Here is a 115,343-nt window from a genome sequence, read left to right as displayed (position 1 = left end):
ACGAAGCGCTGACGTGATCGACCAGCACTTTGCTGGAATGCTCTATGGTGATGCTGTCTTCGGACCCCCGGCTTCCGCCCGGCAGGTCTGCGCGTACGCGGATGTTGCGGACGACCACGTCATGGGTGTTCTTGATGACCAGCGGCGTGCGGCCTGCCGGCGCGCCGGCGTGGGCCAGCACGATGCCGCTGCCCGGCGCGGTCTGCCCGGCGATGGTGAGATAGGGCTGCTCGATGATCGGCGGCGTGGTGGTGAAGCGGATCACCCCGGCCACGCGGAACACGCAGACGCGCGGCCCTGTGGCCGTGACGCAGGCGCGATAGGAGCCTGAGCCGGAATCGGCCAGCGTCGTCACATAGATGATCCTGCCGCCGCGGCCGCCCGCGCTGGATGCCCCCCAGCCCACGGCGCCGGGAAAGGACTTGGTGCCGGACGGGATGGATACCGTGGGCGGCTGCGCGGCTTCCAGCCGGGCACCGCCGGTCGGCACCAGCGCATAGGCCACCAGTAGCAGCATCCCCAGTATCACGACCGGCAAGACCAGCTTGCGGCGCGCCGTTCCCTTGCGAACTGCCGTCATCTGCCCGCTCCTACGCCCTTGTTTTCGACAAGCCCCGGGCGTGTGGCAGGCGCCGCGCGGCCTTCCTCCCCCCTGCCGGTGCCCGGCATGTATCCGTATCGCCGCAGCAGCGGCGCAGTGATCCAGGAAACCAGCCGCCGCGCCATCTCCGGCATCTGGCGCTGCCAGACGTGATCCTCGCGGATGACAAGGCTGGCCTGCATGCGATGGCGGCTGCCGGCCACCTGGTGCCCCGGCCGCAGCACTTCGGAAAGGCCGTCCGCTGCCGCGCCCGGCAGCAACGGGGCGCATCGGGCGCGGATCGCCTCCAGCACGGCGGGCGGATCGGCAACGAAATCCTCGTAACGCACGCGGATCGTTCGCCCGTCACCCCATCGCCGAACCAATCGCCAGCACAGCCATTCGCAGACCAGGTTCACCATCGACCAGCGCAGCGCCACGTAGAATGCGGGTTTGGGCCGCAGTTCCCGCTGCACGCCTGCCTCAATCCGCTTGGGATGCGGGCGCGACATCGACCAGGCGACCGCGCGCGGATCGCGAACGAGGTGGATCACGTGCAGGTCGATCCCCGGCATCGATGCCAGCGCGAGTGCCCGCCCCGGCAACTTGCTGGAATCGAGCACATAGATTTCGCCTTGCCCGGCTTGCGCCGCCACGGCTTCGAGCAGTGCGCGATTGGCCTGGTGATAGCGATCGCGCGAGGCCGGCAGGAACCGCGCGAAAACCCGGCGCGATGCGGCCAGGGCTTCCATGCGCTGCTGAAGATCGGCCAGCCGGTCCAGCATGTCCTGCGCTTCAGAACCGCCCGCGCGTGCCATCACGCTGCTCCAGAACGGGCAGGCGCGCACGGTGGCGCCGCACGCGCAGTATTCGCCGTTCTTCCAGGCATGACGCGCCAGCGCGGTCAGTTCGCCGGCACCGAACACGTCCGGCCGCATGCCCAGCGCGATATCGAGAAGCGTCGAACCGCTGCGCCCGTAACCGGCTACATAAATGACCCTAAGCTTGGTCTGGTCGGACGGGTGCTCTGACAAGCCGGCCTCTCGACAATGATGTTCAATGGAACGGGGCGCATGGTGACGAAGTCCGGCGGACGGGTCCGGCGGTTACGCACGTTGCCGGAACCCGTGGGAGTTCCCGTTCGCGACGACCGGATACCGCACGCCTCGCGCGCTGCTCTGGCCAAGAGTACCGACCGGTAACACACACAGGCAAGTCACCAATTCGGGATGCGCCCCTCGCCGGATGTCCTGTAGGGGGTACCAACTTTGCGCAGGGGCCTGACCATACTTGTCTTTGCCTCGACCGCGCCTGCCTACCATCATCGTGGCATGGCTATACCGGTTCCGAACCAGGCCCCTGCCCTGTCCGCCCGCGCGATGCTGGCGGGGGCGGATGTGCGCCGCGTGCCGCAGATCCTCTCGCAGCGTTGGCTGCCGAACATCCTGACGCTGGGCATCATCCTCTCGGCGCTGACCCTGCCCTGGCGCGTATTGCGGCCGCCCATCGCCAACGTCACCCTGTCCGATGTACTCCTGGCCGGCTGTACCGTCGCGCTGGTGTTCAAGGGCCGGCTGCGCCTGATGATGCTGGGCCCCTACACGGCGATGTGGATACTGGGCCTGACCACGATGCTGGCGGCGCTGCTGTTCTGTTCGCTCTACCACAGCGAATTCGTGCGCTGGCCGGTAGTGGGCTTCCAGTACATCTTCGCGCTTGTCGTCGTGCCGATGACTTTCGCCAGCTTCAGCAGCCGCGTGCTGCACCGCTGTATCATCGCCTTCATCATCGGCGTCGCCATCTCCCAGGTGATCGGCTTCTACACGATGATGCATTACGAGCGCACCAGCCTCGATTCGGTGATGGGCGTGGGCTACGTCACCGGCAACGGGCGGCTGGGCGCGATGTCGGGCGAACCGAACCCGAACGGCGCGCAGTGCGCCTATGCCATGGTCATGATGATCCACGCGGTGATCGCTCGGCGGCTGCACTGGGGATGGGCGCTGGTGATGACCGTGCCGATCGGCTGGGGCCTGCTGGCCAGCGCCAGCTTTACCGCCTTTACTGCCGCGGCGATGGGCGTGATGTGCTTCCTGGCGCTTTCGCGCATGTCCAACCTGATCCGTTTCGGCCTGCCGGTGGTCCTGCTGGCCGCCGCGTACTTCAGCCTGGGCGGCCCGGTCCCCGCGATCTTCGAAAAGCGCGTGGGCGACGCCCTGGTCACCGGCGATGCCGATAAGGCCGGCACGTTCGTCGGCCGCGCGGCGCTGATCAAGGAAGCCTGGGGCCTGGCCAACCACAACATGCTGATCGGCCTGGGTACCGACCGCTATCGCAAGGCCAGCGCCTTTGCCGCGCCGGTCCACCAGCTGCACCTGCTGGTCCTGAACGAGGGCGGCATCATCGCACTGCTGGGCCTGTGGACGCTGCTGGGCGCGCTGGTGATGACCGCGATCATGATCCTGCGCGAAGACCCGCTGGATGGCGGCGCGGCGCTGGCGCAAGTGGCGATCCTGCTGCTCTACACCACCGCGCTGCCGCACATGTATACGCGCGTGTGGTTCGAACCGATGCTGATCTTCCTCACCTACGCCCTTGCGCATCGTTCCGAGGCGCGCGAACGCCAGCGCTTCTTCGGCAGCGTACTGGCACGGGCATGAGCGAGGTCCGGACCGAGGGTGGAGAGGTCGCCCTGAAACTGCCTTTCGCCGCCCGCATGTGGCAATCGTGGTGCGCATCCACGCTGATCCGCCCGCGCATCGTCAGCATGATCCACCTGCTGTCCGGCAATTTCGGATCGGGCATGTTGATGGTGGCGGCGCTGTCGCTGGCCACCCACGCATTGGGCAAGGCCGAATTCGGCGTGATGGTCGTGGTGCTCTCCATCGGCCGCGTGTGCGAGCGGCTGGTGCGCTTCGAATCGTGGCAACCGCTGGTCCGCTTCGTGGCGGCGGAAGAGGATAACGGCTCCGTCGACCGGCTGGCCCGGCTCTACGCCTATGGCCTGAAGCTGGACCTTGCCTCCGCCCTGGTGGCCGGGCTGATCGCGATCGTGCTGGCCAAGCTGGCCGGCGCCGCCTTCGGGCTGGGCGAAGGCCATGTCGGGCTGGTGGCGATCTATGCCCTTGCCATCGTCTGCAACCCGCGCGGCATGGCCAGCGCGGCGCTGCGACTGGGCGGACGGTTCCGCACGCTGGCCTATGTCCAGCTAGCGTCCAGCCTGTTCCGGCTGGGCGCGTCGGTCCTGCTGCTGCACGCCCACGCCGGGCTGACCGCCTTCGTGATACTCTGGACCAGCGCCCAGATCCTGGATTCGCTGCTGTTCAACGTGCTGGGCTTTCAGGCCTTGCGCAAATCCGGCATCCCCAGCCCGCTGGGCGTAAGCTGGCGCGGCCTGGGCGACCAGTTCCCCGGATTCCTGCGCTTTGCCATCTCCACCAACGTCTCCTCCACCCTGCGCACGCTGACGCATGAGGTGGATACGCTGATGGTGGGCTATTTCGCGGGCGCGGGCGCGGCCGGGCTCTACTACCTCTCCCGCCGGATCGCCAAGTTCGCGCAGACCGCGGGGGACATGATCCAGACCGTGATCTATCCCGATCTCGCCCGGATATGGGCCAGGCTGGACCGCAAGGCACTGGAACGGCTGGTGCGCATTCTCCAGACCGCGCTGGCCGGGATCGCGCTGATCTTCATCCTCGCCTGCATGGCGGTGGGCCGCCCGGCGCTGGTGCTGTTCTTCGGGGACGATTTCACCGACGTCTACCCGATGCTGTTCACCCAGCTTTTCGCGGTGGCGCTGACCTTGCATGCCGCGCCGTCCCGCTCCGGACTGCTGGCGATGAACCGGCCCACTTACGTGCTGGCCGTGGCGACAGTCTCCACCGTGCTGTTCTTCACCATAGCGCTGCTGCTGATGCCCAGCCAAGGCGCCATCGCCGCCAACTATGCCCATGTCGCCTTCGGCCTTTCGACCGCGCTGTTCCTGGATATCGGGCTCTGGCGCGGGCTGGCCCGCCAGCGCGCCACGGATAAGAACGATAAGGGCAAGAACGATAAGGGCAAAAGCGATAACGGCAGCCCGGATGGCGCCGACGCGGCCGAGGGGAGCCAGGCATGACATCGCTCGCCTGCCTGCCTGACGATGCCGCAGCCGATGCCACTCATGACGAACCCCATGACCGGAACGATCGCGAAAGCCCCACCCCGGGGCCAAGCCTGAAAGTCTGGTCGATCCTCAACAGCCTGACCACCGGCGGGGCGGAGATGCTGGTCTCCAATCTCCACGCCAATTTCACCGCCCACGGCGCCGGCTCGACCGTGGTGGCGCTGTGCGATGCGGCGGCGCTGGGCAATTCCCCGCAGACCGAGGCGCGGCTGGCGCGGGACATCGCGGCAACCGGCAGTTTCGTCTCGCTCGGGCTGGACGGGCGGCGCGGCATGTTCGCCGGGGCCCGTGCATTGCGGCGCCTGCTGCGCGCCGGCCGGCCGGACGTGATCCATGCGCATACCGCGCGGGCCCTGCCGATGATCGCGGTTTCCGGCTATCGCGGCGCCGTTGTGTTGACCCATCACAACAGCCGCCTGTCGTTTTCGCCCCGCCTGTTTCGCGTGTTCGATCAGGTCGTGACCCACTACGTGGCGATCAGCCACGAAGTGGCCGCCATCTATCGGCAGCACTCCCGCCGACCGTTCACGCTGATCGCCAATGCCCCCGCCGCCACTTTCGCCGCCGCCGCGCCGCGACAGGCCATGGCAAGCCCTTTGCGCATCCTCAGTGTCGGTGCGATTTCGGACCAGAAGAACTACCCCCTTCTGGTCGAAACCGCACACATGCTGCGCGGCCACCTTCGCCAGCGCATGCCGAACCGGCCGCTGCCGCGCTTCCGCATCGCCGGGGGCGGCGGCGATCTGGAGGCGATGCGCGCCCTCGTCCTGCGCCACGGGCTGGAGGGCATGGTCGATTTCCTGGGTGAACGCCACGATGTGCCCGCACTGCTGGCGGACAGCGACGTGTTCCTCAACACATCGAGATATGAGGGAATGTCGGTCGCCATCCTGGAGGCTTTTGCGTCGGCGCTGCCGGTGATCGCTACCGACGTGCCGGGCAACCGCGATCTGGTGGAACCCTATCGCAACGGCCTTGTCGCGCCCGAACGCGGGCACCAGCTCGCCGGTGCGATCGCGCGCCTGCTGGAAACGCCGGGCCTGTACGAACGCCTTTCGCAAGGGGCGCTGGCGACCGGCCGGGACTACACGATAGAGGCGGCCACGGCCCGTCATGTCGCGCTCTATGCGGCCCTTCTGCCGTGAAACCGGGCCAATGACGCTCCAAAGGTATTAGCCTGATTGCCCCGCCTCCCCGTCCGATGCGCTTTTTGTTTCGTCAGCGCGGCGGGTCATAATCAATTCAATCTGCCGAGGGGGGCGTTCCCCGGGCTTTACCTTTCCGGAGGGCCAAGATGACTTCCGCACTCGTTCCCGACGTGCCGCAATACGCCCGCGTAAGGCGCCCCCTGCCATACGGGCGATCGCGAAACGATCAGGCCCCGGTCGCGGAAGGACAAGTCTCTCTCAGAGACCTGCTGCGCATCTTCCTGCGCTATCGCACGATGATCCTGCTGATCGTGGGGATCACCACGCTGGCCGTGGTCGTGCAACAGCTGCTTTCGCCCACGCTCTATCGTTCCAGCACCAACGTTCAGGTCGAACTGATCGACCAGGTGGGCACCAACCAGGCGGACGTGAATTCGCGCAATGCCGAACGCGTCGCCAACGCGGTGCGCCTGCACCGGTCCGCATCGGCGGCGGAACAGGTCATCAAGGATCTCAACCTGCTGCACAATCCCGATTTCCTGAAGGAAATGGGCAACCCGAACCTGACCGGCAAGCCACTGCTCCAGGCCGGGATCAACAAGCTGACGTCGATGATCACCATCGATTCCGAAGCCGGATCGGATCTGATCGAAATCGCCGTCATCGCCCGCTCGCCCGAGCTGGCTGCCGATATCGCCAACGAGATCCCGCCAGCCGTCCGCGCCCTGCGCGGCGCGAAGTCCAATGAACGGCGCGGCGAACTGCTCGCCTCGCTGGAACAGGAACAGCAGGCGCGCGGCCGCACCGCACAGGCATCCGCGCAATTGGTTGCCGATTTCCGCACCCGCAACCGCATGCTGGCCGGTGCCGGCACGGATGAGGATCTGGCGCAAATCAACCGCATCGCGGTGCAGAGCGCCGCCGCAACCGCCGCCCGCGATGGCGCTGCCGCGCGCAGCGCCGGCATCGCCCGCGCATCGCTGATGCAGAGCACCGCCACCGCAACTTCCGCCGCGCTCAACACGCTGGAACAGCGCCGCGGCGAACTGGTGGGTGAAGCGTCCAAGCTAAGCACCAGCCTTGGCCCCAATCACCCCGACGTGAAGCGCGTCAATTCGCAGCTCGCCCAGATCGACAAGAGCATCGCGCAAGAGCAAGCCACGGTTCAGGCGGCGGCCCAGGCCGATGCCGATGCCAAGGGCGCGCAGATGGCGCAGATCGCGCGTAGCGAAGCCGATGGCGATTCCGCGCAGGCTTCCCGCCTTGAAGGCATCGTCGCAGGCCTAAGCTCCATGGCCTACAAGAACACCTCCAATCGCGTCGAACTCGACAAGCTGCTGCGTCAGGCCGAACTGGACGACGATGCCTACAAGTCGATCTCCGCCCGCATCGAACAGGTGCGCGCGCAGATGCAGATGGAAGGCGTGTCCTCCTCCGTCGTCTCGCCCGCCGTGCCGAACTACGATCCGATCGCGCCTACCCCGCTCAAGATGGGCCTTACCGCCTTCGTCGGATCGGGCATCCTGGCGCTGATGATCGCCTTCCTGCGCGACTTCCTTGACGATCGCCTGCGGACCATGGCGCAGATCCGCCGCCAGTTCGGCCTGCCCACGCTGGGCATGCTGCCGCTGCTGCCCCGCGACATGCCTGTCGATCCCAAGGACAGCCCGGTCATCACCGAACCGCAGTCGCTCTTCGCCGAAGTTGCCCGCTCGACATATACCGAAGTGCGCGGGCTGCAGCGCAGGGCCGGCGTGCAGGTGGTGCTGGTCACCTCCCCGCTGCCGGGCGACGGCAAGTCCACCGTCTCGCTCACCCTCGCCGCCGCCGGTATCGCGCTGGGCGAGCGGACGGTGGTGCTGGACCTGGACTTGCGCAAGCGCGGCGCACTGCAACAGCTGCAGAACGAAACCTCCGCGCCGGACCTTGTGGACATCGTCTGCGGCCGCGCCGAACTGGACAGCCTGGCGATCCCGCAGAAGGGCAATCCCTACGATGCGCCCGAGGCGACGGTTACCGGCGAAAGCGTTGCCAACCAGATCGTCCTGCTCAGCGCCAAGGAACCCGTTGCGGAACCGGCCGTGCTGCTGTCGTCCAACCGCCTGCGCACGCTGCTTTCGCAGCTTCGCGAACGGTTCGACCTGGTCATCATCAATGCCCCGGCGACGTTGGCGGTGCGCGATGCCCGCGCCATGTGCAATTTCGCCGACCAGACGGTGATGGTGGCGCGCTGGGGCCATACCACCGGCGACCAGATGCGGGCCGCGCTGGAATCGCTGGACGACAGTGTGGGCGGGATCGTCTTCGACCAGGTCGACTATGCCGAACATGCCCGTCGCCGCTACGGCGACTCCGTGCAGTTCTATGCGAATTCGGCGACCTATTACTCGTCACCGGTGCCCACGCACGAAGCATGGGCCGCCCGCGTCCGCCGCTTCTTCCGCGGCCATTCCTGGCGCCCGTCGGAAGTCTGACCGACGCAACGCAGCGCCACGGGAACGCGAACGGGGACACGGGAAAGGGATCGAAACGGCAATGCGACGCCTCGCCATCCGGGCACTCGGTGCCGCATTGCTGATCCCCACCCTGCCGCTGCTGGCCGGACTGGCACTGGGCGTGCGCCTCTCCATGGGGGCGCCCGTGCTGTTCCGGCAGCAGCGCGCCGGCCTTGGCGGGCAGCCGTTCACCCTGTTCAAGCTGCGCTCCATGCGGGAGGCGAACGGACCGGACGGCCGGCCGCTTCCCGACGAGGCGCGGGTGACCGGCTTCGGCCGCTTCCTGCGCCGCAGCCGCCTGGACGAACTGCCGGGCCTGTGGAACGTCGCGCGGGGAGACATGACTTTCGTAGGCCCGCGCCCGCTGCTGCCGGAAACGATCGCCGCTCTGGGCACCCGCGGAATGGCGCGCGGCCACGTCAGGCCCGGGCTTACCGGCTGGGCGCAAGTCAACGGCAACACGCTGCTCTCTCTGGATGAGAAGATCGCGCTCGACCTCTGGTACGTCGATCATGCCGGGCCCATGCTGGACTTGCGCATCCTTGCCCGCACGGCGTGGGTGATGATCGGTGGGGAGCGGCGACGGCCCGCCGCCGCGCTGGTCTCAGGCGCCGACTGAGCGCGTCCCCGCAATCTCGAAACGCACGTCGTCCAGCGTTTCCACCACCGCATCGGCGGCATGGCGCGCGGTGGGCGGATCGCCGCGATGAATGCGCCCTTCGCGCAGGACCTGTACCGTGCGCCAGCCCCGCGCGCGGGGGGCGATGAAATCCTTGGCCGCATTGTCGGCAATGTAGACGTGATCGTATGGCGCCCGGGCCGACCAGCGCTCCACCAGTTCGAAAGCCATGGAATGCGGCTTTCCGAAGCCGGCCGGCAGCATTCCCGTCAGCACCAGCCGCCCCAGCCGCGCACCCAGCCCTAGCGCGCCCACCTTGCCGGCCTGCATCCGCGCCGGCCCATCGGTGATGAGGGCACCGGAAAGCCGGTCCACCTGATCCAGCAGCCGCGCGGCATCGGGCGCCAGTGCGATCTTCGGGCGATGCCGGCGATAAACCTCCACAAGATCGGCGATCGCGACGCCTACCCCGCCCGCACCCAGCGCCAACAGCGCATGGTCGAAGATCGAACCGCGCACGCCTTCGTCCAGCAGCCGCGCGCACTCGTCCGCAAAGCCGATGACGCCGTGCTGCGTCTCCAGCTTATGACCCACTGCGGCAAAGCCGCTGAGGGCGAAGTCCCGTTCCAGGTAGAGCGTGTCGTCCAGATCGAAGACGACCACGCAATCGCCCGGCAGGACGATCTCATCCACGGAACACGGCCGCGTCGTAACGCACCATGGTCACGCCCTCGCGCCAGTCGGGGCTGGCGCATTCGGGCTGATCGGCCAGCATGGCCAGCAGGCTTTCGGCGAAGCGCCCGCCGGCATGATCGGCCAGCGGATAGCCTCCGCCAAACCGGGCATTGATCTCGAACACGCAGGGGCCGCGCTGGGGATCGTCGATCAACTGGAAACACAGCACGCCCCGTGCGCCCGGCAGCGCGGCGGCAACCGCCTCTGCAATCGCGATGAAGCGCGGATCGCGCGTGGTGCGGCCCTTCTCCACTTCGCCGCCGCGTACCGTCAGGCGCAGATGCGGAATCGCCGAGAGCATACGCCCCGCCGCATCTATGTAGATGTTGACGGTATATTCCGGCCCGCGCAGCAGTTCCTGCACCAGCATCGGTTCGGGATAGACCCCGGCAATGTCCTGCGGCCCCTCCAGCACGCCGATGCCGCGACTGGCGCTGCCGCCCACGGGCTTGACGAAAGCCGGCCAGCGCCAGTCTTCGGGCGCGGCGCGGACCTGCTCCAGCGCTGCCGTGCGCGGCACCGGAACGCCGGCACCGGCCAGCACGTCTATGGTCCGCTGCTTGTCGCGCACCACGGCGATCGTTTCGGGGTCGCTGACGTGAACGCGCGTGCCCAGCGCCGCGAAGCGTTCGCGCGCTTCGGCCAGCACTTCCAGTTCGGTGTCGATCGTCGGAACCAGCAGGTCGATCCCCTCGCGCGCGCAGTAACCCAGCAGGTGATCGACGTAAGTCGGGTCCGTGCAACGCGGCACGGCGAAAGCGGTATCGGCATCGAGGCAGGCAGCGCTGAGATCGGGCACGAAATCGCAGGCATGGACTTGCGCGCGCATGTCCAACGCCTCGGCCGCGCGGCGGAAGCAATGCGTCAGCGCCACGCGCCGCCCGGCGGACGTGAACAGGATGCGCATGGGCCTGCCGCTCACCGCCGCGCCTCCGCCGCTGGCCCGGCCGGGACAGGCGAACGACGCCGCTCCTTTCCGGTGGCCATGACCGTCACCAACAATTGGTCCCACCGCGCCAGCACCGGTTCGGGCGCGAAACGAGCCATGGCTTGCGCCGCTGCGGCGCCCATGCGCTGACGCTCAGCGGGATTTTCGATCATCTTTGCAAGAGCCTCTCCCAGCGCCGCCGGGTCTTCGGACGCGACCAGCACGCCGCTGCGCCCGTTCTCCACCATGTCGGCCGGGCCGAAGTCACAGTCGCTGGCGACAACCGGCAGGCCGGCGGCCATCGCCTCCCCCAACACATTGGGAAACCCTTCGTAGCGCGAGGACAGGACGAACAGGTCGCACTCCGCCACCCAGCCGCGCGGCACGGAACTGAGGCCGGGCAATTCCACGCGTCCGCCAAGGCCCAGTTCGGCGATCCGCGCCTCCAGCGCGGCACGGTCCGGCCCCTCGCCCCGGATCGTCAGGCGCCAGCCGGGAAAGCGCGGGGCGACGGTCGCGAAAGCCTGCAGCAACAGGTCGAAGCCCTTCTGGTGCGTCAACCGCCCTACCGCGCAGATGCGCTGCCGTTCATCGGCGGCAGGCAGCACATCCGGCCGGGCCACGGGATTGGGAATGGTCACCAGCTTGCGGCGCACCGCCGCCGGGAAGCAGCGGCGCACCGCGTCGGTCTGGCAGACGATGGCGTCGGCCCGGCGATAGAGCAGGCCCAGCGCGCGGTTCCACAGCGGGTGCGCGTCCTGCCGTTCGGGATTGTTGCGCTCTGCGCAGACCAGCCGCGTGCGGGTGCCCAGCGTCGCCAGCGCGGCGATCAGGTTGTTCTTGGTCAGGAAGGAGATCAGCACCGCCGGCCGCTCCGCCGCGATCACCTGCCGCAGCGCAAAAACGCGACCGGCCATACCCAACGCGCCGGCGCTGCCGCCCAGCCGGTGCAGCGCCGCTTCCGGTGGCAATCGGTGATAGACCTGATCCCCCGGCCGATCGAAAGCGATTATGGAAACGCGATGACCTGCCGCGCACCAATGCCGTGTGAGTTGGGCGATAACCTGCTCCGCCCCGCCCGCCCCCAGCCCGGAGGCCAGGATCGCGATGTGCAGCGGTTCGATATCTTGCACCAAGGGCAGCCTGCGCGCTTTGCTTCTGACCGGCCGAAACTAGCGCAAGGGTGCCGCGCCCGGATCTGGTCATGCGGTCTAACCCTTTATTGGCGAAGGGATCTGGCGCACGGACGGACATCCCCCCGCGGCTTCATCCAGAGTGGTTACGCCCTAATCGCGCTCGCTGCGGAGGCGGCCGATCCCTCACAATTGCGCCGGATCGAATGGCCACGGGGGAACCGATGATGCCGGATGAAACGCAGGGCATACCGGCCCGTTGGCGCTTGTTGCCGCTGGCCGGCTATGTGTTGATCGCCATTCTGCTTGCGGGTCTGGCCGGGCGCATCATGTCCGCCCCGCTGGGCCGGGACGAGAACCTTTTCATTACCGTTTCCGCCCTTTCCAGTAGCGCCGACATCTATCGCGACCTTGGCTACAACCACTTGCCGCTGCTGCCCTGGCTGCTGGGCAGCCTCTACTGGATTACCGGGACCGGGCATTTCCTGATGATGGGCCGGCTGCTGGTGCTGGTGGGCTGGGTCATGGCCATCGGCGCGATCTGGTTCATCGCGCGGCTGACCCGCGCGGGCTTCTGGGGCTTTCTGGCCCCCTGCGTGCTGCTGCTGGGCAACGTGCTGCTGCTGGGCGCGCCAGGCACGCTGGCGACCAACAATTTCCTGCCGATCCCCTTCGCCCTGTTCGCGATCGGTTTCCTGATCTGGGGGCTGGATGAAGAGCGCCCTTCCGCGCTCTATTGCCTGATCGCGGGCATTCTGGCGACTTGCGCCATCGCCATGAAGGTCAACTACATCTTCCTTGCCCCCTTCATGGCCGTGACGACCGTGCTGGCGCCGGCTTCGCGCCCGATCGGCCGGCGGCTGATGCTGGGCACGCTGCCGCTGGCGCTGGGCGGGCTGTTCGCCGGCCTGCCGGTGTTGCTGACGATGGCCAGCGACCCGCAGGCGTTCTTCGCCCACACCTTGCGCTATTTCACGCAAGTACAGCCCGCCTACTGGTCCCACTCCACCGAACCGCGCGTGGTCGGGGTCACGCAGAAAGTGTTGCTGGCGGAAGATATCTGGACCGCCAATGCAACGCTGCTGACGATGGCCGGGATCATCGCGCTGATCGCCCTGCCGCTCCTGCGCGGCGGCATGCGCGACGGGACGCGAACCGTGCTGGCCTGGCCGGTGATCCTGACCGCCGCGCTGGCAGCGATGGGCTTCATCATCGCCTTCGTGCCCACGCCCTCTTTCCCGCAGTATTTCGTGCCGCCGATCCCGTTCCTGCTGCTGCTCCTGCTGTTGCTGCGCGCACGCGTAGCACCGATGGACCGCCCCGCGGCCGACGCGGTGCTGGTGGCACTGGTGCTGATGGCGCTGCTTTGCGCGCTATCGCGACTGGGGCCCGGCCTGGTCTCACTGACGCGGCCGCCCCATTGGGAGACGGTATCGCTTCACCGCGACACCCGTACCCTTGTCCGTGAGGCCGGTTTTTCGGGCGGCGAGCAGGCCGTCACCCTTTCTCCCGCGATCGCGCTGGAGGGCGGCCTCACCGTCCCGCACGAATTCGCGGCGGGCCAGTTCGTCTACCGCGTGGGAGACCTGATCGCGGCGGCGGACCGGCCCTACTACACCACCACTTCGCCCACGCGTCTGGTGGCGTTCCTGGATGCGGCCCCGCCACCCGCAATCCTGGTGAATGGGGAGGAGCCGCTTGAGCAACCCCTGGCGGACTATGCCCGCGCGCGCGGCTATGCGGAGTTCGCCAGTCACGGAAAGCATCGCCAGCTGCTGCTTTTCCGCCGCCCGGCCCCGTCGACGGTCGCGGCGAAATAGTGTTGGGCAACGCCCCCCTCTTCCACCCGCTCAGGTGAGCATTTTCAACGCAGCGCTTAGCCCTTTGGTGCCCCTGCTGGCTAAAGCTGCCTAACCCCGATGCCCATTTCGCCGGACACCCGCTCTGCCCTTACCTTCGGGGCATCCAGCGGAGGATTTCGCCAGAAATTTCCGTGTCCGGAGAAACCGTTATGAAAGTCGTCCTGCTTGCCGGAGGGCTTGGCTCGCGCCTTGCCGAAGAGACGGTTCGGATCCCCAAGCCCATGGTGGAAGTGGCCGGGCGCCCCATCATGTTGCACGTCATGGATATCTACGACCACTGGGGCCACAACGATTTCATCGTCGCCTGCGGCTACAAGGCCATGGCGATAAAGAGTTTTTTTCAGGCGCTGCACCTGATGACCAACGACTTCACCGTGGGCATCGGCAATGGCGAGATGGCGCTGCGCCCCACCTCGAAAGTCGACTGGCGCGTCTCGGTGGTCGATACCGGGCTGGCGACGATGACCGGCGGGCGCATCAAGCGGCTGAAGTCGTGGCTGGATGACGAGGCTTTCATGGTCACCTACTCCGACGGGGTGGGCAACATCGACATTCCCGCCTTGCTGGAATTCCATCGCTCGCACGGGAAGCTGGCCACGGTGACGGCGGTGCAGCCGCCCGCCCGCTTCGGCAACCTGGAACTGGGCGAATGCGCGGGCAACGGCGGCCGGGTGGTGGAATTCACCGAAAAGGTCATCAAGTACGAAACCTGGATCAACGGCGGCTTCTTCGTGTTCGAACCCGGCGTGCTGGATTACCTGACCGGCGACGAGGAGCCGCTGGAACAGGCCCCGCTCACCCGCCTTGCCCACGACGGGCAGCTGATGGCGTTCAAGCACAAGGGCTTCTGGCACCCGATGGACACCGTGCGCGACCGCGACACGCTGGACCGGCTGGGCACGCAGACACTGCCACCGTGGATGGATTTCGAGAACGGTCAGCCGGTGCTCAGCACCGATGGCCCCAAACTGCAACATGCCTGAACAGGGCTCTCTGGATCAGGCGCTTGTCGCGGCATACCGGGGCAAGCGGATTCTGGTGACTGGCCATACCGGCTTCAAGGGTGGCTGGCTGTGCCTCCTGCTCAGGCGACTGGGCGCTGAGGTTTCCGGGATCGCCTTGCAACGCCCCCCGCAAGGCCCTGACTTTTTCCACACCGTCGGCCTTGGGGAACTGGTCGACCACCGGATTGCCGACATCCGCGATGCCGCCGCCTATGGCGCCGCGTGCCAAGGGCTGGAGCCGGATCTGGTGTTCCACCTTGCCGCGCAGGCGCTGGTGCGCCCGTCCTATGCCGATCCGGTGGAAACCTTCGCCACCAACGTCACCGGCACAGCCGTGGTGCTGGACGCCGTGCGGCGCATGCCATCGGTGCGCGGCGCGATCGTCGTCACCAGCGACAAGTGCTACGACAATCGCGAGTGGGAATGGCCCTATCGCGAGAATGACGCGCTGGGCGGGGCCGATCCCTACAGCGCTTCGAAAGGCTGCACCGAACTGGTCGCCGCAGCGTTCCGGCAATCCTACTTCGGCGATCCTACCGGTTGCCAGATCGCCACCGTGCGCGCAGGCAACGTGATCGGCGGCGGCGACATGTCGCTGGACCGGCTGCTGCCCGATATCGTGCGCGCAACCCTGGCCGACACGGCAGTGACGATCCGCAACCCGGCCAGCGTGCGGCCATGGCAGCACGTGCTGGAACCACTGACCGGTTACCTGATGCTCGGCGCGAAATTGCTGGGCAGCGATGCCGCGCACTACGCCACGGCCTTCAACTTCGGGCCCAACGCGGACGGGTTCATCGACGTGGAGGCGCTGGCGCGCCAGTTCCAGCATTCGTGGGGGCCCGGTGTGGCCCAGATCGCCTTCGGCCACCGGCCCGACGACCCGCATGAGGCAGGCATGCTCACGCTTGATTCCAGCAAGGCGCAGGCCCGGCTGGGCTGGCGGGCGCGCCTCACCACCGAACAGGCGGTGGCGATGGCCGCCGAATGGTATCGCGCCGCCACCCGCAGCGGACCGGACATGCGTGCCTTCAGCGAAGCGCAGATCGCCCGATACTTCGGAACTTTCGCCCTTGCCCCATCCCGGCAAGCCCAATCCTTCGAGGGGACAGCAACAGCATGCGCGTGAACTACGGCCAGACCGTCCATGGCGAGGAAGAGATCGCCGCCGTCGTCGAAGTTCTGCGAACCTCGACCCAGATGGGCCCCAAAGTGCGCGCCATGCAGGAGCAGGTTGCCGCGCTCTTCGCCAAGAGCCACGGAATCATGGTCAATTCGGGCTCTTCGGCGAACTACCTGGCGGTGGAATTGCTGAACCTTCCCGAAGGCAGCGAAGTCATTACCCCCGCACTGACCTTCGCGACGACGGTGGCCCCGATCGTGCGGTCGCGCCTTGTCCCCGCCTTCGTCGATTCCGCGCCGGGCACCTACAACATCGACGTCGACCGGATAGAAGCGATGATCGGGCCCGAAACGAAGGCGATGATGATCCCATCGCTGATCGGCAACCTGCCCGACTGGGATCGCATCCGCGCCATCGCCGATGCCCACGGGCTGATCGTCATCGAAGACAGCGCCGATACGCTGGGCGCCACCCTGCGCGGCACCAGCACGGGCACGCGTTCGCACATCTCCACCACCAGCTTCTACGGATCGCACGTGATCAACGCGGCCGGCAATGGCGGCATGATCTGCGTTTCGGACGAAGACCTTGCCCGCCGCGCGCTGCTGCTGCGATCGTGGGGGCGGACGAGTTCGCTCCATGTCGATTCCGAAAGCATCGACAAGCGCTTCAACGTCGCGCTGGACGGGATCGACTATGACGCCAAGTTCCTGTTCGACGAACTGGGCTTCAATGTGGAGCCTTCGGAAATGGGCGCCGCCTTCGGCCTTGTCCAACTGGGCAAGCTGGAACACAACATCGCCGCGCGCGAACACAACTTCCGCCGCCAGTACGACTTCTTCAAGCGGTTCGAGGATTGGTTCGAACTGCCCCGCCAGCATCCAGCAGCGCGTACCGGCTGGCTGGCCTTCCCGCTGACCATTCGCGAAAGCGCGCCGTTCACCCGCACCCAGTTGCAGATCTGGCTGGAACAGCGCGACATCCAGACGCGCCCGGTCTTCACCGGCAACATCCTGCGCCAGCCGGCCATGCAGGGGGTGACCGTGAAAGCGTCGCCCGATGGCTATCCGGTGGCCGACACGGTGATGAAGGGCGGCATCCTGCTCGCCTGCCATCACGGCCTGACCGAAGCCCACATCGATTACATGCACGAGAATTTCGAGGCTTTCGTCGCATCGCTATCCGCGTCCTCCCGTTTCGAGGCGGCCAATGCCTGAGCCGCTCCGCCCCACCGGAACCGGCGGCAGCGACAGCCGGACCGGACCAGTCAACCAAGGGTGGCCCCGGTACTGCCATCTGACGAAAGGGAAGTGACCGCCCGGATTTCCGGGCTGCACGGAAAGGGCCGCGTCGTGGGCAATTCGGTTTCGTTGGTGACGGGGGCAGCCGGCTTCATCGGCTCTCACCTCGCCGCGCGCCTTGTTGCCATGGGCGATGAAGTTCACGCGCTCGTCCGCCCTACCACCTCGCTCGTGCGGCTTGCCCCCCTGGCCGGGCGCCTGACGATCCATGCCACCGACTTTGCCGACCGGCGCGTCCTGCAGGAGTGCGTCGCCGCGATCGCGCCGACGCGGGTATTCCACCTCGCCGCCGAAACGCGCATGCCCGCCACGCCCAGCCCCGCCGCCGCGCGCGAGACGCTGGACCATTACATCGGGCCGCTGCTCAACCTTGTGGAAGCGCTGTCCGCCCTGCCGGTACCGCCCACCGTCATGGTGCGTGCCGGCACCATCGCCGAATATGGCGACGCCGCGCTGCCCTATCGCGAAACCGGCGCCGCCCGCCCCACCACGCCCTATGGCGCCGGGATGCTGGCAGCCACGCACTATCTGGCCATGCTGGCGCCCACGCTGCCATTTCCCGCCATCACCGCAAGGCTGGCGCTATGCTACGGCCCTGCCCAGTCGCCCAGTTTCTTCGTGCCTTCGGTGATAGAGGCGGCGCTGTCCCGCCGCCCGGTCACCATGCAGCGCCCGGATGACCGGCGCGATCTGCTGCACGTTGCCGATGTGGTCGACGCCATCCTGCGCATCGCCGAACGCGCCCCTCGCGACTGCCCGGTGGTGAACGTGGGGTCTGGACTGGCGCCCGCCATGCGGGAAGTTGCGGATCGCATCGTCGAACTCGCCGGCTGCGACCCGGCCCTTGTCATCGCGCGCGCGGCGCAGCCGGGGGATCGCCCGGTGGAACTGCGCTTCGCAACCGAACTGGCGCAAACGCGCTTCGAATGGACACGGCAGATCGCGCTCGATGACGGGCTGCGCCAGACGATCGCGGCCGAACAGCACTTGCGCAGCCTGGCAGGATAGAGCGGTGAACGGCGAGCCCAAGACCCTGGTATCGATCCTCGTACCGGCCTTGAACGAAGAGCAGAACGTCGTCCGCTGCTACGAAGCGATCGTGCGCGTCTTCGAGAAACTGCCCGAATACAGCTACGAGATCATCGTCACCGACAACCATTCGACCGACCGGACGTTCGATCTGCTGGAAGAATTGGCGCAGAAGGACCGGGCGCTGAAGGTCATCCGCTTTTCGCGCAACTACGGCTATCAGCGCTCGCTGCTCTGCGCCTACAAGGCGGCCAGCGGCGCCTGCTCCATCCAGCTCGACTGCGACCTTCAGGATCCGCCGGAATTGATCCCGGAGATGCTGCAACTCTGGCGGATGGGCCATCAGGTGGTCTACGGCATCCGCCGCAGCCTGCAGGACGGTTTCGCGGTGGCGACGGCGCGGCGTGCGTTCTATCGCTTCATCACCTGGATCAGCGACGACGAACTGCCGGTCAATGCCGGAGAGTTCCGCCTGGTGGACCGCCGCATCCTGACCGAACTGCACAAGGTGGACGATGCCTCCCCCTATCTGCGCGGCTTGATCAGCGCGATGGGCTTTTCCCAGATCGGACTGGAGTACGACCGGGCGGATCGCGCCGCCGGGCAGAGCAAGTTCCCGCTGAAATCGATGATCTCGCTGGCGGTGGACGGGGTGCTAAACCATTCGCTGCTGCCGCTGCGCTTCGCCTCGATCTCCGGCATCATGATCGGCCTGCTGACGCTGCTGCTGACCTTCGTCTACCTCGTCGGCCGGATATTCCTGGGCCAGCACTGGCCCGCCGGTTTCGCGACGACGACGATCCTGCTGCTCATGTCGATCTCCATCAATTCGATCTTCATGGGCATCCTGGGCGAATATGTGGGCCGCCTGTTTCTTCAGGCGAAAAGCAGCGCCAGCCCCATCGTCGAGACACGGCTGAACTTTCCCGAAGTGGTCACCCTCGTCGCGCGGGAAACACGATAAGGCGCGTCAGCACGAACAACAGCGCCGCATAGGTGCAGACGGCAAGGCCCTGCAGCAGCGCGCTGCCGCCCAGCCCGGCCGCGCGGCCTGCCGCGATCGTGCCCAGGTTGGCGCCGTAAGCGATCAGGAACACCACCACGTAGCGCACCATCTCGTTGCCGCTGGGCCGATAGCGGGCGCGGAAGGTCAGAGTGCGGTGCAAGGCCCAGGAGATCGGCAACCCCATCGCAAAGCCAGCGACGTTGGCCGCATAGTCCCCCAGCCCTGCAAACAGCCAGCAGAGGATCAGCCCATAGCCGATCGCCGTGTTGAGCGCGCCCACCGCAATGAAGCGCGCCAGCGTCGCCAGTTCGCCGCGCAAGTCCATCGTGCGGGGCGCCGCGGGCTTCATTCGGCCGCCTGAGTTGCTGCCTCGATCTCGCGATCGTAGAAGGCGCGATACCAGTCGGCGAAGCGCTGCAATCCCTCTTCCAGCATCACCTTGGGGTGATAGCCCGTCAGCGCATTCAGGCGGCTGACGTCAGCATAAGTGGCGGTGACGTCGCCCGGCTGCATCGGCCGCATGATCTTGATCGCCTCACGCCCCAACGCCGCTTCCAGCGCTGCGATCATGTCCATCAGCCCCACCGGACGGCTGTCACCGATGTTGAGCACCCGATGCAGCGGATCGAAGGCTCCGCCGCCCGGCGGATTGTCCAGCGCGCCGATCACACCATCGACGATGTCGTCGATATAGGTGAAGTCCCGCGCCATCTTGCCTTCGCCATAGACTTCGATCGGCTCTCCCGAAAGGATTTTGCCGGTGAAGCTGAAATAGGCCATGTCGGGCCGCCCCCACGGGCCATAGACGGTGAAGAACCGCAGCCCCGTCTGCGCGAAGTGGTAGAGGCCGGCATAGGCATGGCTCATCAGTTCGCAGGAACGCTTGGTGGCGGCATAGAGCGAGACGGGCGAAACCGTGGGATCGTCCTCTGAAAACCCGCTGCCCGCCAGCGGCCGATCGCCATAGACCGAGCTGGAAGAGGCATAGACCAGATGCTCGAACCCCGGCGCGTGGCGGCAGGCCTCCAGCACGGACAGGTGCCCCGCCAGGTTCGAATGCTGGTAGGCGAAAGGATGCGACAGGCTGTAGCGCACCCCCGCCTGCGCGGCGAGGTGAACCACCCGGCGCACGCCAGCCTCCCGCACCAGCGCCGCCATCGCTTCCGCATCGGCAATGTCCATGCGGTGGAACGTGAAGCCCGGATGTCCTTCGAAAGTCGCCAGCCGCGCTTCCTTGAGCGCGGGGTCGTAATAATCGTTCAGCACGTCGAGCCCGATCACACGCTCTCCGCGCGCCAGCAGGCGATGGGCGGTGGCATGCCCGATGAAGCCGGCGGCCCCCGTGACCAGAATGGGGGCAACCAGGGCGGGGTTCGCCCCCGGATCGGGGCTGAGATCGCTGACCTTGTCGAGTTCGTTCACAGGACGGAGCTCCCTTACGCCGCAATACGATGCGGGCATGTGGCGATGCCTTGAAAAGTGCTGGGCGATTCCCTTGCGGGCAATCACTCCTAAGGCCATCGCCAGCGGTCATCGGAGAGCGGGTGGCACCCCCTTCGACGTAAGAATTGCCGCCCTCACCCGGCACGACGAGCGAATAGACTTAAGAGTTGGCGGGGACGATTCGTGGTAATTGACCCGATATATGGGAACGGGAACACTCATTTCGACGTTCAGGAGACGGGCCGGGACCTGTCGAGCGCGGTCGTTACCCAACAGGTTGCCTTCCCCGGAAAGGCATGGAGTTCCGGCGTTGTCCCAGCAGGCGATCCGACCGCTCGTTCACATCGGCTTTCACAAGACCGCCTCAACGCTGCTCCAGCGCACGCTGTTCGCCCGTTCCGACCTTGGCTTCGAACGGCCCGGACGGGATCGCTTCCACCTCCAGGCCGATTTCATCCGCTACGGCGCGTTCGACGAGATGGACCCGAAAGTGATCGAGGCTTACCACCGCGTCGCCTACGAGGCGCGCACGCGCGGCCGCACGCTGGTCCTCTCGCACGAGCGGCTTTCAGGTTATCCGGGATCGGGCGGGTTCGATGCGCGGATGATCGCGGACCGCATCAAGACCTGCCTGCCCGATGCGCGCATCCTGGTCTTCGTGCGCGAACAACGCTCGATGCTCTATTCCTACTACTTGCAATACATCACCGACGGCGGATCGCTGTCTTTCCAGCGGCTGATCAAGCCGATCCAGCCCAAGCTGTTCCGCAAGCCGGAATTCGACCTGCGCACTTTCTCCTACGTGCCGCTGATCGAATACTATCGCACGCTGTTCGGGCCCGAAAACGTGCTGGTCATCCCCTATGAGACGCTGCACGCGGAAACCTGGCGGATCGCCGTGGAGATCGCGCGTTTCTGCGGCCAGTCGACCAGCCGGATCAATACGGACATCTTCGGCGACATGGCCAATTCCAGCATGCCGATCATGATGCAGCTGCTGCGGCGGCACCTGAACGGGCTGATCTACCGCAACCAGTTATCGCCGCATGCGCCGATCAAGTTCAATCCGTTCGATCGCTGGTATCGCCGCATCCGCCCCCTGTTCGAGCCGACGCGGCTGGTCGATGCGCCGTTCAAGCGGCGGCTGAAGCGCCAGATCGAACAGATCGCCGGCGATCGCTATGCCGAAAGCAACTTGCAGCTCCAGCGCATGACCGGGCACGACCTGTCGCGCTACGGCTATCGCCTGCCCGAAACGGCACCCGCGCCATCGTCGCGCACGACAACGCAGACCGGCACGGTGCCGGTGCGTTCGGGCGCGGTGATGCAGGCCACGGGCTGACCCGCCTCTCCAGCGACCTTCGCGCCCCTCAGGCCGCGCCGATGCCCTGAAGCTTCATGTGCAGGGTGTGGTGGTCGAACGGCTTGATGACGTATTCGTCGGCGCCGGCCTCGATCCCCTTGCGGATATCGCCGTTTTCCGAATTGGTGGTGCAGAACACCACCTTGGGGCGGTGCGCGCCCTGCATGCCGCGCAAAGCGGTCACGAATTCCAGCCCGCCCATCAGCGGCATGTTCCAGTCCAGCAGGATCAGGTCGGGCATAGCCGCCATGCACTTGCTCAGCGCTTCCTCGCCGTTCTCCGCTTCGAACACGGTGTAGCCCAGCGCTTCCAGGATGCGGCGCGACACCTTCCGGATCACGCGGGAATCGTCGACGATCAGGCCGCGGCGGCCACGCGGCGCTTCCGGTTCGACGGCGGGCTGCACGACCTGCACGGGTGCTTCGCCATCGTGGCGCGCGGGCGCCGGGGAGCGCTTGATCAGACCTTCAAGAATGACACTTACTCCCTTGGGCGTTTTCTAATCAGGTGGACCACCTGATGGCTCGGAAAACGCGGAAAACCCAACCTCAGCTCACGCGTTCTCGTTGGCCTGAAGGATCTTGGCGACCTTCTTGGCCGTCTCGATCACTTCTTCCTTATCCTCCGCCACCGGCTCCGGCCGGGGCAGCGATTCGACGTTGATTTCGGACGGCGTCATGCGGACGTGGATGTAGGGCATCCAGATCTCGCCGAATTCGGCCTTCTGGTACCACAAGTCCACAACGTCGTAGGAAACCCAGAATCCGCTGGGATCCTGCAGCCTCACGCCCTCGCCGATGCGGGGGACGGCGGCGAACCGCACGGTCTCCTGCGTCTGGCGCGTCTCGTTCTGGACTTCGATCTCGATCAACGCACGGTCTCCTCGCTTGTGCGACAGGCTAGGGGGAAATCCTTGCTGAAAAGGAAATTTTACCAAACACACGCGCACGAATTGCCGCATCGCGCCGATGGACGGGTTTCCGCACCCTTGAATGGCCGCCTCCTATACTCTTGGTTAATTTATTACGCCGCATAAGCCCCGGGCAGAGGCTGAGGTCTTGGGGGCCTACCATGGACGAATTGCTCGAAGACTTCGTCGCCGAAACCCGCGAAATGCTGGAAGCGCTGGGGGGCGAACTGATTTCCTGGGAGGAAGACCCGGGCGATCGCGCGCGCCTCGATTCGATCTTCCGCTTCCTCCACACCGTGAAGGGCAATTGCGGCTTCGTTGACTTGCCGCGCCTGGAAGCGCTGAGCCACGCGGCGGAAGACGCGCTGGCAGATGTACGCGCCGGGCGTCGCACCGCCGATGCCGCGTTGGTCAGCGGCGTGCTCGCCGTGATCGACCGCGTGGGCGACATGGTGGACGCCATCGAAGCGGGCGAGACTTTCCCCGAAGGCGGGGACGAGGCGCTGACCGCCGCGCTGCAACCCGCAGCCTCCCCCGTGACCGCCCTCGTCGCCCCCACCGCGCCAGCAAGCGCCGCCGGATCGCGCACCGCCCAGCCCCAGCGCACGATCCGCATCCCGGTCGAACTGCTGGACAAGGTGATGAGCGGCGTTTCCGACATGGTGCTGGCACGCAACGAGCTGGCCCGTCACTTGCGCGAAGGCCAGGTGGAGCCGCAAGTCCACGAACCGTTCGACCGCCTCTCCGCCATCATCGCCGACGTGCGCGATGCGATGACGCGCACGCGCATGCAGCGGGTGGAAAGCCTGTTCTCCGGCCTGCCCCGCATGGTGCGCGATCTAGCCTCCGAGCTGGGCAAGCAGGTGCATGTGGAGATCGCCGGCAACGAAGTGGAACTGGACCGCGAGATGGTGGAGATCATCCGCGATCCGCTGACCCACATCGTCCGCAACGCGATCGACCACGGCATCGAAGTGGTGCCGCTGCGCCGCGCGGCGGGCAAGGCGGAAGTCGGCCGCCTCACCGTCTCGGCCCGGCAGACCGGCAACAAGATCCTGATCGACATCGTCGACGATGGACGCGGCATCAACGAGAAGCGCCTGATCGAAAAGGCCGTGGCCGCCGGCATCGTCGATGCGGCAGAGGCAGCACACCTCTCCCGCGCCGAAGTGTTCGACCTGATGTTCGAGGCGGGGCTGTCCACGGCGGAAACGGTCACCGCGATCTCCGGGCGCGGCGTCGGCATGGACGTGGTGCGCGCCAATATCGAGCGGATCGGCGGCTCCATCGAGATCGATTCGACGCCCGGCATGGGCACCCGCGTCACCCTGCGCGTGCCGCTGACCTTGACGATCATTCCCGCCGTTACCCTAGGGATCGGCCAGCAGCGCTTCGGCATCCCGCGCAGTTCGGTGGAAGAGATCGTCCACCTCACCGAAGGCACGCTGGAGATCGACGAAGTGGGCGGCGCCATGCTCGCACGCATTCGCGACCGCCGCCTGCCCTGCCTGATGGCCTCGCACGTGTTGCGGCTTTCGGACGATGGACCGGACGCCACCCGCCCGGTGATCGTGCTGCGCCACGCCGGCGGCTATTTCGCGCTGATGGTGGACGAAGTGTTCGGGCACGAGGAACTGGTGATCAAGCCGGCCGCGCCCGCGATCATCGCCACCGGGCTCTACGCCGGAACCACGCTCACCGATGACGGACATCCGATCCTGCTGCTGGAAGTGAGCGGACTTGCCCGCGCTGGCGGCCTTGCCATCGATGCCCTCGAACGCCGCGCACGGCTGCCGGACACCGGTCCCGCCCTGCCGCGCCGCACGATGCAGGTGCTGCTGTTCGACGCGCTGGACGGTACCCGCCGCGCCATGCCGGTGGGCGTGCTGGACCGGCTGGAGGAAGTCTCCCCCGACGCCATCACTATCGAGGGGGGCCGCAAGCTGGTGGTGATCCGCGAAAGCATCCTGCCGCTGGACGGACTGGAAACCGCTGGCGAAGTCGGCACTACCTTGCGTCTACTGCGCCTGACCGACGGCCATGGAGAGATCGCCTATGCCGTCAACGAAGCGCTGGAAATCCGCGACGTGGATGCAGCCGTGATCGCCGGCGGCGGCGCGGAGGGAGAGGATCCCATCGTACTGATCGACGGTGTGGCCACGCGGATCGTCGCGCCGTACCAGTTGTTCGCGCGCCATTCGCGCAATCCGTCGCGTGTCGTGAAGCCGGTCTGCCGGCTGCCGGCGGACGATACCTGGATCCAGAACTTCGTGCGCCCGATGGTGGAGGCGGCCGGTTACCGCGTGGTCGCCGCCGATACGCCGGACGATGCCGATCTCGCGATCCTGGCGCATGATGTGGAACCCGCCGCCGCAACCGCCCGCGAAGTCATCCGCCTGCGCGCCGATCCCGGCGCGACGGACGACTCCAGCATCTACCGCTACGACCAGGCCGCGCTGATGGGTGCGCTGCGCCGCCACGCCGGGAGGGCCTGAGCATGAGAGAGCTTCTCGTCGTCGTAACCCTTGCCGGCCGCCGGATCGCGCTGCGTTCACGCGATGTGCAATCGGTGATCGAACTGGACGTCATGACCCCGGTACCTTGCGCACCGCCGCATGTCGCGGGCCTGTCCGGACTGCGCAGCCGCGTGCTGACGGTGATCGACGGCCGCCGCGCGCTCGACCTCGGTGACACCGAACAGCGCGGCGCAGGCGCCCCGGCCGCCGTCATCGTCCACGAAGGCCATTCCTACGCGCTGCTGCTGGACGAGGTGGAGGACGTGACCGAAGCCTGGAGCGAACCCGAACCCGTCCGCGCGCGGATGGATGGGAATTGGACGATGATGTCGCACGGGCTTGTCGAAACCGCGCTGGGGCCGCTGCTGGTGGCCAATGTCGCAGCCCTGATCGCCGGTCCGCAAAATGAAATTCTCGGCCTGACCGAGGTTGTTTAAACTCTTGGTTACGTAAAACGACTAGTATCGGGCTCTGGGGACAAGGAAGCGAAACATGAAAACCTGCCTGATCGTCGATGACTCGCGGTTGATCCGCAAGTTCTCGCGCCAGTCGATGGAAGCCCTGGGCTTCACGGTCAGCGAAGCCTGCGATGGGCAGCAGGCAATGCTGAGCTGCGAAGTGGCCATGCCGGACGTGATCCTGCTCGACTGGAACATGCCGGTGATGAGCGGCATCGAATTCCTGCGCGTGCTGCGCCAGACCGGCCATTCCAACCAGCCCAAGGTCGTGTTCTGCACCACCGAAAGCGATTCGGCGCATATCGAAGCGGCCATCGCGGCGGGGGCCGACGAATATGTGATGAAGCCGTTTGACCACGATACCCTGCACATGAAACTCCAGCTCGTCGGCGTGGCCTAACAGGTTTTCTGGGATGCCCCTGCCCTCGCTGCGCCGGCGCAATGCCCGCGTAACGCTGCTGCCGCCGGTGCGGCTGATGATCATCGACGATTCGCTAGTGGCCCGCACCGCGCTGAAACGCATGGTGGAAGGCGCCGAGGGGCTTGAAGTCGTCGGCATTGCCAGCAATGCAGAGGCCGCGCTGGAAACCCTGCGCACCAGCCGCGTCGACGTAATTCTTCTCGATCTCGACATGCCCGGCATGGGCGGGCTGGAGGCACTGCCCCGCCTGATCGAGCGCGCACGCGGCGCGCGGGTGCTCGTCGTTTCCTCGCTCACCGTGGACGGTGCGGCCGACACGCTTTCCGCACTGGCGCTGGGCGCGGCGGACACCCTGCCCAAGCCCGTCGCGCGCGGTTTCCACGGGGACTATCGAGATCTGCTGCTCGGCAAGATCCGCGAACTGGGCCTTGCCGCCACGCCCGCACCCCATACGCTGCGCCGTGAAACTCCGCCGCCGGTGAAGCGGCGCAAGCCGGCCGGCAACGCCGCGCACAAGCCTGCCGAAGTGCTCGCCATCGGTGCCTCCACCGGCGGCGTTCATGCGCTGGCCAGCCTGTTCGCGGCGCTGCCCCGGCAGTTGGGCGTGCCGGTGGTCATCACCCAGCACCTACCGCCAGCGATCATCCCCTATTTCGCGCGCCAAATCCGCACCGCATCCGGTTGCGAGACGCTACTGGCGGAAGACGACATGCCGCTGATGCCGGATCACGTACTGATCGCGCCGGGCGACGCGCACATGGCCTTCCGCCGCAAGGGGGACAGTCTGGTCGTGCGCCTGGACCATGAGCCCGCGCCCAGCGGCTGCCTCCCCTCGCTCGACGTGATGTTCGCCTCTCTTGCAGAAGAAATGGGCGACCGCACTTTGGGTGTCGTGCTTTCCGGCATGGGCCGGGACGGTGCCCTCGGCGCGGCGCGCATCGTCTCCGCCGGTGGCGCGATCCTGGCGCAGGACGAGGCCAGCTCCGCCGTATGGGGCATGCCGCGCGCGGTGGCGGAGGCCGGCCTTGCCAGTGCCGTACTGCCGCCCGAGCAACTCGCCCAGCGCGTGATCGCCGGAATCGGAGCGCTGTCATGCAAGTGAGCCTCGCCTCCGAACGGCTGCTGGCCGATCTGCTGAAAGCGCGCACCGGGCAGGAACTGCCGGACAATCGCCGCTGGCGCATCGGCTCCGCACTCTCCGGCCTCTGCCGCGAATATGGCATCACCAGCATAGACCAGTTGATCGCCACCTTCTCGCCCACGCGCCAGACCACGCTGGCCCGGCAGATGGTGGAAGCGCTGCTGAACAACGAAACCTATTTCTACCGTGATCGCGCGTTCTTCGATTACTTGACCGGACATGTGCTGCCCGGTCTGGCCGAGACGCGGGCGGAAACCCGCACGCTGACGATCTGGTCGGTCGGCTGCTCCACTGGGCAGGAAGCGCTGACGCTGGCGATGATCTTCGCCAGCCAGGAAGCACGCTGGGCGGGCTGGACGATCTCGATCCTGGGCACCGACGTTTCGAGCTCGGTGATCGAGGTGGCACGCAAGGGCTGCTACACCCCGTTCCAGATCCAGCGCGGCCTTGCGATGGGCGAGATGATCAAGTGGTTCGAGGAAACGCCCCAAGGCTGGCGCGTACGCGAACGCCTGCGCCGCATGACCCGGTTCGAGGAACACAATCTGCTCGATCCGCTGCCCGTCCTGTCCGGCGGCCAATCGCCGACGTTCGACGTGGTGCTGTGCCGCAACGTGCTGCTCTACTTCGATGCGGAAACGCGTGAGCGCGCCTTCGCCCGCGTCGCGTCGGCACTCGCACCCGACGGCTGGCTGATGCTGGGCGCTGGTGAGACGACGTACGGATTGACCGACCGGCTTGCTCCGGAGCGCGGCGCCCCCGGCTTCTTCCGCCACGCGAAAGTCGCCCGCCGCACGCGCGCCGCTTAAGTCTTATTTAAGCGTAATTCCCTAGGCACTTGCTCCATAGTTTGCCGACATCTTCTAGGGGGAAGAGTGCAATGACCGATATGGCTGCCGCGCAGAAGCGCGACTGGTTCTGGCGCCGGTCCATCGTCACCAAGATTCGCATCATCATCGGTATCTTCCTCGTCATGTCAGTGACGATCGCCGGGGTCGCGTCGATCGCGCTGACCAAGGTGAAGGACGATGCCTCGCTGACCGCGAAGCTGCACGATTCCGCGCTCGGCGCTGCTGACGCCTGGAGCGACATTGCGCAGGCCATGCAGCAATTGGACGCTGTCCGCGCCAAGGACACCGGCATCGATGCCGCGCAAGTCACCGCCACCCGCGCGCTGGTCAAGTCCGCTTCCGAAAAGCTGGGACAGGCGCGCCTCGCCCTCGACAATGCCGATCCCGGTATCGATCTGCTGTTCGATCACCTCACCCCCACCCTCACCGCCTTTGACACGCAGCTTGCCGCCCAGCAGAACGGAGCCGCCGGCGATCCGTCCCTGGCAATGAGCGACATTTCGGGTCAAGTCGCACAGATCAAGGACGTGCTGGCGCAGCGCACGAAGTCCATCGAGGGCAGCCGCGACAGCTTCATCGGCTGGACCGAGCTGACGATGTTCATCTTCGCCGTCGTCGCCGCGCTCAACGGCATTTTCGCCCTCATCATCACCCGCCGCAACATCACCGGCCCGTTGGCCGACATGGCCGACGCGATGGTCAAGCTGGCAGAGGGCGACCGCGAGATCGACGTGCCCGGCACCGATCAAGTGAACGAGATCGGCGACATGGCCCGCTCGCTGGAAACCTTCCGCCGTGGCTACTTGCGCCTCGACAAGATGCGCAAGGAAGCCGCCGCCGCCGCCGAAGCCGAGATCGCCCGCCAGGAAGACCTGCGGCTTGAGCGCGAGATGGCGCGCGACCAGCGCAAGAAGATCGTGCTCGATCTGGCCGAGAAGTTCGAACAGAGCGTGGGTGAGATCGTCAGCGGCGTCGCCTCCGCCTCCAGCCAGTTGCAGTCCACCGCGACCTCCATGGCGAAGTCGGCCGAACATGCCGCCACCACCACCAGCGAAGTGTCCAACGCGATGGGCGAGGCTTCGGCCGGCGTCACCGCCGCTGCCGCCGCCAGCGACGAATTCGCGATGTCGATCCACGAGATCAGCCGTCAGGCCGCGACTTCGGCGGAACTGGCCCGGCAGGCCAGCGAAACGACGGCCAATGCCGATGCCACGATCGCCAAGCTGGCCGTTTCGGCCGAACAGGTGGGCCAGATCGTCAAGCTGATCCACTCGATCGCGCAGCGCACCAACCTGCTGGCGCTCAACGCCTCGATCGAGGCGGCGCGCGGGGGAGAGGCCGGTCGCGGCTTTGCGGTCGTCGCCGCAGAGGTCAAGGAACTGGCCGCGCAGACCAGCAAGGCCACCGACGAAGTGGCCGCGCAGATCGGCGAGATTCAGGCCTCCACCACCGGCAGCGTCGCCGCCCTGCGCGCGATTGCGGAAGACGTGGCACAGCTTGAGGCCACTTCGGTCTCGATCGCTGCCGCCGTCGATCAGCAATCGGTCGCGGGTCAGGACCTTGCCCGCAGCATCGACCTTGCCGCGCGCAGCACCGACGATGTGACCGGGCGCGTGGAAGACGTGCGCGAAACCTCGCTGGCGACGGGCGCGGCGGCATCGCAAGTGCTATCGTCCTCCACCGAATTGCAGCTTCAGGCCGCGATCCTCAAGAACCAGGTGGAGCGCTTCCTCGGCTCGATCCGCAGCCCGGAAATGCCGGACGATCGCATTCCCACCTACCCCGCCCAGCACGACTGGGAACGCGAAGTGGAAGCGGCGGAATAAGCGCCGAAAACGGACAGACGCCGGGCGGGGCCAATGGCCTTGCCCGGCCGGCTTTCGGGCGATAGCTGAAAGCCATGCAGTTCACCTTCCGCGCCGCCCTTCTCCTAACCGCTATCGCCGCGCCCGCCGCCGCCCATGCCGCCTCCGACGACATGGCCCGCTGGAAGGCTGAGGCCGCGCGCGTCACCATCACGCGCGACGACTGGGGCATTGCCCACGTCCACGGCAAGACCGACGCCGATGCCGTGTTCGGCGCAATCTACACGCAGGCGGAAGACGATTTTCCGCGCGTGGAGGCGAACTACCTCACCGCGCTTGGCCGCACTGCCGAAGCCCAAGGCGAAAGCGCGATCTGGCAGGACCTTCGCCAGCGCCTGTTCGTCAATCCGGAGCAACTGAAGGCGCAATACAAGCAGAGCCCGCAATGGCTGCGCGCGCTGATGGATAGCTGGGCGGACGGGCTGAACTATTACCTGGCCACCCACCCCACCGTGAAGCCGAAGGTGCTGACCCGTTTCGAGCCGTGGATGGCGCTCTCGTTCACCGAAGGCAGCATCGGCGGCGATATCGAGCAGATCTCGCTCACCAAGCTTCAGGGTTTCTATGAGCATCGCCGCATTCCGCCCACCGCGCTGGAAACCGGCGCGCTGATGCGGGAACCCAGCGGCTCCAACGGCATCGCCATCGCGCCCGCCAACACCGCGAACGGCCACGCACTGCTGCTGATCAACCCGCACACCAGCTTCTACTTCCGCGCCGAATTGCAGATGACCAGCGACGCCGGGCTCAATGCCTATGGCGCGTCCACCTGGGGCCAGTTCTTCATCTATCAGGGCTTCAACCCGAAGATCGGCTGGATGCACACCTCCTCCACGGTCGACAATATCGACCAGTTTGCGGAGACCATCGAAAGCAAGGACGGGCGCACCCTCTACCGCTACGGCAATGAGCTGCGCCCCGTCGAAACACGGGAGATCGCCCTCTCCTTCCGCCAGCCGGACGGCACGATGGGCACGCGCAGCTTCACCACGTATCGCACGCATCACGGCCCCATCGTCGCCGAGGACGGCGGCAAGTGGATTGCCGAGGCGCTGATGTGGAAGCCGATCCCGGCGCTTCAGCAAAGCTGGCTGCGAACCAAGACCAGCGACCTTGCTTCCTACATGAAGGTCGCCGAAGCGCAGGCCAATTCCTCCAACGACACGCTGCTCGCCGACGCCAATGGGGAGATCGCCTATCTCCACCCGCAGTTCGTGCCGCTGCGCGACAACCGCTTCGACTATCGCGATCCGGTCGACGGTGCCGATCCCGCCACCGACTGGAAGGGCCTGCACACGATCAAGACGCTGCCCAACGTGCTCAACCCCAAGGTCGGCTGGGTGCACAACACCAACGATTGGCCGTGGGATGCCGCCGGGCCGGATAGCCCCAAGGCCGCCGATTTCCCGCGCTACATGGATCAGGTGGGCCCCAACTATCGCGGCGTCCATGCCGACGAAGTGCTGACCGGCAAGCACGACTTCACGCCCGAGCGTCTGATCGCCGCCGCTTACGACAGCCATCTGCCTGCCTTCGCGGTACTGCTGCCACAGCTTGCCGCCGATTACGACGCCCTCCCCGCCGCCAATCCGCTGAAGGCCAAGCTCTCAGCCCCGATCGCCCTGCTGCGCGGCTGGGATTGCCGGTGGGGCTATCAGTCGAAGGAGACCACGCTGGCGGTGTTCTGGGGCGATACGCTGGGCGGCAAGTTCAACGCCGATGCCAAGAAGGCGCGGCTGAACCTGCCTGACTTCATCGCCCAGCGCACCACGCCCGAGCAGCGCCTGGCCGCGCTGTTGGAAGCGGTGGACCGGCTGACGCGCGACTTCGGCGGCTGGCAGGTCGCCTGGGGAGAGGTCAACCGCTTCCAGCGGCTGGACGCCGCGATCACACCGCATTTCGACGATGCGCAAGCCTCTCTGCCGGTGCCTTTCACTTCGGCGATCTGGGGCTCGCTCGCCTCGTTCGGGGCCAAGCCTTATCCGAATACGACCAAGTACTATGGCACCAGCGGCAACAGCTTCGTCGCCGTGGTGGAGTTCGGTCCCAAAGTGCGCGCCTGGGCGGTGAGCGCCGGCGGGCAGAGCGGCGATCCGGCCTCTCCCCACTTCCGCGATCAGGCGCAGCGCTATGCCGATGGCGCTTTGCGGCCGGTTTACTTCTACCCGGAAGATCTGGCCGGGCATACCACGCGGACATACAAGCCGGGCGAGTGAGACCCGCCACTCCAAACGACCGTTTGACGTCCTTTTTTGCACAAAACACTCCGTCGCCCCCGCGAAGGCGGGGGCCCCGCTTCTCTTGCGCCACGCACGACGCCCGAAGAACAAGCGGGATCCCCGCCTTCGCGGGGATGACGAGATTGATAGGGCGATTGTCTTTCTGATCTCAGCCTAACGTCACTGAGTCATCGCGATAGCCCCAACACCAACGCCAACACGAAAAGGCCCGCGGATCGCATCGATCCGCGGGCCTTTGCTTTACCCGAAGGCTATGTCAGCGTCGGTCAGGCCACCGAGGAGAGCCGCGCCGAACCGCGATACTCGCCGGTGTCGAAACGCGCCGCCTGATCGTTCAGCGAGGTCGCCTCGGTCGTCAGGTTGCGTGCAGCGGCAGAGGTTTCCTCCACCATCGCCGCGTTCTGCTGGGTCGAGTGGTCCATGGTCGAAACCGCCACGCTGATCTGGCTGATCGCGGTGGACTGCGCCTGGTTGTCCTCCGCCATCTGGCCCAGCAGCTTGTGCACTTCGCCGACGCCGCCCGAGATGTGCTCGAACGCGCCATCCACGCGCTGCACCGCATCCACGGCGGTGACGATGTCGGTCTGCGTCACGGTAAGCTGATCGCGCGCGCGCTTGGCCTCTTCCTCGGCCCGCATGGCGAGTGCCGAGACGAGATCGGCCACAACCGCGAAACCACGACCGGCATCACCCGCACGGCCGGCCTCGACCGCCGCGTTCATGGCAAGGACGCGGGTCTGGAAGGCGATCTTGTCCACGCCCTCGATCACCTGGTCGATGCCCTTGGCACTCAGGCTGACGCGGTCCATCGCCGCGACCGCCTCACCGGCAACCGCACGGCCGCCCGCAACGGTGGTCAGCGCTTCGTCGGCGCGAGTAACGGTCTGTGCCGAAGCCGTGGCCGATGCCTTCAGGCGCTGGTCGATCTGCACCAGTGCGGCCGAAGTTTCTTCCAGGCTGGCGGCATTGGCTTCGGTGCGACGGGCAAGGTCTTCCGATGCCTGCGCGATTTCCATCGAGCCCGAGCGGATGCCCCCGGCGCTGAGCGCGACGGCACCGATCATACGGCGCAGTTCGCCCAGCGCGGCGTTGAAGTTATCCTTCAGCGCGGCATAGCCGGCCGGGAACGGCACCTTGATCTCGGCGGTAAGATCGCCGCGCGTCAGGGCATCGAGCCCTGCGCCCACGGCGCTGGTGACGATCTTCTGCTCTTCGGCAGCGCGATGGTCGGCCTCGGCCCGGTCGGCAGCAGCCTGACGGAACACGTCGGCAGCGCGCGCCATGGTGCCGATCTCGTCCTCACGGTCGAGTTCGGGGATCGTGCAGTTCTCGCCCTTCGCCAGACGGTCCACGGCATCGCTCAGCTTGGCCATCGGGCGGCCGATGATGCCGCCGGCAGCGAAGAACAGGCTGGCCAGAACAGCACCGACGATGACCAGACCACCGACAACCAGCTGCCAGCCGATCGAGCGCGCCGGCGCCGAAACAGTGGCTTCGGGAACGTCGAGCACCAGGGCCCAGGTGGCATTGAGGTTGTCCAGCGCAATGGGCAGGATCACGCGGCGCGTCGCCACGCCGCCGATTTCCAGATTGGGCAGAACCTTCGTCTCACCCGTGGAAAGCGCCGCCTTCACATCGTCAAGGCCGGGCTCGGCATAAGCCTTGCCCAGCACCGCAGCATCGGGGTTCGCCACCCAGGTCGCCGCGGAGGACAGCAGCATGACATGACCGGTGCCGAACGGCTTCAGTGCGCCAAGGCGCTCCGAAATCGTGCCCAGTTCCATATCCACGCCGACCACGCCGATCACCTTGTCGCCCGAACGGACCGGCTGGGTGATGGAAGTCATCAGCACCTGCTTGCCGTTGAGGTCATAGGCATAGGGATCGACCAGCGCGCCCTTGCCGCTGTCGAACGCCTGACGGAAGTACGGCTTGTCGAACGCGCCTGCCTCATTGTTGGGCTGCATGGTCAGCGCACCGTTGCTCTTCACCCAGTAGGGCGAGAAATTGCCGTTGGGCGCAGAGCCTGGAAGGTTGCCCTTGCCGGCCTCCGGGCCGTCCCACTGGCCGGGGGTGATCATCACCCAGCTGCCCAGTGCGGCCTTCGATTCCAGCAGATCGGTCTTCAGCACCGTCACGGCAATGCCGCGATCGCGCGTGCCGCTGGCGTGCATCTTGCCAAGGGCCGAGCTCATGGCGCGGGCGGTGGCTTCGAACGTGGCGAAGTCGGCCTTCACCTGATTGCCTTCGGCCTTGGCCTGGGCAACGGCGGCATCGTCGGACAGCTTGCCTACGGCATTGCCCGTCTCGAAGACGACGGCGGAAAAGCCGAGCAGGAGCAGCAAGGCGATCGCCAGTCCGGCGACCGTCATCAGCTTGCCCGCTATGTGCATGCGGCGGAACAGTTCAGTCATTGTTCTAGCTCCTGCAAAACGGAGGATCAGAAGCCGGCGCTGACGGAAAACAGCGCGGCGCCGTCGGCCTGGTTGCCGTGGCTGAGGTTGGTATCGATGTAGGAAATGCCGAAGGTCAGCTTGCTGACCGCCACGTCGGCGCCCAGCGACCAATCGTAATAGCCGCCCGGCTTGGGGCTGAGCGCACCCTTGCTGCGGCCGCCATGGGCGCGCAGCGTCACCGGGGTGCCGGGAACCGGCGCAGCCGCTTCACCGAACAGATAGAGGTGATCGCCGCCCAGCGCCGACTGGTCCCAGCTATAGCCGCTGCCGATCGTCCCGCGCACCGGGCCGAAGTCATGGGTCAGCTTGGCGGTGGTTTCGAAATACTCGATCTTCCCGGTGCCTTCGCCGCCGGGATAGCTGTAGTAGGCCAGGGCCACGTCAAGGCTGGTGTGCTTGGCAAGATTGCCCGCCCAGCCGCCGTAGAGATCGACCTCGGTAGGGCCGTAACGGTCACCCATGCCAAGGGACGAACCCCAGGTACCGACGTAGACGCCGCTCTTGTGCGCCAGGTTGATGGTGCCCTGGATCGCGGGATCCTTGCCCGTGAGCGAGATGCCACGAAAACGGTAATCGCTGATCAGGGTAACACCGCCAGAGACGGTGATGGCGGGGGATTCTTCCTGTGCATGAACGGGGGGCGAAATCAGAACTACGATCGGAGCGAGCCCCGAAAGAATGGCAAAACGCATGAAAGTCCTCTTCCGGGACGTTGGCAGACATGGCCATTATAGGAGGACTTTTCCCGACACTGTGTCGGACGGACTGAACTCTATCGCACACAACCCGGCGCCGCGCGAATATCGCGGTGAATCCAATACGTTATAGGATATCTGCCCTATCGTGGGCGCAAGGAAAATGGCGCGACAAAGGCAGGAACGCGGCGAACCGCATGCTTCAGAGGTAGTAGAGAAGACCTGTCAGGCTCAACACCGTGGCGACTGCAAGGGCGACGAGCATGAACCGCAGATCGTACCGGATCCGGCTGCGGACGTCCGCTTCCATCCCGTCCAGTTCGGCAGCACTGGGCGTGCGGATCTCGTCAAGCTCTTCGTCCAAGGGCGATCTGGTCATCGGGTGTCCTAACGACCGGAATGCTAACACTTCTTCCGCCGGTTGGCGATTCTCGCCGGAACTGGGCGATGGAGCCCGAAACTAGGAGGCACGCCATCTTCTCCGCCCGCCTTGGGGTGCGGGTGGCAATGCCGAAAAACGATGGCGGAAAAGGTGGTGAGCCCTGCTGGGTTCGAACCAGCGACCTACTGATTAAAAGTCAGTTGCTCTACCGACTGAGCTAAGGGCCCCCGTTACCGGGCGCTGTCGTGAACGGCAGCGGAAGGGGTCACCTAGGGGCAGGCCGGGCCTTGGTCAAGCGGGCATGAAGGTGGTTTATCGTCAGACCTGTCAATGGATCGCGCCAGGTGCCCGCAATCCGGCGCGCGGGGCCGAGTACGAAGTCGCGTGAGCGGAATGCAGGATGGGGGATAACCAGGCTTTCCATGCCTTCTCCCGCCGCCCACGGGCCGCCGTCCCAAAGCACGATATCGAGATCCAGCACGCGCGAACCCCAGGCAGCGCCCATGCGGCGGCGGCCGAACTTGTGTTCGATCTTGTGCAGCTTGTGCAGCAATTCGTCCGGATCACGCTTACTGCGCACCAGCGCCACGGCGTTGGCATAGCGCCGGCGCGAAGGGCCGATCGGCGCGCTTTCGATCACCGGGGAGGCGGCCAATACCTCGTACTTGCCGTTATCCAGCGCATCCAGCGCGGCGGCCAGCACTTTGCGCGGGCCGCCGTGGCGCGGATGGCGCATGTTGGAGCCGAGCGCGACAAGATACCTATGCTTTGCCAAAATGCCCGGCTCCCCCAAATGCGTTTGTTCAGATGTCCTGCGCGATGCGCGTATAGAGCTGCGGGCGGCGATCGCGGAAGAAGCCCATGCCGGCGCGGTGCTTGGCGGCGCGGGCAAGATCTAGCGTGGAGACCAGCACGCCGGTCTCCTCCTTGCCGAACTCCGCGACGTAATCGCCCCATTCGTCGGTGATGAACGAGTGGCCGTAGAAGGTCTGCTCCGTCCCACATTCCGATTCGACGCCGATGCGGTTAGCGGCGATCACCGGCATGCAGTTCGATACCGAGTGACCCACCATCGCCCGGCGCCACATGCGGCTGGTGTCCAGCGTGGCGTCATAGGGTTCGGAGCCGATGGCGGTGGGATAGAACAGCAGTTCCGCGCCCATCAGCGCCATCACGCGCGCGCATTCGGGATACCACTGATCCCAGCACACGCCGATGCCTACCTTGGTGCCGAGAACGTCCCACACCTTGAATCCGTCGTTGCCGGGGCGGAAGTAGTACTTCTCTTCGTAACCCGGGCCGTCCGGAATGTGGCTCTTACGATAGGTGCCGATGATCTCTCCATCGGTGCCGATCATCGCCAGCGTGTTGTAGTAGTGGTGCCCGTCGCGTTCGAAGAAGCTGGTGGGGATCACCACCTTCAGCTTCGCCGCCAAGGCCTTCATCGCGATGACCGAGGGATGCTCGTTCGTCGGACGGGCGATCGCGAAGAGTTCCTCTTCCTCGGTCTTGCAGAAGTAGGGGCCGGAGAACAGCTCGGGCGGCAGCACGATCTGCGCGCCCTTGGCGGCGGCTTCCTCCACCAGCGTGGAGACGGCGGCGATGTTCTCGCCCTCGTCGGCGGAATTGAGCGCGAGCTGGAGCGCGGCAACGGTAATTTCGGTCATGTGCGGGCCCCTATCAGCCTCGCTTGCGGAACAGAAGCGTCATGCGGTCACTCTCGCCGATGGCGAGGTACTTGGCGCGGTCCTGATCCTTCAGCGCCAGCGTCGGCGGCAGGGTCCAGACGCCGTCGGGCCAGTTGGCGCTGTCCTTGGGATTTGCCTCGATCTCGGACGTGCCGACAAGGTCGAAGCCCTGCGCTTCCATGAACTTGATCACGTCCGCCTGCTTCAGATAGCCCTTGGAGCCATCGGCATAGGCGTCCGGCGCATCGGCCTTGGCGCGATGCTGTTCAATGCCGATCAGCCCGCCGGGCTTCAGCAGATCGCGCATCGCGGCGAATTCGCTGGCGGCGATGTTCCAACGCAGCAGGTTGTGCAGCATGCGCGGCACGATGATCACGTCGAACGTGCCCTTCTCACCCGCCGGGATCGATCCGGTGGTATAGGCTGCGAAACGGTCCGCCGGCAGGCCGGTGAATTTCGCCACGTCCGCAGGGTATTCGCCCGCATCCTTGCGGATGTTCGCCTGCGTCTCCGGCTTGAAGGCCGGGCTGTCCGGGTTGTAGTAGAGGCCCACCAGATGGCCCTGCTGGCCAAGGTAAAGCCCCAGCAGGCGCGAATACCACTCCCCGCCCGGCGCATATTCGCCCACCTTCATGGTCGGGCCCACGCGGAAGAAGCTGAGCGTTTCCACTGGATGGCGATACTTGTCGCGCGCCCGATCCGCCTCGCGCAGCGGGTTGGCGGCGGCCAGTTCCAGCAGCGCCTCGCACCCCTTGCAGGCCTGCGCCTCGGTCTTTTCTTCAGCAGCCGTTGCGGAAATCGGTGCGGCGAGCACGCCGAGGAACGTCGAAAGGGCGATCAGGGCGCGGCGCATGGCGAGTCTCCAGAATGTGAGGCTGAATGTCAGGCGTATCGTTGCGGTGAAGGTAGTTGCCTCTCTGCCAATGACAAGCCGCCAAAGTGTACCTATCTAGCGACCAAATTCCCCCTCATGAGGATCAAGGTACCAATGGAAACGGCAATCGTTGCAGGCGGATGCTTCTGGTGCACCGAAGCGGTGTTCCGCGACGTTATCGGCGTAGACTCGGTCGAAAGCGGCTATATCGGCGGCACCGTCGCCAACCCCACCTACAAGCAGGTGTGCGAAGGCACCACCGGCCATGCAGAGGCGATCCGGGTCAACTACGATCCCTCCGTCCTCTCCTACGGCGATCTGTTGGACGTGTTCATGGGCACGCATGACCCGACGCAGCTGAACCGCCAGGGCAACGACGTGGGCACCCAGTACCGCTCCGCCATCTTCCCGCTGGACGACGCGCAGGCCGCCGAGGCCGAAGCCGCCCTCGCCCGTTCGAACGAGGACAACGGCGGCAAGGTCGTCACCACGATCGAGGGCTTCGCCGACGGCAAGCAGAACGACGCGTGGTATCCGGCTGAGGACTATCACCAGGAATACTGGGACGGCGAAGGCCAGCGTAACCCCTACTGCCTGGCGGTGATCCCGCCCAAGCTGATGAAGCTGCGCAAGAGCTTCCAGAACAAGGTCAAGGGCTGAGACAATATCGGCGCCGGTCCATGGGATCGGCGCCGATTTTTATAGTACGGGCTAGAACCGAATTCCCGGCCCCCGTCCGAAATTCTCAATCACTCACTCCGTCGCCCCCGCGAAGGCGGGGGCCCCGCTTTCCTTGCGCCATGCACGACGGCGGAAGAACAAGCGGGATCCCCGCCTTCGCGGGGATGACGGGAATTGGGAGGGCAGGCCTACGGGATGATTCCCGGCGCGGCTTGTTGACGCCCCCGACCACGGTTAACCCCGCTTTTACCAGTAGCGTCCATCCCTGTCCCACCGCGAGACAAAGCGAAACGGAAGGTTTCCAAACCCTCCGGCGCAAGTACCTAGTCTCCCCTGATTCCTTCTATCTTGGCGAACCCCACCGATGTCTCGTTTCAGCAAGCTTTCCCTGTCCGTCGCAGTTGCGGCCGTGGCCTTTGCGGCCAGCCCGGTGCTGGCATCGTCCGACATCGCGGGAATAGACGTGCTGAAGACCTGGAACCTGGTGGTGCTGGGCGATCTGACCTCCTCTTCCGAGGTTGAGGGCCGCACGTTCGTGGGTGGCAATCTCGACGGCAATGCCTCGAACTACCAGATCACCGCCCTGCCCGCCTCCAGCACGGGCACGCCGGGTCTGACCGTGGTGGGCGATGTCAACGGCGGCTACAAGAACCTGAACAACGGTTCGGGCGCGGTCGTCGGCGGTAACGTCAACAGCGGGCTGAACCTCAACGGCGCCGCGCAGACGGTGCTGGTGGGCGGCACGATCAGCAACACCAACGTCAACAACAACACCGTCAATTCCGGCCTTGCCGCCAGCAACCCGCAGTTCACGCAGGACCTGGCGCAGCAGAAAAGCCTGATATCCACCTCGATGGAGAGCCTGAGCCATTCGATGAGCACGCAGGCGGCCAACAGCCAGCTTTCGATAAGCGGCAATACCGGCACTTTCACCGCCCAGCCGGACAGCAGCGGCGTGGCCGTGTTCAACATCTCCGCCGCCGACCTCGACAAGATCGGTGAGATCAAGTTCAACCTGAACGGCGCGGACACCGCGATCGTCAACGTTTCCGGCACGTCCATCAAGCTGAACGACAACTTCCTCGGCGGCACCCAGAACCTTGGCGAACACGTTATCTGGAACTTCTACGAGGCGGACGACCTGTCGCTGACCACCGCCTGGGGCGGATCGGTGCTGGCCCCGGGCGCGGCGGCCACTACGTCGAACTATATCCAGGGCTCCGCCGTATTCGGCAGTCTTGTCCAGAATGGCGAGATGCACGTCGGCACCTATACCGGCGGCTACACCGTTCCGAGCGATCCGAACCCGCCTTCGACGTCCGGCGGCAGCACGTCCGTTCCCGAACCGGGCGTACTCTCGATCTTCGCGCTGGGTCTGGGTGCGCTGCTGTTCCGCCGCCAACTGGGCGGCCTGCTCGGCCGCCGCCGCAAGGCGGGCTGAGCGGCTTTAAAGCTGCAGCCAGTCCCGCCGCCAGACGCCCTGGCTTTCCCGGCGCACGCCGCTGCCACACCTATGGCAGTTGCTGATGTAATGGGCGCCGTCCCACGTCACGTCATCGTGGACGGGTTCGTGGCGGTTGAACAGGCAACGGAAGTTGGAGCTTATCCACTGCACCATCGCGACTACTCCCCAAGAGAGTTCACGTAAGACCGCGTGGCAATCCTGCAGCGCGGAGCAAGCCACCCCTAGCCCACATCCGTGCGCATACATGACAGAGCATGGCGAGTCGCCGCAATGCTGATTCTCGGTAGGAATACGCAATAGGGACGACGGTCTTCCCGCCGCCCCTCAGCAAAGCCTTAGTCTTTCTGCCAGCGCCCAACGAAGAAGCCGTCCAGGCCGCCCTCGTCCGCCAGCATTCCCGGATCGGTGCGCAGCCAGCCTTCGGCCGTCGGCGCGAGGCCGGCGGGCAGTTCATCGGCGCCGATCGGCACCGGCGCCAGCGCGACTTTGGCGGCCTGCGCCTCACCCTCTTCCGGCTCCATCGAGCAGACCGCGTAGACCAGCTTGCCGCCCGGCTTCAGCCATGTGGCCGCGCGTTCCAGCATGGCGGTCTGGATCTCGGTCATTTCCGCGATCTGGCGCTCGCCGATGCGGTGCAGCACATCCGGATGGCGGCGCGCGGTGCCGGTGGCGGTGCAGGGCGCGTCCAGCAGGATCGCGTCGAACTTCTCCTCCGGCTCCCACTTCAGCGCATCGGCCTGCACGATCTCGGCCGTAAGGTCTGTACGCTTCAGATTGTCGCGCAGGCGTTCCAACCGGCGCTTGGACAAGTCCAGCGCAGTCACGTCCCAACCGGCGGCGGCCAGTTGCAGCGTCTTGCCGCCGGGGGCGGCGCAAAGGTCCAGTGCTTTGCGGCCCTCTCCCGCACCCAACAGGCGCGCGGGCAAGCTGGCGGCAAGGTCCTGCACCCACCAGGCGCCGTCCTTGAACCCTTCCAGATGCTCGATCGCGGTGCCGCGCGACAGGCGGACATGGCCCGGCATCAGCGAAATGCCGCCCAGCCGTTCGGCCCATTCCTGCGTCTCGGCCGGATCGCGCAGCGCAAGATCGAGCGGGGGCGGCGCGGCCAGACCGGCGGCCATGGCCATGCCATGCTCGCCCCAGCGCTCCATCACCGCATCGGGCAAAGTCGGCACTTCGGGCAGCGCCACTTCACGCTTGGTCAGGGTGGAGAACACGCCGTGGGCAAGGCGGCGCGGGCCGCCCATCAGCAGCGGCAGGCCGGTGGCGATCACGGCATGCGCGGGCGTTTCCAGCCGCAGCACTTGCACCAGCATGATTTCCAGCACCGCGCGCGCCTTGGCATCGTCCGCCAGCGGCAGGCGCGTGGCGGAATTGATCAGTTCGTCCAGGTCGGTGCGCCAGCGCAGCACTTCGCCGGCAATGGCGCGGGCCAGCGCCCGGTCGGCGTCCCCGCTCACACGGGCAAGCGCAGTGCCTGCCGCCTGGTCAAGCGTTTCACCCCGCCGCAAGACGGCATCGATAAGGTTTAGCGCGGCACGGCGCGCGGGAAGGCCGGGAATGTCCATCGACGGCCCCTATAACGGATTGCGTTTTTACGCCACCCACACCACATGGGCCGGATGACCGAACGCGCCACCAAACGTCCCGAAGGCTTCAAGAAGCCCGCCCACTGGACGAACGACCCCGCGCCCCAACCCTCTCCCCAAGAGGCGGCCAAGGCGGATGAGGAAGACCCGGACGGGATCTCCCCCACCCGCTATGGCGATTGGGTGCGTAACGGGATCGCCGTCGATTTCTGAGGGCGGATTGAAGGTACGGGTATGATTTCCGGGGCTTGGTAACCCGGGATCACCAGTTCTGCGCCATCGGCGGCAGCCGCTCCACCAGAAAATCGATCCACGCGCGCGTCTTCGCCGCCGGACGCCGGGTGCGATGGGTAACGGCGTGAACCGCGCCCAGATCGATCAGTTCCATGCCCAGATCCAGTTCGATCAGCCGTCCGTCGGCAATCGCGCAATCGACGAAAAAGCGCGGCCCGTAGACCAGCCCCATCCCCGCGATCGCCGCCTTCGCCAGCACTTGCCCGTTGTTGGCATGAAGCGATCCCCGCACCGCCACCGGCCGACTGCCGTCCGCACCGAAACCCCAGCGGGTAGTGCCGGTCTCCCCGCTCAGCGTGTACCCAAGACAATCATGCGCGGGCAGATCGTCGATCGAGACCGGCGTGCCGCGCCGCGCCAGATAGTCGGGCGATGCGCAGATGGACATCCGCACCGGCGCCAGCTTGCGCGCGACAAGGTTGCTGTCCGCCAGCTTGCCGATCCGCACGGCAACATCCCAGCGCTCCTCCAGCAGGTCCACCACCCGGTCGTTGAGGCCCAGTTCGATGGTCACCTGCGGGTGAAGTGCATGGAACGCGGTGACGAGATCGACCAGATAGGCATTGCCGAACGCGGCAGGGCCAGACACGCGCAGCAGCCCCTCGACGGAGGCGGACTGCGCCATGGCTTCGGCATCGGCTTCCTCCAGTTCCGCCAGAACCCGCTCGGCCTTGTCGAGATAGGCCGCCCCAGCCTCGGTCAGCGCAAGGCGACGCGTGGTACGGTTCACCAATGTCGCGCCAAGGCGCTGTTCAAGGGCGTTCAGGTGCTTCGCCGCCATCGCCGGAGACATCGAAAGCTCCCGCGCGGCAGCGGAAAGCCCGCCCAGCCGAATGGCGCGCACGAAAACCTCGATCCCTTTCAGGCGATCCATTCAACACTCATGGTTTAAAATCATTCAATGAATGACGATATTATCACCATGCGGGCGAAGGTCTAGATCAGGGCTCGAAAGGATCAGCCCCCTATGACCAACACCTCTTCCAGCACCGCCCCCTACGGCGCTCTTGTCCTCCGCGTCACGCTCGGCGCCGCGTTTCTGGCGCACTTCGCGCTGAAGCTGTTCGTGTTCACTCCCGCCGGAACCGCCGCGTTCTTCGGCAGCATCGGCCTGCCGCCCGCGCTGGCCTACGTGACGATGGCGGCCGAACTTGCCGGCGGCCTTGCACTGATCGTGGGCTTCAAGCCGCGCATCGTGGCGCTGGCCTTGATCCCGCTGCTGCTCGGCACGATCTTCACCGTGCACGGAGCCAATGGCTTCTTCTTCGATTCCAAGGGCGGCGGCTGGGAATATCCCGCATTCTGGTCGATCGCCCTCCTCGTCCAGGCCCTGATCGGTGACGGCGCTTTCGCGCTTTCTCCCACCCGGTCAGGCCGGACCGTCTGAAAGGATTTACGCCCATGACCCGCCAACCCAGCTTCTTCATCCCGCACGGCGGCGGCCCCTGCTTCTTCATGCCCGATCCGCAGGGCAACTGGACGACGATGGCGGAATTCCTGCAATCGCTGCCCGCCCGCCTGCCCGAACCGCCCAAGGCGATCCTGGTCGTCTCCGGCCATTGGGAAACGGATGGCTTCGCCTTCACCGGCGCGCAGAACCCGCCGCTGCTGTTCGATTACTACGGCTTCCCCGCGCATACTTACGAGCTGCGCTTCGATGCCCCCGGCGCACCGGGCCTTGCGGCCCACGCGACCGAATTGCTGCAAAACGCCGGCTTCACCGCCACCGTGGACGCGCAGCGCGGTTACGACCACGGCGTGTTCATCCCGCTGAAGGTAGCCTGGCCGGAGGCGGACGTGCCGGTGGTGGAAATGTCGCTGGACCGCTCTCTCGACCCGGCCCTGCACATCGCCGCCGGCAAGGCGCTCGCCCCGCTGCGCGACGAAGGCGTGCTGATCGTCGGTTCGGGCATGAGCTTCCACAACATGCGCGGCTACGGCAATCCGCAGTCGACCACGTTGTCGCAAGCATTCGACGAATGGCTGACCACCGCCGCCACATCCGATGCGCAGACCCGCTCCGAAGCCTTGGCGCTCTGGGCAGAGGCGCCCGGCGGTCGCTTCTCCCACCCGCGCGAGGAGCATCTGCTACCGCTGATGGTCGCGGCGGGCACATCGGAAGCGGCGGGCGAGAAGGTCTGGTCCGACCTTGTGCTCAAGACCGCGATTTCCGCCTTCAGGTTCGATTGAATGTGAAAGGGGGCAGGCTTCGGCCTGCCCCTGATCAATGCAGCATTTCGCAGCGGTTCCGCCCGCCGCGCTTGGCGGCGTAGAGCGGGCCATCGGCGGCGGCGATCCACTCTTCCACCGTCTCCACCGCATCCGAAAGCGGCGCGATGCCGAAGCTGGCGGTGATGTGGATGACGCGGCCATCGGCCAGCGGGATCGCGAGCCCGGCCAGCGTCTCGCGAAACCGCTCCACCGCTTGCAGCGCCTCGAAAGCCTCCGTCTCGGGCAGAAGCACCGCGAATTCCTCACCGCCCAGGCGCCCGAGCAAGTCCACCGGGCGCGACGCACCGACGACGGTGGCCACCATCTCACGCAGCACGGCATCGCCCGCCGGATGGCCGTACGTGTCGTTCACCGCCTTGAAATGGTCGATATCCACCAGCGCCAGACAGCACGGCCGGTGATAGCGGCGGAACCGCGCGATTTCCTGCTCCGCCTTCTCGATAAAGCCGCGCCGCGTCAAAGCGCCGGTAAGCTGGTCGCGCTCGGCAATGTGGCGCAGTTGCAGCTCGTTCATGACGATGCGCGCGAAGTTGGCGAGGATATCCACTTCACCCGGCGTGAAAGTGCGCACCTTGTCGTCGATCGCGCAGAGCACGCCCACGTTATAGCCATCGGGGGTGAGCAGCGGGATACCGGCATAGCTGCGAACATTGGGATCGCCGATTACGAAGGGATTATCCGCGAACCGGTTGTCGAGCCGCGCGTCGTCGATCAGAAACGGCTCCGACTGGCGGATCGCATGGGTGCAGAACGAGACATTGCGCGGCGTTTCGCTGACGCCCAGCCCGCTGCGCGCCTTGAACCACTGGCGATCCTGATCGATCAGGGTGACGGCCGCCATCGGCACGCCCAGCACCGTGCGCACCAACGAAACCACGTTCTCGAAAGGCTCTTCCGGCGCGGTGTCGAGCACCTCCAGTCGCTGTAGCGCTGCCAGACGGCCGGGTTCATCGTTCAGTTTCGCATCATGCAGCATGGTCCGATCCCGATCGCCTCCTCGATCCGACTCCACAGGGAGCTAGCTCTCCGGGAAACCCCCTAGACCATCATTAAAAATCTGAAAACACCCGGCGCGATGGAGAATATGTCGCATCGGTCATTTCTGGCTATTCGTATCGGCCTACGGCTGGATTTCGATGGGCGTGCCATCACCCACGGCTGCCCACAACAGCTCGATCTCGGCATTGGAAACGGCAATGCAGCCATCGGTCCAGTCGCCCACCGCGCGCCCTGCCATGCCGTTGGGCTGGCCGTGAATCATGATCATGCCACCCGGCGAGCGACCACGCTCCGCCGCATAGGCGGTGTCCGCCGGATCGGGATAGGAGATATGCAGCGATAGGTGATAGGCGCTGTTCGGGTTGCCCCAGTCGATCGCATAGCGCCCTTCCGGCGTGCGTTCGTCACCCTCGAAATGCTTGGGGCCGTCCGGCCGGTCGCCAAGCTGGATGTGGTCGATAACGTGGACGATCCGCCCGCCGGACCACAATTCCATGCGCCGCTCGCTCTTGAGCACGCGGATCAGGTCTACCGGCGGGAGCGCAGATGGGGGAAGCGAGGGCTGGGCATCGACCGTGCCAATGCCCAGCAAAAGCAGAAGCGGCGCGAGTTGTAGCCCGCGCCGCATCCGATCAATCCAGGAAGGGATCGCGTACGAGGATGGTGTCCTCGCGCTCGGGGCTGGTCGAAACCAGTGCCACCGGGGTTTCGATCAGTTCCTGCACGCGCTGGATGTACTTGATCGCCTGTGCGGGCAGATCGGCCCAGGAGCGGGCGCCGGCGGTGGTGCCCTGCCAGCCGTCCATTTCCTCGTAGATCGGCTCGACATTCGCCTGGTCGGCGGCGTGGCTGGGGAAGTAGTCCAGCACCCGAGAGCCATTTGGGCCGTTGAGGCGATAGCCGGTGCAGATCTTCACCTTCTCGAACCCGTCGAGCACGTCCAGCTTGGTCAGCGCAATGCCAGTCACGCCGGAGATCGCGCAGGATTGGCGGGTAAGCACCGCGTCGAACCAGCCACAGCGGCGCTTGCGGCCGGTGACGGTACCGAATTCGTGGCCACGTTCGCCCAGGCGCTGGCCGGTCTCATCCTCCAGCTCGGTCGGGAACGGGCCCGAACCGACGCGGGTGGTGTAGGCCTTGACGATGCCCAGCACGAAGCCGGTGGCCGAGGGGCCAAGGCCCGAACCCGAAGCCGCCGTGCCTGAAACCGTGTTCGAGCTGGTGACGAAGGGATAGGTGCCGTGATCGACGTCGAGCAGCACGCCCTGCGCGCCTTCGAACAGGATGCGGGCGCCGGCCTTGCGAACCTTGTTCAGACGCTTCCACACCGGCTGGGCGAACTGGAGCACGAACGGCGCAATCTCGCGCAGTTCGTTGATCAGCGCTTCACGATCGACCGGCGGCTGGCCGAAGCCGGCGCGCAGCGCGTCGTGATGGGCGCAGAGGCGGTCCAGCTGCGAATCCAGCGCGTCCAGGTGCGCAAGGTCGCAGACGCGGATGGCGCGGCGGCCGACCTTGTCTTCGTAAGCCGGGCCGATGCCGCGACCGGTGGTGCCGATCTTGCCCGAACCGGCAGCGGTTTCGCGCAGGCCGTCAAGGTCGCGGTGGAGCGGCAGGATCAGCGGGCAATTGTCCGCGATCGCGAAGTTCTCGGGATTGATCTCAACGCCCTGGCCGCGCAGCTTCTCGACTTCGGACTTCAGGTGCCACGGGTCGAGCACCACGCCATTGCCGATGATCGACAGCGTGCCGGTGACGATGCCCGAAGGCAGCAGCGAAAGCTTGTAGACCTGTTCGCCCACGACGAGCGTGTGGCCGGCGTTATGGCCGCCCTGGAAACGGACAACGGCGTCAGCCCGGCTTGCCAGCCAGTCGACGATCTTGCCCTTGCCCTCATCGCCCCACTGGGCGCCGATCACAGTTACGTTGGCCATGGATACACTCCGCCACCCTGCCAAGGTGGATCCAATAACGCCCTTCGACAGGACTCGGCGATATGGATTTTTAGTGGGGCAATGGCGCCCCGGCTTTTCGTGGGCGCCCTAAGAGCAAGGCGGGCCGCTAGTCAAGCCCGCACCTCTCGCCCAGTGCCGTCGCACATCGGTGTGACGTGCCGATTACCAGTCGATACACTTGATTGCTTGCACCCCGCCGCTGCGATGGGAAACCATGGATGCAAGACCATGGGATTTTGCGACTATGATGAAACGCCGGATACCTGCCCTTGCACTAATCGGTGCGTTGCTGCTGACGACGGCGACTGCCGTACCGGCGCAGGACCAGAAGCAGGAACGGGCGACGAGCTTCAGCTATGGTGCCGATTCCCTGCAAACGCTGGATTTCTGGCCGGCCGCCCACAAGGGTCCTGCCCCGCTGATCCTCTTCGTCCACGGCGGCGGATGGAAGCGCGGGGACAAGGACAACGCCACCGGCCCTTACAAGGTCACTCACTACACCGGCGAGGGATATGCCTTTGCCAGCGTCAACTATCGCCTCGTGCCCGACGCAACGGTGGAGCAGCAGGCGCAGGATATTGCCGATGCGCTGGCCAAGTTGCTCAAGCAGGCGAAGGCGCTGAACATCACGCCCGGCAAGGTCGTGCTGATGGGGCACAGCGCCGGGGCGCAACTTGTCGCGCTGGTCGGCACCGATCCGCGATACTTGCGCAAGGCCGGGCTTTCCTATGCCGATATTGCCGGGGTGATCCCTATCGACGGTGCCGCTTACGATGTCTCGGCGCAGATGGCGGACGGCCCGCGAATCATGCAGCAAACTTATGCGCAGGCCTTCGGCACCGATCCGGCCCGGCAGCGCGCGCTTTCTCCGACCATGCAGGCCGCAGCCCCCAATGCACCGGCTTTCCTGCTGCTCCATGTCCAGCGGCCGGATGGCGTGCGACAGGCCGAAGCGCTGGAGGCCGCCTTGCGCAACGCCGGCACCCAAGTCGAACGCAAGGGCTTCCCCGGAGAGGGCCTGCGCGGGCACATGGAAATCAACCGGCGCCTGGGCGATCCGGACTATCCGGCAACCGCCGCCGTCGATGCGTGGTTGGCGCGCGTGTTCGGGAAATAGCCCGAAAGGCCGGGCGTCAGAGCGCCACGGCCTCTCCGCCCTGCAACACGTGCGAGCAGCCGAGCGACACCGGATCGTCGCTTTCCGCAAGCGCCGCCACCGTCACCCAGCCCACCGCACGTTGGCGGGCAGCCAGTGCCACGTCGTGGCCGACAGGCAGGAACAGGCGCTGCGGCGCCTCGGCCTTGCCTGCCAGCAGGTCCACCAGCGGATCGGGATAGAGCGAGAAGCCGGTCGCCGATTCCGGATGATGGCCCGTCTGGCCGAGAATGCGGTAGGTGCCGCCGCGCCCCAGGCCACCGGCGATGCCTTCGGCATAGATCATGAAGCCAAACCACGACTGGTATTCGAAGCCGTGCCGCTCCGACGGATCCAGCGTGAGCCGCGCCTTGCCGGCCACACGCGCGGCAATTTCCCGCAGGCCGGAAATGCGGCTGGCAAGCGCGCCAGAAGCATCGAATTCCGCAAGTCGCTCGATCGCGCTCTCAAACGGGCCCACGGCATAGAGCAGCGGCAGGTAGGCCTCGCCGCCCACGTCCACCAGTCCACCCGCGTCCTTGGCGTCCAGCATCTGGCGCACGGCCTCGATATTCGCGACGGGCAGCGGCAGAGCCTCAGCCGAAAGCGTATCGACCAGATCGGGCATGGTGAAATCGACCGAAATGCCGGTGGCACCGGCGGCGGTCAGCGTCTCGATCGCCAGCTCGACGATCTCGGCCGCGGCGGCGACCGAATCGGTGCCGATCAGCTCGGCACCGAGTTGAAGCCGCTCACGGCGCGGATCGAGGCCGTCGCCCTTGATCGTGCAGACCTGCCCCGAATAGGACAGGCGCAGCGGACGCGGCGCTTCGGCCAGCCCGGTGGCGGCGATGCGCGCCACTTGCGCGGTCATGTCCGAACGCAGCGCCAGCATCCGCATGGAAGCGGGATCGACGAAGCGGAACATGCGCCGCACTTGCACGCCCGCCATGCGGTGCGCCAGCGCCTTCTCGAATTCGATCAGCGGCGTCTCCACGCGCTCATAGCCGTGGCTCGCCAGCACATCATGCGCGGCACGGCGCACGGTTTGCGAGGCCCAGGCCTGCTGCTGAAGACGGTCGCCCAGTCCTTCGGGCAAGAGATCGCGGTCGTTGTCCTGCATAGCGAGGGCGCCCTTAGCCCGGCGGGCACCGAATGTCGAATGCCCGGTGCGATTGTCGCACCGAAACGAATAGCTGCGACAATTTGCGTGAAATTTCCTGTCAACATTGGCCGTCCATCCGGCTATTCCACCGCCATCGTCTGGCGGGACGAACATTCGAATTCACAGCCCCCATCCATTGCGTGGGCTGGTCCGTCAGGCGTGGGTCGCGATCGAGCGGCCCGCCGGCGCCCAGCCTTTTTCCGCGAACAACGGTAGAGGTCGATGCGCAAGATTTCCCTGATACTGCTTCCACTGCTGCTCTTGCAGACGCCCGCCCACGCCCAGATGGGCGGCGATATGGGGGGCATGGGTGGAATGGGCGACATGGGTGGCGGCGGTGGCGGCGGCCCTGGCGGCGGTCATGGCGGCCCTCCCCCCGGCGGCGGCGATGGCGGCGGACGCCCGCGCGAGCCCAAGCCGATCTCCCGCGCGCATTACGACAAGGTCGTCACCGCGATGTTCCGGGAGGCCGATACGGACCGCAACGGCATCGTCACGCTGGACGAGTTCCACGCCTATATCGACGCGCGCCGCGACACTGCGATCAAGGCGCGCTTCGCCAAGGTCGATGCCAATGGCGACGGCAATATCTCCATGGCGGAATTCAGTGCCTGGCAAAAGCAGATGGGCTCCGCCGCCTCTGATGAACGTAGCGCTTTCGGCGACAGCGGCGATCAGATCGCGGATGCCATCACGCCCCGTTTCGGCAAGGACGACGACGACCGGATGTTGGCGGCCATAATCGAGCCGATCTCCGGCACGGTGATCGCCAAGGCTAACACCAACTATGATGCCGGCGTCTCGCTGGAGGAACTGCTCGCCTACGAAGGCGCGAAGTTCGACGCGGCGGATACGGACAAGGACGGCTACCTCTCCACGCAGGAACTGCGTCCGAAGGGACGTGGCGGCCCGGGTGGAATGGGTCCGCGTGGCGGGCCGCCGCCGATGGGCGCGCGGTAACGGCATGGGGGCGGCGAGCCCCCTTCCCTGAGAACAGAAGCCGGGATTAGGGAGCCACAGCTGGTCGCGAGGGAGTCGTTGCAGTTCCGATATTCAGGTATCCGGAATACGTGCTGCCAGCTCCCGGCAAGCGAACGATCCCCCGACTTCTCTGGACCAGGGCAGGCAAGGGTTTACTCGGCCCGCAGACATTCTGACGTGTGCGATCCAAAACACAGCTCCACTGGGCGCCACCATTGCCTTCCGCGCTCAGCGATACCGTGCGATCCTTAGGCAAGAAACTCGCCATGCGCGGTTGTGGCGGCAAATCGCGTACTGGCTCCTGCAGCGGCTCCGAGAGCCGCGCATGCAAATTTCCAACCAGAACCAGCACCAGATCGCTGGACGAAGGCGATGATTTGCGGACGTTATCGGCCATCGCCTGTTCAAAGGCCGGTCCCGGGAGCATGGCGAATGGCTGGACGGGTACAACGCCGCGAATGAGGCCTTTCGCTTTCATCTGACGCAGGCGCCCCAAAAGAAGAACCATCGCTTCACTGGATCTGCCATCCTTCAACGAACCGTGCCAGAATGGACGCTGAAGCAACTGCCTCATCGCATCATCATCATCATTCGCGGACGCGAGAAATGCGTTGATGGCTTCTGCATCATTCGCGGGAAGTTCGAGCGCAATGACCGGCGCTCGCCCCACGTGGGCCGCCAAGCAGGCAAGATCGGCGAAGATCGCAGGCGTTTCGCTGGTGCCGTGATGCTCGCCTACGACCACCCACTCAACCGACTTGTCGGAGAGAATTTCGGTCGCGCCGGGAATGGCCGCACAGGGCGGTGCAGCACCCACTATCGCAGCGGCCAACAGGAAAGCAGCGGGCATAGAATCTCCGGACTCGGCACCGAATGGAAGCGGAACATGATTCCGGGAACGGTCGCACAACATCCAGTTAAATAAAGAAAAGGGGCCGGCACCCGAAGATGCCGGCCCCTTCCGTTGGGAGCTTTAATCCGTCAGATCAGACGAACTTGAGCGCCTTTACCGTCTTCACGCCCGGAAGCGCGGTGGCCGCCTTCAGGACGTCCTCCGGCACGGCGCTGTCGACCGAGAGCAGCAGCACCGCCTCGCCACCGGCATCGCGGCGGCCGAGGTTGAAGGTGCCGATGTTGATCGCATTCTCACCCAGCAGGGTGCCGATGCGGCCGATGAAGCCCGGGGCGTCCTCGTTGACGATGTACATCATGTCGCCAGCCAGTTCGGCCTCGACCTTGATGCCGAACAGTTCGACCAGACGCGGTTCGACGTTGTTGAACAGCGTGCCGGCCACCGAGCGCTCGCCCGCTTCGGTCTTCACCGAGACGCGGACCAGCGTGTGGTAGTCGCCCTCGCGCTCGGTCTTCACTTCGCGCACTTCAAGGCCGCGTTCCTTGGCAAGGAACGGCGCGTTGACCATGTTCACGGTGTCCGACTGGACGCGCATGAAACCGGCCAGCACGGCAGCGGTGATCGGCTTCTGGTTCAGTTCGGCAGCGGCGCCCTCAACGTGGATCGAGATCCGGGGAACCGAATCGCGGGTCAGCTGGCCAACCATCGAACCCAGCATTTCAGCCAGCTTCATGTAGGGCTTCAGCTTCGGCGCTTCCTCAGCCGAGAGCGACGGCATGTTCAGCGCGTTGGTGACGCCGCCGTTGACCAGGAAGTCAGCCAGCTGCTCGGCAACCTGAAGCGCCACGTTGACCTGCGCTTCGGTGGTCGATGCGCCGAGGTGCGGGGTGCAGATGAAGTTCGGCGTGCCGAACAGCGGCGAGTCCTTGGCGGGCTCGGTCTGGAACACGTCGAGCGCGGCACCGGCGACGTGGCCGTTGTCGAGCATGGTCTTCAGGGCCGCTTCGTCGATCAGGCCGCCGCGGGCGCAGTTGACGATGCGCACGCCCTTCTTGGTCTTGGCCAGGTTCTCGGCCGAGAGGATGTTGCGGGTCTGGTCGGTCAGCGGCGTGTGCAGCGTGATGAAGTCCGCCCGTTCAAGCAGAGTGTCGAGATCGACCTTTTCCACGCCCATTTCCACGGCGCGCTCAGGCGTCAGGAACGGATCGAAGGCGGCGACCTTCATCTTCAGGCCAAGCGCGCGGCTGGCGACGATCGAACCGATGTTGCCCGCGCCGATCAGGCCGAGCGTCTTGCCGGTGACTTCAACGCCCATGAAGCCGTTCTTCGGCCACAGGCCCTGCTGGGTCTGCGCGTTGGCTTCCGGGATCTGGCGGGCCAGAGCGAAGATCATGGCGATGGCGTGTTCGGCGGTGGTGATCGAGTTGCCGAACGGCGTGTTCATCACCACGACGCCCTGGGCCGAAGCGGCCGGGATATCGACGTTGTCGACGCCGATACCGGCGCGGCCGATCACCTTCAGGTTCTTCGCAGCGGCGAGGATTTCCTTGGTGACCTTGGTCGACGAACGGATGGCGAGGCCATCATAGTCGCCGATGCGGGCGATCAGCTGCTCGGGCGTTTCGCCGGTGATGACGTCTACGTCGCAGCCGCGGATCTCGAAGATACGGGCGGCATTGGGGTCCATCTTGTCCGAAATGAGGACGCGGGGCTTGGTCATGGTCTTGTTCCCTTATCGTCATCCCCGCATCTTGCGGGGGTCCGCTCGTCGAACGCAGCTCTGGCGTCGGGCGGAAGGAAGGAAAGCGGGGCCCCCGCCTGCGCGGGGGCGACGCCATTTACGGTATTACAGTCTGGCTCAGCCGGCCTTGACGGTCGCGTAGGCCCAGTCGAGCCACGGTCCCAGCGCCTCGACGTCGGCAGTGTCGACGGTCGCGCCGCACCAGATGCGCAGGCCCGGAGGGGCATCGCGGTATCCGGCGACGTCGTAGGCTGCGCCTTCCTTTTCGAGCAGGCCGGCGAACTTCTTGATGAAGTCGGCATCGGCGCCTTCGACGGAGAGGCAGACCGAGGTCTTGGAGCGGGTGCCGCTGTCGATCGCGAGGTGCGAAAGCCAGTCACGCTCGGCAACGATCTTGTCCAGCGCGTGGGCATTGGCGTTCGAACGGGCCTTCAGCCCTTCGAGACCGCCCAGACCCTTGGCCCATTCCAGAGCGAAGATCGCGTCCTCGACGGCGAGCATCGAGGGGGTGTTGATGGTTTCGCCCTTGAACACGCCCTCTGCCAGCTTGCCCTTCGAAACAAGGCGGAACACCTTGGGAAGCGGCCAGCTGGGGGTGTAGTTTTCAAGGCGTTCGACCGCGCGGGGGCCGAGGATCAGGACGCCGTGGCCGCCTTCGCCGCCCAGAACCTTCTGCCAGGAGAAGGTGGCAACGTCGATCTTGGACCAGTCGATGTCATAGGCGAAGACCGCCGAGGTGGCGTCTGCGAAGGACAGGCCCTCGCGGTCGGCCGGGATCCAGTTGGCGTCCGGAACGCGCACGCCCGAAGTGGTGCCGTTCCAGGTGAAAAGCACGTCGTCGGACCAGTCGATCTTGTCGAGGTCGGGCAGCTGGCCGTAATCGGCGCGGAACACCGTGGGTTCCAGCTTCAGCTGCTTGACGGCGTCGGTAACCCAGCCCTCACCGAAGCTTTCCCAGGCCAGCGCGGTAACGCCGCGGGCGCCGAGCATGGTCCACATGGCCATCTCGAAGGCGCCGGTGTCGGAGCCTGGGACGATACCGATGCGATGCGTGTCGGGCAGCTGCAGAACTTCGCGCATCAGATCGATGCAGTACGCAAGGCGCGTCTTGCCGATCTTGGCGCGGTGCGAGCGGCCGAGTGCTTCGGTATTCAGTTTTTCGGGGGCATATCCGGGCGGCTTGGCGCAAGGACCGGAAGAGAAGTGCGGACGCGCAGGTTTGCGCGCGGGAACGCTAATAATATCAGTCATTTCTGACTCTCCTTACAGAGAGCACGCGCGGCGTTGGGACCGCGTGGCCCGGAGCCGCGTCTAAAGAGGTCAGGAAATTTGTCAAACGATTCTCCGGCCGCTTGCGCCAGATCGTTACGCCGCAGCGATCTTCCACGAATTTCCGCCATCGCCGGAGGGCAATCGCCAGTGGAAAACTCGACTCGCCCGATTCCAGAGGCACATGCCGCGAAGCTAATCTGAGGTTCACGAAAGGATCGGATGCTAGGCGGGACCATGAAAGCCCTCCCCCGACTGATAGTTACGCTGCCCCTGATCGCGGCGCTTGGCGCCTGCGTGGGCGGTGAGCGCGAGAAGCCGCAGCGGCGTCCAACGCAAACCTCAGGCCCCGTTACGCCACCGGTCTCGCCCGAGACGCGGCAATGCATGGCCACGCTGGGCGCGCAGCATGCGGTGTTCTCCCCCGTGGCAGACAGGTATTACGGCAGCGGCTGCTCTACCGTGGGCACGGTGAAGCTCTCGGCACTCAACACCGATAGCACGACGGTGAGCGTCACCAACCTCGGCCCCGTGACTTGCACCACCGCAACGCCGTTCGCGGCATGGGCGCGTTTCGGTGTGGACCGCGCGGCGCAGCAGATCCTGGGCAGCCGGATCATCAGCATCGAGACTTACGGCAGCTACAACTGTCGCAATGTCGCCGGAACCGCGCGGCGTTCGGGCCATGCCACTGCCAATGCCATCGACGTGTCCGGCTTCGTGCTGGCCGATGGCCGCCGCATTACCGTTCTGGAAGACTGGAACGGTGGCACCCCTGCCGAACGCCGCTTTCTGCGCGTGGTCCACGACAGCGCCTGCAAGCGCTTCGGCACCACGCTCGGGCCGGACTACAATTCCGCCCACGCCAACCACTTCCATCTGGAAGGCGATGGCGCGAAGTTTTGCCGTTAGAACTGCGATACGCCAGAGATGTCAGGTATCCGGGGCGGGCTATTTGGCATCAAGCCTCGGACTCAACGAAATCTGCCACCAACTTGTAGTAACTGGCTGCTTCAGGTGTCTGTGGGTGAGACGCCAGGAATTGTTCAATCCTGCTTTCGAATAGAGCCGCATCCACTGCGTTGCCGCTGATGCGGCATCCCAGAAGGCAATTCACATAGCTGACGAGCTCATAATGGCGGTGATTGCGACGGAAGGCCAATGGCGGAAGCACTGCCGGGTCGTTCAATTTCCTGAAAATTTCTTCCATTTCCGACAATTACTCGTTCAAGCTGAGCGAATGTCCGCAAGCGCTGAAGATTGCAGGCGGGCTTGAAGACCGCAACATTAGAAAGCCGGAACGGCAGCCCCTGATTGAAAAACCTACCCCTCGCGATGTGGGACTTGCTTCAAGAAATCGATCCACGGCGCCCATACACTCGGGGTTCAATCCGTTTATAGGCTTCTACTGAAGCTGCCCGCGTTAGCTCTTGGCAGACTGGCTGTCCGGATGCGCGGCCATGAACGCCGGCAGTTCTGAGCAGGCATTGTCGATCCGGACGAGGCCGGGATAGGCCGACAGATCCAACTCGAAACGCCGGGCATTGTAGAATTGCGGCACCAGCACGCATTCGAACAGACCCGGCGCATCGAACAGGAAATCGCCCGCGCCACGCTGGTTCACGCGCGCTTCCAGCCCCTCGAACGTGCGGGCAAGCCAGTGGCGATACCAGGCATCCACCTGGTCCTGCGAGTGGCCGAGATCGTGCTTGAGATACTGCAGCACCGGCAGGTTCAGCGGCGCGTGAAGCTCGGTCGCAATCGCCGTCGCCAGTTCGCGTGAGACGAAACGGTCCTCGGTATCGCGCGGCAGTAGCGGGCGATCCGGGAAGCGCTCGTCGAGCCATTCCAGTATCGCCATCGACTGCGCATACGTGCGCCCATCGTACTCCAGCAGGGGAACACCACCGAAGGGGTTGAGGCGGCGATATTCCCCGGAGCGCTGCTCCGCGCTTAGCAGGTTCACGGAAACCTGCTCGTATTCCAGCCCCTTCAGGTTCAGCGCTATGCGCAGGCGATAGCTGGTGGAGCTGCGCCAGTAGCCGTGGAGGCGCACGGCCTTACGACTCCGCTGCGATCTTCTCGTGCAGCCACGCGGCATGGCGCGGTGCGCGCTTGGTACGCGACCATTCCTCCAGCATATCGTCCGCAACGGCCTTCAACTGCGCCATCTGGCTAGAGGTGCCGAACTGCCATGCCAGTTCAAGACGGTGGCCGTTGGGATCGAAGAAGTAGATCGACTTGAACACGCCGTGGTGGATCGGCCCGATCACCTGAAGCCCGCGCGCCTCGGCCCGTTCCTTGGCGGACAGAAGGCACTCCTCGCTCTCCACCTTGAAGGCGATGTGCTGGACCCAGGCCGGCGTTGCCTCGTCCCGGCCCATGTCGGGCGAATTCGGCAGTTCGAAGAACGCCAGCACATTGCCGCCGCCGCAGTCGAGGAACACGTGCATGTAGGGATCGGGCGCGCCGGTGGAGGGCACCTTGTCCTCGGCAATGGCGAGCATGAAATCCATGCCCATCACATCGCGATAGAACTCGACCGTCTCCTTGGCGTCGCGGCAGCGGTAGGCGACGTGGTGGATTCCGCCCAAAACGGGGGTCTTGTCAGTCATCGTCAGTCTCCCGGGAATTGCGGGCGAGCCTGCATGGGCCCGCCCGTCTCTCCCAATTTCGTTTGCACGGCGCCGTTTATTCGGCGGGTTCTTCCACCTTCAGCACGCCGCGACGGATCTGGTCACGCTCCATGCTTTCGAACAGCGCCTTGAAGTTTCCGTTCCCGAAACCGTCATCACCCTTGCGCTGGATGAATTCGAAGAACACCGGCCCGACGCGCGCTTCGGCGAAGATCTGGAGCAGCAGGCGGGGCTGCCCCCCATCCGTCGTGCCATCGAGCAGGATGCCGCGCATCTTCAGTTCGTCCGCCGGCTCGCCATGGCCCGGAAGACGCTCGTCCAGCATCTCGTAATAGGTTTCCGGCGGCGCAGTCATGAACGGCACGCCCAGCGCCTTGAGCTTGTCCCACGCACCGACGAGATCGTCGCAGATCAGCGCGATGTGCTGGATGCCCTCGCCATTGAAGGCGCGCAGGAATTCGTCGATCTGGCCCTTCCCGCCCTCAGCCTCTTCGTTGAGCGGAATGCGGATCTTGCCGTCCGGCGCGGTGAGCGCCTTGGAGGTGAGGCCGGTATATTCGCCCTTGATGTCGAAATAGCGGATCTCGCGGAAGTTGAAGAGCTTCTCGTAGTAATCCGCCCAATAGGCCATGCGGCCGCCGTAGACGTTGTGGGTCAGGTGATCGATCAGGTCGAAGCCCGCACCGACCGGGTGACGGTCCACACCGGGCAGATAGTCGAAGTCGATGTCGTAGATCGACAGCGCGCCGTCTCCGTTCCGCTCATAGCGGTCGATCAGGTAGATGATCGAATTGCCGATGCCGCGAATGCCGGGAAGGTGTAGTTCCATCGGGCCGGTCGCCACCTGCACCGGCTCGGCCGAGCGGGCCAGCAGTTCGGCATAGGCCGCGCGGGCGTCACGTACACGGAAGCCCATGCCGCAGGCGGAGGGGCCATGCTCACGGCTGAAGAACCACGCCGGGCTGTGCGGCTCGTAATTGGTGATGAAGTTGATGCCACCCTGGCGCCAGAGTTCCACGTCCTTCGAACGATGGCGCGCGATCTTCGTGAAGCCCATCGCTTCGAACACGGGCTCCAGCACGCCCTTTTCCGGCGCGGAGAATTCGACGAATTCGAACCCGTCGAGTCCGATGGGATTGTCGAAGATATCGGTCATGGTGTCAGTTCTCCGAAGGGGGCTTCGCCGGCAAGCAGTGCTCCGGCTGGGATCGGCGTCTCAGCGCGCCAGTTTTCGTAGACCGGGCCGAAATCGAGCCCGACAAGATCCTCGATCAGCTGTTGCAGGCTTTCGAGGACGAAATAGGTCTTCTGGAAGGAATCGATCATGTAGCCGGTGCGCATCACGCGGACCGCGTCGAACGACAGGCGCAGCACATCGCGGTCTTCCAGCGAGTAGCGCGTCTCTCCGGAGGACGAGATGATGCCGGCACCGAACACGCGCAGGCCGCCATTTTCGCGCACCAAGCCGAATTCGATGGTGTACCAGTAGATCCGCGCCAGCATCGGCAGCGCATCCATCGCCATCGCCCGTTCCCCGGCCTTGCCGTAGAGTTCGAGAAAGTCCGCGATCGTGGGATCCAGCAGCATCGGCACATGACCGAAGAAGTCGTGAAAGATGTCCGGCTCGACCAGATAGTCCAGCTCATGTTCCTCGCGCAGCCAGCGCGTCACCGGGAAGCGGCGATGGGCGAGGTGATCGAAGAACACCGCGTCGGGAATGAAACCGGGCACGCCCACCAGCGTCCACCCAGTCGCCGGCTGAAGAATGGCGTTGGCATCCTCGAACCGGGGAATGCCGTCGGCGCAGTCCAGACGGGCAAGCCCCTCACGGAACGCCGCGCAGGCATGCGTTTCGACCAGGGCCGATTGCCGCGCGTAGAGGCGGCGCCAGCGGTCATGCATTTCGGGGGTATAGGCATGCCAGTGCTGACCGACGGTGTAGTCGTCAGCCGCGCCTTCGTACTCTCCCCGAAGGCCGCTTGTGGATGTTTCGGTGCACGGCGTCTTCATGTGAAAGGAGAATAGCACAGCCCCCACGTCAGTTCCGTGCGATTGCGCCCGCCAATCAGAGTGCTATTGGTGGATTCCACCAAGACAGAACCTTTGGAAAGGCGATTCATGCAGCTTGACCTGTTCGACCGCAGGATCATCGCCGCGCTTCAGGAAGATGCGCGCATGCCGGTGGCGCAAGTCGCCGAAAAGGCCGCGCTGTCCGCCACGCCGGTTAGCCGCCGCATCAAGCGGCTGGAGGACGAAGGCGTGATCCGGGGCTATGCGGCGGTGTTGGACCCGCGCAAGCTGGGCTTCGAACTGGAAGCCTACGTGCTGATCAACCTCAACGCCCATGTGGACGAGATCATTCGGCGTTTCGAAGAGGCAATCCGCGAGCATCCCTACGTCATCGCCTGCAATGCGGTGACGGGGGACATGGACTATCTTGTCCATGTCGTCGCCCGGAACGTCGATCATCTGTCACAAATCACGCTCAAGACATTGCTGCGCATTCCCGGCGTGCGCGATGTAAAGTCGATCATCGTGCTGGAAGCCGTGAAGGAAGCGCGCGCGCTTCCGCTGGAGTGATGCCCTTGCCGAAGCTCGCCAAAAGCCCCGCCCTGCCCCGCTGGCTATCGCTGATCGCGATTTCGGTGATCTTTGCCGGTGCGCTGGAATGGGCCGGGCTACCGGCGGGCCAGTTGCTAGGGCCGATGCTGGCGGCAATCATTTTCGCTACGAGAGGTTCGGCGCTGGGCACCCCTCCTGTGATGTTCGCCGCATCGCAATCGCTGATCGGCTGCCTGATCGCCTCTTCGTTCGGGCCGGACCTGCTGCCCCGGTTCGTGGCCGAATGGCCCATTTTCGTCTTCGTTTCGGTCGCCACGCTGTTCGTCGCCTATGGCGCCGGGTTTCTGCTAGCGCGCCTGAAAGTACTGCCCGGTGCCGTGGCCGTCTGGGGCTCCGCGCCGGGGCTAGCGACAGCGATGGTCATCATGGCGCGCGACTATGGCGAGGATCATCGTTTGGTCGCCTTCATGACCTATCTGCGCGTGCTGATGGTGGCCGTGGGCGCATCGGCGCTGGCCATGCTTCTGGGCTCCGGCAGTGGCGCACATCCGATACGGCCGGGCATGGACTGGCTTACGCCGGTCGATCCCTGGGGCCTTGCGACGACCCTGATGGTCGCGGCAACCGGGGCGGTGGGCGGAAGACTGGTACGCCTGCCCGCGCCCAACATTCTGGGACCGATGATCGTGGGCTGCATCCTGCAGGCGACCGGCCTCGTCCACAATTTCGAGTTTCCGCGCCTGATGATGGCGATTGCCTACATGATCGTCGGCTGGGGCATCGGCATGCGCTTCACGCGGGAAACGGTGGAGCGTGCGCGCCGCGCCCTGCCCGCCGTAGTCGCCTCGATCGCGGCGATGATGACGGCCTGCTTTCTGCTAGCCCTGCTGCTGACACGCATCGCGCATGTGAGCCTCGCCACCGCCTATCTGGCGACAAGCCCCGGCGGCATGGACTCGATCGCGATCATTGCCGCCAATTCGCCGGTGGACATGGGTTTCGTGATGACGATGCAGACGATGCGGATGCTCGCCATCCTGCTGCTGGGCCCGACGATTGCGCGAACTGTGGCCCGACGAGTGGCGCCCCCCGCGGGTTAAGCTGCCCGTCTCTCCATTCGTCATTGCGAGCGTAGCGAAGCAATCCAGGGCCGTCTTGAGCCGCTCTGGATTGCTTCGCTACGCTCGCAATGACGGAGAAATGGTGGGGAGGGAGCCCGTAGGCCCCCTCCCTCATTCGTTACCTGCCCAACAAGTTCCGCGCTTGGCTGGCGATCTGTGCCAGCATGGCCGGGCTCAGCGGCACGGTCTTTTCCGCGCGCTGCACCATGTTGCGGAAGGTACGGATCGCGGCGGTGTGCGTACGGCCCCATTCCTCGGCAGCGGCGGCGGGATCGGCCTTGCCGGTCTCGGTCCGCGCCAGGGTCTTGAGGAAGTCCAGGCGCATCTGCTGGAAATCGCGCGCAAGGCCCGCGACCAGCAGGCGTTCCCACGGGTCCGACGGGTTCATCGTCGCCGCATTGGCCTGCGCCCAGTCGAGGCCCAGTCCCGCTCCGATGCGCGAGAAGGCACCCACCAGACGGCGGGCATCGATCCCGGTTTCAGCGGCGAGTTCGGCGATGCCAACGGCACCGTCGAGGTCGTAGAGCCCCGCAACCGCCACCGCTTCGGCTTCCGGAGCGCCAAGCTCCAGCAGCCCGTCCCGCAGCTTCTGCGAGTGCTGAGCAACGCGTTCGCCCAGCAGTTCCTCGGTATCGACCGAAAGCGCGGCCACCTGCTTGCCGATGCGGGCAATCAGTTCGGTCGGCGCGATGCGGCCAGCACCTGCGCGCAGCAGGTCCGCCATATGGCTGCGCACCGCAACCGCCACCTTGGCGAACAGCGCAAGGCGCGCATTCTCGCTCATCGGCGCGGTTTCAAGACGTGCCCACAGCGTATCGAGGTCGAACAGTTGCACCGCCAGCGCAAAGGCTGCGGCGACTTGCGCCAGTTCCGCGCCCTCTTCCTCGGCCAGTTCGAACGGGTGGACGATGCCCAGCCGGTTGACGATGCGGTTGGCCAGCTTGGTGGCGATGATCTCACCAGCCAGGCGGTGGCCTTCGATGAAGGGTGCGAAACGCTCCTGCATCGGCTTGGGGAACGAGGCGAGCAGCAGCGCCTCAAGGCTCTGGTCGGCGGCAAGGTCGCTCTTCTCGATCGCGTCCTGCAGCACCAGTTTGCCGCTGGAGAGCAGCACCGCCAGTTCGGGCCGGGTCAGCCCGCGACCGTCCTGCGCCCGGCGGGCCAGCACTTCATTATCGGCAAGGCCCTCGGTACGACGGTCGAGATTGCCGCCTTCCTCCAGCGTTTCGATCAGGCGAACCTGCGCCGGCATGGCAGAGGCACCGCCACGTTCGGCGATGGAAAGCGCCAGAGCCTGAAGGCGGTTGTCCTCCAGCACCAGATGCGCGACCTCGTCGGTCATCTGCGCCAGCAGTTCGACACGCTGCGGCTCGGTCAGTGCCCCAGCCCGCTTGGCGGCAGCGAGGGCGATCTTGATGTTCACCTCGTTGTCCGAGCAGTCGACGCCGGCCGAATTGTCGATGAAGTCGGCATTGATGCGCCCGCCGCGCGCGGCGAATTCGATGCGGCCGGCCTGGGTGACGCCCAGGTTGGCACCCTCGCCGATCACCCGCGCACCAACCTCGTTGGCGCTGACGCGCAGTGTATCGTTGGCGGGATCGCCGACGACCGCGTTGTTCTCGCTTGATGCCTTCACATAGGTGCCGATGCCGCCGAACCACAGCAGGTCCACCTTGGCCCAGAGGATCGCCGAAATCAGCGAATCCGGATCGAGTTCGGTGGCCGAAATGCCCAGTGCCTCACGCACTTGCTCGGTCAGCGGGATCGACTTCGACTTGCGCGAGAATACGCCGCCGCCTTGCGAGATCAGCGACTTGTCATAGTCGTCCCAGCTCGAATGCGACAGCTCGAACAGGCGCTTGCGCTCTGCCCAGCTGGCGGCCGGATCGGGATTGGGGTCAAGGAAGATGTGGCGGTGATCAAATGCCGCAACGATCTTGAGCGTCTTCGACAGCAGCATGCCGTTGCCGAACACATCGCCCGACATGTCACCGCAGCCGACGACGCGCACCGGATCGACCTGCACGTCCACGCCCTGCTCCAGGAAGTGGCGCTGGACCGAAAGCCACGCACCCTTGGCAGTGATGCCCATGGCCTTGTGGTCGTATCCGTTCGAACCGCCGCTGGCGAAAGCATCGTCCAGCCAGAAGTCGTGCGATTCGGCGATGCCATTGGCCACGTCGGAGAACTTGGCCGTACCCTTGTCCGCCGCGACGACGAAGTAGGGGTCCTCGCCGTCAAGAATCACCACGCCCTCCGGATGGGTGACGGTGGTATCCTCAATATTGTCAGTGATCGACAGCAGCGTGGAGATGAAGATCTCGTAGCTGGCCTGCCCTTCGGCGGCCCAGCCGGCGCGGTCCAGCGCGGCATCGGGAAGCTGCTTGGGATAGAAGCCGCCCTTGGCGCCGGTCGGCACGATCACCGCGTTCTTCACGCGCTGCGCCTTCATCAGGCCCAGGATTTCGGTGCGATAGTCGTCGCGACGGTCGGACCAGCGAAGGCCACCGCGCGCCACCGGTCCGGCGCGCAAGTGGATACCTTCCACGCGGCGCGAATAGACGAAGATCTCACGCCACGGCAGCGGCTTCGGCAGGCCCGGAACCAGTGCGGAATCGAGCTTGAAGGCCAGCGCCAGCTGACCCGCCGGGACAAAGGCATTGGTACGCAGCATCGCGCCGACAAGGTCGCGATAGGCGCGCAGCAGACGGTCGTCGTTGATCGCGTTGACGCCCGCCAACCCTTCGCGGATCGCATCCTGCGCAGCCGCTTTCGCCTGGTTGCGATCGCCGGTGAAGGCCGGATCGTGAATCGCACGGAACAGGTCGATCAGGCCCAGCGACACGCGCGGCGCGCCCTGAAGCGCATCGACGACAGTGGCGATGCCGTAATTGCTGCCGGCCTGCCGCAAGTAGCGATACCAGGCGCGCAGCCAGTTCGCCTCTCGCTTGGAGAGGCCCAGTCCGGGGACGAGGCGGTTGAACGGATCGTCTTCGCCCAGGCCATTAAGCACGCCGCCCAGCGCATCCTCGATCATCGACGAAAGCTTCAGCACCTCCGCCGCGTCAAGCCCCGCGGGCAGTGCCAGGGTGAAATCGTGGATCGTGCCGATGCGGCCCTTTTCCAGCGGCGTCGGCATTTCGGAGAGTACGCGGAAGCCGAAATTCTCCAGCGCCGGCACCGCGTCGGACAGGGCCAGACTGCCTTCCGCCTGATAGATTTTCAGGCGCAGCTGGCCGTCGGCATCGCTGTCATGTGCGTAGAGGCGCACGTCGCGGTGGCCCTGGAAGCGCTCGCCCTCGGCCGCTTCGCCGATCACGATCTTGCGCATGTGGGCGATGTCGATGGCGGCTTCGCCCGGACCGTAGTCGCTGCGATAGGCCATCGGGAAGGCATCGGCGTAGCGCGCGGCGATGGCGGCGGCGCGCGCAGGCTCCACCGACTGGCCGAGCGCGGCCTCCACTGCCTCACCCCAGCCGCGCAGCATCACCTGCAGGCGATTGTCGAGCGCGACTTCGTCCAGCGCCTGCGCACCATCGCGAATGTCCAGCGTGTAGCGCATCATGACGAGGTTGCCCGCCTCGACCGTCAGGGCCCAATCGAGCGTCGGCGCCTGCGCGGCATCCTCGATCAGCGACTGGATACGCTTGCGCATCTGCGTCGAAAGCGTGTCGCGCGTGATCCACACGAAGGCGAACAGGTGGCGCGAGAGCGGCGAGCTGGTGACGATCAGGCGCGGGCGCGGCCGGTCGACCAGGCTGCTCATGGTGGTTGCCAGACGTTCCACGTCGGCTTCGGCAAGGCCAAGAACGAGGTCGTGTGGCAGGCTGGTCAGTGCATGAGCCAGCGCCTTGCCGGTGTGGCCGGTGGGGTCTAGGCCCAGCTTGGCGCCCATGCCTGCCAGCAGCGTGCGCAGGCGCGGCACGCGGTCGGGCGTCGCGGCCAGGGCCGCGCTCGTCCAGATGCCGGCGTGGACCGAAAGCGCGGCAACCTTGCCGTCCTCCAGCACCGGTACCAAAAACAGGTCCATCGGCACGCGGCGGTGGACGGTGGCCATGCGGTTGGCCTTGATGACCATCGGCGCGCGAATATCGTTGGCGGCAAGCTGTGCGTCGAACGCAGCGAACGCGCGCTGGTAGCTGGCTTCGGAGAGCAGATCGCGCTCACCCCGGCGGCAGACGCCCAGCAGGTCGGCATGGCTGCCATCGCGGCGACGGGTGACATGGCCCAGCTGGGTGAGCATGCCGCCGGCGAACCAGCGCAGCAGCTCGGCGCCTTCCACATCGCTGACTTGCGCGGAATCGGCAGTCATCGCCGCCACCATCTGCGGCCAGTCGACCACTGCGGCGCGCACGTCCTTCAGCGTTTCGTCAAGCCGGCGATGCAGTTCGCCACGCTGCCGGGCATCGACGCGCTCGGTCTCGATATAGATCATCGATTCGCGCATCGCGCCTTCGGTGCCGACATCCGGCAGCGCGATCAGGCTGCCTTCGTCATCGCGCTCTACCGAGACAACGGGGTGGGCAAGGCGATCGATCACCAGTCCTGCCTCGGCAATCGCCGATGAGACCGAATCGACCAGGAACGGCATGTCGTCGTTGATCAGCGCAATGCGCAAGTAGCGGCGCTCGTCGCTGGTCGATGCCATCTCGATCACTGCGGTACCTGCCTTGCGGCGGGCGGCAGCGGCAAGCAACACGCCGGCTGCGCCTTCGACCCAGGTCAGATCGCCTTCCGCCGCTTCGCCGGGCAGCAGCGAATCCTGGATACGCGAGACGATCGCCGCTTGAAGCGCCGCTCCATCCGGCCCTTCATCCGACCGGGCTTGTGCTGCGACCTTCACTTCGTCTGCGCTCATGACATACTCCCGCAATCCAAAAGGCTTGCGGCGCTTGCGCCCGATGAGGCGCGCAGCGCCTGCCTCGTCAATATAGGACCGGTCGTGAATTCAGGCATCCACCTTCCTCCGGAAATTCACGCGGAGATAAGTGCAGCCTTTTCAACGATACCTGGGGCATCGTCCGCCCCCGAGCGACCGGCTCGAGCCCGTGGACGTAACAAAGCGTTGTAACGAGGTTTCTTGGTCACGCAACAATCGATTAACGGCGCGAAATTGCATAATTTACACCCCGACAAATAGCCGGGCCTGCGCCGCTTGCATCAGCGCAGATCGGCACCCACGATCAGCGCGCCCATCGGCCCTGCATCGTCCCCGAGCGCGGCCGGCACGCAGATGCGCGCCAGCGCCGCCGGCGTGCAATCGCGCAAGTAGCCGCCCAGCAGGCCGGGCAGGCGGTCCAGCGCGGCAGGCAGCAGATGGGGCTGGCGATTGGATACGCCGCCGCCCACCACGATCCGCTGTGCAGAAAACGCCAGCAGCAGCATGGCCAGCAGTTCCGCCAGATCCAGCGCGACCGGATGCCATGCCGGATCGCTCGCCTCCACGGTGGCGGGATGCCGGCCGAAACGCGCGGCCAGCGCGGGGCCGCTCAATAGGCCTTCGATACAGTCGCCATGGAACGGACAGGCTCCGGCGAACGCGTCGCCGGCGGCGCGGCGCAGCCGCACGTGCCCCACTTCGGGGTGCATCAGACCGTGCACCGGCACTCCGTTGGCCAGCAGGCCGACCCCGACGCCCGTGCCGATGGTGATATAGGCCGTGTTCGCGCAGCCCTGTGCCGCACCGTAGCGATGCTCGGCCAATGCCGCCGCGTTCACATCGGTGTCGAGGCCCAGTGGCAGGCCCAGCGCCGCCTCCAGAACCCCGGCGACATCGGCCCCGGCCCAGCCCTGTTTAGGCGTATCCAGCATGACCCCGAAATCGGCCGCCGCGCGATCGACGCGGATCGGGCCGAAGCTGCCCACGCCCACGGCTTCGAGAGTGCGGCCTTGCTGCCAGCCCCGCACCGTCGCGATGGCGCGGTTCAGCGTTTCGTCGGGCGTGGTGGTGGGAAACTCCTCACGCGCCTCGATCGCGCCGGGGGTTCCCAGCACGACCACGGTCTTGGTGCCGCCCAGTTCGATACCCGCAATGCCATTCATCCCTGCGTCCTGCCACTCGCGCCCGCAAGCCGCAAGCACGCGCAGGGCCTGCGCCGGCAAAATGCGCAAAGCCCCCTAGGGCATCGGCAGGATCGAAATGACGGTTTGCCGCCATCATCGCACAAGCACCCCGTGCCGCATCGCCCTGCCATTTCGCGGAGAACCTAAACGCCTCCCCCGAAAACTGATCGACCCTTCGCGCAATCGATTTCTCGGCAACCGATTGCCGGAACAGTCTGTTGATGCAAGTCGCCAACCTGACGGGAACGCCCTACGTGACGGAAACGGCCCCCGCGACAGCCGCGAAACCCCGGCTCTCGCTGATGCGCATTCTGGAGATGAACCTGGGCTTCTTCGGCCTGCAATTCAGCTTCGGGTTGCAGCAGGCCAACATGGGGCCGATCTACGGATATCTGGGCGCGAACGAGGCGGCGATGCCGCTGCTCTGGCTGGCCGGGCCGGTGACCGGCCTGCTGATCCAACCCTTGGTCGGCGCCTTGAGCGACCGAACCCGCACGCGCCTGGGGCGGCGCAGCCCGTGGATCCTGGCCGGCGCGCTGATCTGTTCCGCCTGTCTTCTGGCCATGCCGCGCAGTTCGGCGCTGTGGATGGCGGCAGGACTGCTCTGGGTGCTGGACGCCGCCAACAACGTCACCATGGAACCCTACCGCGCCTATGTGGCGGACCGGCTTGCCCGCGACCAGCATGCACCCGGCTTCCTGACCCAAAGCGCCTTTACCGGGCTGGCGCAGACATTGTCCTACCTTGCGCCCTCGCTGCTGGCCGCATTCATCGACCGCGATCTGCTGGACGCCAACGGCATTCCGGCCATCGTGCGTGTGGCCTTCGTTGCAGGCGCGATCCTGTCGCTGTCCACGGTGGTCTGGTCGGTAATCCGCGTGCCCGAACTGCCACTGGTGGAGCGCCAGCCGATGCCGCGCCTGTCGCCATCGGCCGTGCTGCGCGAGATTGGACGCGCCGTCGCGGAAATGCCCCGGCCGGTGCGCCGGCTGGCGCCCGCGATGCTGTTCCAGTGGTATGCGATGTTCGTCTATTGGCAATATATCGCATTCGCCCTTGCCCGCTCGCTCCACGGCACCACGGACCCGCATTCGCCGGGCTTTCGCGCCGCCGTGCTGACCGCGCAGCAACTGGGTGCATTCTACAACCTCGTCGCCTTCTTCGCCGCGATGCTGCTGGTGCCCGCCATCGCGCGTTTTGGAGCGCGGCCGATCCATGCCCTGTGCCTTGCCGCGGCCGGGATCGGTATGCTCGCGATCCCGCAGATCGCCTCCCCTTGGACGCTTGCCTTGCCGATGGTGGGAATCGGGTTGGGCTGGGCCAGCATGATGGGCACCCCCTACCTTATCCTGGCCGGTTCGATGCCGCCCGAACGCACCGGAATCTACATGGGACTTTTCAATATTTTAATAGTGGCTCCCATGCTGCTGGAGACCCTGACAATGCCCCTTGCCTATACCCCTTTGCTGGGTGGCGATCCACGCCGCGCAGTGGCTCTGGCCGGGCTTCTCCTGCTGGCTGGGGCCCTGGCCACGCTATATGCAAAAGACCCCTCCGGACGGGCCGGAAAGAGGGGGTAATGGCAGTCTTTCGCTTCCCGAGAAGGCGCTTCCGCCGGGCAATCCATGCTGGTAAGCCCGGCACGACGAATGGGGGGGCCATGGTCGGGAAACGCGAACACGAAACACATCCGCCGCAAGCCGGCCCGGCACCCGCCGGGAAGGCGGCGGGAGAGGTCCGAACGCTGGCGGATATCGCACGCCTGGCGGGGGTTTCCACCGGCACCGTGTCGCGCGCGCTGGCCGGCAAATCGCTGGTCAATGTGGAAACGCGCGAACGCATCCGCGCGATCGCCCGCCAGTACGGTTTTCGCCCCAACCAGATGGCCAGCCGCCTGCGCTCGCGACGGACGGGCGTGATCGGCGTGGTGATCCCGCTTGGCCACGAAAAGCGCCAGCACATTTCCGATCCGTTCTTCCTCACCCTGCTGGGCCATCTTGCGGACGAGCTGACCGAGAGCGGCTACGACCTCATGCTCAGCCGCGCCATCCCGGACGGGACGAGCGACTGGCTGGAGCGTATCACCGGCTCCGGCATGGTCGACGGCGTGATCGTGGTCGGCCAGTCCGACCAGTTCGATGTGATCGAGCGGGTGGCCGCCTCCTACCGGCCCATGGTGGTCTGGGGCCATAGCCGCCCGGGCCAGACGCATTGCGTCGTCGGCACCGATAACGAGGCGGGCGGCAGGATCGCCGCGCGCCACCTGATCGATACCGGCGCACGCCGGCTGGTGTTCCTGGGCGACACATCGGGGATAGAGATCGCCATGCGCTTTCGCGGCGCGGCGGAAGAAGCGCAGGCCGCGCGCATTCCCCTCTCCCACCTCTCCGCGGGATTGGCCGGTGGGGACATGGAACCGGGGATCCGCAGCGTGCTTTCGGAAATGGATATGGGGATAGACGGCATCGTTGCCGCCACCGACCTTATCGCCATGTCCGCCCTGCGCACCCTGCACGAAATCGGCCGAGGCGTGCCGGATCAGGTGCAGATCATCGGTTTCGACGATCTGCCGCTGGCCGCGCAGACGATGCCGCCGCTCACCACCATCCGGCAGGAAATCGCTGCCGGTGCCAAGGCCATGGTCGAACGCCTGCGTGCCCGGATAGAGGGTGAAGGCGCCAACAGCCTGGTCATGGCACCGCAACTGGTCCGCCGGGCCAGCACACGCACCTGATCACTGCCGGCGGGTCCCGCTGAGAGCATGCCTTCCAGAATTTGACCGAAGATCCGTGCAAGGGGCACTTCGCCCTTTCGATCCCCCCTGCTTGCCGCTAAGCACGGGCACCAGGGGCCGGTCGCGACTTGGCAAGGTTGGCCGTTGTTCGACAAACAAATTCAGGGAAGGACCGGTGTGACTCGGGACCTTGGCGGCGAGGCGCAATGCTGATCGGCATCGATCTCGGGACGACCAACAGTGCAGTGGCGATCTGGCGGGACGGCGCGGCCGAACTCGTCCCCAATGCGCTGGGCGAATTGCTTACCCCCTCCGCCGTCAGCATAGCGCGCGATGGGCAAGTCTGGATCGGCCGCGCCGCGCTGGACCGGCTGGCCCGCCATCCCGAACAAACCGCCACCAGCTTCAAGCGCCGCATGGGCTCCGCCGCGACCACCAGGCTGGGCGGCCCGGACGGCAAGCCGCGCGACTACAAGGCCGAAGACCTTTCGGCGCTGATCCTTCAGGCGCTGGTCCACGATGTAGAGGCACTGACCGGCGAAAAGCCCAGCGAAGCGGTGATCACCGTTCCCGCCTATTTCAACGACCGCCAACGCAAGGCCACGCGCCGGGCCGGTGAACTGGCGGGCCTGACGGTGCGCCGCCTGATCAACGAACCCACCGCCGCCGCCCTCGCCTTCGGGTTGCAGGACAAGGGCGACCGGGAGGCCTTCCTCGTCTTCGATCTTGGCGGCGGCACTTTCGACGTTTCGGTCGTGGAAATGTTCGAAGGCATCGTCGAAGTGCGTGCCTCGGCCGGAGACAACCGCCTTGGCGGCGACGATTTCGACGATGCACTGGCCGCCCTGATGGCGCCGCGCATCGATCCGGAAGGCGTGCTGGCCGCGCTGCCGGCCGAACGTCGCGAAGCCTTGTTGAAGCGCGCGGCCGAAAGCTGCCGGCGCGCACTTTCCAGCGCGAGCGAGGCTGAGTTCGCCGTAGTCGTCGATGACCGACGCCTCGCTGCCACCGTGACCGAAACCGAGTTCGAAGCAGCGTGCGACACGCTGCTCCGGCGTCTGCGCGAACCGGTCGTCCGGGCGCTGCGCGACTGTGCGATCGATGCCGCCGAACTTTCCGATGTCGTGCTGGTGGGCGGTGCCACGCGGATGCCGGCGGTGCGCCGCGCGATTACCCGGCTGTTCGGGCGGTTCCCCAACTCCTCGGTCCACCCCGACCACGCCGTTGCGCTGGGTGCGGCGATCCAGGCCGGGCTTGCCGGGCGTGACGCCGCGCTGGACGAGATCCGCATCACCGACGTCTGCCCCTTCACGCTGGGCATCGAAGTGGCCGAGCGTGACGGCCATGGAGGCCTGCAACGCGGCCTCTTCTCCCCGATCATCGAGCGCAACACGCCGGTGCCGGTCAGCCGCGTGAACACGTATTCGACGCTGGCGGACAGCCAGAAGAAGCTGGAATTCGGCATCTATCAGGGCGAGGCGCGCGAAGTGCGCGGCAACGTCAAGCTGGGGGACATGTCGGTTCCCGTGCCCCCGCGCCCGGCAGGCGAAATCTCGGTGGAAGTGCGTTTCTCCTACGACAGTTCGGGCCTGCTGGAGATCGACGTCCACGTTCCGGAGAACGGCGCCACCCGCAACCTCGTCATCGTGGACGAGGAAGATCGGCCGGACGCGAAGGATCTGGAAAAGCGCCGCGCCGCGCTGGCCGGCCTGAAGCACCACCCGCGCGAGGAAGCGGGCAACGTTGCGCTGATAGCCCGGGCGGAACGCTGCTACGAAGACCATATCGGCGAACTGCGGCAGATGATCGGCCACTGGATCACCTTGTTCGCCGGCGCGCTGGACACGCAGGATCCGCGCCGGATCGCGGAAGCCCGCGCCATGCTTTCGACCCGGCTGGACGAGATCGAAAGCGTCAGCCCCCTATGAGCAGTCACCCCTGGTCGCTGCTCGGTATCGAGCCCACTTCCAAAGCCGCCACGATCCGCAAGGCCTATGCCGACCGGCTCAAGGCGATGGACGTGGACAACGACGTTTCCGGCTATGCGCAGCTCCGCCAGGCGCGCGACCTTGCGCTGCGCTTGGCCCGCGCGATCGATCAGGGAGCGCAAGAGCCCCTCGGCGATACGCCGGACGCCGCCGCGATACCGGCTTCCGATCCGGACGATGTTGTTCCTGGCGGGACCGAACCCGCAAGCCCGCCCGTGCGCTGGACGTTCGCGGCGCCCTCGCTCCCCGGCGAATGGCAGGATTTCGAAGACCCAGCCGCGCGCCCGCTGGCAACACGCCCCGGAGAGCCCGATGCATCGACCATGCTGGAACGCATGGCCTGGGCTGCCGTGGCCGCGCGTGAGGCGGGTCATGGCGGCGTCAGCGGTGCGGGCATTCCGCTGACCACCATCGATCCCTTCACTGCCCCGCTGCTCTCCGGCAGCCTGATCGGCGACGACGCGCTGGGCCTGCGCCCCGGCGAGACACCCGCCGAACGCCTGACCATCCTGCTCGATCCCGAGCGGGAGAACGCCGGCGAACCGCTGACCGAGGCGGAGACGCGGCAGGCGACACGCGCCTTGCGTTCGATCCTGGACGAAGTGGCCCAATCCCACGTCTCCCGCCAGCAGCAGATCGAGGACTGGCTGGCCGAAATCCTCGCCCGGGGTTGGCCTCGTTCGGCCCCGCTGCTGGAAGACGCCAGCCACGCCTTCGGGTGGGAGCGTGAGTGGGGCGCCCACGATGCCCGGCCCGCCGTGCAGTTCCTGGGCGCACGCCTCAGGGGCTATCGCTTCCAGCAGAACGTGCTTCAGCCGGGCCATCGTTTCCACAAGGCGTGGAACGAACTCGCACGGCCGGGCAAGGCCGGCCCGCTGCGCATGCTGCGGGGGCCGGCGCAAAGCGATGTGGACGCGCTGCTGCGCGGGGTGCGCAAGCATTTCCCCGAACTGGAATCGCATTTCGCCACCGAACGCGTCGCGTCGTGGGAAGGCGGCAATCCGATGCTGACCGGCGCACTGGTGTTGCTGGGCCTGATTGCCCTGGCCATCGTCATCGCGATTGCCGATTCCTCCGCCCCATCACCCTCCGCCACGCCCAATCGGACTTCCCCCATCGAGGTCGCAGCCGAGCAGGATGGCCAAGTCACCCAGCTCGTGCAGGCCGCCGTGACGGAAACCTTTGGCCAGGGCCGCGATCCGGCATGGCTGTGGAAGGTCCAGCCGGAGCTTGCACAGACCATCACGTCCAACATGTTGAACGGGGTACGTGTGGGGACGGACCGCGCCGCGCTGATCGACAAGGCCGTCGCCATCGTGCGGATGCGCAGCTACCTCAACGGCCGCAGGTTTTCGGGCGACGTGTTCGAAACGACGATGCAATTGCGCCTGGACCAATTGCGCGCCGCACGTGAGCAGAGCGCGGCGGCATGCCGGCAGATGGGCGATTCAGGCTGGCTGGAAGGTCTTGCCGTTTCGCCCGACTTGCGCGCGAAGGAACGCGGCTTCGCCGTCCGACTGGCGGAAGAACGGGCCTTGGGTGAACCCGCGAGGGATAGCCAGCACAGCGCGATGGTGCCCGGCGAATTGATCGGGAAGGTCATCAAGGCCACCAAGCTGCGGCAGAATGACGTCGTGACGGTGATGCAGGGCAATGGCAGCAATGCCGATCGCTGCGCCGTCAACATCGCCCTGCTGGAACAGACGCTGGATTGGCAAGGGGCCGATCGCCGCGCCATCCTGATGACGCTCTGATCCGGACAGTAACCGGCGCGCGGCCAGCCGCGAATTCCCTGTCATGCGTGACACGGGAGATGCCGCGATGCCGATCCGTCCTGTTCCCCTCGCCCTGCTGGCCGCCGTCGGGCTGGCCGGGACCACCGTGCTCCTGACGCTGCCGCGTGGCGAGGCGGCCTCGGCCGCTGCGCTGCCACCGCCGCCAGCCGAAGTCGTTCGTCCGGCCGGGCAGCAGACTGCCGTGCTTGCCGGCGGATGCTTCTGGGGCATGGAAGGCGTGTTCGAACATGTGCGCGGCGTCGTTTCGGTAACCTCCGGCTATGCCGGCGGCACGCGCGGAAGTGCCAACTATGGCTCGGTCTCCAGCGAGACGACAGGCCATGCCGAAGCCGTGCGGATCGTCTACGACCCCGCGAAAGTCAGCTATGGACAGTTGCTGCAGATCTTCTTCGCCGCCGCCCACGATCCGACGCAAGTGGACGGCCAATATCCCGATCGCGGGCCCAGCTATCGCTCGGCCATCTTCCCGCAGAACGATGCCCAGCGACAATTGGCCGCCGCCTACATCGCCCAGTTGGGCAAGGCCCACGCCTTCCCCAAGCCAATCGCGACGAAGATCGAGACCGGGACATTCTTCCCCGCCGAAGCCTATCATCAGGACTTCATGCGCAGGAACCCGAACAACGGCTATATCCAGCGCTGGGACAAGCCCCGGCTGGCCCGGTTCAAGGCCGCGTTTCCACAGCTCTACGTCGGCTAGAAAGGTGGCGGGCTACATCGCCAGTCCGGTCGCGCGGGCACTGGCCCAGGCCCACTGGAAGTTATATCCGCCCAGCCATCCGGTAACGTCCACCGCCTCGCCTATGGCATAGAGGCCCGGCACCTTGCGCGCCTCCATGGTCTTGGATGACAGGCCGCCGGTATCGATACCCCCCGCCGTGACTTCCGCCTTGGCGAAACCTTCGGAGCCATCGGGCAGAAACGGCCAGCGGGCCAATTTCGCCTCGGCAGCGGCAAGCACCTTGTCCGACATTGCGCCCAGTTCGCCGGACAGCGCCAACCGCTCGCACAGCACATCCGCCAGCCGCTCCGGCAGCCCTTCACCCAGTAGCTTGCGCAAGCTGGTGCGCGGGCGTTCGCGCTTGGCGTCCTTCAGCCAGCCTTCGGGGCGATCGGGCAGGAACTGCGTCGTCACCGTCTGGCCACGCTGCCAGAAGCTCGAGATCTGGAGGATCGCCGGACCGGAAAGGCCGCGATGGGTGAACAGTGCCGCCTCGCGGAACGCGGCCTTGCCTGCGCCTTTGCCTTCCACACGCGCGATCACTTCGGTCGAAACACCCGAAAGATCGCGGAACAGCGCCTCGTCCCCCGGAAGCGTCAGAGGCACCAGCGCCGGGCGCGGCTGCACGACTTTCAGGCCGAACTTGCGCGCCAGATCATAAGCAAACCCGGTCGCGCCCATCTTTGGAATCGAGGGCCCGCCGGTGGCGATTACCAGCGCCGGCGCGGTAGCAACGCGGCTGCCGAAAGCGACGCGGTAGAGACCGTCGGCATGGTCGATCTCGCCCAGCGGATCGCCGCAATTCAGCTCAACACCGCCCTTGGCGCATTCTTCCAGCAACATCGCAACGATCTGCTTGGCCGAGCCATCGCAGAACAGTTGGCCCAGCGTCTTTTCATGCCAGGCAATGCCGTAAGCCTCCACCAGCGCCAGGAAGTCGGCGGCCGTGTAGCGGCTCAGTGCCGACTTGGCGAAGTGCGGGTTGCTGGACAGATAGCGGTCCGGCGCGGTGTCGACATTCGTGAAGTTGCAGCGCCCGCCGCCCGAGATCAGGATCTTCTTGCCCGGCTGGCCGGCATGGTCCAGCAACAGCACCCGCTTGCCGCGTTGCCCGGCCGTAGCGGCACAGAACAGCCCGGCCGCACCCGCGCCGAGGACGATGGCGTCGTAAGTGTCGCTCACTGTTCAGATGAGGCCAGATTCGGGGCCAGTTCCAGCGCCAACGCTTCGGCAACGCGAATACCGTCGACCGCGGCCGAAAGGATGCCGCCGGCATAACCCGCGCCCTCGCCCGCCGGGTAGAGCCCGCGCGTATTGAGGCTCTGGAAATCCTTGCCGCGCGTGATGCGCACGGGCGAGGACGTGCGCGTTTCCACGCCGGTCATCACCACGTCCGGATGGTCGTAACCGGGCACCTGACGGCCGAACACCGGCAGTGCCTCCCGGATCGCGTCCACCACGAAGTCCGGCAGGCACTCCTTCAACTCGGTCAGATGCACCCCCGGCTGATAGCTGGGGATCACTTCGCCGAACTCGGTCGAGGGGCGGTCCGCCAGGAAATCGCCCAGCTTCTGCCCGGGCGCCTTGTAGTTGGAGCCGCCGGCCTTGAAGGCCAGTTCCTCGAACTTGCGCTGGAATGCGATGCCGGCCAGCGGATCGCCGGGATAGTCCACCTCGGGATCGATATCGACGACGAGGCCGGAATTGGCGTTGAATTCGGCGCGCGAATACTGGCTCATGCCGTTGGTGACGACGCGGCCTTCCTCGCTGGCCGCTGCCACCACGCGCCCGCCGGGACACATGCAGAAGCTGTAGACGGTACGCCCGTTCGATGCCTTGTGCGCGATCGAATAGGCCGCCGCACCCAGGATCTTGTTACCGGCATTGGGGCCATAGCGCGCGGTGTCGATCCAGCTTTGCGGATGCTCGATCCGCACGCCGATGGCGAAGGGCTTGGCCTCCATGAACACGCCCCGGTCGTGCAGCACCTGAAATGTATCGCGCGCCGAGTGCCCCACCGCCATGATCACATGGCTCGCGGGCAGGAATTCGCCGTTGGAGAGGTGCAGGCCGGTAAGGCGGCGCGTACCGTCCCCATCCTCCTCCACCTCGAAATCGTCGACGCGGGTGCTGAAACGGTATTCGCCGCCCAGTTGCTCGATCGTCTCGCGCATGGAAATGACCATGGTGACGAGGCGGAAGGTGCCGATGTGCGGGTGCGCTTCGGTCAGAATGTCATCGGGTGCGCCGGCCTTCACGAATTCGGTCAGAACCTTGCGGCCAAGGTGGCGTGGATCCTTGATGCGGCTGTAGAGCTTGCCGTCGGAGAACGTGCCCGCGCCCCCTTCGCCGTACTGCACATTGCTTTCCGGATCGAGAACGGAGCGGCGCCAAAGGCCCCAGGTATCCTTGGTGCGTTCGCGCACGGCCTTGCCGCGTTCGACGATGATCGGCTTGAAACCCATTTGCGCAAGAACCAGCGCGGCCAGAAGACCGCAAGGGCCAGTGCCGATCACCACCGGGCGCGGGCCGTCGTAGTTCTCCGGCGCATGCGTGACGAACTTGTAGCCGGTGTCGGGCGTCGTCCGCACATGCTGGTCGTCATGGAACCGCGCCAGCAGTTCAGCCTCGTCCTTCACCTCAAGGTCGAGGGTGTAGACCAGCTTGATCGCGGTCTTGCGGCGCGCGTCGTTGCCACGGCGCACCACGGTCAGGCGGTCGATCTGGTCGGGCGCAATGCCAAGGCGGTCGCAGACGGCGGCCTCAAGGTCGGCCGGGGCATGGTCGAGCGGCAAGGCAAGGTCGGAAAGGCGGATCATCCGCGCGCCCTTATACCCGATCGCCCCGTAAAGCCACGACCGATGGCAATCAGCCCTTCAGCATGGCCGCAAGCCACTGAGAAGCCTCCGCAATCGCGCGATCGGCCAGTTCCGAGGCGGCCACGGCTTCCAGGAAACTGTGCGTGGCGCCCGCGTAGACGCGCAGTTCGGCCTGCGGCAGCCGCTGTGCCATCGCCCTGTTCTCATCGAGCAGCACGTCGCATTCGGCCACGCAAAGCCATGCCGGCGGCAGGCAGGCAAGATCGGCGTGAAGCGGCCGGGCGAGCGGATCATCGACTGCTTCGCCCGCAAGGTAGGTTGCCCAGAACTCGTCCATTTCCGGGCCGGTGAGCATGTAGCGATCGCCGTCGCCGTACCGGTCGTAGCTTTCCGTCCAGGCTCCGTCCCAGGCGCCGTAGTTGAGCAGCAGCGCGCGCGGCATGGTGCCGCCCTGCCCGCGCCGGACGATCGTGGCGGCAACGGCCAGATTGGCCCCGGCGCTGTCTCCGCCGATGGCGTAACGTGCGGGATCGAGCCCATGTGCCACACCGTTACCCTGGCCTTCGTCCGCCAGCCAATCGAGCACATCGCCGATGGCATGGATCGCCGCCGGAAACGGATGCTCGGGCGCAAGCGGATAGTCGATACCCAGCACTGCGCAGCCCGATCGGCCGGCATATTCACGCATCAGCCGGTCATGCGTGTCGACGCTGAACAGGGTCCAGCCACCGCCGTGGAGATAGATGAGCACCGGCAAACGGGCTGCATCGGAAGGACGGTGGATGCGAATGCGCGTCTGCGCCGGGCCGACGCGGAGTTCCTCGGTAGAGGCCATCACCGGGCCACCGCGCGTCCACGGCTCTCGCTGACGCTCCGCAATCGCGCGCCGCTCGGGCGCGGAAAGGCCGGGACGCGAGCCGAGCGCGGCAGAAGCGGCAAACATCTGCCCCAGCCAGCTGCGGATTTCGGGATCTACGTCGTCGTTGTCAAAAGCTTGGGTCATATCGCAAACAGAGGGTCGCGGCCCGGCGTGAGGGACTGCCGGGCCGCGAAGCCGCTTAGAAGTCGGCCGAGATGGAGGCCTTGAACGTGCGCGGCTGGCCCTGAAGAACCGAGGTTGCGAAGGTGTCAAAGGCCGAGGCCCAATAGGCCTTGTTGGCCACGTTATCGACATTCAGGCGCAGCGTGACCGGCACATCCCCGGCCGCCAGCACGTAGCGGGCGCCAAGGTTGAACACGGCCCAGTCCGGCAGGCGAATGGTGTTCGCCGCGTCCACCCACTGCTTGCCGGTATAGATCACACGGCCGGTCAGCGTCAGGCCCGGGATCATCGGCGTATCCCATTCGAGGTTGGCGTTGGCCGTCCAGTCTGGCACGCCCTTCGCGTCCTTGCCCTCCGTAGCGGCGACGCCGGTGTGCACCTGCTTGGCATCGTTGATGGCAAGGCCCGAGATCAGGCGCAGGCCCTTCGCAAGTTCGCCGTTGACGGTGAACTCCACGCCCCGGTTACGCTGCAGGCCGAACAGGCCGTAGGTCAGGATGTCCTGTCCATCGTCGGGCGTCAGGTCGATCGAATAGGCATTGGGCTTCTTGATCTGGTAAAGCGCCAGGCCCACGAACATCGGGCCGATCTTGGCCTTGCCGCCGACTTCGTACTGGGTGGACTTGTACGGCGGGAAGATCTCGTTGGCGTTGGTCACGTCCAGCGGCGCGGTAGAGCCGGGCTGAAGCGCCTCGATCCGGTTGGCGTAGAGCGAAATGCCCGGCACCGGCTTGATCACCAGGCCGACAACCGGGGTAACCGCGTTGTCCTTGTACGTCGAATCCAGCAAGCCGCCGTTGTAGGCATTGTAGCTCTTGGTCTCGATCGACTGCAGGCGCAGGCCGCCGGTCAACAGGATGCGATCATCCCAGAAGCCGATCGTGTCCGACGCGAATACCGACCACAGGGTGCTGCGCGAAATCGGGAACGGATCATCAAGATTGCCGCCGACGAACACCGAATCCGGCAGTGGAATCTGCACGGGGTTGTAGAGGTTGTTCGGAACGCCGTTGAAATCCGTGCCGTAGCGGAAGTCGAAAGCGTTGCGGTTGACCTGCCAGTTCATCGACGCGCCGATGTTGAATTCGTGCGTGATCTGGCTGCCCAGCTTGATGCGCGTGCCAACCTCGGCCGCCTCGTTGTTGTCGGTGCGCGGCACGTAGAGCGCGGTGACGTAACCGTCGCCGGTCTCAGCGTCGTTCACTCGCACGCCGCCGTAGATGCCCTTTTCCGAACCGTCGCGCGCGCCGCCCTTGGCGTAGAGCAGAACGTTGTCCGCCACGTCGTATTCGACATTGAGCATGCCGAAGATGTCGCGCAGCTTGGTATAGGTGTAGTCCTGCGCATAGTTGGCGCTGGCCTTGGGCACGCGCGGCAGCGTGGCCGAATTGATCGTCACCTTCGGACGCAGATTGTCGACGCGGACCTGCTGATAGGCAAGGTCCAGCGAAACGCGCAGGTTACCGCCATCATAGTCGATACCGGCGCCCAGCACGCGGGTGCGGCGATCCTCGCCCTTGATCGACATGTTGCCGTCTTGGTAGTTGCCGTTGACGCGGATACCCCAGCGGCCGTCGCTCGAACGGCGGGCCACGTCGAAGCTGCCGCCGAAGTGCGAATCCGACGTGTAGCCAAGGGTCACGCGGTTCAGCGGCTCATTACCGGCGCGCTTCAGCAGCAGGTTGACGCTGCCGCCAAGGCCCGACCCGCCCGGCGCAGCGCCGTTGAGGAAGGCCGATGCGCCGTTCAGCACCTGCACGCTCTCGAACAGTTCGGGTGCGATCAGCTGGCGCGGAGTGATACCGTAGAGGCCGTTCAGGCCAATGTCGTCGCCATAGAGTTCGAAACCACGGATCACGAAGCTTTCGGCGGCATTGCCGTAGCCATAGGTCGTGCGCACGGTGGGATCGTTGTCCAGCACTTCGCCCAGAGAGCGCGGCTGCTGGTTCAGGATCAGCGTCTCGTCGAAGCTGCGCAAGTTGAAGGGCAGGTTTTCGGCCGCCTTGTTACCCAGCACGCCAGCGCCGCCGCCGTTTTCGACATGGGTGGCATTGGCGCGCTGCGCGGTGACGACGATGTCGTCAGGCTTGGGCGCATCCGCAGCCATGGCCTGGCCGGAGAAACCGCAGAGCGCGGCGGCGATGACGAGCCCACTGGCATGCAGGCGGACGTTTTCGGCAATCTTGGCGGTTTTCGACATTCTGACCCTCATGTTCATCACGCCCCTGTTCGTTGCGCTGTGGCGCTATTGCGAATGGATAGCACTTAGACGGTCTTCCCTTTGACCGCCACTCCGAAACTTATGTTTCCGATAGTCCCCCACGAACATCCAACTCATATCGTTTCAGGGGGCCAATCCGTATCATCCGTAAACTTTGGCCCCGCCAAGATGGGTCGAAACGACCTTCGCTTTGTCGAGCGTTTCGGGATCGATCGCGGTAAGATCGCGGTCCCACACCACAAAGTCGGCAAGCCGGCCGGGAGCCAGCGTTCCCGTGTCCGCTTCGGACCTACCGGCGAAGGCCGCGCCGCGCGTGTAACACAGCATCGCGTCATGGATTTCCACCCGCTGCTCGGGATACCAGCCCTGCGGATTGGCCCCGTCCAACGTCTCACGCAGGACCGCTGCCTTCAGGCCCGTCAGCGGATCGATGGGGGCCACTGGCCAGTCCGATCCGAAGCACACATGGGCACCACTCTTTATAAGTGATTCAAAGGCATAAGTGGTCTTCAGGCGCTCCGGCCCGATCCGGCGCACGGCCCAGCGACCATCGTCCACCGCGTGGAAGGGCTGGACGGAGGCGATCACCCCCTGTTCGGCGAAGCGGCCGATACTGGCGGGGTTCAGATGCTGGGCATGCTCGATGCGCCCGCGCCGATCGCGCACGCCGTTGATCCGGGCGACTTCCGCCCACATGTCCAGCACCATATCGTTGGCGCGATCACCGATCGAATGGGTGGCGATCTGATAGCCGGCCGCATCGGCCTCTCGCATCAGCACGCGCATTTCATCGGGATCGGTAACGGTGATGCCGCGCGTGCTGGGATCGTCCAGATAGGGTTCGTAGAACAGCGCCGTGCGGGAACCCAGCGAACCATCGAACACGACCTTGCAGCCGCCCCAGCGCACGAATTCATCGCCGCGGCCTTCCGCCTTCACGATGGCATCCAGCTTCTTCCAGTCGCGCAGCGGGATCATCGCATAGAAGCGGAACGGCAGATCGCCCGATGCCCGCATGCGGCGGGCCGATTCGAACGTGTTCCAGTCGATCCCGGTTTCATGGACCTGGGTGACGCCGCGAGAGAGCGCCAGCTGGATGCCGCGCCGGTTGGTCGCGTCGCGCTGCGCCGGGGTCGGCTCCGGAATACGCCCCAGCACCATGTCCTTGGCCGCATCCTTGAATACGCCGGTAAGGCGGCCCTTGGCATCGCGTTCGATCACGCCGCCGGCGACGGCGGGCGTATCGTCTCCCAGCCCCAGCATCTTCAGGCCCAGCGAGTTCACCACCACCATGTGAAGGTCGTAGCGGACCACCGCCACCGGGGTCTGCGGCGTCACTCCATCGATCCAGTCGCGATTGGGCAGTTCGCCGCCCCACGAATCGTTGTCCCAATTGCCACCCAGCAGCCATTCGCCGGCCGGCATGGCTTTGGCCGCATCGGCCACGACCTTGACGAATGCTTCCCTGCTATTGGCCTGGCGCAAGGAAGGCTGGCCGATCGTGGCCGAACCCATGGTGAAGTGAACATGGCAATCGGTGAAGCCGGGCGTGACGAACGCGCCGCCCAGATCGATCACCCGTGTTGCCTTGCCCGCCAGACTGCGCGTCGCTTCCTGACCCAGCGCGACTACGCGCGATCCGACAAGCCCGATGGCATCGGTGAAGACCGTACGCCCCTCACCCGTCCAGATCCGGCCATTCGTGTAGATGGTGTCGACAGGCGTGGCCGAAGCCCACGCGGCCTGGCTGTACAGGAACGTTCCGGCCGCCGCGCCGCCGGCGCGGGAAAGGAAAGAGCGGCGGTCGAAACGTGTCATGGCGCGATCCCGTCAGGCTATCTGTCGGGGCTGAGAGTGCGGGGATCGATTGGAACCTGAAACGGCCAATTTACAAATTTATGACGGGTCCAGAACCCGCTTATCGCGCCGCCTCGGCCAGAGCGGAAACCGCACGGGCGGCTTCGCCGTCGTCCAGACTCGCAAAGCCAAGCCGCAGGCCCTTGTCGGCCGAATCGCGCGCCATGAAGGATCGGTGGCTGGCGAAACGCAAGCCCTGCGCCTGCGCGCGCTGCTCGATCGCGTCGATATCGCCCCGGAACTTGACCCAGAAGGCCAATCCGCCATCGGGCACGGCAAAATCCACACGATCCCCCAGATGGGCATCCAGCAGCGCCGCGAAAGACTGGCGCCGCTCTGCATAGACGCGCCAGGCCTTGCGCGCATGGCGGCGCAGTTCGCCATTCGCGATCAGTTCGGCGGCGGTTTCCTCCGTCACCGTGTTGCCCATGCCATCGGTCAGCGAGACACGGTGCGCCACCGCATCGATCACCTTTTCCGGCGCGGCCAGATAGCCGATGCGCAGCGCCGGCAGCAGCAGCTTCGACATGGAGCCAAGGTAGATCACCTGCCCCGGCGCATAGCCTGCCATCGGCAACAGCGGCTGCGACTGGAAATGGAATTCATGGTCGTAATCGTCCTCGATCACCGCAACGCCGAACTGGCGCGCCACCTCCAGCAGTTGAAGCCGACGTTCCGGCCGCATGGCGATCGTGGTGGGAAACTGGTGGTGCGGCGTGACGAAGATCGCGCGCACCGAATGGCGGCGGCACATCGCCTCCACCTCGGCCACATCGATCCCCTCTTCGTCCAGCCGCACCGGGATCACCTTGCCGCCCAGTGCGCGGATCGCGGCGACGGCCGGTTCGTAAGTCAGTTCCTCCACGATCACCGCGTCGCCCGGCTCGATCAGCACTTGCAGCGCCAGGAACAGCCCGTTCTGGCTGCCGCGCGTGATGCAGATATTGGCGGGGGTTACCGGCAGCCCGCGCTGGCTGCGGAGCATTTCCGCCACTTGCTCGCGCAAGCTGTCCGACCCGCGCGGATCGCGATATTGCATGCGGTTTGCGCGGGAGGCGCGGTTGATTGCCGAACGATAGGCGCGGGCAAGCTGGTCGGCCGGAAACAGGCGGCCGTCGGGCGCGCCCTCGTCCAGCTTGATGCCGCGGCCGCCGGGCAACGCCAGCGCGCGGGCGGGCGGCTCGGCGAAGCGGTAGTGCGTCTGCTCCACCCGCTGCTCCGGCTCCGGCGTGGCGGTTTGCGACGATGTGCCGGTCGGCAACGAGCGCGAGACCATGGTGCCGCGCGTGCCTTCGGTGGAAAGCCAGCCCTGCGCGATCAGATCCTCGTAAGCCAACACCACGGTTTTGCGATTGACGCCCAGCGCATTGGCCAGTTCGCGGCTGCTGGGCAGATAAGTGCCGGAAGCAAGGCGGCCTGTTTCGATGTCGCGGATCAAGGCGTGGATGATCTGCATGTAGATCGGCGTCCCGCGTTCGGGATCGATTCGTTCGCTGAGGGTTACCTGCCAGGGACGCAGCATGCTTGGGCTCCACTCCGGTTCGTGTTCTTGGCGATCCGGGCAAGCTGCTAGCATCATGTCACGCCTTGGACCATGGCAATATTCGGTATTGGACATTGCCCGGGGACCAGTTCCAAAGGATCAACCTTCTGCCCATGCTCTTGCCAATGCCCTCAATTTCCGGAGCCTCATGATGGACCCGCGCTTCCGCCAGTTCGGCGCCGACGACGTGCGCAAGCTGATCGCCGATTTCCCGCTGGCCTGGGTGCTCTCGCCCGGGGCGCCGGCTGCAGCGGCCGGCCTGCTGCCGATGCTGGGGACCTATGACGAAGACGGCATGCTGATCGGCCTTGTCGGCCACATGGCGCGCCGCAATCCGCTGTGCGCCCGGTTCGCCGCCGATCCCGCCGCGCAGTTCCTGTTCACCGGACCGCAGGGCTATGTCTCGCCCGAACATGCAGGGCGGCGCAACTGGGGGCCGACCTGGAATTACGCCGCACTGCGGATCGAGGCTGAAGTGCGCGTGGACGAAGCGCTGACCGCCGATGCCCTGGCCCAGCTTGTGGAGGCTTGCGAGCAAGGCCGCGCTTGGCCATGGACCGTCAGCGAATTGCAGGAGCGATATACCGGAATGCTGGGGGCAATCATCGGGTTCGAGGCGCGCGTCACGATGCTGGACGGTACGTTCAAGCTGGCACAGGACGAGGATGCCGAAGTGCTGGGCAACCTGCTGGAAAGCCACCCCGATGCGCCGCTGCGCGCATGGATGGCGCGGATGAATGGAAGCCGCCTCGCATGATCCGCAAGCTGGTTCCCGCGCTGCTGCTCGCCAGCGCCCTGGTTGCGCCGGCTGCCGCCCAGTCCGGCCTGCCGCTGAAGCCGGAACGGGTGTTGACGCTCCATCCGGAGCGGACGACCTGGACCTCCGTATCCGTCTCGCCCGACGGCAAGACGCTGGCTTTCGACGTGCTGGGCGATCTCTACACGATGCCGGCCGATGGCGGCGCAGCACGTCAGATCAGCGAGGGACTGGCCTTCGATTCGCAGCCCAGCTTCTCTCCCGACGGGCAGTGGATCGCCTTCGTCACCGATCGCAGCGGGGCGGAGAACATCTGGATCGCGCGCGCCGATGGCACGCAGGCGCGGCCGATCACCCGCTTCAACGACGATACCGCGCTCGCCTCCCCGGTCTGGAGCGCGGATGGCAAATCGGTTTTCGCCAGCCGCTTCCGGCCCGATCTCAACAACTACGAATTCTGGCAATTCCCGCTTTCGGGCGAAGCCGTGCTGCTGGTACCGGTAAAGCCGAAGGATGGCGCCCTGCGCCCGTCCTGGCGCTCCACGCTGGGCGCAACGGCCACGCCGGATGGCAAGGCGATCTACTACGCGCGCCGTACCGACGGCCTTGAATTCGACATGCCGACGCGGTGGACCATCCTGCGCCGCGATCTCGCCACCGGGGCGGAAACCGACGCCATTGCCGGCACCGGTGCGCGCGGGACCAAGGAAGAAACGTTCTTCGCCCCGCTGATCTCGCCCGACGGCCGCTGGCTGGCCTATGTCACCCGGCGCGAAGGGGTGAGCCGCCTGCGCCTGCGCGATCTGACCACCGGCGCGGACAAGGCGCTGGGCGATACCGAACTGGATGCCATGCAGGCCTCGTCATGGATGGGCATAGTCCCGTCGATGGCGTTCACGCCGGACAGCAAGGCCGTGATCCTGAGCCACGACGGCCGGTTCGAGCGGCGCGATATCGCCAGCGGCCAGAGCACGCCGATCGCACGGACAATCACCGCCAAAGTCGCCGTCGGCCCCTCCACCCGCTTTTCCATGCGCGAGGAGATTGGCCCGGTCGAAGCCAAGCTGGCGATGGGCGCGGCCCCCTCTCCCGATGGCAAGCAGATCGCCTTCGCTGCGCTGGACGGAATCTGGGTGCAGGACCTGGGCGGGAAGGCCGCGCGCCGCCTGCCACTGGGCGCGGGCGTGGAAGCCCCGGCACAACCTAGCTGGTCGCCCGATGGGAAGACGCTGCTGTTCGTAACCTGGAGCGAAAAGGCCGGTTCGGCGATCTGGACGGCGCCGGTCGATGGCAGTGCGCCTGCCAGCCGCGTGGCCGCCGCGCCTGCCTATTACCGGTTCCCCGCCTTCACGCCCGATGGCGCGGCGATCCTTGTCCTGCGATCGGCGCTGGAGGAACGACGGCAGACCAATTTCGAATTCGGCCCGCTGCGCAAAGGCCAGTTGGTCGCCATGGCGCGGGACGGCACCGCCGTCCGCGTGCTGGCCGAGGGTCGCCTTGGCGGCAAACCCCACTTCGCCCGCAGCGCACCGGGCAGCGTGTTCCTGCTCGACGATGACGGGCTGGTCCGGGTCGATCTCGCCTCCGGCAAGCTTTCGCCCGTCGCTCATGTTTCCGGCCCCGGTTGGTACTTTGCCGAGGGCAATGCCGATGCCGACGACTTGCGCATCAGCCCGGACGGCACGCAAGTCGCTGCCGCGATTGCCGACCGGGTCTATGTGATGCCCACCCCCGCCGATCCCGCGAAGGAGATCGACGTGCTGGCCCCCGGCACTCCGGCAAAAGTCCTGCCCGGCCTTGGCGCGGACTGGTTCGAATGGAGCGGGCACGCCACGCTCGATACCGTCAACGGCACGCTGTTCTCGCGCCGCACGATTGCGGACGGGCGCGAAGTGGCCGCGATGCGCCTTGAAGCAACGGCCCCGCGCGTATCGCCGCAAGGGTCGCTGCTGCTGCGCGGCGCCCGCGTGCTGACGATGGCCGATCGGGACCGCGTGATCGAGGAAGCCGACATCCTCGTCACCGCGGACCGCATCGCCGCCGTGGGACCGCGCGGATCCTTCGCGGTGCCTGCAGGCACGCAAGTGCGCGACGTTACCGGCAAGACGATCCTGCCCGGCTTCATCGACGATCACGATCATGTGGGCGAAATCCGCCGCAACAACCCGGCGAACGAGCTTTGGGGCCTGCGCGTGCGCCTTGCCTACGGCGTGACGACCAGCTTCGACCCCTCCACCCTCTCGCCCGATCACCTTGCCTATCAGGGGCTTGTCGATGCCGGTTACGTGCTGGGGCCGCGCCTGCGCTCCACCGGCACGGCAGTGTTTTCCAAGCAGCGGATCACCTCTCTGGACGACGCGCGGCGGGTGCTGTCGCGCTATTCGGACGGCTATCGCACGCACAACCTGAAGGAGTATCGCACGGGCAGCCGCGCGGTGCGCCAGTGGGTGGCCATGGCCGCGCACGAGCAGCATCTGCTGCCCACTACCGAGGGCGCGCTGTCGCTGAAGCTGGACCTGACGCAGATCCTGGACGGCTATGCCGGCAACGAGCACGCCCTGCCCGCGCCGGTGCTGGGGGATGACGTGATCGCGCTGATGAAGGCGATGCGCACCAGCTACGTCACCACGCTGAGCATCACCAATTCGGGATCGCCCGCCACCGACTGGTTCGTGGCGCATGACGATCCGGTGGTGGACGCCAAGCTGCGCCGCTTCTGGCCCGCACCGGCGATCCGCCAGAAGATCGCCATCGGGCGCGACTTCCATCCGCTGGAGGAAACCCGCTTCCCGCAGATCGCGCACGACGCAGGCACATACGCTGCGGCGGGCGCACTGCTGGGCATGGGATCGCACGGCGAAGTGCCCGGGATCGGCTATCACTGGGAGATGGAGGCGCATCAGGTCGGCGGCATGAAACCGATGGCCGTGCTCCACGCCGCCACCGCCGGCGCGGCCGAGACGATCGGGCGGCTGGCCGATCTTGGCACGCTGGAGGCCGGCAAGCTGGCCGACCTTGTGATCCTGGATACCGATCCGCGTGACGACGTGCGCAAGGCGCGCGATATCGCCTCGGTCATGCGCGGCGGGTTCCTTTACGATGGCGCCAGCTTGCAGGAGCAGTGGCCCACGTCAGGCGAAGCGCCCCGTGCATGGTTCGACGGGATGAGCGACGAACAATGGCTTCCGCTGGTCGACCCCAAACGGCCGGACGAACCCGAGCATTGAGGGACCGCCTGGAACCGCCGTTCCTGCCTCTCCACTTCCCATCACACCGTCATCCCCGCGAAGGTGGAGGGCCGGCTACAAGCTGACGGTAACCCGCAGCCCGGCGACCAGCGCATCGTCAACGCCCGGCGCGGCGCTCGGATCGATCACGTACTGAACGTCCGGCTGCAAACTCAGCCACGGTGTGATCGCCTTGGCCGCCGTCAGTTCGATCGAGGTCTCCGCGGGCCCGGCGGATGTGGCGCGACGGTAATCGTGCGAAGTGCGCGCATGGGCGATGGCCGCGCCGAACTGCCAGTCGTCCGTCAGGTCCAGCGTCACCCCGGCCGAGGCGAAGCCGGAGAACATGTTGACTGCGCCGCTGGCCATGCCGAGCCGCCCGAACACGCTGACCTTGCCCCTGTCGCCGGACAGCAGCTCCATCTCTCCCCGTAGATAGGCGCCGTGGCTGGGCGCGGTGCCGGAAAGGCCGTGCCGTTCCAACTCGCGGGTGTAGCCCCATGCCCCGCCGATCAGGCGCAGTTTGCCATGGCGCCAATCGGCCTCCCCTATCGCGAAGGCGCCATCGCCATGCCCAAGCTTGATGGCAGTGCGGCGCGGATGATCGGGATCGCCGGGCACACCGTCCAGCACCGCGAACCGCGCAGTCACTTCGTCGGAGACTTTCGCCTCCACGCGCAGCGCCAGGCTGGTGACCGGGAAGATCGATGGCCCGTTCCGGCCCGACTGGCTGATATCGGTGCCGATCCCGTGCGCGCTGGAGATGAACAACGCGCTGGCATAGAGCGCATCGAATTCGGAATTGAGATCGTAGAGCCCCAGCTTGACCGACGCGCCGGCGCCGAAGTCCTGTTCGATCCACGCTTCGTAAAGCCGGAATGCTTCCACTCCGGTTTCGATATTGCTGGCGGCTTGCGCGTCCCCGGTAAGGTCGCTGAGCGAATGGCCGTTGTTGTAGAGGCCATAGGCGAACAGCCGGGCGCCGTGCCAGCCCACTGCCGCATCGAGATCCGCACCAACGATTACGTCCAGATTGTCGAGATAGCGCCAGCCCGGCTTGGCCCCGCCGGAATTGTGCCAGATGTCGGCGGTATAAGCCAAGCCGAGATCCAGTACCTTCTCGCTGTCCTCCATCCGTCCGGCTTCGCCCTGGCGACGGGAAGTTTCGGTCGGAACGGGACTTTCCGCCGCATGCGCCGCTGCAGCCGGGGCAAAGGCCAGCAGCGCCGCCAGTGCAGGCATCCGGGGAATTACCGAGGGCCTGCGGGGAGCAATCACGCGAGTCATGCTGCCTCATAGAGGCAATCATGGCCCCTCAAATCATCCAGCTGCAGACTATCGGATGGTCCAATTGGCAAAATCCGAAAAGCCGCGCGACATCTCGATACCGCTCATCGCCGGCCCGATACCCGGCCTCGAACACGGCGCGTGAACTTCACTGCAAGCGCCCGGCCGAACAGTCCCGGACAGCATTTCCCCGCAATCGATCCCCAATATTGAAGCCGGGACCAGTCATTCCGGCACATTTACTCATTGCCTGCCCTCAATATTCCCCGCTACAATTAGTTTGCTCCCAGGGGGGACAGCAAACAGCGGTGCTCGCTTCATTCGCCATGGATTTCCGTGGCGAATTTTTGCGGCATCAGGGGGAATCGAAGTGACAGTCAGATGCGGCATTGCGACGGTCCTGGGGGGACTGGCCGCATTGGCATGGTGCACCGGCACTTGGTGCGCCGCGACTGCGAGCGCGCATGGTGCCGCCGTTCCGGCGCGCCCATCCGCGGCGGAAAGCTTTTCCATCGGCGGCGCCGGCCCGGCTTGCGAAGTGCAGGGCGTAGACATGGGTGGCGGCACTGGCGGGGCCAGAAGCTCCGTATTCGATCGCAAGTGGGCGATCCTTTGCGCCGACGTCGCCCGCCCGGTAGGCACCGCCTGGCAATTGCGCGGAGAAGCGGACGCCGCCGCCCGGCTGGACCGTGCCCGCGAGGAAGCGCTGACTTGCGCCGATCCCGGCGCCGCCTTCGCCGCCGATGGCGCCACCTGCACCGGCAGTCGCACCGGGCTTTCCTGGCGCGTCTACATGCGCCGCACCCGCAACGGCGTGGTCGCGGTGGAAGGGCTGGCTGCATACGATCCCGCGCTGCGCCTCACGCTCGCCTCGCTGGTGGAGGACCGGGTCGCCAGTGGATCGGTCGCCATCGCCAACCTCGGCGGGGCCGATGCGCTCAGCCTTGCCAAAGCGCGCGCCGCCAATGGCGATGCCGGGCAACTGCTGGGCCAGGGCTATCGCGGCAACAGTGCCGGCTCTTATGCCGAAGCGGCCGAATTCTTCGCCGCCGCCCCCGCCCTGCTGGCGCAGGCACAGGGGGACGAGGCGGCGCAGCCCGCCCGGCGGCACGAAGCGCTGATCAACTTCGCGCTCCAGCTTTCCAACCTTGGCGACTTCACGCAGGCCCGCATCCGATTTGCCGAGGCGGAGGCGATGAAGCTGGGCGACCCGGTGCAAGCCCGCCTTGCCCGCAACTACACGGCGATCGATGCGATCAATCGCGGCGCGCTGGATGATGCGCTGGCCGCGCTGGACCGGCCGGTGCCGCAATTCGTGCCCGTCACTTCCAGCGACGGCGCGCTGACGATCGATCGGCGCACGGCGGACGGCCTCAATGCCGGTTCCGCAGCGCAGCTTACCGGGCTGCTCGGCCAGCCGGGAACGCTTTCGCAGCAGGACCGCGCCGCACTGATCGATGCCCAGGCGCTGCAGCTTCGTGGCACCGTGCTACGCCTCCAGGGCCACCCGGACGAAGCCCGTGCCGCGCTGGACGCAGCGCAGCGCCAGACGCTGCAGGTGCAGGACGGCCGCATCATCTCCGCCACCCGCATGCGCGCGCAGATCCTTTCCGAAATCGCACTGGTGGATGAGGCGCAGGGCCGCTTCGGCAGTGCGGAGAGCAGCCTGCGCACCGCGCTCTCGCTGGTGGAAAGCCGCTATCCGGACAGTGCCTCGGTCAATGTCGTCCGCGCGCGGCTTGCCGGATTCCTGGCCCGGCGCGGGCAGCGCGAACCGGCGCTGACGCTTTATCGCGCGGTCGTGGCCGACACCGTGGCCAGCCACGGCGCGCTGGTGGGCATGGAAAATCTGATGCGCCCCTACTTCGACCTGCTTTCGGGCGGCGATGCGGGCACGCATGATCGGGACGCCGTGACCGCGCTGTTCGAGGCGGCGCAACTGCTGCAATCCTCCGGCGCGGCGGATACGCTGAGCCAGCTTTCGCGCCAGCTTGAGGGCGGCTCGGACGATGCCGCCGCGATCTATCGCCGCTCCCTGGGCCTCTCGCGCGAGTTGGAACGCACGCGGATCGAGATCGCCCGCCTCGGCCTGCCGGATCCGAACGGCCAGCAGGCCGCCACCTCTGCACTGGACACGCTGCGCATGCGGCAGGCGCAGCTGGAGCAGGCGCAGCTTGAAACCATGCAGGCGCTGGCCGCCTATCCGCGTTACCGCGCGGTCGCGCAGCGCACGGTGCCGCTGGCGGAAATGCGCGGCGGACTTGAACCGGGCGAAGGCTATCTGAAGCTCGCGCAGCTCGCGGGCGGCATCTACGCGATCTACTTCGATGCCGGGTCCGATGCACTGCTGGCATGGCGTACCGGGCTGAACGCGGCCCAGACCGAGCAAGCCGTGAACACCCTGCGCGATTCGATTTCGCTGACGATCAACGGCGTCCAGTCCACCTATCCGTTCGACATAGACTCCGCCGTCTCGCTGGACGAAGCGCTGCTGGGCCCTGCCCGCCCGCGCATCGCCGGCCTGTCGCACCTGATCTTCGAGCCGGACGGCGCGCTGCGCCGCCTGCCGATCAACCTGCTGACGGACGACCGCAAGGGTGTTGCCGCCTACCACGCCCGCGTCACCGCCGGCGGCGACGAGTACGACTTTACCGGGATCGACTGGCTCGGCCGCAAGCTGGCCGTATCCACCGCGCTTTCGGCCGCAAGCTTCCGCGATGCCCGCGTCGCTCCGGTCTCCAAGGCCAAAGGTGCCTATCTGGGCCTTGGCAACAATGCCCCGCTGGGCCCGGTGGCGGAACACGCGCTGCTACGTTCGGGCGGCGAAAACGCGATCGACGGCGACTGTTCGTGGCCGGTTTCGACGTGGAACCAGCCAATCTCCCCGCTGGAACTCAAGCAGGCAGCGGGCGCCTTCGGCAATCGTGGCACCGAATTGATTACCGGCGCGGCCTTCACCGATACTGCCATCAAGACGCGGGGAGATATGGCCTCCTTCCGCGTCGTTCACTTCGCCACGCACGGCCTCGTCACCGCGCCGCGCACCGGCTGTCCGGTCCGCCCCGCCCTGCTGACCTCGTTCGGCGGTGCCGGATCGGACGGCCTGCTATCGTTCGGCGAAATCTTCGACCTGCACCTGGACGCGGATCTCGTGGTGCTTTCCGCTTGCGACACCGCCGCCGGCGCCAGCCTTGACGCCACGCGGGAGGCTGGGCTTTCCAGCGGCGGCGGACAGGCGCTGGACGGCCTGGTCCGCGCCTTCATCGCCGCGGGCGGACGGCAGGTCATCGCCAGCCACTGGCCGGCGCCGGACGATTACAACGCCACCGAAAAGCTGTTCAACGGCTTCTACCAGGCCGGCCAGAAGTCCATCGGCGCTGCCTTCACGGCATCGCAGCGCCAGTTGATGGACGATCCGGCCACCTCGCACCCCTATTACTGGGCAGGCTTCGCCATCATCGGCGATGCCGCGCGCCCGGTACCGGGACGCTGAGACCCGCCTTGACCACGCTCTCGCCCTCCTCCCGCTGGCACGGCCTGATCCGCAAGGGCTGTCGTAATGTGCGCGCGGCAAGCGGGCGGCAGCTTGCGGCCACCGCATTGATGCTGGTGGCGGCGCTGCTGATCACGCGCTTCAGTTGGGACCTGCCGGTGGTGGGCAATGCGGAAGATGCGCTTTACGACTTGCGTAGCTTCGTGATGGCACCATCCGTCGATCAGGACCCGCGCATCCAGATCGTCGCCTATACCGACCAGACGCTGATCGCCGCGAAGAAGCGCTCTCCGCTCGATCGGGGCCTGCTGGCCCGGGCTCTGCAAAAGCTGGACGGCATGGGCGCCAAGGCGATCGGCATCGACGTATTGTTCGACCAGCCGCAGGATGAGGATCAGGCGCTGATCGGCCAGCTTCGCGCCATGCGCACGCCGACTTTCGTTGCCTATGCCGATACTGCGACCAACAAGGACGATATCAATTACGAGCAGCAGCAGTACCTGAAGGGCCTGCTGGCGCAGCTTGACGGCAGCAAGTCGCACCCCGCCTCTATCCGCCTGCCGAACTATCAGGGCGCCACGCGCGTCTGGCCCAGCATCGAGCCCGGGCTGCCGCCGCTGATCGGCCGCGCCATGGTCAGTTCCGGGCCGGATGGCGACAAGGCGCGCGCTTTCGACGGCTACACCGGATCGATCCGCTATCGCCGCGCCGCCAGCGACGCGCCGGTCTTCTCGATGCTGCCGATCGACCTGTTCGCCGCTCTCGATGATCCTGGCATGGCCGCCGCCCTCGCCGCCCAGATCAAGGGGCGCTACGTGCTGATCGGCGGGGAGATCGTCGATACCGATCAGGTGACCACCTCGCTCACCGCCTATACCGGATCGACCGTGCCGGGGATCGAGGTCCACGCCGCCACTATCGCGCAGATGCTGGATGGTGCACGGATGACGCAAGTGGCGGGATGGCAGCGCTGGGGCGTGGCCCTCATGGTCATCCTGGCCGCGATGCTGACCGCGCTGGTGGACGCACGCATCTGGCGCATGGCGCCGTTCCTGATCGTCCAGCTCGTGGCCATCGCCGGGCTGCCGTTCTTCCTTCAGGGGCGCGGGGTGGAGACGTACGGCACCCCCGCGTTCGGCTGGGTGGCCGGCTGGATCCTGGCCTTCACGGCGGTTTCCAGCGCCGTGCGCGCATCGGGCGCGGTGGAGCGGCGGTTCGCGCAGGATGCCCTGGGCAAATACCTGCCGCGCGACATCGCGCAGGAAATCATCGACAATCCGGAGCGACTGACCCTCTCCGGCAGCAAGCGCGAACTCTACATCCTGTTCAGCGATCTCGAAGGCTTCACCACGCTTTCGCACCAGCTTGAACCGGAAGTGGTCGCGCGCCTCCTCAACGACTATCTGGACCGGCTGACCCGCGTGGTGCTGGAACATGGCGGACTGGTCGACAAATACGTCGGCGATGCGGTCGTCGCCTTCTGGGGCGCGCCGATCGCCCGGCCCGACGATGGCGAGAAAGCCGCCCGCTGCGCTCTAGCCATGTGGCAGGCGGGCGAGGAATTTCGCCGCTCGGTCGATCCCGCGCTGCCGCCGATCGGCCGCACCCGCGTGGGCGCACATTATGGCGAGGCGGTGGTCGGCAATTTCGGCGGGGAACGGCGCATCCAGTATACCGCGCTGGGCGATGCCATGAACACAGCCTCTCGCCTGGAATCGGCCAACAAGTCGCTCGGCACCTCGGTCGTGGTCAGCCGCGAATTCGCAGAGCGGTCCGGGCTGGACTGGTGGCGCCCGCTGGGCCGCGTGGTGCTGCGCGGACGCGCGCGCCCGGTCGAGATTCTAGAGCCTACACCGAACATGCCCATGGCCGAGCGTCAGTCGCTGGCGGAAGCCATTGCGCTGATCGACAGCGATCCGGCCAAGGCCGCAGACCGCATTGCCGCGCTTGCCGCTGCCCGGCCCGATGACCGGCCGCTGGCCTGCCTGCTTGAAAGAACCCGTAAACTCCAAGGGGAGAAAGCCTATGTCCTGGCTTGACCGTCCATCGCTGCACCGCCCGCTGGCGCTCGGCACCGCCATCGTTGCCGCCGTCCTGCCTGCTGCCGCATTAGCGGGCATCGTCGTCGCCGCCAGCGGCCCTTCGGCCAAGGATTTCCCGCCCGGCCGCAAGCTGGCGGACAATGCCACGATCACCCTGAAGGCGGCGGACAGCGTGACCATCCTCGACGCCAAGGGCACGCGCGTGCTGAAGGGCGCGGGCAGCTTCACCGTGGGCGCGCCCGCCGGCGCCAGCAAGGGCAGCACTTTCGCCGCCCTCACCCAGCAGCGTGACGCCAGCCGCGTGCGCACCGGGGCGGTCCGCGCCGCGGGGCCCGACGGCAAGCCGCTGCGCCCGAACCTCTGGTATGTCGACGTGACCGTGCCCGGCCCGGTCTGCGTTGTGGCCGGCATGCCCATCCGCGCCTGGCGGCCGGAAATGGATGGAGAGGGCAGCTACAGCACCGTCACTGTCAACAGCGGCAGAAATGGCGGAAAGCGGGCCCCGATCGCGTTCGCGGACAAGTCCACGGTCGCAGCCTGGGATGTGGCCTCCGCCCCGGTGCAGGACGGCGCCACCTACGCGGTGACCGATGGGAAGGAGCCGCCCGTCGATGTGACGTTCGCCGTACTGCCCCGGCTGGAAAACGATCCGGAACGGTTGGCTTCCGACTTGCTGGCCCATGGCTGCCAGGGCCAGCTCGCGGTGCTGACCCATGCACTGGCGCTTCCGTCCGATGGAGCGTCCGATGGGCCTGCGGCGCCGCCGCAATGATGTGATTTACGGCCGGATGGGGGAAGTCCGGCGAGGGGGAAATTGAAATGACGCCGAATGCCTCGCTTCGGGAAAAACTGCGGGTTTCCGCCGTGCGAGCGGCCCTTATCGGTGGCGGCAGCATGATCGTGCCCGGCGTGGCGCTGGCGCAAGCGGCTGCGCCCGTGCCAATCCCCGTGCCCGTCCCGCAAACGCGTGAGGAACTGAAGGCCGGGCAGGACACGGCCCCCACCACCCCCGCCCGCCCGCGCGTGACGATCGATGACGAGATCGAGCGGGGCCCCTGCCCGCTTGCCGCGCCCGGTTTCGCCGATACCCGCGTCCGCTTTTCCCGCGTCGAATTCGCCGGTTTGTCGGCGGTGGCCCCGGCCGTCCTGAACGACACCTGGCGTGACATGGCCGACACCGAACAGCCCGTGGCCGCGCTGTGCGAAGTGCGCGACCGGGCCGCCACGGCACTGCGCGCATTGGGCTATCTTGCCGCCGTCCAGATCCCGCCCCAGCGCATCGAAAAGGGTGGTGTCGTCCGGATGGACGTGATGATCGCCCACCTTGTCGAAGTGCAGGTGCGCGGCAAGGCCGGCCCCGCCGAAAAGCAGATCGCCGCCTACCTCAACCGCCTGACGCGGGAGCCGTGGTTCAACACCCATCAGGCGGAGCGCCAGCTGCTGCTGCTGGGGGACATGCCGGGTTACGACGTGCGCCTCACCTTGCGCCCCGCCAAGGGCAAGCCGGGCGATGTCGTGGGGGACCTGCTGGTCCACCGCCGCCCGTTCGAGCTGGGCGTGGGCCTTCAGAACCTGGGTTCCAGCAGCACCGGGCCCACCGGCCTCTTCGTCCAGGCCGCGCTCAACGGATTGACCGGGCTGGCCGACCGCACCAGCCTGAGCTTCTTCAACACGCTAGACTTTAGCGAGCAGACCGTGCTTCAGGCCGGCCACGAATTCGCCATCGGCACCAGTGGCTTGCGGGTGGGCGGCAACATCCTCTGGGGCCGGTCCGAACCTTCGGGGCCCCTTCGCTTCAAGACCGAGACGGTAGTGGGCGACGTGGGCCTGTCCTACCCGCTGATCCGCCGCCGCGCCCTGTCGCTGCGCGCCGCGACCGGCCTTGAAGTGGTGGACCAGGACCTGGACTATGCCGGCGCGCCGTTCACGCGCGATCGGCTGCGCGTGCTCTATGGCCGCCTGGCCTTCGATACCGTGGACCGCAACAGCCTGCTGGGCCGTGGCCGTTTCTCGCTGGGTGAGCCGCGCTGGCGGCTGGGCGGCGTGGTCGAACTGCGGCAGGGCTTGAGCGGCCTTGGCGCCAGCGACGATTGCACGCCGATCAGCCAGTGCCTTTCGCCCCATGTGCCGATCAGCAACCTGCTTGCCGATCCCAGCGCCTTCGTGATGCGCGCGCAGTTCAATGCGGAGTTCCGCCCGGTGCCGGGCATCACCCTGGCCCTGTCCCCCCGCGCGCAATATTCGCCGGACACGCTGCTGTCCTACGAACAGTTCAGCCTGGGCAACTATACCATCGGGCGCGGGCTCGATCCCGGCACCGTCGCCGGCGACAGCGGCATCGGCACCGCGTTCGAGGTGCGCTACGGCCGCCTTTCCGGATCGCGGCGTAGCGGACTGGTCCTCCAGCCCTACGCCTTCGTCGATGCCGGCTGGGCCTGGCGCCATCACCCCGGCGCGCTGGAAAACCCGGACGAGGCATGGACCGCCGGCGGCGGCCTGCGCGGCCGCTGGAACGACCGGTTCGATGGCAATCTCTCGCTGGCAGTCCCCTTGAACCGCACCGGCCTTCAGGCGGAGCGGGGCGACGTGCGGATCCTCTTCACCATCAGGGCGCGGCTGCTGCCGTGGAATGCGTCATGACCCAGACCCGTTTTTCAGCGCGCACCGCCGCCCTCGCCGGGGCCAGCGGCCCGGCCCTGATGCTGGCCGCCCTGATGCCGCACGCGGCGGCAGCGCAGTCGTTCCAGGGGACGGGCACCATCACGTCCGGATCGGGATCGATCGAGACCGGCACCGGCACGACCCTGGTGCAGGTCGGCTCCACCGAGACGGTGATCGACTGGGTGGCCACCGATCCCGGCGCCGGCACCTCGGTCAACTTCCAGCCGGCCGGCACGACCGCCAGCTTCACCACCGGCAGCGGCTTTTCGGGCAGCGACTACACGGTGCTCAACCGCATCGTCACCCAGGATACGCTGGGGACGCCGACCAATTCGTCCGTCCAGTTCAACGGCACCGTGCAGAGCGACCTGTTCGGCGGCACCGGCGGCAACATCTGGTTCTATTCGCCCAACGGCATCATCGTCGGCGCGACCGCGCAGTTCTCCGTCGGCGGGCTGGTGCTGACCACCGATCCGATCGACACCGCCGGCGGCCTTTACGGCGCCAATGGCGAGATTCGCTTCACCGCGCCATCGAGCGGCGCCGCCATGGTCAGCATCGCCAATGGCGCGCAGCTCACGGCCAGCCTCAACCCGCAGGCGCCCACCAACGGCTCCTACATCGCCATCGTCTCCCCCCGGATCGAGCAGGGCGGCACCGTGCGCGCCGATGGCCCCATCGCCTATGTCGCCGCCACTGCGGCCGACATCACGATGAACGCCGGCATGTTCGACATTGCCGTGACTTCGGGCACCGACGATCCCAACGGTATCGTCCATACCGGATCGACCGGCGGCAGCAGCTCCGCCGGCGCCGCCGACCCGCGCGTGATCCGCATGGTGGCGGTCAGCAAGAACGACGGGCTGACCATGCTGCTTTCGGGCAACATCGGCTATGACGCGGCCGCTTCCGCCACCGACGACGGCAATGCCGTAATGCTGACGGCCGGACACGCGGTGGACGGGGTGGACGCCGGCGATCCGTTGACCCAGCCCGGCAACATCACCATCGGCGATGCCCATTTCACTTCGGCGACGACCGCGAATGCCACCGGCACGATCGCCGTCGCCCCCACCGGGCAGACCGTGTTCGATGCCCCGGTAGTGCTGAACGCGATCAACGAGGTCCGGCTGGATGCGTTGGCCGGCGCCTCGATCCTTGCCAACGATCCCAACGGCGGCGTCGCGCTTTCCGCCAATGCCGGCTACGGCGAACACGGCGGCACGGTTGCGATCAACATCGGCGCCGGCAGCGCCTTCACGGCCACCGGCGGCGTGGAACTGACGGCAATGGGCGATGGCGGCAGCGTCAATGCCGCCTCCATCAATGCGATCGGCGGAGCCGTCTCGATCCTCAACACCGGCGGCGCCTTCGCGGCCAGCGACGTGGCGATCGATGTCGGCGCCAATGCGGGCACCGGCAATCCCGACGGCGGCACGGCCAAGGGCGGCACGATCACCATCGCCACCGACGGTGCCTTCACCACCGATTCCCTGACGATGTACGCCAACGCCTATGGTGGCAACACGGACTATCCGGGCGGCATCGGCGGTTCGGCCACGGGCGGCACGATCCAGCTGACCCTGTCGGGAGACGCGGTGCTGCCCGCCTCCTTCATCTCCCCCAGCGCAACGGGCAACGGCGGTTCCGGCTATACGCGGGGCGGGGACGGGCATGGCGGCACCGTCGCCATTACGGTCGGCGCCGATGCGTCGCTGGGCAATGCGACCAGCCTCTATCTCTATGCCGGCGGCATCGGCGGAGACGACAGCAGCGGCAGCGGCACCGGTGGCGATGGTTACGGGGGATCGGCCAGCCTTACCGGCCTGGGTGGCACGCTGAACCTGCAATACCTTGGCCTCAATGCCTCCGGCCGGGGGGCAGATTCGTCCGCACAGGCAGGCAGCGGCTTCGGCGGCACCGCCACGGTTTCGCTCACCGGCGGCACTTATGACTGGTACGGGATCGACATCGCGGCGGACTCCTTCGCCGGCGAAGGTTCCTATGGCAGCGGCGGCGGCGGCAACGCCGCGGGCAGCCTGACCGGCGGCGCCAATCTCGTGCTGGATGGCGTCACGGTAACGCTGGCGAGCGAAGTCTACGTCACCGCCGATGCGGTGGGCGCGGTGAACGGCCCGTCCGGCAGCTTCGCCTCGGCCGGCCATGCCGGCCTTTCGCTCACCGGCGGCTCCTCGCTCACGGCCGAGGGATCGGTCACCGTCAGCGCCTCCGCCGATTTGAACGCCGAAGGCTTCGCCTCCGATCCCCTGCGCACGCCCTCGCTGAACGGGGGAGAGGCGGTGCTGGCGATCGATGGATCCAGCCTTGATTCCAGCGACGTCTCCGTGCGCGCCAATGCCATCGGCATGGGCGCCTTGCAGGATGCCGGCACGATGACCGGCGGGTCCGCGCGGCTGACCATGGCAAACGGTGCCAGCCTGCAGGTGCGCGCCAATTCCAGCTATGGCTATGCCGGCGCGCTATCGGTCGACGCCAGTGCCTCGGGCAATTTCATGGGCTTTATCGACGGCGTCTTCCGTACGGAGGATATGGGCGTGGGCGCCAGTGCCATCGGCGGCACCGCGCTGCTCGATCTGGCCGGCGGCACCATCGCGACGGATAGCACCGCCAGCATCGATGCCAGCGGCACCGGTGGTCCGGCAGGAACGGGCACGGGCGGCAACGGCACCGGCGGCAGCGCCGCGCTGGCGATCGCCAATGGCACGATGTCTTCGAACAGCATGCTTTCCGTCACCGCGAACGGCATCGGCGGCAGCAACCGGATCGGCTTCGATACCGGCAATGCCACGGGCGGCCTTGCCTCCATCGACGTGGGCAACGGCGGCGCGCTCAACGTCTACGCATCGTTGCTGACGGTTTCGGCCCTGGCGCGGGCGCCCGATGTGGAGATCGACACCTCCGTTCCAAGCGGCATCGGCGGCAGCGCCACGGGCGGCACCGCGCGGCTGGTCTCGTCCGGCGGGACGATCTTTGCGGAGGGCGATGCGCAAGTGCTGGCAAGCGGCACCGGCGGCCTTTCCGTGGAAGCCACGGGCGGCACCGGCACCGGCGGTTCCGCCACGCTTGCAGGCACCGGCGGCGGCACCATCACGGTAAGCGGGGCAGCCAATGTGCTGGCGACGGGCACGGGCGGAGACAGCAGCGGCACTTCCGGCTTCGGCGGCAATGCCACCGGCGGCTCCGCGCTGGTCGACCAATCGGGCAGTGGCCTGCTCCACATTCGCGGCGATCTCACCCTCGGCGCCGGCGCGACCGGAGGGCTGACAAGCGCCGATGCGCCCGCGCTCGGCACCGCGACCGGCGGCACGGCCTCGCTGCTTTCGCGGTCGGGCACGCTGCTGATCGATGGCAATGCCGCGCTGAATGCCTCCGCGATCTCGAACGGAAGCACCCAGCCGCCCGCCCCCGCCACCGTGGCCGGTCTTGTCGAACTCGGCAGCCTGGGCGCAACGAGCGGTGGCACCCTCACCATCGGCGGAATCCTGGACGCGCGCGCGCTGGGCGATCTGGCCCGCGCGGACGGCCTCGGTTTCCGAGGCGCGGCGGCAGGCTCCACGATCTCGGTCGGCGGCCAGACCGCGATCTCCGCCACCGGCAATATCGACTTCGCGATGACCGGCACCGGCAGCCTGGACAGCACCGGGACGCTTGTGGTGACGTCGATGCAAGGCAGGGTAACGGGAACCGGGGTGCTCTCCAGCGCGGGCGCGGTTTCCATTTCCGCGCCGCAGGGCATCGCCCTCACCCGGCTTTCATCGGGCGACACCACCCTGCTGCAGTCGCTGGGCGCGATTTCGATCACCGATCTGCTGTCTGTCGGCGATGTCACCGTCTCGGGTCTGTCGGTCGATATCGGCTCCACCGGATCGCTGTCATTCGCCGACGCCGATGCCACCGGCGGCAATCTCTCGCTGGCGACCACCGGCGACCTCACCGTCGCCACCGTAGACGCCACCGGCGCGGTGACGCTGTCCAGCAGCGCCGGTCAGATTCGCTCGAACGACGCGGTCAACGGCAGTTCGGTCACCTATTCGGCAGGCACGGACATCGCGACTGCGGCGCCCGTCACTGCTATCGGCAACCTGACGATGACGGCGCTGGGCGGCATCTCGACCGGCGCGGCATTGAGCGGCGGCGACGTGTCGCTCACGGCCCGCAATGGCGACATTACGCTCGGCGATACCGTGCAGGCTGGCAGAGCGCTTACCGTCAATGGCGGCTCCAACGTTACCACCCTTGCCGCGCTGACCGCCGGCAGCGGCATGACGATCTCGGCCATGGGTGATCTCACTGTCGGTGCCGATCTCACCGCTGCCGATACGCTTGGCCTGACCTCGGGGGGTCAGTTGTCACTGGACGGCGCCGCCAGCGGTAGTTCGATCGCACTTTCTGCCGGGACGAATATCGTCACCTCCACCCCGATCACCGCGACCGGCAACCTGACGATGACGGCGCTGGGCGGCATCTCGACCGGCGCGGCATTGAGCGGCGGCGATGTCTCGCTCACCGCCCGCAATGGCGACATCATGCTCGGCGACACCGTGCAGGCTGGCGGAGCGCTCACCGTCAATGGCGGCGCGGACGTCACCACCCTTGCCGCGCTGACTGCCGGCAGCGGCATGACGATCTCGGCCGCGGGGGATCTTAGTGTCGGTGCGGACCTGACGGGCCGCGCGGCGGTCGGCCTCGCAGCGGGGGGGACGCTGGCAGTTCAAGGCGTTGTGGCCGGGACTTCGATCTCTGCTTCGTCGGCGGACATCGTCATCGGTCGGGGCGGTCAGATCGGCAGGCGCGATCTTACCCAGACGGTCAGCTTCATCAATTCGGCGGGTGGTAGCCGGACATGGCTGGGCGGCGAAGGCCAGTCGGGCGGTTACAGCCTGGACGCATCGGAATTCGCGCGGGTCTTTGCCGACCGGTCGATCTCCGTCACGGCAGGACAGTCCGTGCAACCCGGCGACATGGTGGTGGACACACTCGGCGTGGCGTTCGGGCCTTCGGGCCAGATCGGCACGGACGGGTCGCTCAACCTGTCCTCGCCGGGGCGCATTATGGTGATCGGGCCGCTGTCTCTCCAGACATCCTCGGCTGCGGACAGCTTGCGGATCGCCGCGAACCGGCTGGACGTGGTGACCGACACTGGCGGCATTGGACTGGCGGACAGTACCGGCAAGGCGCTCGGCAGCCTTGTCGTCAATGCAGACCGCGTGGTGGTGGCTAGCAGCGCCGCGATCGCCGCGTTCGATCAGGCGGCCGACATGGCCGCGATCAACACGATCATGGATACGCCGCCTGCTGCAACCCCCGCAGGCAACGTCAGCGCCGGGTCGATCGCGGTTACGGTGGGTGACGGCATCTATGTCCAGAACACCGGCATCTCCACCGACTATGCCGACCGGCGCGGATTCAGTGCCGGATCGCTGGCCATCACCACCGGATCGCGCGCCACGCGCATCGTCATCAACGGGATAACCTTCGATGCCAACGGCCAGCCGGTGACCGGGCTGGACACGCTGAAAACCATCGCCATCACTGGCACCTATGCCGCCGGCTCCACCGTCAACGGCTGCACGATCGGCACCAACTGCGGGCAAGTGATCGAAACGCCGATCCTTACCAAGGGCGATCTTCAAGGCGCCGTCGATCCGGACGATACGCCCACCGCGCCGCTCGCCCAGATAGAGGTTGCGCCGATCACGGTGGACGTGCCCGAATTCCAGCGGGGCGAGAATCTGCCGCTGGTGGACGATCCGGTCACCGGCATCGGCAATGAAGACCTGTGGGGCGCAAACTGCCCGCCCGGCGCGCAAGGCTGCGCGGGAGGCGGCGAGCAGTGAAGCATCGCATGCCGAAGTTCCTGGTCAGGCTGATTGCCATGGCCTTGGCCTGCCTCGCCATCGCGACGGTGGCGCAGGCGGCCAATTACCTGGGCGTCGCCAGTTGCGCGGGATCGACCTGCCACGGGCGCGGCGAAGGGGACGGCAAAGTCGTGCGGCAGGACGAACTGCGGCTGTGGCAGGACCCGTCCAGCCCGGCCGGTGCCCATTCCCGCGCAACGGCCGTGCTGTCCGGCCCGCGCGGCCAGCGGATTGCCACGGCGCTTGGCCTTGGCAGCGCGGCATCGGCGCCGGCCTGCCTTGGCTGCCATGCCACCAATGCCCCCGCCGCCGCGCGGGGCGAACGATATCAGGCATCGGACGGGGTAGGCTGCGAATCCTGCCACGGCGCGGCTTCGGGCTGGATTTCCAGCCACTACGCCATGCCCGCCAGCCACGCCGCCAACCTGGCCGCCGGAATGACCGCGCTGGACAGGCCGCAAGTGCGCGCCCGCGTCTGCCTCGATTGCCATTACGGCAGCGACAAGCCGGGCCAGTTCGTCACCCACGCGATGATGGCCGCCGGGCACCCGCGCGTGGCGTTCGAGCTGGACCTGTTCTCCGCCCTTCAGGCCCATTACGACCTTGATGCCGACTATGCGAAGCGCAAGGGCCGGCTGGACAGCGTGCAGCTTTGGGCCGTCGGCCAGGCAGAGGCGATCCGCCGCCAGACCCGGCTTTTCGCCGATCCCGCGCTGGCAAACGAAGGGCTGTTCCCGCAGTTCACCTTCTTCGACTGCCATTCCTGCCACCGCCCGATCAGCGACGATCCGGGCGCGACCCGCAAGTTCGAGGTCAATCCCGGCCGCCCGATCCCCTTCGGCAATCCCCCCTTCAATGACGAGAACATGATCATGCTGTCGGCCGTCGCCGCCACGCTCGCCCCGGCAGAGGCCGCCCGGTTCGATGCCGCCGCGCGCGGGTTCCATGCCGCCATGGCCAAGGGCCGCCCGCAAAGCGTGGCCGCCGCGCAGACGCTGGGCCTTGCCGCCGCAAGCCTGTCCGACACGCTGGCCGCGCGCAGCTATCCGGGCGACACCGCCTTTTCGGTGATCGCGGCGATTTCGGGCAAGACCACCGCGCCGCGCTTCACCGATTACACCGGATCGGCGCAGGCAGTGATGGCGGTGGACACCCTGCTGAACGCATTGGTGCGCGAAGGCCGCGTAACCGTGGGCGCCGCCGCCGGCATCCGGGCCGATATCAACCGCGCCTACGCCGCCACCGCCGCGCCGGAACGGTTCGATCCGCCCGCCTTCCGCGCCGCGCTGGGTCAGGCGACGCGCGCGATCGGGACGCTGCACTGATGCGCCTGCCGATGCACTTGCGGTCGATTATCGCCATGGCCGCCCTTGCCTTGCTCACCGCCTGCGGTGGTGGAGACGGGTCTTCGGGCGGAACTACCGGTAGCGGGGGCGCCAGCGGAAGCGGTGGCAGCAGTTCCGGAGGAGATTCGGGTGGCGGAAGCACGGGCACCGTGCTGGGCGAATATACCGCACCGGCGCAACTGGCGCTGACTTCCGCGCAAGTGGGCAAAGTGGTTGCGCAGGCCGCCGCGCAGGCCAGCCAGTCCGGCCATCCGGGCACGATCGCGGTGGTGGACCGGGTGGGCAATGTGCTGGCCGTGTTCCGCATGAACGGCGCACCCGGCACGGCCAAGATCCCCGACGCGCCGAACGGGCAGAACCTGGATATCCAGGGCCTTTCGGTCCCGTCCGAAGCGGCCGCCATCGCCAAGGCACTGACCGGGGCATACTTGTCCAGCGGTGGCAACGCCTTCTCCACGCGCACTGCCAGCATGATCGTGCAGCAGCACTTCCCGCCCGCCCCCAGCACCGTGGGGCTGGAAAGCGGCCCCCTGTTCGGCGTGCAGTTCAGCCAGCTTCCCTGTTCCGACTTCGTGCAGCGTTTTCAGGCTTCGGGCACCGCAGCGATGATCGGGCCGAAGCGTTCGCCGCTGGGGCTTTCGGCCGATCCGGGCGGCTTCCCGCTCTACATCGACGGCGTGGTCGTGGGCGGCGTGGGCGTCAGTGCGGACGGGGCCTATTCGCTCGACACCAATGTGCTCGACACCGATACCGACATCGACGAGCAGATCGCGCTGGCCGGCACCGTGGGCTTCGAAGCACCCGCCAGCATTCAGGCCGATCGCATCTATGTGGACGGCACCCAGCTTCGCTATTCGGACACGGTCTATTCCAGCCTGTTCGACGTGTCTGCCGCTTCCTACGCCCAGACTGTCCCTACCTCTGGCCCTGCCCTTGGCGCCCTGGTGACGGTGCGCGGCTATTACGAGAGCGCCACTTTGCGCGCCGGCACTGCCTATGGCGCCGAAAGCTCGGGCATTCGCGCCTCCACCAGTGCCGAGTTTTCCGACCGTGACGCCTTCGTGCTGACCGACGGCAGCGGCGCCAACCGCTTTCCGATCCGCGCCGCCACCGATGGCGGAGACGTGGTCCAGCCGCTCACCGCCGATGAAGTGCGCACGGTGCTGGAACAGGCTTTCGCGATCATGACCCGCGCCCGCGCGCAGATCCGTCAACCGCTGGACAGCCGCGCGCAAGTGACGATCTCCATGGTCGATACGCATGGCGCGGTGCTGGGCGTGGTGCGCGCGCCGGATGCGCCGATCTTCGGGGCGGACGTCTCGCTGCAAAAGGCACGCACCGCCGCGTTCTTTTCCGGCAGCCACGCGGGCAGCGACCTGCTGGCCGATCCCAGCGCCGATGTGCAGGGCTTCGTCGGCAAAGTGCGCACATTCCTGAACGATGCCAATGCGCTGACCGGCACTTACGCCTTTGCCGATCGGTCGGGCGGCAACCTGTCGCGCCCCTATTTCCCCGATGGCGAGGTGGGCAATCCCAATGGCCCGCTGTCGCGCCCGATCGCGCAGTGGAACCCGTTCTCCACCGGGCTGCAATCGGCGCTGGTGCTGACCAATCTGGCGCAGCACCTGAACTATGTGACCGGGGCCAGCGCGGCGGATACCCAGGCGCGCTGCACTTTCCTGCCCGATGCGGCCAGCGGGCAGAACCGCTTGCAGAACGGCATCCAGATCTTCCCCGGATCGGTACCGATCTATCGCGGCAACGTGCTGGTCGGCGCCATCGGCGTATCGGGCGACGGCATCGATCAGGACGACATGATTTCGTTCCTGGGCACCAACAACGCGGGCGTGAAACTGGGCACGCTGGGCAATGCCCCGGCGGCGATGCGTGCGGACCAGATCGTGGTGAACGTGAACGGCAGCGGCGTGCGGCTGCGCTATATCAGTTGCCCGTTCGCGCCGTTCCTGGACACCAGCGACCAGAACGTCTGCCAGGGCCTATGAAAGCGGCTCTAGAGTGCTAAGCGCGCTGTTCATCCCCGTCCTCGCCGCGCAGGTGGCGCCGCCGGAACTGCCGGCACCGCCGCGCTGGCAGGACAGTGCCGCGCCGGAAGCGGCATCCCAGCCGGTTCTGGATGCGCCCGGCAGCGAAGCCTCGCCCGAGGATGTGGACAATGGCGTGATCGCCGGCCGCCGCCGCCCCGGCTATCAGGCGCCGCTGCCCGAGCGCGTGACGCAGGACAATCCCGGCGCCGTGCGCGCGCCGCCGCCCGAAGCGTTTCCCACCGACCAGATCCCGGTGCCGGACCGCTGGCGCCTGATCGAAACGCTGGGCATCGTAAAGGAACGCTGGTTCGATCCCTATCACCAGAACACCCTGAAGGGGGACCGCCCGATCGACCGCGCCAAGGTGAAGTGGCTGCCGATCACGGGGGACGACTGGTTCTTCTCGCTCTCCGCGATATCGGACACGGTGCTGGAACCGCGTACCTTCCCGATCCCGGTGGGCGTGCAGACCACCGAACGCCCGGGCAGCCTGGACGTGTTCGGCAAGGACGCCAGCATGGTCTTTTCGCAGACCTTCATCCTCGGCGCCGGGCTGACCAAGGGCAACACTGCGTTCAAGCCGCCGGAAATCGAATACCGCGTCGCCCTGGCGTTCAACTACAACTACGTGAACGTGCCCGAAAAGCGCGTGCTGCATGTGGAGCCCAGCAAGCCCTCGCACCGCGCGGACCAGTTCCTGGGCGTGCAGGAACTGTTCGTCGACTATCACCTGCGCAACGTGTCCGACCGGTACGACTTCGATTCGATCCGCGTCGGCATCCAGCCGTTTCAGGCGGATTTCCGGGGCTTCCTGTTCAACGACCAGCAGTTGGGCATTCGCCTGTTCGGCAACCGCGACGGCAACCGCTTCCAGTACAACCTGGCGGCGTTCTGGCGGCTGGAGAAGGACACCAATTCGGGCCTCAACTCCGTGGTCCAGCGTCCGCGCGACGATCTGCTGTTCATTGCCAACGTCTATCGGCAGGACTTCCTGATCCCGGCGCTGACCAGCCAGATCACCCTTGCCTACAACCGCAACCGCGAAGGCAATGGGATCGAGATCGACGATAACGGCTTTCCCGTGCGCCCCGCCCTGATCGGCAACCTGCGCGGGCGCGATTACGATGTCTATTACCTGGGCTACAACGCCGATGGGCATGTGGGCCGCCTGAACCTGACCGCCTCTGCCTATGCGGCGCTGGGGCAGGATCGGGACAGCATCTTCACTGGGAGCAAGGCGAATATCCGCGCCTTCTTCGCCGCCAGCGAACTCAGCTACGATCACAACTGGATGCGCTTCCGCCTCTCCGGCCTGTGGGCCAGCGGCGATCACGATCCTTACGACAATACCGAAACCGGCTTCGATGCGGTGTTCGAAAACCCGGTCTTTGCGGGGGCGGACACCAGCTACTGGATCCGCCAGTCGGTGCCTTTCGCGGGCGGCGGCCGGGTGATCTCCATCAACGGGCGCAACGGCATCCTCAATTCGCTGCGATCGTCGAAGGAACAGGGCCAGTCCAACTTCAACAACCCCGGCACGATGCTGGCGGGCGCGGGGGCGGACTTCGACCTGACGCCGGAGCTGCGCCTGTCGGGCAATGCCAACCACTTGTGGTTCGAGAATACCACCGTGCTGCAGACGCTGCGCAACGAAGGTTCGATCCCCGATGACATCGGCTGGGACCTGTCGATGGCGGCGGTCTGGCGGCCGAAAGCGACGCAGAACATCGTCGCCCGCCTCAGCGCCGCGACGCTGGTGGCGGGCAAGGGCTTCCGCGACCTGTTCGACAACAATCAGGGCAACCGCAGCTATTACTCGGTGCTCGCCAATGTGATCGTGAGCTACTGATGCGCCTCGGCCGCCTGATCCTTCTCCTGGCGCTGCTGGTCGCCTTCGCCATTCCGGCCGGTCGGCTGGTGGCCAGCAGCGAGGAACGCCCCGTCCCGCGCGACTATGCGCTGGTTCGCGCACCGGCCGCCCCCGCGCGGCAGAGCGCGGCGGACGTCATGTCCAAGTCGGCGGGGTGCCTGACCTGCCATACCGATTCCGATGCGCCGTCGATGCATGCCAGCCCGGCCGTGCAGCTCGGCTGCGTGGACTGCCACGGCGGTAATGCCGCCGTGCGCGGCCGCCCGGAACTGGGCTTCGATCATCCCGACTATGTTGCCGCGCGGGACAAGGCGCATGTGCTGCCGCGCTATCCGCATGGCTGGAACTGGCCGAGTTCCGCCAATCCGGAACGCAGTTATACCCTGCTGAACAAGGAAGCGCCCGAATATATCCGCTTCGTCAATCCCGGCGATTACCGCGTGGCGCGCGATTCCTGCGGCAATTGCCACATGCCCGCGATCGAAGCGGCGGAGCGTTCGCTGATGGCCACCGGGGCGATGCTCTGGGGCGGCGCGGCCTACAACAACGGCATCGCGCCGTTCAAGAACTACATCTTCGGGGAAGCCTACACCGCGCATGGAGAGCCCGCGAAGGTGGTCTCGCCCGGCAATCCGCCGGGCACGGTAACGCCCGCGCAGCAGGCGCGCGGCGCGCTGGCGGCGCTCTATCCGCTGCCGACATGGAACGTCACGCCGCCGGCCGACGTGTTCCGCGTGTTCGAGCAAGGCGGCCGCACCAACGGATCGGGCTTTGCCGAAGTGGGCCTGCCCAACCTCTCCGGATCGATCCAGCGGCTGGAAGAACCGGGCCGGCCGGACCTGAAGCAGTCCAACCGTGGCCCCGGCACCGGCCTGCGCGTCGCCATTCCGGTGCTGAACATTCATAAGACCCGGCTGAATGATCCCTACACCTGGTTCATGGGCACGAACGACCAGCCGGGCGACTATCGCTCCTCCGGCTGCACGGCCTGCCACGTGATCTATGCCAACGACCGCGAACCGCGCCATTCGCTGATCTACGCCGGCCTTGGCCGCGACGGGCAATCGATCACCCGCGATCCCACCATCGCCGCCCTCACCCAGCGCGGCGCGCATGGCGCCCTTAAGGACGGGCATGAAGGCGAAGGTCAAGACATGCGCGAGCGTGGCCACCCGCTCCAGCACGTGTTCACCCGCGCCATTCCCACCGCGCAGTGCATGAACTGCCACATGCACCAGCCCAACATCTTCCTGAATTCCTACCTCGGCTACACGATGTGGGATTACGAGGCGGATGCGCCGAAGATGTGGCCGGAAAAGCAGAAATACCCCACCGCCGCCGAGGTGCGCGCGGTGAACGACCGCAACCCCGAAGGCGCCGCCCCGCGCGGCAAGTGGGGCGATGTGGACTTCCTGCGCAACCTCTACGACCTCAATCCCGAACTGAAGGACACCCAGTTCGCCGATTATCACGGCCACGGCTGGGCCTTCCGCGCGATCTTCAAGCGGGACCGTGCCGGCAACCTGCTGGATGCCGGGGGCAACATGGCCACCTGGGGCACCGACAAGGCGCACATCGTCTCCCCCGACGATCCGGAAAAGTGGCGCCGCGCCGGTGAGGGCAAGTTCGTGAAGCCCGGCGTCAACCCCGGCAAGGCCGTCCACATGATGGACATCCACGCCGAAAAGGGCATGCAATGCGCCGACTGCCACTTCGCGCAGGACGCCCACGGCAACGGGCTGATCCAGGGCGAAGTCGCCAATGCGGTGGAAATCGGCTGCAAGGATTGCCACGGCACGGCAGACGCCCTGCCCACCCTGCTCACGTCCGGCCCGGCGGCGCCGCCCAAGGGCACCGATCTGTCTCTGCTGCGCAATCCCGACGGCCAGCGCCGTTTCGAATGGCGTACCGATGCAGGCGGCAGGCGACACCTGACGCAGCGATCAGTGGTCGATCCCAACCTTTCGTGGGACGTGAAGCTGGTGGTCAATGCCGTCGATCCCGCCTCTCCCGAATTCAACGCCAAGGCGGCCCGCGCCAAGCTGATGAGCCGTTCGGGCGCGGACGATGGGTCGTTCCGCTTCGGCCCCGGCGTTGCCATGGTCGACCGCGCGCACAAGACGGAGGAGATGGCCTGCTTCACCTGCCATCTTTCCTGGACCACCAGCTGCGGCGGCTGCCACCTGCCGATCGAGGCGAACTGGAAGACATCCTCCCACCACTTCGAGGGGGAGGAGACGCGCAATTTCGCCACCTACAACCCGCAAGTCGCGCGGGACGACATGTTCCAGCTGGGCAAGCACATGACCACCAAGGGCGCGGAAGTGGCGCCGGTGCGCTCCACATCGGCGCTGGTGCTATCCTCCACCAACGCCAATCGGGAGCGGATCTACATCCAGCAGCCGCCGATCAGCGCGGCGGGCTTTTCCAGCCAGGCCTTCGCGCCGCACTTCCCCCACACCGTGCGCCTCTCCGAGACCAAGACCTGTTCGGACTGCCACTTGTCCGACAAGGACGACAACAACGCGATCATGGCCCAGACCCTGCTGCTGGGCACCAATTTCGTGAACTTCGTGGGCCTCAATTCCTGGGTCGGCCTGGAAGGCGGGTTCGAGGCAGTGCGCGTTACCGAGTGGGACGAGCCGCAGGCGGTGATCGGATCCTACCTCCAGCGTTATGCCTATCCCGACTACTGGCGCCTGCATGTCGAACAGAACGGGCGCGAGTTGAAGAACTGGACGCGCGGCAGCACGTTCGACGGCAAGCTGTCGGGCGAGACGCATCCGCTGGAGCAGTTCCGCAACGTCACGCAGGGCACCGGCGGGCAAGTCGGCTGCCTGCAACTGCGCGGCGAATACATGTTCGTTGCCGAAGGGACCGGCGGCTTCAAGGTCTACGACGTGGCATCGGTGGCCAACAAGGGCGTGTCGGACGCGGTGATCTCCGCGCCGTTCTCCCCGCTGGGCCACGATACCGGGGTGAAGACCAAGAACGCCACCTGCATGGCGATCGCCACCACCCAGCCGGTCGCCCCCACCCGCAACCGCCAGATGGCCGCGACCATGCTGGCGGACGACAAGGGCCAACCGCTGCGCAAGGGGGACGGCACGCCGATGAGCCTGCGCGATGCCAATCAGGAACAGGCGTTCGAGCCGATCTATTCCTACGCCGTCGTCACCGATAGCGAGGAAGGGCTGATCCTGGTCGATATCGACACGATGGCGGACGGCGATTTCCGCAACAACCGCCTGACCCGCGCGCTGACGTGGAACCCGGATCACGTGCTGGACGGCGCCCGCCATGTGACGCTGGCGGGCGAAGTGGCCTATATCACCGCCAAGGCCGGGCTCGTCGCGGTGGACCTGCACGATCCGCTGCACCCGAAAGTCACCGCCGTTCGCCCGCTGGACGATGCGCGGGCCAGCGCAGTGCAGTTCCGCTACCTCTGGGTGACCGATCGCGAAGGGCTGAAGCTGTTCGACGTGACCGATCTGCGCAATCCGGTGGCAGTGCCGTCCGGCACGGTGCCGCTGACCGACGCGCGCCGGCTCTACGTGGCGCGCACCTACGCCTATGTGGCGGGCGGACCGGAAGGTCTGGTGATCGTGGACGTGCTGCGCCCGCCCTTCCCGCAGATATACCGCAAGGAAACGTTCGGCGGGGTGATGAACGACGTGTCGGACGTGGTGGTGGGCAGCACCAATGCCTCCCTCTTCGCCTATGTGGCGGACGGGCGGAACGGGCTGAAAGTCGTGCAGCTGACGTCCCCGTCCAGCCAGCCGAACTTCTACGGCTTCTCGCCCGCGCCGATGCCGGAACTGATCGCCTGGGCCCGCACACCCAGTGCGGCGCGCGCCTTGTCGAAGGGGCTGGACCGCGACCGCGCGGTGGACGAAACCGGCGGCCAGATCGCGGTGTTCGGCCGCCTGGGCTCCCGCCCGTTCACGCGGCCGGAGATGGAGCGGCTGTTCCTCAACCGGCGCGGCGTGCCGTTCAAGGTTTCGGACGAGGTGGACATGCGCGTCTGGGTGCCGCGCCAGTAAGCGCAGGCCCCCTTTTCGCTTCATCTATCCAGGATTGCGCCGTGGCCCTTTACCCGCCTTCGCGCGGGTAGACGCCTTCCAGCACGCGGTCGAAGTGGCTCCGCACGTGGTCGTTGCAGGAGCAGGCCCGATCGCTGAGCCCGGCACGGTCGAGGATGGAAATTCCGCCGCGCCGGGTGCGCAGCAGCCCGTCGCGCTTGAAACGCTGGAGCACGCGGCTGGCATAGCTGCGGCCGATCCCCATCATGGAAGCCAGTTGCTCCTGCGTCATCGTTACGTCGTCGCTGCCGATCCGGTCCACCGCCGCCCCCAGCCAGCGTGCGGCGCGCTGCTCGATGGTGTGGACGGCGTTGCAGGCGATCGACTGGAACACTTGCGCCATCACGCAATCGGCATAGCGCGCGAAAAGGTTGGCGATGGCCGGCGATTGCGCCTTGATATCTTCCAGTTGCCGCGTCGGGATCCGCCAGAAACGCCCGGCATGCAGCACCCCGGACCGGGCGAAGGCCGGCAGATGGCCCATGCTGACCACCCCGCCAAGCGCCCCTTCGCGGCCGACCAGAATGGTCTCCACCTCGATCCCGCTGTCCAGTTCGATGAAATAGGAACAGACCGCCGCGCCGCGCGGAAGGTAGCAGAATTCCACAAGATCGCCGGGCCGGTAGATCACGTCTCCGGCCGAGAGCTTGAGATCGGCCAGGTGCGGCTCCAGTATAGCGCGGTCCCCCGGGCGCAGCGCCCGAAGGAGATCGCTGTCTTCTTGAACGACCTGTACGTCCATGTCCGAAATCCCTGAACTCGCTCGCTTTTCGATGGTGCCGGCCGGTCAGCCGGTTCTTTGGCGGCCCTGTGAGCGAGACAACCCGGAACCTGCCTTCGGGTTCCGTTCACTTGTGAACAGACGTGAACGCTTCGCGTCGTTAAGACCGTATTCCTGAACCCCGACGCGGCTGGGCACGGTTTTTCTTCGGCCCACGGAAGATCGATGTGTTACGCGGGAACACAAATGCCTGGCGAGAGTTTTGAGGCGCTGGAGAGCGGCATCGGGTCAGCAGACGTGCATGTTTTATTCTTATGATTCCGGGCCTTCGGTCCTAAGCGAGTTGCCGATGCAAACTGAGCACAAGATCACCGCAATGGCCGCACCGGCACCAAGGCCGCCGCGCGCCGGGTCCATCGTCGATGGCTGACGGCACCCATCCGGTCGATCTGGACACCTGCGAGCTGGAGCCGATCCATATAATCGGGCGCATCCAGAGCTTCGGGTGGCTCATCTCGTTTTCCAGCGACTGGATCATCAATCACATCTCGCTGAATTGCGAAGCGCTGTTCGGCAAGGATCCGCACGCGATGATCGGCGTGCCGGCCACGCAGTTCCTCTCCCCCAGCGCGCTGCACGACGTGCGTTCGCGCATGCAGGTGCTGGGCGGCGGCGCCAGCGTGGAACGCATCTTCGAGGTCGATCTGGTGGGCGACGGGCGGCTGTTCGACCTGGCCCTGCACATGTCCGGCCGCTCCTGCGTGCTGGAAATCGAGCCGCGCGAGCCGGGCAAGCGGCGCGATTTCGTCAGCTACGTGCGCCCGATGATAGAGCGGCTGCGCGCCGCGCCCACGCTGGAACAGCTTTGCGCCAACGCCGCGCGTCACTTGCGCGCATTGACCGGGTTCGACCGGGTGATGATCTACCGCTTCGAAGGGGACGGCGCCGGCGAAGTGGTGGCCGAAAGCCTGAACGGCATGGTGGACAGCTTCCGCGGCCTGCACTTTCCCGCTTCGGACATTCCGGCCCAGGCGCGGCGGCTCTATACCCGCAACCTGCTGCGCATCATTTCCGATATCGACGATCCCACGGTGCCGATCTTCCCGGCCACCGGGCCGAGCGGCGATCCGCTGGACCTTTCCATGTCCGGCCTGCGCGCGGTTTCGCCGATCCACATCGAATACTTGCGCAACATGGGTGTGAAGGCGTCGATGTCCGTCTCCATCATGCGGCGGGGCAAGTTGTGGGGGTTGATGGCCTGCCACCACTATTCGCCGCTGACGCTGTCCTATTCCGCGCGCACCGCCAGCGAGCTGTTCGGCGAATTCTTCGCCTATCTGCTGGAGCAGAAGGAAACCGACTTCGCGCTGGAACGCCGCGCCGCATCGGTGCGCCTGCATGATGAGATCATGGCCCGCGTCGCCGCCGGCGGATCGCTGCTGGAAGCGTTCGAGGATTTCGGCGATGCGATCCACCGCGTCATCCCGTTCGACGGCGTGATCGGCTGGGTGGACGGGCACTTCGCCGCGCGCGGATCCACCCCCGATCAGGCGCAGTTCGTCGAACTGGCGCGGTTCCTGAACACGGCCGGCGCCAGCACCGTCTGGTCCACCGACACGATCACCCGCGCGTTCGAGCCGGCGGAAGAGTGGGCGGACAAGGCAGCAGGCCTGCTTGCCCTGCCGGTCAGCCGCACCCCGCGCGACTACATCGTGCTGTTCCGCCGCGAACAGCTGCGAGAGGTGAACTGGGCCGGCAATCCGGAAAAGAACATCGAACTGGGGCCCAACGGCCCGCGCCTCACCCCGCGCAAGAGCTTCGACATCTGGAAGGAAGAGCGGCGCGGCCAGTCCCGCCCGTGGAGCGAGGATGAGATCCAGGCGGCGGAATCGCTGCGCGTCACCCTGCTGGAAGTCGTGCTGCGCCTGGCCGATGCCGTCCATGCCGAACGGGAACAGGCGAGCCGCCAGCAGGACATGCTGATTGCGGAACTGAACCACCGCGTGCGCAACATCCTCAACCTCATTCGCGGGCTGG

Annotated in this window: 86 protein-coding genes and 1 tRNA gene (2 of these 87 running past the window's edge); 46 read left to right on the top strand and 41 right to left on the bottom strand. The window is 66.2% G+C overall.

Translation table 11 applies throughout. The features are described 5' to 3' along the window. Positions 1 to 580 carry the 5' portion of a polysaccharide lyase family 1 protein gene (locus WBP07_RS02825; protein WP_395394152.1) on the bottom strand. Its footprint begins 806 nt before the window's first position, so 580 of the gene's 1,386 nt are visible here — the first part of the coding sequence; the start codon lies at positions 578 to 580; its stop codon lies beyond the left edge, outside the window. Next, positions 577 to 1,614 carry a sulfotransferase gene (locus WBP07_RS02820; RefSeq protein ID WP_395394150.1) on the bottom strand — a complete coding sequence of 346 codons (1,038 nt, stop codon included), beginning with the start codon at positions 1,612 to 1,614 and terminating at the stop codon, positions 577 to 579. The genes WBP07_RS02825 and WBP07_RS02820 overlap by 4 nt, the downstream gene beginning before the upstream one ends. A 297-nt stretch (positions 1,615 to 1,911) precedes the next feature. On the opposite strand from WBP07_RS02820, the gene WBP07_RS02815 reads away from it, so the two are divergent. The 5 genes from WBP07_RS02815 (at position 1,912) to WBP07_RS02795 (ending at position 9,010) form a co-directional block, all read left to right on the top strand. Beyond that, a complete protein-coding gene (locus tag WBP07_RS02815) occupies positions 1,912 to 3,240 on the top strand; it encodes a hypothetical protein (RefSeq protein WP_395394148.1) in 1,329 nt (442 codons plus the stop codon). Continuing rightward, positions 3,237 to 4,700, top strand: coding sequence for a lipopolysaccharide biosynthesis protein (locus tag WBP07_RS02810; RefSeq protein WP_395394147.1), 1,464 nt, complete (start codon positions 3,237 to 3,239; stop codon positions 4,698 to 4,700). Before WBP07_RS02815 ends, WBP07_RS02810 begins: the two co-directional genes overlap by 4 nt. Continuing rightward, positions 4,697 to 5,893, top strand: coding sequence for a glycosyltransferase family 4 protein (locus WBP07_RS02805; RefSeq protein WP_395394145.1), 1,197 nt, complete (start codon positions 4,697 to 4,699; stop codon positions 5,891 to 5,893). The genes WBP07_RS02810 and WBP07_RS02805 overlap by 4 nt, the downstream gene beginning before the upstream one ends. A gap of 149 nt (positions 5,894 to 6,042) precedes the next feature. Then, positions 6,043 to 8,370: a GumC family protein gene (locus WBP07_RS02800; protein ID WP_395394144.1), complete on the top strand. Its 2,328-nt coding sequence runs from the start codon at positions 6,043 to 6,045 to the stop codon at positions 8,368 to 8,370. Positions 8,371 to 8,431: 61 nt separating this feature from the next. After that, positions 8,432 to 9,010: a sugar transferase gene (locus tag WBP07_RS02795; protein WP_395394142.1), complete on the top strand. Its 579-nt coding sequence runs from the start codon at positions 8,432 to 8,434 to the stop codon at positions 9,008 to 9,010. Here the strand turns inward: WBP07_RS02795 and WBP07_RS02790 are convergent. From WBP07_RS02790 to WBP07_RS02780, 3 genes are read right to left on the bottom strand one after another with little or no spacing between them, the layout of a single operon-like run. After that, a complete protein-coding gene (locus WBP07_RS02790) occupies positions 8,996 to 9,703 on the bottom strand; it encodes an HAD family hydrolase (protein ID WP_395394141.1) in 708 nt (235 codons plus the stop codon). The genes WBP07_RS02795 and WBP07_RS02790 overlap by 15 nt on opposite strands. Beyond that, entirely contained in the window at positions 9,696 to 10,667 is a 972-nt protein-coding gene (locus WBP07_RS02785; protein ID WP_395394140.1) for an ATP-grasp domain-containing protein, read from the bottom strand. Before WBP07_RS02785 ends, WBP07_RS02790 begins: the two co-directional genes overlap by 8 nt. After that, the gene (locus WBP07_RS02780; RefSeq protein WP_395394139.1) at positions 10,664 to 11,806 is read right to left on the bottom strand and encodes a glycosyltransferase family 4 protein; all 1,143 of its coding nucleotides are present in this window, start codon (positions 11,804 to 11,806) and stop codon (positions 10,664 to 10,666) included. Before WBP07_RS02780 ends, WBP07_RS02785 begins: the two co-directional genes overlap by 4 nt. Before the next feature lie 206 nt (positions 11,807 to 12,012). Here WBP07_RS02780 and WBP07_RS02775 point away from each other — a divergent pair, with 206 nt between their 5' ends. From WBP07_RS02775 to WBP07_RS02750, 6 genes are all read left to right on the top strand, one after another. Continuing rightward, the gene (locus WBP07_RS02775) at positions 12,013 to 13,626 is read left to right on the top strand and encodes a hypothetical protein (protein WP_395394137.1); all 1,614 of its coding nucleotides are present in this window, start codon (positions 12,013 to 12,015) and stop codon (positions 13,624 to 13,626) included. Positions 13,627 to 13,817: 191 nt separating this feature from the next. Next, the gene (gene rfbF, locus WBP07_RS02770) at positions 13,818 to 14,651 is read left to right on the top strand and encodes a glucose-1-phosphate cytidylyltransferase (RefSeq protein WP_395394136.1); all 834 of its coding nucleotides are present in this window, start codon (positions 13,818 to 13,820) and stop codon (positions 14,649 to 14,651) included. Beyond that, positions 14,644 to 15,801, top strand: coding sequence for a CDP-glucose 4,6-dehydratase (gene rfbG / locus WBP07_RS02765; protein WP_395394135.1), 1,158 nt, complete (start codon positions 14,644 to 14,646; stop codon positions 15,799 to 15,801). The genes rfbF and rfbG overlap by 8 nt, the downstream gene beginning before the upstream one ends. Beyond that, on the top strand, positions 15,792 to 17,012 hold the full coding sequence (locus WBP07_RS02760; protein WP_395394134.1) for a DegT/DnrJ/EryC1/StrS family aminotransferase: 1,221 nt from the start codon (positions 15,792 to 15,794) through the stop codon (positions 17,010 to 17,012). The genes rfbG and WBP07_RS02760 overlap by 10 nt, the downstream gene beginning before the upstream one ends. Before the next feature lie 93 nt (positions 17,013 to 17,105). After that, positions 17,106 to 18,104, top strand: a complete 999-nt coding sequence (locus WBP07_RS02755; protein ID WP_395394133.1) for an NAD-dependent epimerase/dehydratase family protein — start codon at positions 17,106 to 17,108, stop codon at positions 18,102 to 18,104. Positions 18,105 to 18,108: 4 nt separating this feature from the next. Beyond that, positions 18,109 to 19,089 carry a glycosyltransferase family 2 protein gene (locus WBP07_RS02750; protein WP_395394132.1) on the top strand — a complete coding sequence of 327 codons (981 nt, stop codon included), beginning with the start codon at positions 18,109 to 18,111 and terminating at the stop codon, positions 19,087 to 19,089. On the opposite strand, the gene WBP07_RS02745 is transcribed toward WBP07_RS02750, so the two are convergent. Together WBP07_RS02745 and WBP07_RS02740 are read right to left on the bottom strand one after the other, a co-directional pair. Continuing rightward, positions 19,061 to 19,480 (bottom strand): GtrA family protein, encoded by a 420-nt coding sequence (locus WBP07_RS02745; RefSeq protein WP_395394130.1) that lies wholly within the window; start codon positions 19,478 to 19,480, stop codon positions 19,061 to 19,063. The genes WBP07_RS02750 and WBP07_RS02745 overlap by 29 nt on opposite strands. Then, complete coding sequence (locus WBP07_RS02740) at positions 19,477 to 20,496, bottom strand: SDR family NAD(P)-dependent oxidoreductase (protein ID WP_395395707.1); 1,020 nt, start codon at positions 20,494 to 20,496, stop codon at positions 19,477 to 19,479. The genes WBP07_RS02745 and WBP07_RS02740 overlap by 4 nt, the downstream gene beginning before the upstream one ends. A 388-nt stretch (positions 20,497 to 20,884) precedes the next feature. On the opposite strand from WBP07_RS02740, the gene WBP07_RS02735 reads away from it, so the two are divergent. Continuing rightward, positions 20,885 to 21,916, top strand: a complete 1,032-nt coding sequence (locus tag WBP07_RS02735; RefSeq protein WP_395394129.1) for a hypothetical protein — start codon at positions 20,885 to 20,887, stop codon at positions 21,914 to 21,916. 28 nt (positions 21,917 to 21,944) lie between these two features. Here the strand turns inward: WBP07_RS02735 and WBP07_RS02730 are convergent, their stop codons facing one another. Together WBP07_RS02730 and WBP07_RS02725 are read right to left on the bottom strand one after the other, a co-directional pair. Continuing rightward, positions 21,945 to 22,352, bottom strand: a complete 408-nt coding sequence (locus tag WBP07_RS02730; RefSeq protein WP_395394128.1) for a response regulator — start codon at positions 22,350 to 22,352, stop codon at positions 21,945 to 21,947. A 138-nt stretch (positions 22,353 to 22,490) separates the two neighbouring features. Further along, positions 22,491 to 22,808, bottom strand: coding sequence for a hypothetical protein (locus WBP07_RS02725; protein ID WP_395327367.1), 318 nt, complete (start codon positions 22,806 to 22,808; stop codon positions 22,491 to 22,493). Positions 22,809 to 23,008: 200 nt separating this feature from the next. On the opposite strand from WBP07_RS02725, the gene WBP07_RS02720 reads away from it, so the two are divergent. The 7 genes from WBP07_RS02720 (at position 23,009) to WBP07_RS02690 (ending at position 32,315) form a co-directional block, all read left to right on the top strand. Then, entirely contained in the window at positions 23,009 to 25,342 is a 2,334-nt protein-coding gene (locus WBP07_RS02720; RefSeq protein WP_395394126.1) for a chemotaxis protein CheA, read from the top strand. Positions 25,343 to 25,344: 2 nt separating this feature from the next. Further along, positions 25,345 to 25,800: a chemotaxis protein CheW gene (locus WBP07_RS02715; RefSeq protein ID WP_395394125.1), complete on the top strand. Its 456-nt coding sequence runs from the start codon at positions 25,345 to 25,347 to the stop codon at positions 25,798 to 25,800. Between the two features lie 55 nt (positions 25,801 to 25,855). Further along, positions 25,856 to 26,221, top strand: a complete 366-nt coding sequence (locus WBP07_RS02710) for a PleD family two-component system response regulator (RefSeq protein WP_395394123.1) — start codon at positions 25,856 to 25,858, stop codon at positions 26,219 to 26,221. 13 nt (positions 26,222 to 26,234) lie between these two features. After that, positions 26,235 to 27,344, top strand: a complete 1,110-nt coding sequence (cheB, locus tag WBP07_RS02705; protein ID WP_395394122.1) for a chemotaxis-specific protein-glutamate methyltransferase CheB — start codon at positions 26,235 to 26,237, stop codon at positions 27,342 to 27,344. Beyond that, entirely contained in the window at positions 27,335 to 28,192 is an 858-nt protein-coding gene (locus tag WBP07_RS02700; RefSeq protein ID WP_395394121.1) for a CheR family methyltransferase, read from the top strand. The genes cheB and WBP07_RS02700 overlap by 10 nt, the downstream gene beginning before the upstream one ends. A 71-nt stretch (positions 28,193 to 28,263) precedes the next feature. Next, positions 28,264 to 30,060 carry a methyl-accepting chemotaxis protein gene (locus tag WBP07_RS02695; RefSeq protein WP_395394120.1) on the top strand — a complete coding sequence of 599 codons (1,797 nt, stop codon included), beginning with the start codon at positions 28,264 to 28,266 and terminating at the stop codon, positions 30,058 to 30,060. Between the two features lie 74 nt (positions 30,061 to 30,134). Beyond that, positions 30,135 to 32,315: a penicillin acylase family protein gene (locus WBP07_RS02690; protein WP_395394118.1), complete on the top strand. Its 2,181-nt coding sequence runs from the start codon at positions 30,135 to 30,137 to the stop codon at positions 32,313 to 32,315. A gap of 290 nt (positions 32,316 to 32,605) precedes the next feature. Here the strand turns inward: WBP07_RS02690 and WBP07_RS02685 are convergent, their stop codons facing one another. The 7 genes from WBP07_RS02685 to WBP07_RS02655 form a co-directional block, all read right to left on the bottom strand. Continuing rightward, positions 32,606 to 34,753, bottom strand: coding sequence for a methyl-accepting chemotaxis protein (locus tag WBP07_RS02685; RefSeq protein ID WP_395394117.1), 2,148 nt, complete (start codon positions 34,751 to 34,753; stop codon positions 32,606 to 32,608). 26 nt (positions 34,754 to 34,779) lie between these two features. After that, positions 34,780 to 35,487 (bottom strand): TorF family putative porin, encoded by a 708-nt coding sequence (locus WBP07_RS02680; RefSeq protein WP_395394115.1) that lies wholly within the window; start codon positions 35,485 to 35,487, stop codon positions 34,780 to 34,782. A 205-nt stretch (positions 35,488 to 35,692) separates the two neighbouring features. Then, on the bottom strand, positions 35,693 to 35,869 hold the full coding sequence (locus WBP07_RS02675) for a hypothetical protein (protein ID WP_395394114.1): 177 nt from the start codon (positions 35,867 to 35,869) through the stop codon (positions 35,693 to 35,695). A 154-nt stretch (positions 35,870 to 36,023) separates the two neighbouring features. Continuing rightward, a tRNA-Lys gene (locus WBP07_RS02670) sits at positions 36,024 to 36,099 on the bottom strand. A 38-nt stretch (positions 36,100 to 36,137) separates the two neighbouring features. Beyond that, positions 36,138 to 36,647: a 2-amino-4-hydroxy-6-hydroxymethyldihydropteridine diphosphokinase gene (gene folK / locus WBP07_RS02665; protein WP_395394113.1), complete on the bottom strand. Its 510-nt coding sequence runs from the start codon at positions 36,645 to 36,647 to the stop codon at positions 36,138 to 36,140. A 28-nt stretch (positions 36,648 to 36,675) separates the two neighbouring features. Then, entirely contained in the window at positions 36,676 to 37,539 is an 864-nt protein-coding gene (gene aguB / locus WBP07_RS02660) for an N-carbamoylputrescine amidase (RefSeq protein WP_395394112.1), read from the bottom strand. A 13-nt stretch (positions 37,540 to 37,552) separates the two neighbouring features. Beyond that, positions 37,553 to 38,413, bottom strand: a complete 861-nt coding sequence (locus WBP07_RS02655; protein ID WP_395394111.1) for a class I SAM-dependent methyltransferase — start codon at positions 38,411 to 38,413, stop codon at positions 37,553 to 37,555. Between the two features lie 135 nt (positions 38,414 to 38,548). Between WBP07_RS02655 and msrA (WBP07_RS02650) the strand changes: the two genes are divergently transcribed. Both msrA (WBP07_RS02650) and WBP07_RS02645 read left to right on the top strand, forming a co-directional pair. After that, positions 38,549 to 39,094, top strand: a complete 546-nt coding sequence (gene msrA, locus WBP07_RS02650; protein WP_395394110.1) for a peptide-methionine (S)-S-oxide reductase MsrA — start codon at positions 38,549 to 38,551, stop codon at positions 39,092 to 39,094. A gap of 385 nt (positions 39,095 to 39,479) precedes the next feature. After that, positions 39,480 to 40,556 carry a choice-of-anchor A family protein gene (locus tag WBP07_RS02645; RefSeq protein WP_395394108.1) on the top strand — a complete coding sequence of 359 codons (1,077 nt, stop codon included), beginning with the start codon at positions 39,480 to 39,482 and terminating at the stop codon, positions 40,554 to 40,556. A gap of 6 nt (positions 40,557 to 40,562) precedes the next feature. Here WBP07_RS02645 and WBP07_RS02640 read toward each other — a convergent pair whose 3' ends face one another. Together WBP07_RS02640 and WBP07_RS02635 are read right to left on the bottom strand one after the other, a co-directional pair. After that, a complete protein-coding gene (locus tag WBP07_RS02640) occupies positions 40,563 to 40,733 on the bottom strand; it encodes a hypothetical protein (RefSeq protein WP_395394106.1) in 171 nt (56 codons plus the stop codon). A 182-nt stretch (positions 40,734 to 40,915) separates the two neighbouring features. Beyond that, the gene (locus WBP07_RS02635) at positions 40,916 to 42,148 is read right to left on the bottom strand and encodes an RsmB/NOP family class I SAM-dependent RNA methyltransferase (RefSeq protein ID WP_395394105.1); all 1,233 of its coding nucleotides are present in this window, start codon (positions 42,146 to 42,148) and stop codon (positions 40,916 to 40,918) included. A gap of 54 nt (positions 42,149 to 42,202) precedes the next feature. On the opposite strand from WBP07_RS02635, the gene WBP07_RS02630 reads away from it, so the two are divergent. Beyond that, the gene (locus tag WBP07_RS02630) at positions 42,203 to 42,382 is read left to right on the top strand and encodes a DUF1674 domain-containing protein (protein WP_395394103.1); all 180 of its coding nucleotides are present in this window, start codon (positions 42,203 to 42,205) and stop codon (positions 42,380 to 42,382) included. A gap of 49 nt (positions 42,383 to 42,431) precedes the next feature. Here WBP07_RS02630 and WBP07_RS02625 read toward each other — a convergent pair whose 3' ends face one another. Continuing rightward, positions 42,432 to 43,337, bottom strand: a complete 906-nt coding sequence (locus tag WBP07_RS02625) for a LysR family transcriptional regulator (protein WP_395394101.1) — start codon at positions 43,335 to 43,337, stop codon at positions 42,432 to 42,434. 93 nt (positions 43,338 to 43,430) lie between these two features. Here WBP07_RS02625 and WBP07_RS02620 point away from each other — a divergent pair, with 93 nt between their 5' ends. Then, positions 43,431 to 43,850, top strand: a complete 420-nt coding sequence (locus WBP07_RS02620) for a DoxX family protein (protein ID WP_395394099.1) — start codon at positions 43,431 to 43,433, stop codon at positions 43,848 to 43,850. 14 nt (positions 43,851 to 43,864) lie between these two features. Then, complete coding sequence (locus WBP07_RS02615; protein ID WP_395394097.1) at positions 43,865 to 44,653, top strand: DODA-type extradiol aromatic ring-opening family dioxygenase; 789 nt, start codon at positions 43,865 to 43,867, stop codon at positions 44,651 to 44,653. Between the two features lie 34 nt (positions 44,654 to 44,687). Here the strand turns inward: WBP07_RS02615 and WBP07_RS02610 are convergent, their stop codons facing one another. From WBP07_RS02610 to WBP07_RS02600, 3 genes are all read right to left on the bottom strand, one after another. Next, the gene (locus tag WBP07_RS02610) at positions 44,688 to 45,668 is read right to left on the bottom strand and encodes a diguanylate cyclase (protein ID WP_395395706.1); all 981 of its coding nucleotides are present in this window, start codon (positions 45,666 to 45,668) and stop codon (positions 44,688 to 44,690) included. Between the two features lie 147 nt (positions 45,669 to 45,815). Further along, complete coding sequence (locus WBP07_RS02605; protein ID WP_395394096.1) at positions 45,816 to 46,322, bottom strand: murein L,D-transpeptidase family protein; 507 nt, start codon at positions 46,320 to 46,322, stop codon at positions 45,816 to 45,818. 4 nt (positions 46,323 to 46,326) lie between these two features. Further along, a complete protein-coding gene (locus tag WBP07_RS02600; protein ID WP_395394094.1) occupies positions 46,327 to 47,628 on the bottom strand; it encodes an adenylosuccinate synthase in 1,302 nt (433 codons plus the stop codon). Positions 47,629 to 47,896: 268 nt separating this feature from the next. On the opposite strand from WBP07_RS02600, the gene WBP07_RS02595 reads away from it, so the two are divergent. Beyond that, entirely contained in the window at positions 47,897 to 48,766 is an 870-nt protein-coding gene (locus WBP07_RS02595) for an alpha/beta hydrolase (protein ID WP_395395705.1), read from the top strand. Between the two features lie 16 nt (positions 48,767 to 48,782). Here the strand turns inward: WBP07_RS02595 and WBP07_RS02590 are convergent, their stop codons facing one another. Continuing rightward, on the bottom strand, positions 48,783 to 49,907 hold the full coding sequence (locus tag WBP07_RS02590) for an ATP phosphoribosyltransferase regulatory subunit (RefSeq protein ID WP_395394093.1): 1,125 nt from the start codon (positions 49,905 to 49,907) through the stop codon (positions 48,783 to 48,785). Positions 49,908 to 50,171: 264 nt separating this feature from the next. Between WBP07_RS02590 and WBP07_RS02585 the strand changes: the two genes are divergently transcribed. Then, positions 50,172 to 50,909 (top strand): EF-hand domain-containing protein, encoded by a 738-nt coding sequence (locus WBP07_RS02585; RefSeq protein WP_395394092.1) that lies wholly within the window; start codon positions 50,172 to 50,174, stop codon positions 50,907 to 50,909. Between the two features lie 46 nt (positions 50,910 to 50,955). On the opposite strand, the gene WBP07_RS02580 is transcribed toward WBP07_RS02585, so the two are convergent. The 3 genes from WBP07_RS02580 to WBP07_RS02570 form a co-directional block, all read right to left on the bottom strand. Continuing rightward, positions 50,956 to 51,780, bottom strand: coding sequence for a hypothetical protein (locus WBP07_RS02580; protein ID WP_395394091.1), 825 nt, complete (start codon positions 51,778 to 51,780; stop codon positions 50,956 to 50,958). A 136-nt stretch (positions 51,781 to 51,916) separates the two neighbouring features. Continuing rightward, positions 51,917 to 53,503 carry a phosphoglycerate dehydrogenase gene (gene serA, locus WBP07_RS02575; protein ID WP_395394090.1) on the bottom strand — a complete coding sequence of 529 codons (1,587 nt, stop codon included), beginning with the start codon at positions 53,501 to 53,503 and terminating at the stop codon, positions 51,917 to 51,919. 138 nt (positions 53,504 to 53,641) lie between these two features. After that, entirely contained in the window at positions 53,642 to 54,775 is a 1,134-nt protein-coding gene (locus WBP07_RS02570) for a phosphoserine transaminase (RefSeq protein WP_395394089.1), read from the bottom strand. Positions 54,776 to 55,030: 255 nt separating this feature from the next. Between WBP07_RS02570 and WBP07_RS02565 the strand changes: the two genes are divergently transcribed. Beyond that, entirely contained in the window at positions 55,031 to 55,705 is a 675-nt protein-coding gene (locus WBP07_RS02565; protein WP_395394088.1) for an extensin family protein, read from the top strand. A 49-nt stretch (positions 55,706 to 55,754) separates the two neighbouring features. Here the strand turns inward: WBP07_RS02565 and WBP07_RS02560 are convergent, their stop codons facing one another. From WBP07_RS02560 to phhA, 5 genes are all read right to left on the bottom strand, one after another. Further along, positions 55,755 to 56,003 (bottom strand): hypothetical protein, encoded by a 249-nt coding sequence (locus tag WBP07_RS02560; protein WP_395394086.1) that lies wholly within the window; start codon positions 56,001 to 56,003, stop codon positions 55,755 to 55,757. A gap of 213 nt (positions 56,004 to 56,216) precedes the next feature. Further along, positions 56,217 to 56,849, bottom strand: coding sequence for a maleylacetoacetate isomerase (gene maiA, locus WBP07_RS02555; protein WP_395394085.1), 633 nt, complete (start codon positions 56,847 to 56,849; stop codon positions 56,217 to 56,219). Between the two features lie 4 nt (positions 56,850 to 56,853). Next, the gene (locus WBP07_RS02550) at positions 56,854 to 57,408 is read right to left on the bottom strand and encodes a VOC family protein (protein WP_395394084.1); all 555 of its coding nucleotides are present in this window, start codon (positions 57,406 to 57,408) and stop codon (positions 56,854 to 56,856) included. A 76-nt stretch (positions 57,409 to 57,484) separates the two neighbouring features. Then, positions 57,485 to 58,585, bottom strand: a complete 1,101-nt coding sequence (gene hppD / locus WBP07_RS02545; protein WP_395394082.1) for a 4-hydroxyphenylpyruvate dioxygenase — start codon at positions 58,583 to 58,585, stop codon at positions 57,485 to 57,487. Further along, on the bottom strand, positions 58,582 to 59,439 hold the full coding sequence (gene phhA, locus WBP07_RS02540) for a phenylalanine 4-monooxygenase (RefSeq protein ID WP_395394080.1): 858 nt from the start codon (positions 59,437 to 59,439) through the stop codon (positions 58,582 to 58,584). The genes hppD and phhA overlap by 4 nt, the downstream gene beginning before the upstream one ends. Before the next feature lie 108 nt (positions 59,440 to 59,547). On the opposite strand from phhA, the gene WBP07_RS02535 reads away from it, so the two are divergent. Continuing rightward, a complete protein-coding gene (locus tag WBP07_RS02535) occupies positions 59,548 to 60,009 on the top strand; it encodes an Lrp/AsnC family transcriptional regulator (protein ID WP_395394079.1) in 462 nt (153 codons plus the stop codon). Positions 60,010 to 60,014: 5 nt separating this feature from the next. Then, positions 60,015 to 61,091, top strand: coding sequence for an AbrB family transcriptional regulator (locus WBP07_RS02530; protein ID WP_395394077.1), 1,077 nt, complete (start codon positions 60,015 to 60,017; stop codon positions 61,089 to 61,091). A gap of 139 nt (positions 61,092 to 61,230) precedes the next feature. On the opposite strand, the gene WBP07_RS02525 is transcribed toward WBP07_RS02530, so the two are convergent. Together WBP07_RS02525 and WBP07_RS02520 are read right to left on the bottom strand one after the other, a co-directional pair. Beyond that, a complete protein-coding gene (locus tag WBP07_RS02525; RefSeq protein WP_395394076.1) occupies positions 61,231 to 65,970 on the bottom strand; it encodes an NAD-glutamate dehydrogenase domain-containing protein in 4,740 nt (1,579 codons plus the stop codon). 302 nt (positions 65,971 to 66,272) lie between these two features. After that, complete coding sequence (locus WBP07_RS02520; RefSeq protein WP_395394075.1) at positions 66,273 to 67,223, bottom strand: ROK family protein; 951 nt, start codon at positions 67,221 to 67,223, stop codon at positions 66,273 to 66,275. Positions 67,224 to 67,477: 254 nt separating this feature from the next. Here WBP07_RS02520 and WBP07_RS02515 point away from each other — a divergent pair, with 254 nt between their 5' ends. The 5 genes from WBP07_RS02515 to msrA (WBP07_RS02495) all read left to right on the top strand — a co-directional run bounded on the left by WBP07_RS02515 (position 67,478) and on the right by msrA (WBP07_RS02495) (position 74,393). Next, the gene (locus WBP07_RS02515; protein ID WP_395395704.1) at positions 67,478 to 68,755 is read left to right on the top strand and encodes an MFS transporter; all 1,278 of its coding nucleotides are present in this window, start codon (positions 67,478 to 67,480) and stop codon (positions 68,753 to 68,755) included. A gap of 80 nt (positions 68,756 to 68,835) precedes the next feature. Continuing rightward, positions 68,836 to 69,909 (top strand): LacI family DNA-binding transcriptional regulator, encoded by a 1,074-nt coding sequence (locus WBP07_RS02510; protein WP_395394074.1) that lies wholly within the window; start codon positions 68,836 to 68,838, stop codon positions 69,907 to 69,909. 206 nt (positions 69,910 to 70,115) lie between these two features. Beyond that, positions 70,116 to 71,837, top strand: coding sequence for an Hsp70 family protein (locus tag WBP07_RS02505; protein ID WP_395394073.1), 1,722 nt, complete (start codon positions 70,116 to 70,118; stop codon positions 71,835 to 71,837). Beyond that, complete coding sequence (locus WBP07_RS02500) at positions 71,834 to 73,651, top strand: hypothetical protein (RefSeq protein WP_395394071.1); 1,818 nt, start codon at positions 71,834 to 71,836, stop codon at positions 73,649 to 73,651. Before WBP07_RS02505 ends, WBP07_RS02500 begins: the two co-directional genes overlap by 4 nt. 67 nt (positions 73,652 to 73,718) lie before the next feature. Next, entirely contained in the window at positions 73,719 to 74,393 is a 675-nt protein-coding gene (gene msrA, locus WBP07_RS02495; protein ID WP_395395703.1) for a peptide-methionine (S)-S-oxide reductase MsrA, read from the top strand. 12 nt (positions 74,394 to 74,405) lie between these two features. On the opposite strand, the gene WBP07_RS02490 is transcribed toward msrA (WBP07_RS02495), so the two are convergent. From WBP07_RS02490 to WBP07_RS02465, 6 genes are all read right to left on the bottom strand, one after another. Continuing rightward, positions 74,406 to 75,596 carry an NAD(P)/FAD-dependent oxidoreductase gene (locus WBP07_RS02490; protein WP_395394070.1) on the bottom strand — a complete coding sequence of 397 codons (1,191 nt, stop codon included), beginning with the start codon at positions 75,594 to 75,596 and terminating at the stop codon, positions 74,406 to 74,408. Next, positions 75,593 to 77,233, bottom strand: a complete 1,641-nt coding sequence (locus WBP07_RS02485; protein WP_395394069.1) for an NAD(P)/FAD-dependent oxidoreductase — start codon at positions 77,231 to 77,233, stop codon at positions 75,593 to 75,595. Before WBP07_RS02485 ends, WBP07_RS02490 begins: the two co-directional genes overlap by 4 nt. A gap of 49 nt (positions 77,234 to 77,282) precedes the next feature. Continuing rightward, positions 77,283 to 78,236: an alpha/beta hydrolase gene (locus WBP07_RS02480; RefSeq protein WP_395394068.1), complete on the bottom strand. Its 954-nt coding sequence runs from the start codon at positions 78,234 to 78,236 to the stop codon at positions 77,283 to 77,285. Between the two features lie 55 nt (positions 78,237 to 78,291). Continuing rightward, positions 78,292 to 80,475 (bottom strand): TonB-dependent receptor, encoded by a 2,184-nt coding sequence (locus WBP07_RS02475; protein ID WP_395394066.1) that lies wholly within the window; start codon positions 80,473 to 80,475, stop codon positions 78,292 to 78,294. Between the two features lie 162 nt (positions 80,476 to 80,637). Next, complete coding sequence (locus WBP07_RS02470) at positions 80,638 to 82,314, bottom strand: amidohydrolase (RefSeq protein WP_395394065.1); 1,677 nt, start codon at positions 82,312 to 82,314, stop codon at positions 80,638 to 80,640. A gap of 100 nt (positions 82,315 to 82,414) precedes the next feature. Beyond that, the gene (locus tag WBP07_RS02465) at positions 82,415 to 83,875 is read right to left on the bottom strand and encodes a PLP-dependent aminotransferase family protein (protein WP_395394063.1); all 1,461 of its coding nucleotides are present in this window, start codon (positions 83,873 to 83,875) and stop codon (positions 82,415 to 82,417) included. Positions 83,876 to 84,044: 169 nt separating this feature from the next. Between WBP07_RS02465 and WBP07_RS02460 the strand changes: the two genes are divergently transcribed. Beyond that, positions 84,045 to 84,653: an FMN-binding negative transcriptional regulator gene (locus WBP07_RS02460; RefSeq protein ID WP_395394062.1), complete on the top strand. Its 609-nt coding sequence runs from the start codon at positions 84,045 to 84,047 to the stop codon at positions 84,651 to 84,653. Further along, on the top strand, positions 84,650 to 87,880 hold the full coding sequence (locus tag WBP07_RS02455; RefSeq protein WP_395394060.1) for an amidohydrolase family protein: 3,231 nt from the start codon (positions 84,650 to 84,652) through the stop codon (positions 87,878 to 87,880). The genes WBP07_RS02460 and WBP07_RS02455 overlap by 4 nt, the downstream gene beginning before the upstream one ends. Positions 87,881 to 87,955: 75 nt before the next feature. Here WBP07_RS02455 and WBP07_RS02450 read toward each other — a convergent pair whose 3' ends face one another. Then, a complete protein-coding gene (locus tag WBP07_RS02450) occupies positions 87,956 to 89,167 on the bottom strand; it encodes a carbohydrate porin (protein ID WP_395394059.1) in 1,212 nt (403 codons plus the stop codon). Positions 89,168 to 89,537: 370 nt separating this feature from the next. Between WBP07_RS02450 and WBP07_RS02445 the strand changes: the two genes are divergently transcribed. The 9 genes from WBP07_RS02445 to WBP07_RS02405 are packed head-to-tail and all read left to right on the top strand — an operon-like array spanning position 89,538 to position 112,546. Then, complete coding sequence (locus WBP07_RS02445; protein WP_395394058.1) at positions 89,538 to 92,660, top strand: CHAT domain-containing protein; 3,123 nt, start codon at positions 89,538 to 89,540, stop codon at positions 92,658 to 92,660. 8 nt (positions 92,661 to 92,668) lie between these two features. Continuing rightward, complete coding sequence (locus WBP07_RS02440; protein WP_395394057.1) at positions 92,669 to 94,699, top strand: CHASE2 domain-containing protein; 2,031 nt, start codon at positions 92,669 to 92,671, stop codon at positions 94,697 to 94,699. Next, on the top strand, positions 94,686 to 95,474 hold the full coding sequence (locus WBP07_RS02435) for a hypothetical protein (RefSeq protein ID WP_395394056.1): 789 nt from the start codon (positions 94,686 to 94,688) through the stop codon (positions 95,472 to 95,474). The genes WBP07_RS02440 and WBP07_RS02435 overlap by 14 nt, the downstream gene beginning before the upstream one ends. Before the next feature lie 47 nt (positions 95,475 to 95,521). Beyond that, positions 95,522 to 97,342, top strand: a complete 1,821-nt coding sequence (locus WBP07_RS02430; protein WP_395394054.1) for a ShlB/FhaC/HecB family hemolysin secretion/activation protein — start codon at positions 95,522 to 95,524, stop codon at positions 97,340 to 97,342. Next, positions 97,339 to 103,221: a hypothetical protein gene (locus tag WBP07_RS02425; RefSeq protein ID WP_395394053.1), complete on the top strand. Its 5,883-nt coding sequence runs from the start codon at positions 97,339 to 97,341 to the stop codon at positions 103,219 to 103,221. Before WBP07_RS02430 ends, WBP07_RS02425 begins: the two co-directional genes overlap by 4 nt. Positions 103,222 to 103,259: 38 nt before the next feature. Next, positions 103,260 to 104,567 (top strand): multiheme c-type cytochrome, encoded by a 1,308-nt coding sequence (locus WBP07_RS02420; RefSeq protein WP_395395702.1) that lies wholly within the window; start codon positions 103,260 to 103,262, stop codon positions 104,565 to 104,567. Then, positions 104,567 to 106,591, top strand: coding sequence for a heme-binding protein (locus WBP07_RS02415; RefSeq protein ID WP_395394052.1), 2,025 nt, complete (start codon positions 104,567 to 104,569; stop codon positions 106,589 to 106,591). The genes WBP07_RS02420 and WBP07_RS02415 overlap by 1 nt, the downstream gene beginning before the upstream one ends. A 13-nt stretch (positions 106,592 to 106,604) precedes the next feature. After that, the gene (locus WBP07_RS02410) at positions 106,605 to 108,482 is read left to right on the top strand and encodes a hypothetical protein (RefSeq protein WP_395394051.1); all 1,878 of its coding nucleotides are present in this window, start codon (positions 106,605 to 106,607) and stop codon (positions 108,480 to 108,482) included. Then, a complete protein-coding gene (locus WBP07_RS02405) occupies positions 108,482 to 112,546 on the top strand; it encodes a multiheme c-type cytochrome (protein ID WP_395394050.1) in 4,065 nt (1,354 codons plus the stop codon). The genes WBP07_RS02410 and WBP07_RS02405 overlap by 1 nt, the downstream gene beginning before the upstream one ends. Positions 112,547 to 112,595: 49 nt before the next feature. Here the strand turns inward: WBP07_RS02405 and WBP07_RS02400 are convergent, their stop codons facing one another. Then, entirely contained in the window at positions 112,596 to 113,327 is a 732-nt protein-coding gene (locus WBP07_RS02400; protein WP_395394048.1) for a Crp/Fnr family transcriptional regulator, read from the bottom strand. 401 nt (positions 113,328 to 113,728) lie between these two features. Between WBP07_RS02400 and WBP07_RS02395 the strand changes: the two genes are divergently transcribed. Further along, positions 113,729 to 115,343, top strand: the 5' portion of a protein-coding gene (locus WBP07_RS02395; RefSeq protein ID WP_395394047.1) for an HWE histidine kinase domain-containing protein. Its footprint extends 959 nt past the window's final position; only the first 1,615 of its 2,574 coding nucleotides appear in the window; the start codon lies at positions 113,729 to 113,731; its stop codon lies off the right edge, out of view.

It is taken from the genome of Novosphingobium oxfordense (genome assembly GCF_044029435.1).
In the GTDB taxonomy this organism is placed as follows: Bacteria; Pseudomonadota; Alphaproteobacteria; order Sphingomonadales; family Sphingomonadaceae; genus Novosphingobium.
The sequence above is the reverse complement of the archived record's forward strand: the minus strand, read 5'-3'. Positions and strand labels throughout refer to the sequence as shown.

Excerpts from the sequence above, each read along its gene's own strand:
- WBP07_RS02745 (WP_395394130.1), bottom strand. The coding sequence starts at position 19,480 with ATGAAGCCCGCGGCGCCCCGCACGATGGACTTGCGCGGCGAACTGGCG.
- WBP07_RS02580 (WP_395394091.1), bottom strand. The coding sequence starts at position 51,780 with ATGCCCGCTGCTTTCCTGTTGGCCGCTGCGATAGTGGGTGCTGCACCG.
- WBP07_RS02640 (WP_395394106.1), bottom strand. The coding sequence starts at position 40,733 with ATGGTGCAGTGGATAAGCTCCAACTTCCGTTGCCTGTTCAACCGCCAC.
- WBP07_RS02590 (WP_395394093.1), bottom strand. The coding sequence starts at position 49,907 with ATGCAGGACAACGACCGCGATCTCTTGCCCGAAGGACTGGGCGACCGT.
- cheB (WP_395394122.1), top strand. The coding sequence starts at position 26,235 with ATGCCCCTGCCCTCGCTGCGCCGGCGCAATGCCCGCGTAACGCTGCTG.
- WBP07_RS02635 (WP_395394105.1), bottom strand. The coding sequence starts at position 42,148 with ATGGACATTCCCGGCCTTCCCGCGCGCCGTGCCGCGCTAAACCTTATC.
- WBP07_RS02805 (WP_395394145.1), top strand. The coding sequence starts at position 4,697 with ATGACATCGCTCGCCTGCCTGCCTGACGATGCCGCAGCCGATGCCACT.
- WBP07_RS02675 (WP_395394114.1), bottom strand. The coding sequence starts at position 35,869 with ATGACCAGATCGCCCTTGGACGAAGAGCTTGACGAGATCCGCACGCCC.
- WBP07_RS02655 (WP_395394111.1), bottom strand. The coding sequence starts at position 38,413 with ATGCGCCGCGCCCTGATCGCCCTTTCGACGTTCCTCGGCGTGCTCGCC.
- hppD (WP_395394082.1), bottom strand. The coding sequence starts at position 58,585 with ATGACCGATATCTTCGACAATCCCATCGGACTCGACGGGTTCGAATTC.
- WBP07_RS02470 (WP_395394065.1), bottom strand. The coding sequence starts at position 82,314 with ATGACACGTTTCGACCGCCGCTCTTTCCTTTCCCGCGCCGGCGGCGCG.
- WBP07_RS02560 (WP_395394086.1), bottom strand. The coding sequence starts at position 56,003 with ATGGAAGAAATTTTCAGGAAATTGAACGACCCGGCAGTGCTTCCGCCA.
- WBP07_RS02525 (WP_395394076.1), bottom strand. The coding sequence starts at position 65,970 with ATGAGCGCAGACGAAGTGAAGGTCGCAGCACAAGCCCGGTCGGATGAA.
- WBP07_RS02505 (WP_395394073.1), top strand. The coding sequence starts at position 70,116 with ATGCTGATCGGCATCGATCTCGGGACGACCAACAGTGCAGTGGCGATC.
- WBP07_RS02815 (WP_395394148.1), top strand. The coding sequence starts at position 1,912 with ATGGCTATACCGGTTCCGAACCAGGCCCCTGCCCTGTCCGCCCGCGCG.
- rfbG (WP_395394135.1), top strand. The coding sequence starts at position 14,644 with ATGCCTGAACAGGGCTCTCTGGATCAGGCGCTTGTCGCGGCATACCGG.
- WBP07_RS02630 (WP_395394103.1), top strand. The coding sequence starts at position 42,203 with ATGACCGAACGCGCCACCAAACGTCCCGAAGGCTTCAAGAAGCCCGCC.
- WBP07_RS02720 (WP_395394126.1), top strand. The coding sequence starts at position 23,009 with ATGGACGAATTGCTCGAAGACTTCGTCGCCGAAACCCGCGAAATGCTG.
- WBP07_RS02685 (WP_395394117.1), bottom strand. The coding sequence starts at position 34,753 with ATGACTGAACTGTTCCGCCGCATGCACATAGCGGGCAAGCTGATGACG.
- WBP07_RS02435 (WP_395394056.1), top strand. The coding sequence starts at position 94,686 with ATGTCCTGGCTTGACCGTCCATCGCTGCACCGCCCGCTGGCGCTCGGC.
- msrA (WP_395394110.1), top strand. The coding sequence starts at position 38,549 with ATGGAAACGGCAATCGTTGCAGGCGGATGCTTCTGGTGCACCGAAGCG.
- WBP07_RS02430 (WP_395394054.1), top strand. The coding sequence starts at position 95,522 with ATGACGCCGAATGCCTCGCTTCGGGAAAAACTGCGGGTTTCCGCCGTG.
- WBP07_RS02620 (WP_395394099.1), top strand. The coding sequence starts at position 43,431 with ATGACCAACACCTCTTCCAGCACCGCCCCCTACGGCGCTCTTGTCCTC.
- WBP07_RS02455 (WP_395394060.1), top strand. The coding sequence starts at position 84,650 with ATGATCCGCAAGCTGGTTCCCGCGCTGCTGCTCGCCAGCGCCCTGGTT.
- rfbF (WP_395394136.1), top strand. The coding sequence starts at position 13,818 with ATGAAAGTCGTCCTGCTTGCCGGAGGGCTTGGCTCGCGCCTTGCCGAA.
- WBP07_RS02800 (WP_395394144.1), top strand. The coding sequence starts at position 6,043 with ATGACTTCCGCACTCGTTCCCGACGTGCCGCAATACGCCCGCGTAAGG.
- WBP07_RS02510 (WP_395394074.1), top strand. The coding sequence starts at position 68,836 with ATGGTCGGGAAACGCGAACACGAAACACATCCGCCGCAAGCCGGCCCG.
- WBP07_RS02475 (WP_395394066.1), bottom strand. The coding sequence starts at position 80,475 with ATGTCGAAAACCGCCAAGATTGCCGAAAACGTCCGCCTGCATGCCAGT.
- WBP07_RS02695 (WP_395394120.1), top strand. The coding sequence starts at position 28,264 with ATGACCGATATGGCTGCCGCGCAGAAGCGCGACTGGTTCTGGCGCCGG.
- WBP07_RS02400 (WP_395394048.1), bottom strand. The coding sequence starts at position 113,327 with ATGGACGTACAGGTCGTTCAAGAAGACAGCGATCTCCTTCGGGCGCTG.
- WBP07_RS02690 (WP_395394118.1), top strand. The coding sequence starts at position 30,135 with ATGCAGTTCACCTTCCGCGCCGCCCTTCTCCTAACCGCTATCGCCGCG.
- WBP07_RS02535 (WP_395394079.1), top strand. The coding sequence starts at position 59,548 with ATGCAGCTTGACCTGTTCGACCGCAGGATCATCGCCGCGCTTCAGGAA.
- WBP07_RS02550 (WP_395394084.1), bottom strand. The coding sequence starts at position 57,408 with ATGACTGACAAGACCCCCGTTTTGGGCGGAATCCACCACGTCGCCTAC.
- WBP07_RS02605 (WP_395394096.1), bottom strand. The coding sequence starts at position 46,322 with ATGCGGCGCGGGCTACAACTCGCGCCGCTTCTGCTTTTGCTGGGCATT.
- WBP07_RS02700 (WP_395394121.1), top strand. The coding sequence starts at position 27,335 with ATGCAAGTGAGCCTCGCCTCCGAACGGCTGCTGGCCGATCTGCTGAAA.
- msrA (WP_395395703.1), top strand. The coding sequence starts at position 73,719 with ATGCCGATCCGTCCTGTTCCCCTCGCCCTGCTGGCCGCCGTCGGGCTG.
- WBP07_RS02480 (WP_395394068.1), bottom strand. The coding sequence starts at position 78,236 with ATGACCCAAGCTTTTGACAACGACGACGTAGATCCCGAAATCCGCAGC.
- WBP07_RS02760 (WP_395394134.1), top strand. The coding sequence starts at position 15,792 with ATGCGCGTGAACTACGGCCAGACCGTCCATGGCGAGGAAGAGATCGCC.
- WBP07_RS02600 (WP_395394094.1), bottom strand. The coding sequence starts at position 47,628 with ATGGCCAACGTAACTGTGATCGGCGCCCAGTGGGGCGATGAGGGCAAG.
- WBP07_RS02615 (WP_395394097.1), top strand. The coding sequence starts at position 43,865 with ATGACCCGCCAACCCAGCTTCTTCATCCCGCACGGCGGCGGCCCCTGC.
- WBP07_RS02420 (WP_395395702.1), top strand. The coding sequence starts at position 103,260 with ATGGCCTTGGCCTGCCTCGCCATCGCGACGGTGGCGCAGGCGGCCAAT.
- phhA (WP_395394080.1), bottom strand. The coding sequence starts at position 59,439 with ATGAAGACGCCGTGCACCGAAACATCCACAAGCGGCCTTCGGGGAGAG.
- aguB (WP_395394112.1), bottom strand. The coding sequence starts at position 37,539 with ATGACCGAAATTACCGTTGCCGCGCTCCAGCTCGCGCTCAATTCCGCC.
- WBP07_RS02565 (WP_395394088.1), top strand. The coding sequence starts at position 55,031 with ATGAAAGCCCTCCCCCGACTGATAGTTACGCTGCCCCTGATCGCGGCG.
- WBP07_RS02405 (WP_395394050.1), top strand. The coding sequence starts at position 108,482 with ATGCGCCTCGGCCGCCTGATCCTTCTCCTGGCGCTGCTGGTCGCCTTC.
- WBP07_RS02795 (WP_395394142.1), top strand. The coding sequence starts at position 8,432 with ATGCGACGCCTCGCCATCCGGGCACTCGGTGCCGCATTGCTGATCCCC.
- WBP07_RS02625 (WP_395394101.1), bottom strand. The coding sequence starts at position 43,337 with ATGGATCGCCTGAAAGGGATCGAGGTTTTCGTGCGCGCCATTCGGCTG.
- WBP07_RS02425 (WP_395394053.1), top strand. The coding sequence starts at position 97,339 with ATGACCCAGACCCGTTTTTCAGCGCGCACCGCCGCCCTCGCCGGGGCC.
- WBP07_RS02460 (WP_395394062.1), top strand. The coding sequence starts at position 84,045 with ATGATGGACCCGCGCTTCCGCCAGTTCGGCGCCGACGACGTGCGCAAG.
- WBP07_RS02585 (WP_395394092.1), top strand. The coding sequence starts at position 50,172 with ATGCGCAAGATTTCCCTGATACTGCTTCCACTGCTGCTCTTGCAGACG.
- WBP07_RS02710 (WP_395394123.1), top strand. The coding sequence starts at position 25,856 with ATGAAAACCTGCCTGATCGTCGATGACTCGCGGTTGATCCGCAAGTTC.
- WBP07_RS02500 (WP_395394071.1), top strand. The coding sequence starts at position 71,834 with ATGAGCAGTCACCCCTGGTCGCTGCTCGGTATCGAGCCCACTTCCAAA.
- WBP07_RS02810 (WP_395394147.1), top strand. The coding sequence starts at position 3,237 with ATGAGCGAGGTCCGGACCGAGGGTGGAGAGGTCGCCCTGAAACTGCCT.
- WBP07_RS02595 (WP_395395705.1), top strand. The coding sequence starts at position 47,897 with ATGAAACGCCGGATACCTGCCCTTGCACTAATCGGTGCGTTGCTGCTG.
- WBP07_RS02515 (WP_395395704.1), top strand. The coding sequence starts at position 67,478 with ATGCGCATTCTGGAGATGAACCTGGGCTTCTTCGGCCTGCAATTCAGC.
- WBP07_RS02570 (WP_395394089.1), bottom strand. The coding sequence starts at position 54,775 with ATGACTGATATTATTAGCGTTCCCGCGCGCAAACCTGCGCGTCCGCAC.
- WBP07_RS02680 (WP_395394115.1), bottom strand. The coding sequence starts at position 35,487 with ATGCGTTTTGCCATTCTTTCGGGGCTCGCTCCGATCGTAGTTCTGATT.
- WBP07_RS02465 (WP_395394063.1), bottom strand. The coding sequence starts at position 83,875 with ATGCTGCGTCCCTGGCAGGTAACCCTCAGCGAACGAATCGATCCCGAA.
- WBP07_RS02715 (WP_395394125.1), top strand. The coding sequence starts at position 25,345 with ATGAGAGAGCTTCTCGTCGTCGTAACCCTTGCCGGCCGCCGGATCGCG.
- WBP07_RS02775 (WP_395394137.1), top strand. The coding sequence starts at position 12,013 with ATGGCCACGGGGGAACCGATGATGCCGGATGAAACGCAGGGCATACCG.
- WBP07_RS02450 (WP_395394059.1), bottom strand. The coding sequence starts at position 89,167 with ATGACTCGCGTGATTGCTCCCCGCAGGCCCTCGGTAATTCCCCGGATG.
- serA (WP_395394090.1), bottom strand. The coding sequence starts at position 53,503 with ATGACCAAGCCCCGCGTCCTCATTTCGGACAAGATGGACCCCAATGCC.
- WBP07_RS02415 (WP_395394052.1), top strand. The coding sequence starts at position 104,567 with ATGCGCCTGCCGATGCACTTGCGGTCGATTATCGCCATGGCCGCCCTT.
- WBP07_RS02485 (WP_395394069.1), bottom strand. The coding sequence starts at position 77,233 with ATGATCCGCCTTTCCGACCTTGCCTTGCCGCTCGACCATGCCCCGGCC.
- WBP07_RS02645 (WP_395394108.1), top strand. The coding sequence starts at position 39,480 with ATGTCTCGTTTCAGCAAGCTTTCCCTGTCCGTCGCAGTTGCGGCCGTG.